Below are 114231 nucleotides of genomic sequence, written 5' to 3'. Positions count from 1 at the left end.
CTCACGTTCGGCAGATCACGGGTGATCTCTTCCTTGCCGAGCTTCGTGTCGCGCGCATCCACCTCGTACTCCTCGATGTGGATCGACGACAGCGTGTCGTCCTTCACGAGGTTCTGGCTGAGGATGATCGCGTCTTCGAAGTTGTGGCCTTCCCACGACATGAACGCGACGAGCAGGTTCTTGCCGAGCGCGAGCTCGCCGTTCTCGGTGGCCGGGCCATCGGCGATGACCTCGCCGACCTCGATGCGGTCGCCCGCGCTGACGACGACGCGGTGGTTGTAGTTCGTGCCCTGGTTCGAGCGGTCGAACTTGCGCAGGAAGTAGTCCTGCGTTCCGCCCTCGTCGAGCTGCACCGTGACCGAGTCGGCCGAGACCGAGGTGACGACACCGGCCGCCGTGGCGGTGATGACGTCGCCGGCGTCGACGGCCGCGTAGCTCTCCATGCCGGTGCCGACGAGCGGCGACTCGGAACGGAGCAGCGGAACGGCCTGACGCTGCATGTTGGCACCCATGAGGGCGCGGTTCGCGTCGTCGTGCTCGAGGAACGGGATGAGCGAGGTCGCGACCGACACCATCTGGCGCGGCGAGACGTCCATGTAGTCGACCTGCTCCGACGGCACGAGCTCGACCTCGCCGCCCTTGCGACGCACGAGCACGCGCTCCTCGGCGAACGACCCGTCCTTGTTGAGCGGCGCACCGGCCTGGGCGACGACGTGGTCGTCCTCCTCGCTCGCGGTCAGGTAGTCGATCGTCGCCGTGACCTTGCCCTTGGTGACGCGGCGGTACGGGGTCTCGATGAAGCCGAACGCGTTGATGCGCGCGAACGAGGCGAGCGAGCCGATGAGGCCGATGTTCGGGCCTTCCGGGGTCTCGATGGGGCACATGCGGCCGTAGTGCGAGGGGTGCACGTCGCGCACCTCGACGCCGGCGCGCTCGCGCGACAAGCCACCCGGGCCGAGCGCCGACAGGCGGCGCTTGTGGGTGAGGCCCGCGAGCGGGTTGTTCTGGTCCATGAACTGGCTCAGCTGCGAGGTGCCGAAGAACTCCTTGATCGCGGCCACGACGGGGCGCACGTTGATCAGGGTCTGCGGCGTGATCGCCTCGATGTCCTGCGTGGTCATGCGCTCGCGCACGACGCGCTCCATGCGGCTGAGACCCGTGCGCACCTGGTTCTGGATGAGCTCGCCCACGGCGCGGATGCGACGGTTGCCGAAGTGGTCGATGTCGTCGACATCGAGACGCAGCTCGACGGGCTTGCCGTCACGCTGACCCGGCAGGGTCGTGCGCGACTCGTGCAGCGACACCATGTAGCGGATCGTCGCGACGATGTCGTCGACGCTCAGCACCGAGTCGGCGAGCGGCGCATCCAGACCCAGCTTGCGGTTGAGCTTGTAACGGCCCACCTTCGCGAGGTCGTAGCGCTTCGGGTTGAAGTAGAAGTTGTCGAGCAGCGCGCGCGCAGCCTCGGCGGCGACCTGCTCGCCCGGGCGCAGCTTGCGGTAGATGTCCTTGAGGGCCTCCTCCTTAGTGAGGATGGCGTCCTTCTCGAGGGTCTGCTCGATCGACTCGAAGCCGGCGAACTTCTCGCGGATCTCCTCGGTCGTCAGACCGAGGGCCTTGAGGAACACCGTGACCGACTGCTTGCGCTTGCGGTCGATGCGCACGCCGACCTGGTCGCGCTTGTCGACCTCGAACTCGAGCCAGGCGCCGCGGCTGGGGATGATGCGCGCGGTGTAGACGTCCTTATCGGTCGTCTTGTCGAGCTGGCGCTCGAAGTAGACGCCGGGCGAGCGAACGAGCTGCGACACCACGACACGCTCGGTGCCGTTGATGATGAAGGTGCCCTTCTCGGTCATGAGCGGGAAGTCGCCCATGAAGACCGTCTGGGTCTTGATCTCACCGGTCATGTGGTTCATGAACTCGGCCTCGACGTAGAGCGGGGCGGCGTAGGTCTTGCCGCGCTCCTTGCACTCGTCGATCGAGTACTTCTGCTCTTCGAGGTAGGGGTTCGTGAACGAGAGCTGCATCGTCTCGCCCAGGTCCTCGATCGGAGAGATCTCCTCGAAGATCTCCTCGAGCCCGCTGTGCGTCGGCACGTCGGTGCGGCCAGCGGCCTGCGCCTCGGCGAGTCGAGCCTTCCAGGCGTCGTTGCCGACGAGCCAGTCGAAGCTCTCCGTCTGCAGGGCGAGCAGGTCGGGAACGGTCAGCGTGTCGCTGATCTTGGCGAAAGAGAGCCGCGATGCGGTGCGGCCGTTCTTGGGGGACTGGTTCTTAGCGGTGCGCGCAGCAGCCAAGGATCTAACCTCCGTGGGCTCAAAGGCCCGGATTCTGTCGGTCGTCGACAGGTGAGTGCGGTCGAATGGACGCGCCGGACCCGCGGGGATTCCGTGCAATCGGAATCCACCCCGCCGCTATACTCGGGGCACGATCGCCGCCCGCCATATGGCGGCTGATCAGACATGGGAGCGCAAACCTCAATACTAGGCGCGCTCGGGTCGTCGTGTCCAGTCCGATTCTTGACCTATTGCGGTCGCTGCGCTATAACCGTGCGCTCGAGCGTCGACCGCGGTGCGCGCAGACGCGTCAGGGGCGGGATGCTCGCGGTGAGCATCCCGCCCCTGCGGGCTCGTCGGCGCTAGGCGGCCCGACCGCGGCGCAGGCGCGGGGCCAGGAAGCCGAGCCCCAGCACGATGGCGAGGAGCGCACCCCAGCCGATGCCCTGGGCGAGGTCATCGGCGCCCGTGTGGGCGAGACCGTCGCGACCGGGCGTGGCCGCGTACTCGGGCTGACCGGGCTCGTCGACGGGCGTGCCCGGGTCGGTCGGCAGCGGCAACGTCGGGATGGTCGGCGAGCCGGGCTGGTCGATGGGCTCGTCGCCGGGCTCCCCGCCCGTCTCGTCGCCAGGCTCCTCGCACTCGACGTCGCCGCCGCTGATGCTCGCATACAGGGTCACGGTAGCGACGTTGCTCGTCGCTGCCCCGTCGCCCGCGGTGTACGTGAATGTGAGCGTGTCGCAGAAGTCAGCAGGTGCCGTCCACGTGAACGACCCGTCGGCGAGCAGGGCGAACGCTCCAGCACTGGGCTCGGAGTAGCTCACGACCCCGAAACCGGTGCCGCCGGAGTGCACGTCGTTCGACAGAAGGCCCCAGGTAGCCGGGACAGTGATGGACTGACCGGGCTCGGCGAAGAATAGGTCGTCGTTGGCGACCAGAGTCTCGACGGGCGCGGCGCAGGGCGCGTAGATTCCGCTCGCATCGACCGAAGCGCGCAGCGTGATCGTGGTGAGATTCCCCGCTTCGATGCCGTCGAAGGGTCGGTACTGCACCGGGAATTCGCCGCAGAAGTCGGCCGGCACGCTCCAGGAGAACGATCCATCGACCGCCTGCGTGAAGTCACCGGGGAGGGATGTGGCCCACTGGGCCGTGATGGCATCTCCGTCCGCATCGCTCGCATTGGCCAGCACCGTGGATCCCGGCAGCGAGTAGTTCTCGCCCGGAACCACGTAGTACCAGTCGTCGACACCAACAGGCGGGGTGTTGGAAGGCGTCTCGGGCTCGGGCTGCGGTTCGGGATCACCGACCGGGACGACCTCGATGGAGACCTTGCCCCAGGCACTCGGCGTGGTCCCGTCTGTGACGCGGTACTGGAAGCCGACGGTGCCGCTCGCATCGGCCGAGATCTGGATCGTCACGGGCGTCTGCGGGGTGTACATGGTCACGATCGACCCTCCGGGGAATGCGCCGGCATTCACATCGGTGTGGAAGAAGTCGAGAGCGTCGCCCTCCGGGTCGTAGTCGTTGGCGAAGGGGCTGATGCTCGGGTCGAGCACGAGCAGCTCGCCCGGCGCCGCCGTGTAGAAATCGTCGACAGCGACGGGTGCGGCGCCGGCCGCATGGGCGGGGGTCGCCGCGAGGGCGGTGCCGGCGACGACCACGGCGGTGGCGCCGAGGGCCGCGAGGCGGTGTGCGATGGTGCGCATGGGATCGTCCTTCGGTGGTGTGGCCCGGGTCTCGGGCGGGGGTTCGGGGGCGCCGTTCTCGGCGTGGTTCCACCCTCGCGAAACCGCACGCGCGGCAGATGGGCAACCGTTGCTCAACTCGCGGCGGACGATTACTCAGTCGGCACTCCCCCGTGGGCGAGGCGCTGAGTACACTTCGGATCAGCGCCGCTCCGGCGCCTCCGGTTGTCGTGAAGGACCGCATCCGCCGATGAGCTCTCCCCCGCCTGAGGCGCTCGCCGCGCGTGCCGACGGGCTGTGGCCGCTCGTCGGCCGGACGGCGCAGCTCGCCCAAGCGCGCGCGGCCCTCGAGTCGGGGCGCATCGCTCTTGTGGTGCTCTCGGGCGAGGCCGGCGTCGGGAAGACGCGCCTCGCGGGCGAGCTCACCGAGCGGCTCGAGCGCGACGGCTGGCGCGGCAACCGCATCGTGGCGAGCGCGAGCCTCTCGGCTGTGCCGCTCGCCGCGCTCATCCCCCTCATGGGGGCGACGCGGCAGGACATCGCGCGCATCGGCACCGACACCGCGACGCTCATGGCGTTCGCCGAGGAGCTCGCCGCGCAGCGCAGCGCCGAGGGCCCGCTGCTCGTCGTCGTCGACGACCTGCCGCAGCTCGACGCGCTCTCGGTCGCCGTGCTCGCTCAGCTCGCCCTCGGCGGCGCGATCACCCTGCTCGCCACGGCCCGCGACGGCGAACCGCTGCCCGAGCCGATGGTCGCGCTGTGGACCTCCGATCGCGCGCTGCGCATCCCGATCGCCCCGCTCTCGGTCGGCGACGTCGACCAGCTGCTGCCCGTCGTGCTCGGCAATACCGTCGCTCATCAGACGGTCGTCGCGTTGCACGGCGCCTCGGGCGGCAACCCGCTCTTCCTGCGCGAGCTCGTGGCGCACGCGCAGGCGACCTGCTCGCTCACCGAGCATCACGGGTCGTGGGTGCTGCAGGGCACGCCGGGGGGCTCGACTGCGCTCGGCGAACTGATCGCGAGCCGGCTGAGCGGGCTCGCCCCCGCACAGCTGGAGGTCATGCAGCGGCTCGCCGTGTGCCAGTCAGTGCCGCTCTCGCACGTCGTCGAGCCCGAGCTGCGCACGGCGCTCGGCGAACTCGAGCAGCAGCAGCTCGTGCAGCTTCGCTCGGAGGCGGGGCGGTTCATCGCCACGATCGCGCACCCGCAGTATGCCGCGGCGATGCAAGCGCGCGTGCCGACGCTGCGGCGCATCGACCAGCTGCTCGATCACGCGGCGCGTGCCGAGGCCTCGCCCGATCGCGAGCTCGACGCCGTGCGCATCGCGACCTGGCGTCTCGATGCAGGGGTGCCGGGCGACGCCGCATTCCTGGGCGACGCCGCGCGGCTCGCCCTGCTGACCGAGGACTTCGAGCTCGTCGCGCGGCTCGCGACAGCCGCCGAGCAGTCGGGCACGGTCGACACCGAACTGCTGCTGATCCATGCGGATGCCCTCACGAAGCTCGGCCGCGTCGACGATGCCCTGGCCGCGCTCGCGCGCGCCCGCGAACTCGACGACGCCGCGCCCGCCGACCAGCACCGCACGGCGCGCATCCTGACGATGACGACGACCGCCCTCATCACCGTGAGCGGCCGGTTCGACGAGGCGATCGCGCTGCTCGACGGCGCACCGGAGCGCCTGCCCGACGCCGCCCGCCGACTGCGGCAGGCCCGAGCGCGCATTCTGGTCGGCCTCGAGCGGCCGCGCGAGGCGCTCGCCGAGCTCGAACTCATCCCCGAGGGGTCGAGCGCTGCCGAGCAGGCCGAGCTCGACCTCAACAGCGCCGTGCCCTACGTGGCCCTCGGACGCACCGACGATGCCCTGCGCACGACCGAGCGCGCGCTCGCCGCGGCGCGCCTCCGCGACTCGTCGATCCCGCTTCGCGTCGCCTACCTCATGCGCGCCGTCACGCTCGCCCAAGCCTGCCGGCTCGACGAGGCCAAGGCATTCGCGACCGACGCGCTCGCCGAGGCGATCGAGCTCGATGACGAGCTGCGGGGCCGCCAGGCCGAGTTCACCCTGGCGGCCGTGCTGCTGGCGATGGGACGCCTCGAGACCTCGGCCCGCTGGCTGAAAGACGTCATCGCGGGAGCCCGCACGCGCGGGCCGGCCGGCTACGAGCCGCTCGGGCGGGGCGTGCTGGCGCGCGTGCGCGCGCAGCAGGGGCTCATCGACGAGGCTCGACAGGTGATCGCGAGGGTGCCCGAAGCGATGATCGAGGACGACTCGCTGCTACTGCTCGGCTGGGCCTGGGTCGAATCGGTCGGCGGCAATGCCGCGGCGGCGCGCGAACGGCTCGCGCGGCGCACACGGCAGCGCATCGAGTCGGGCGACCTCGACTTTGCGAGCATCCTGGCACTCGACCTCGCCCGGCTCGGCGACGCCCCCACGGCAGCGACGCTGCTCGAGGGCATGCTCGCCGAAGCGGACTCGCCCGTCGTGCGCCTGCGCGCCCGCACGGCGCGCGCGATGGCCGACGCCGACCTGGAGGGGCTCAACGCCGTGGGTGCGGAGTGGGAGCGGCACGGGTACCTGCTGCACGCCGCGGAGTCGCTCGCGCTCGCCGCCGACGCCGCGCGCCGTGACGGCCGCGCGCGCGAGGCCGCGCAGCTCGTCGGCCGCGCCCGAACGATCGCCGAGCGCACGGAGGGCGCATCCACCGCCCCTCTGCACTTCGGGACGGAGCTCGAACCGCTCACCGCGCGCGAACGCGAGATCGCCACGCTCGCGGCCCGCGGCATGGCGAGCAACGACATCGCCGCGCGGCTGTTCCTCTCACCCCGCACGGTCAACAACCATCTGCAGTCGGCCTACACGAAGCTGGGCGTGCGGCGGCGCGGCGAGCTGGCCGGGGCCCTCGGGCTCGGCGCGAGCGATCAGGCCGTCGCGGCCGCCGACTCGACGACCTGAGCGCGCAGCGGCTGCAGCCCCGCGATGACGTCGCTCACCTGGGCGTGCGCCAGCCCGACATCGAGCAGGGCGTAGGCGAGGTGCTCGGTGACAGCGTCGAAGGCATCGTCGGTGATGGCGAGCCCCGCGTGCGCCCCGCTCATCGAGCGGCCCGAGAACAGGTCGGGGCCACCGAGAGCGACCGTGAGGAAGGCGCGCTGGTGCGCCATGAGGCGGTCGATGTCGATGCCGTCGAACCAGGGCGCGAGCGACTCGTCGGCCGTGACGCGGTGGTAGAAGACCGAGACCGCGAGGCGGATCGCCGGGGCTCCCCCGATGTCGTCGTACAGGCTCATCGCGGCTCCTTCCGTGCGGTCGTCCTGCGTGCCGGCGCCTCCAGTCTGCCGCGCGGGACCGCCCCGGCGCAGGCCGCGCATTACTCATTTTCGGCGAGCATCGCTCACAGTGCTGGGGACCGGCGCGGTGTGGCACGCTGTCGGGCATGACCGCCCCCGCCGAACTGCGCCTGCCGAGCGGCCTGCGCGCCGTCATCGAGGCCGATCGCTGGTCCGACGGCAGCTACACGCTCATCGTCGACGGCACGCCCCAGTCGCACGTCGACCTCGACGACCCGAGTCGGCTGTTCTTCGAGTACGTGCAGCGCATCGGCCACGTCATCGACGAGTGGGGTGACCCCGGGCAGCCGATGACTGCCCTGCACCTGGGCGCGGGGGCCCTGACCCTGCCGCGCTACATCCACGCCACCCGCCCCGGTTCCCGCCAGCAGGTCATCGAGCTCGACGAGGCCCTCGTCGGCTTCGTGCGCGAGCAGCTGCCGCTTCCGGCGCGCTCCGGCATCCGGGTTCGCTACGGGGATGCCCGCGCGATGCTCGCCCGCCTGCCCGACGCCCTGCACGGGGCCGTCGACCTCGTCGTGGTCGACGTCTTCAGCGGCGCGCGCATCCCGGCCCATGTGACGAGCGTGGAGTTCTACCGCGAGGTCGCCGCGTTCCTCGCCCCCGGCGGCATCGTGGCCGTCAATGTGGCCGACGGCCCCGGTCTCGCCTTCGCACGCGGGCAAGCGGCGACGCTGCGGCTCGTGCTCGATGATGTGGCCGCGCTCGCCGAGACGAGCGTGCTCAAGGGCCGCCGGTTCGGCAACGTCGTGCTTATCGCGTCGGCGAGCGGGCTGCCGCTCGACTGGATGCCGCGGCTCATGGCCCGCGGGCCGCACCCCGCGGCCGTCGTCGCCGGGCGCGATCTCATCAACTGGATCGCCGGTGCCCCCGTGGTGAGCGATCAGACCGCCGTGCCGTCGCCCGCCCCGTCGACGAGTTTGTTCACGCGAGCCGGTCGGGATCGCCCGGCCGACTGATCGAGCCCGAGGCCCCCGCGACGACGACGGGGCGCAACCGGGACAGCAGGTCGCGCACATCGGCGACGACATCGGCACCCGCATCGATCGCGGCGAGCGCCTCGTCGGCGATCGTCGCGAAGCGGTCGAACTGCGCATCGTCGATGCCGAGGTGCCGGTGCGCCTCGCGCAACCCGCGCCCCGAGTAGAGCTCCGGCCCGCCGAGCACCGCCGAGAAGTAGTGCTCCCGGTGCCGCTGCAGCCCCTCGCCGTCGACGCCCGCGAAGAGCGGCCCGAGTTCGGCATCGTCGACGAGCCGCCGACCGAGCTCGTCGACGAAGCGGCGGATGCCCCGCTCGCCTCCCAGCGCCTCGAACAGCGACATCGACGACCTTTCCTCAGTTGCTCCGCCGACAGTAACACCCTCCGCCCAGCGCGCACATCGAGCACCCAGGAGCCGGAGCCATCCTGAGCGCGGGGCCCCTGGGGAGGAGGCCACCGGGAGGAGTCGTGATGCCCCGCAGGCTGCTGACCGCCGCGCTCGTCGTGGCGGCGCTCACCATGACGTCGTGCGCTGCGCCCGGACCGGCGCCCGAGCCGACGGGGCTGGCTCCGCTCGGCGCCGCGACCCCGTCGCCGACCCCCTCGAGCTCGATGCCCGCCGCGCCTCTCCCGGCCCTCGCCCCGACGGGCGAGCTCGGCGTGCTCGCCTCGGGCCTACGGGCCCCCTGGTCGATTGTGCCCCTCGCCACCGGCTCGGTGTTCCTGAGCGAGCGCGACACCGCGCGCATCGTCGAGCTCTCGCCCGAGGGCCGCATCTCCGTCGTCGGCACCGTGCCCGGTGTCGTGCCCGGCGGCGAGGGCGGCCTGCTCGGTCTCGCGGCGCTCGACGAGGGCACGCCGTACCTCTACGCGTACTACACGGCGGCGGCGGACAACCGCATCGTGCGTCTGCCGGTCACCGGCACACCCGGGCAGTACCGGCTCGGCGCCCCCGAGGTGCTGCTCGCGGGCATCCCGAAAGCGCGCACCCACAACGGCGGGCGCCTCGCCTTCGGCCCCGACGGGATGCTGTACGCCACGACCGGCGACGCGCAGCAGACCGCTCGCGCGCAAGACCCGGGGTCGCTCGCGGGCAAGATTCTGCGCATCGCGCCGGATGGCGGGGTGCCCGCCGACAACCCGACCCCCGGCTCGTACGTCTACTCGCTCGGGCACCGCAACCCGCAGGGCATCGCCTTCGACGCCGACGGCCAGCTGTGGGCCGCCGAGTTCGGGCAGAACACGTGGGACGAGCTCAACCGCATCGTGCCCGGCGCCAACTACGGCTGGCCCGTGGTCGAGGGCGCCGACGGCGCGGGCGGATTCCGCGACCCCGTGCAGCAGTGGGCCACGAGCGAGGCGAGCCCGAGCGGCATCGCGATCGTCGAGGGCACGCTCTTCATGACGGGGCTGCGCGGCCAGCGGCTGTGGAGCATCGACCTCGCGAACCCCGGCGGCAGCCGCCCGCACTTCGTCGAGCGGCTCGGCCGCATCCGCGATGCTGTCGCGACCCCCGACGGCCGGCTGCTCATCGTGACGAACAACACCGACGGGCGCGGTGACCCGGGCCCCGACGATGACCGGCTCATCGTCGTCGAACTCGCGCCGCGCGGCTGAGCCGCACCGCCGCGTCAGCGCCTCCGCGTCAGAGGTGCCGCCTACCATCGAGGCTGTGAGCGATCTCGAGCGGGTGCGGCACTGGGCGAACGCCCTGCTCGCGCTGCACCTCGACGCGAGCTGGAGCTTCGACTTCGACCGCGCGACGCGACGTGCGGGGCTCTGCGACTTCCGCCGCAAGCGCATCACCGTGTCGCGCCACCTCGCCGAACGCTTCGACGACGACGCCATCCACCAGACGCTGCTGCACGAGGTCGCCCACGCGCTCGCCGGCCCGGGAACGGGCCACGGGGCCGAGTGGCGTCGCATCGCGCGCGAGCTCGGCTACGTCGGCGGCGTCACGCACGACGGCCCGATCGCCGACGACCGCGCGCGCTGGCGCGGGTCGTGCCCGCGGGGGCACGAGTTCGTTCGGTTCCGCCGCCCCGGCCGCGAGGTCTCGTGCGGCCGCTGTTCGCGCGCGTTCAGCCGTGCCGCGCTCATCACGTGGCACGAGCGGGAGGTCGCGGCCGGCTGAGCCGACCGCGCGCCCGCCCGTGTTCGGGCCTACGACGAGACGCCTACTCGAAGACGCCTACTCCGAGACGCCTACTCCGAGACGCCTACTCGGAGACGCTGACCTCTTTCCAGAAGGCCACGTAGTTGCTGAAGTCTTTGCCGACGCGCTCGATGCCGCTCGGGTACGGGGTCGGGTAGCTCCACGCGCGGTCGGGCAGCGCCTGGCCGTCGACCGTCACCGTGAAGTACTGGCACTCGCCCTTCCAGGGGCAGGTGTAGGGCGTGGGGCTCGTGGTGAGGAAGCCCTCGACGATGCTCGACGGCGGGAAGTACCAGTTGCCCTCGATCTTGATGAGTTCGCTCTCGGGGGCTTCGGCGATGACGGTGCCGTTGACGTGAGCCTTCATGGGTCCTCCTGCGGTCGAGTGGTGCCGGTCATCGGCACAACCTCAGGCTGTCAGGTCGAATTCCCGCAGCACGACGAGTTCGGTCGATTCCCAGCGCGCCCGCGCTGCGCTCACGGCGTCCGGTCCCTCGCTCGCGGCGAGCATCCGCCCCCCGACCGAGGCGCTGAGCATGTGGGCGACGGCGCCGCGCAGGCCCTGGTAGCCCGCCGCGGCGACGGCCGCCTCGGGGCTCGTGGCGTCGATGCCGACCGCGCCGAGGGCGTCGACGACGGCACCGGTGAGTAGCAGGTCTTCGACGGGGATGCCCTCCGGCGCCTGCACGGGCGCCCCCGCCGCGACGACCGCGACCATCGTGCGCTCGCCGCGCGCGGCCTGCAGGTCGAGCAGCCGCTGCGCGATCGCGGATGCCGCCCCGCAGCGGGCGTCGATGACCTCGAGGTGTGGCGGCAGGGCATCCAGCGGCACGGGCTCCGTCGCGAGGCCATCGCACCAGACAAGCAGGTGGGCGCTTGCGCCGATGCGGCGCGCGCCGTCGAGCCCGACGTCGACGCGCACCTGGTAGCGCTCTTGCGCGGCGGGATCGGAGGAGTCGAGAGGGCCGGTCACAGGTCGATCGTATCGACGTGCCCCAGACTGGGCGCATGCGCGTGCGACTCGATCTGCTGCTCGACTGCCCGGCCGATGCGGCGTGGGAGGCCGTGCACTCCCCCGCGGTGTTCCGAGAGGTGTCGGGCCCGATCACGACGGCCGAGTCGCTCGAGCCCGGGGGATTCCCCGACCGGTGGCCGGGAGGCGAGCACCGCGTGCGGCTGCGCATGCTCGGCGTGCTGCCGATGGGCACGCAGGTCATCCGCCTGCGCGACGAGACGCGCCTCGACGGCACCCGCGTCGTGCACGACGAGGGTGGGCCGCTGAGCGGGGCGATGACCGTCGTCACCGGCTGGCACCACCAGATGGCGATCAGCCCGAACCCGATGAGCCCCGAGACGCGCACGCGGTTCCACGACACGCTCGACGTGCGCGCGGGGCTGCTCACGCCGTTCGCGTGGCTCGGGTTCGCGGTGTTCTGGCGGTTGCGCGGGCGGCAGATCCAGAAGCTCGCGCCCGGGTGGGCGGCGCAGTTCGGCGCGAGCCCGACGGGCGCGGCCGGCTCCGGCGAGTCGACCGCCGCGGGTGGCGCTGCGTGAGCGCCGCATCCACCGAGTCGACGAACGCCACCCCCGACCGCGCCGTGAGCGCTCTCGCCGTCGCCGACTGGCGGCGCCGCACCGCCGCGCTCTACGCCGAGCTGCGGGCCGCGACCGACCTCGTCGCCGCGCACGACCACTGGCGGCGCACGCGCGACGAGCTCTTCGCCCACCACCCCGCCTCGCCCCTGCTGCCCGCCGACCGCGAGGCGTTCACGGGACTGCGCGTGAAGCCCTACGACCCGGCGTGGCGCTTCGAGTGCGTGATTCAGGATGCGGAGCCGCAGCGGCTCGACGTCGAAACCGGCACCGACGGGGTCGTGCCGTTCGAGCGGCTCGGGCTCGTCGAGGTGCCCGGGGTCGGCTCGCTCGACGTCTGGCGGCTCGCGTCGTACGGAGGCGGGCTGTTCGTGCCCGTGCGCGACGCCCTCTCGCGCGTGCCCGGAGGCACCTACGGCGGCGGGCGCTACCTGCTCGACACCGTCAAGGGCGCCGACCTCGGCGGAGGCCGCGCGCCGTGGTCGATCGTGCTCGACCTCAACTTCGCCTACAACCCCTCGTGCGCCTACGACGAGGCGTGGGCGTGCCCGCTCGCGCCGGCGGGCAATGTCGTCGACGTGGAGATCCCGGTGGGCGAGCGGTACGGCGACGGCCGGCTCGTCCTCTGAGGCCGGTCGTCGGGGCGACCTGCTACGGTTGAGGCATAGGCAGAACTGTTCTCAGCTCTCCTGCGTCGTAGAACGCTTCCTCATCCCGCCCCTCGCGCACCGACTCGCGCATCCGGCGGTTCGATACTTTCTCACGGCGAACGATGTCGGCCGTTGCCGCCGTCGCCACTCGATTCCTGTTCGCACGCCCGCATGGCGTGAGCTGAGCATCCTGACCAATCGGCCGGGGATGCGGGGGATCACCCTGCTCGAAAGGCACGACCCATGACCACCCAGAACTCCACCTTCAGCGCCCTCGGCGTTCCGTACCCGCTCGTCGAGGTGCTGACCGCGCAGGGCAAGACCGAGGCCTTCCCGATCCAGGTCGACACCCTGCCCGACACCCTCGCCGGGCGCGACGTGCTCGGCCGCGGCAAGACCGGCTCGGGCAAGACCCTGGCCTTCTCGATTCCGATGATCGCGCGCCTCGGCACGCGCCTCGCCGGCGGATCGCGCCGCAAGGGCGCGCCGCTCGGCATGGTGCTCGCGCCCACCCGCGAGCTCGCCACGCAGATCAACGCCGTGCTCGAGCCGCTCGCCAAGGCCTACGGCCTCACCACGACCACGATCTTCGGCGGCGTCTCGCAGCACCGTCAGGTACAGGCGCTCAACGCGGGCGTCGACATCATCGTGGCGTGCCCCGGCCGCCTCGAAGACCTCATGCAGCAGCGCTTCGTGACGCTCGACGCCGTCGAGATCACCGTGCTCGACGAGGCCGACCACATGGCCGACCTGGGCTTCCTGCCCGGCGTCACGCGCATCATGAAGGCCACGCCGAACGACGGCCAGCGCCTGCTGTTCAGCGCGACCCTCGACAACGGGGTCGACAAGCTCGTCAAGCAGTTCCTGCACAACCCCGTGATGCACTCGGTCGACGAGGCCAACTCGCCCGTCGCTGACATGACGCACCACGTGTTCGAGCTCTCGGGCGCCGACGAGAAGAAGCGCATGATCACCGCGCTCGCCTCGGGCAGCGGCCGCCGCATCCTGTTCATGCGCACCAAGCACACGGCCAAGAAGCTCGCGAAGTCGCTCACCGAGCAGGGCATCCCCGCGGTCGACCTGCACGGCAACCTCTCGCAGCCGGCGCGCGACCGCAACCTCGCCGCATTCGGCGACGGCAGCGTGCGCGTGCTCGTGGCGACGGATGTCGCGGCGCGGGGCGTGCACGTCGACGACATCGAGCTCGTCATCCACGTCGACCCGCCCATGGAGCACAAGGCGTACCTGCACCGCTCGGGCCGCACGGCCCGTGCCGGCGCCGCGGGCGACGTCGTCACCCTCGTGCTGCCCGAGCAGCGTCGCGACACCGCCGACCTGCTGCGCAAGGCCGCGATTCGCGTGCAGCCCCAGCAGGTTACGACCGAGTCGGCCGCGGTCACGCGACTGATCGGCGAGGTCGCGCCCCGCGTGGCCGCGCACGAGCTGCCTGCTGTGCTGCAGCGCCAGCCCGAAGGCGGCGGACGCTCGCAGGGCGCCAACGCCCAGCGCAAGCGCGCGAACCGCGACGGTCAGGCCGGCGGCCAGTCGTCGCGCGGCGGACAGTCATCGCGCGGTGGACGCGGCGGTCAGGGTGGACAGGGCGGTCAGGGCGGCCAGCGCCGCTCCGGCGCGTCGACCACCGCAGCCGGCACCGCCGCTCCTGCTCGCGCAGCGGCTCCCGCCCGCACCGCCGCACCCCACACCGCCGCACCCCGCACCGACGCCCCCGCGGCCGCGCCCCGCGCGCGGCAGGGCTCGCGCCGGGCATCGTCGGCGGGCGGCGCGAGCGCCGGCGGCATCCGCGTGGGCCAGGTCGTGCGGTCGAACTCGACCGGCGGCCAGCGCCGCGGGCGCTGACCCGCGCCGCGTACACCGAGCACGGCTCACGGGCCCCGGCAGAGCATCCGCTCTGCCGGGGCCCGGCCGTTTCCGGCGCGCTGCCGCGCCGGTCGTCGGTGGTCTAGGCCGCCTCGGCCCGGCGGCGGGCGATCAGCAGCAGCATCGTGCCGACCACGAGCAGCGACGCGATCACCCAGAGCCAGAGCATGATCTCGACGCCGGTGTCGGCGAGCGAGAGCAGGAACACGTTCGAGAGCGTCGAGTCGTTCGCCCCGCCGCCAAGGGTCAGATCGCCGGCCTGCAGCGCGCCGCCCATCCAGACGAGCTGCGCGGTCGCGCCGCCACTGTCGACCTCTTCGATCGAGCACACCGAGGTGGCCGGCAGGTCGTCGAAGGTCACAGTCACACCGTGCGCGATCTCCGAGGTCACGCTCGTCGGCGCGTCAGGATCGGGCTCGCCCGGTGCCGTCGGCCACCCGCCGGGCAGCATCGGCACGAGCTCGCCGTCGCGCTCCCAGACGCACGAGGTCTCGATGAGGAAGGTCTTGTCGCGGCCCTCGGCGGCGAAGGGTCCGGTGACGGCCTTCGTGATCGAGAAGCTCGCGAGCAGGAAGGTGTTCTCGATGCCGACGACGTGCTCGTCATCAGCGACCACCACGAACTCGGCGTCGGTCCGCACCACGCTCGTGGCACCGCCCGAGCGCGTCTCGGTCACCGTGCAGTCCGCACCGGCCGGGATGTCGTCCCACCGGGCGCTCCAGCCGCCGGTGTCGGTGAGCTCACGCGCGGCACCGCCCGGAATGGCGAGCTCGGTCACGACCCCGTCGATCTCGAGCGTGCACGCGAGCGTCGCCTCGAACGGGCCCTGCACGTACACGCCCGCGCCGTCGCCCGCGAAGGTCTTGTCGACCCGCACGCTGCCGACGTCGAACGTGTTCGTGACGACGAATCCGACGGGCTCGTCCCCGACGATCACGCTCTCGAGATCAATCGCGCTCGACGTGGCACCGGCCGTGCGCGTCTCGACGACCCGGCACTCGGCGTCGTGCGGCAGTCCCGTCCACGATGCGGTGTAGAGCGTCTCCGAGCTGAGCTGGCGCGCGGCACCACCCGGCACCGTGATCGACTGCTCGACGCCGTCGATGTCGCGCGTGCACGACAGCTCGACCTCGAACGGCCCGGCTCCCCAGGTCTCGCGGCCCGCGCCGTCGCGCACCTTCGTCACCGAGACCTCGCCGAGGTCGAAGCGGTTGGTCACCGTCACCTCGTGCGTGGTCTCGTCGATCACGACGCTCGCCGTGAGGCCCGCGAAGGGCTCGCCCCCGTCGACGACGATCGAGGTCGCGGATGCGCCGCCAGTCTTCGACTCAGTGATCGTACAGAGCGCGCCGACCGCGAGGTCGCCGATCTCGATCGGGTCGTCGCCGCGCTCGACCGTGAACGAACCGGTGTAGACGGTGCGCTCGCCCGTCGCGTCATCGAGCTCGCACACGACGTCGAGCTGGAACGGAGCATCCGCCCACGCATCGGCGCCCACGCCCGTGACGGCCTTCGTCAGCGTCAGCGCGCCGACGGGGTAGCTGTTCGTGATCGCGACCGAGCTCGAGGTTCCGAGCACGACGTCGGCGGTGACACCATCGACCGCGACCGGGTCGCCTCCGTCGACGACGACGACCAGCGCCGTGCCGCCCGCATCCATCGTGTCGGTCTCGGTCACCGTGCAGAGCGCCCCGTTCGGCAGCCCCTCGATCGTCCAGGTGGCGCCGTCGGCAAGGCTCGACCGCATCGGCGTGTCGGCGTCGTAGCCGGTGCCGAAGACGGGCGATGCCTCGAAGAGGCAATCGACGGCCACCGGGAACGGACCGAACGCGATCGCGGAGCCGGTCTCGTCGACGGCCGCGCTCTCCACGGTCTTGGTGACCGCCAGGGAGGCGAGCTCGAACGTGTTCTCGACCTCGAGCGCGGGCTGCGCCTGGTCGTCGAGCAGCACGGTCTCATCGACGACGACCGTGAAGCTCGTGCCGGCCGCGACGTCGTCGGTGAGCTCGGTGCCGTCGGCGTCGAGCAGGCGGCTCGAGGTGGCACCAGCCGGGTCGGTCTCGGTGAGCGTGCACTCGGCGCCCGAGGGCAACAGCGTGTAGTTCGCCGTGCCGCCCGCGGTGAGCGAACGGGTCGCTCCGCCGGCGATGTCAACGGCGATGCCGTCGCGCTCGCAGGCGAGGCTCACCTCGAAGGGTCCGTCACCGAATCCCGCGCCCGCTCCGACGACCGACTTGGTCACCTCGAGGGCACCTGTCAGGTAGTAGTTCTCGAGCGTCACGCGGCCGGGCTCGGCCGCCGTGATCACGATGTCGGCACCGTCGATGACGTCGCCCTGATCGTTGACGATTTGGTGCGCATCGGCACCGGTGAGCTCGACATCGCGTTCGAACACGCTGCAGGTCGAGCCGTCGGCGAGGTTCTCGATCGTCGTCACGCCGTCGGCCGGCACGACCACATCGCCGTCGAACGAGACGATGCCGTCGGCGGTCTCGCAGTACAGCGCCGCCGTGAACGAGTCGGGAGCGAACTGGTCGACCCCGCCACCGATCACGTCCTTGCTGATCGTGAAGCTCGACACTCCGAAGCGGTTGGTGAACTGCGTCGAGTTGCGCGTGACGGGGCTCGTCGCGTCGGCCGCGAGGGAGGGGATGCTGACGGTCGTCCCGTCGACCGAGGTCGCGGTTCCGTTGACCGTGCGCAGCACCGAGGTGGAGTCGGCATTCTGGTCGTTCGTCTCGGTGACGGTGCAGGCGCCGCCCGCCGGCAGGCCGGTGAGGGTGCGCGTCTCGTCATGCCGCAGCGAGAAGGTCATCGGCGACGTGGAGAAGCCGTCGGCCAGCACCGTCTCGGACTGGAAGGTGCACGCGACCTCGTACTCGAAGGGATCGGCCGGGTAGACCGGCTGCCCCTGCGCGTCGACGGCCGACGTCTGCACCGTCTTGCCGACCGTGAGCGACGCGTGGTCGAAGCGGTTGGTCACCGTGCGCGTGACGGTCGAGCCGCCCACGATCGTCACGGGGTTCGGCGTCTGGATCGTCACGGCCGTGGCGCCCGCGGTGCCCGGCTCGCTGATGGTGCACGCCGACCCGGCGGGGATGTTCGAGATCGTGCGGGTCAGCGACGCCGGCGGGTTGCTGCCGTCGAGCGTGAAGGTGCCCCACCAGACCGAGTTGCTCGGCGCGCCCGAGGTGACGGGAGTCGCCGCCGCGGAGGTGCGCGTGCAGCTCACGCGGATCGTGAAGACGCCGTCACCGTATTCGGTGGCGCCCGCGCCCGTGATGGCCTTCGTCACCGTGAGAGCGCCCACCGCGATCGAGTTCGTGTAGTCCACCGCGTTGGTCGGCGCGCCGAGCTCGGTGTCGGGGGCGAGCACGATGCCCGAGGCCGTCGCGCCGCTCGTCGACGAGCCGGCCACACCGCCCACGGTGACGACCTTCGTCACGGTCGCGCTGCGGGCCTGGGTCTCGGTCACGGTGCAGACGGCTCCCGCGGGCAGGTCGGTGTACGTGCGCGAACCGCCGTTGTTGAGCGTGAAGGTCGAGGGCGTCATCGTGATCGCCACGGGCCCCGAGCCGTTGTCGTACGTGCAGGCGACGCTGAAGGAGAAGCTCGACTGCATGACAGGGTTGCCCGCCTCGTTGACGGCGCCGTTCATGTTCACGGTCTTCGTGATCGTGAGCGAGGCCTCGTCGTACGAGTTGGTGACGGTGCTCTGCTCGACCGCCGGGCGATCGTCGAACGCCGGCACGGGGTCGACCACGGTCGAGGGGCTCGAGCCGAGTGCTCGCGAGACGACCTGCTGCGGGCTCACGACGGTGTCGGTGGCGCCCGTCGTGCCGACCTCGCTGACGTCGCACACGGCGTAGAGCGGGATGCCGAGGATGCGCGTCGCCGCGGCGTCGCCCGTGAGGGTGAACGGCGAGCGGTTCGCGCCCGTGCTCGACAGCAGCTGGATGGGCTCGGGCTCGTGCTCGGTGCCGGCGCCGTCGATGTCGACCGTGCAGGCGAGCGCGATGCGGAAGGTGCTCGGGGCGAAGCGCTCCCCCGCTCCGTCGACGACCTTGGCGAGGTCGACGGCGCCGGTGGCGAGCGCCACGCCGACCTTGCGCGGCTCGGTGACGAAGCGGTACGGAAGGTCGTTGACCCCGTCGAAGCCGCGCGCTGCGCCGGCGATCGAGTTGTAGGCGATGGAGTCGCGGGCCAGGTTGGCGTCGGTCTCGCGCAGCACCGGCTCGAGCGCCGTACGGGTGCGGTACGCCACCGAGACCGACTCGCCGGGCGCGAGGCCGACCGGCGTGACGCCGCCGTTCTCGAAGTCGATGACGAACTTCATCGCCACGACGCTCTCGAGCAGCGCCGCCGAGGGGTCGGCGGGCATGACCTTCCACCCGTTCGTGGCGTTCTGGCGATCGAGCAGGCCGCCGGGGGCGCTGCTCGTGACGCACGGCCAGTAGGACTCGACCATGGGCGGCGAGCTCGTCGGCGACATGCCGAGATCGTTCTGGATGTCGGCGCCGTTGCACGCGGGCGTCGCCATGTCGAGGCGGTCGGTGTAGTAGACCGTCATGGCCTGGTCGGGGTACCCGACGAGGCGGGGCCGCTCGAGCAGGATGGGAGTCCAGCGCGAGCTGCGGGCGTCGTTGATGATGACGCCGCGGTCGTTCTCGCGCGGCAGCACGTCGATCGACGAGATCTGGTGCACGCGCACGTTGCCCGCGTTGAAGAAGTAGCCGACCCACTCCTCGGTGCCGCCCGGGCGCGTGATCGGCACGCACGGGTAGCGGTAGTAAAGCTCGCCATCGACGGCGAGAGTGGGCTCCTCGCACGTCGCGGGGTTGCTCGCGACGGTCTTGATGACGCCGAGGTCGTCGTACGGAGCACTCGTCTCGGGGTCGATGAGGGGCGTGCCGCCGACGTCGAGCGGACCGGCCTCGACGCCCTTGACGCCCTTGATGATCGTCATGGGAGCGCTCGGCAGCGCCCAGACGCGAGTCGACGCGGTGCACGACGGCACCTCGGTGATCATGGCCTGCAGCGCGCCATCGACCGCGGGGGTGCACTCGTCGAACTCCTGGTCGCTCGTGACCGTCGCGGTGTTGAGCACGAAGTTCTCGGTCGCGCTGCCGGCTTCGAAGAACTGCCGGAACTGCAGCGGCGCGCTGATCGTCATCGACCAGTCGTGCTCGAGCACGAATGCCGGGTCGATCGTGATGGTGAGGGGCTGACCCGAGGGCTCAGCCGTGCCGAGCACGGCCGTGAAGCTCGGCGCGGTGACGGGAGAGTTCGACTCGTCGAGCACCTCGATCTCGACGACATCCTGCGGATCGAACGTCAGACCGGTCTCGGGGTCGAGGCCGAGCACGAGCTGCGGGCCCGAGCCGTCGACGGGGATGAGGTCGACGACCTCGAGCCCGGTGAGCTGCTTGTCGAGCCCGGTGCCGCGGTTCGTGACCTCGATCTCGTAGGGCACGGGAGCACCGAGCGTGAGCGGGCCGTACGGCGTCTTGACGATCTGCACCTTGGCGGGGCGGTGCCGAACGAGCAGCTGCTTGGTGTCGTCATCCGTGGCATCCCAGAGCGGAGCATCCACCCCGTTATCGGCCCACGCAGTGACGGTGAGGTCGTTCGTGACCACACCGACCTCGGTCTCGCCCGGAGCAGCCTGAGTGTAGATGTACAGCGTCGACGGCACCGGCTCGCCCTCGGGCGCGACGAGGACGTCGCGCCGCGTGGCCGTGAAGCGCAGCGTCTGGCTGGGGTTGAAGGGGCGCTCCCACGCCGCGCCGTCGGCGCGCGTGTACTGGGCACGCAGACCCCGGATGTCGGAGACCGTCACACCCGGGGGCAGCGTCGGGAGCGCGAGCAAGCTCGCGAGCGTGCCCTCGACCCAGCACGCGTCGAGATCGGTGCTGCCCTCGCACTCGACCGCTATGTCTCCGGTGCCGCCGTCGATCACGTAGTCGACGCCCACGAGCACGTCGACCTTCACCCGGTTGATGGGGGTCGAGAACGAGTGCGAGCCGAAGGAGGTGAAGTTGAAGGCGTTCCAGAAGGTGGGGCTGATGTCTTCGAACAGCATGTCGGTCGAGCGCACGGTGCCCGAGGGCTGGCCCGTCAGCGTGACGGTCGCCACCCGCGAGTTGCCGACGATCTGCTCCGCGGGAGTGCCCGGCGTCGCGGTCGTATCGGCAACGATGCCCTTCGTGGCGGTGACCCCGTAGGTGAAGTCGACCACCGAGACCGAGGCGTCGTCGCGCGCCGTGAGCGTGATGAGGGTCTCGCCCTCCGCCGGGACCGTGACGCCACCCGGGTCGACGATGCGCGCCTCAGCCGTGTTGTCGACGACGGGGCTGCTCGTCGAATCGACGGTCGTCGCGGGAGCGCTGCGCAGGGTGGGGCGCAGCTGCGTGTCGACGATGACGCGCGTGCTCGCCTGCACATCGATGCGCCCGGTGTGCACGACCTCGAACCCGATGACGTCGGCGAGCTGCGCCGTCGTCAGGGCGAGCGCCGCGGCGATCGTGTGGGTGGTGACCGTCGGGCCTTCGCGCGTGAGGCGCACCTCGCTCGCCGTCGCACCCGACGGCACCGTGATCGACACGATGTCGAAGAGGTTCACCGCGTCGAAGGGGTCGGTGCCGGCGACGGGGTCGACGATCGCGAGCTCGTCGACGCGCGCGACCGACTCGTTGGTCGCCTGCACGGTCATGCGCGCGCGGGGGTAGAGCGATTGCGGTGTTCCGGGCGGCGGGGTGCCGAGCGGGCCGTCGACCCAGGTCTTCGTGATCTCGACCGTCAGGGGCGTGTCGAGGATGAGGATGTCGTCGGCGGCCGTGCGCGACAGCAGCACCGCATCCGTCGCATCGCGCCCCTGCATGAGGGCGGTGTTGCGTACCTGGCCGACCTGGCCCGGGATGTTGTACTCGGCCAGGCGCGTGGCCCCGAGCACGGCGGTCGCGGGGTCGGAGCGCCGCACATCGCGCACCTCGAAAACGAGGCGCAGGTCGCGGCTGAGGCTCATGGACGGGGAGACGCCGGTGCCCACGGGGGGCGCTGCCGGGTTCGTGCCGATGCGTGCGGCACGCGTGGGGCTCTCTTCCACGACGAGACGCACGCCGGTGGCGTTCGCGCTCTCGCTCGCCGACAGGGTGTAGCCGGGGAAGGTGCCGTCGCAGGCGCTGCCCGCGCAGGGGTTGCCGCTCGCCGCCGTCCAGCCCGTCCCCGGCAGGTAGAGCTCGACAGCGACGATGCGGTCGTAGGTCAGCAGCGGGTCCATCGCCGGGGTGATCGCCGGGATGCGCACGAGATCGAAGGCCTCGAAGACGGTGCTGGCGACGGGCGTCGTCGCGGGGTCGCTCGCCGAGTCACTGATCACGACCGAGTCGAACGCCGCGCCGCCGGTGCCCCAGCTGATCTCGACGGTCGCCTCGTCGGCCGAGCGCGCGTTGACGGCCTCGGTGCCCGTGCTCGCGACCGGCAGCCAGCTCTTACTGATGGCCGTGACGTTGCCCGAGCCGTCGCCGCCCTCCGTGGCGGTCGGCAGCAGTGTGATCGATTCGGTGGTGTCGGCCGTCGCCTCCGCGGGGTCGGCGGTCGGGTTCGCGACGCGGCTCTGCGCCGCGTTGTCGATGACGACGGCGTCGAGGCGCGTCGACGACGCCGCCTCGCCCGTGCCGTCGCGCAGCTCGTCGCGCAAGCTCACCGAGAGGTTCGGCTGAGCGCTGAAGCCCGGGTTCAGCAGGGTGCCGAGGGTGTCGTAGTCGGCGTGCCGGTAAGTGAACCGCACACCCTGGATTGACTCGCGCAGGGCGGGGTCGATGGTCGTGGAGAGGAACGACGGCCCGGCAACATCGGTCGCTCCGGGCAGCGGCAGCCAGTCGGTGCCGTCGAAGTACTCGACCGAGAGCACGGTGCTGCCGGGCACGGCCGTGGCCACGATGGCCCGCAGGTCGAACCAGTTCCAGAACTCATCGGTGCCCGCGTCGAGCGGGTCGGTGATCACGAGCGAGGTCGAGCCGACGGTCGAGGCCGTCGGGTCGACAGCCGAGGTCGGCAGCGGGGTCACGCGCGCCGGAATCGAGATGAGCGTGGTCGCCCCGGCGATCGCGTACAGCTCGTCGGGCAGAGCGGTCTTGCTGATCGACGTGTTGACGCGCGAGGTACGACGAGTGAGGTCGTCGCTGGCCTCGGTCGAGGCCGCCTCGTCGGCGAGCGTGACGACGTCGACGCGCACGGTGTTGGTCTCGGTCGCGTCGCTCACCACCGCGTCGGTGATCGCGAGGAAGGGCAGCACGGCGTACTGCCCCGGCGCGATGCCCTGCGGCAGGGTGCTGAGGAACCGCACGCGGATGTCGGTCACGAGCGCGGCATCCACGGGGTCAGGAAGCGAGTCGGCCGTCGTCGTGACGATGGCGGCCGTGAACTCGGTGTCGCCCGCGTAGCGGTAGCTCACCTCGGCGCTCGTCGCGCCCACGGGCCACTCGATGTCGGCCTGCACCCAGCCGTCGAAGGTGAGGCCCTGGTCGGCGAGCGAGGTCGAGCCCGGAGCCGGTTCGGTGAGCGTCAGCTCGCGCAGGCCGAAGTCGCCGCCGTTCGAGCCGCCGAGGGTCGCGAGAACCTGCTGCCCGCCGATGATCGAGCTCACGTCGAACTGCTTGGTGGCGATGGGGCGGATGCTCGGCGGGCCGATGACGATCGAGTCGGTCGCCGGCACGGGTGTCGTCGACTCGCTGTCAGCGACGACCCACGACGAGGCCGTGTTGACGATCGTGGTGGGCTCGGTGACCAGGGCAGCGCTCGCGCTGAGCTCGGCGTCGAGCGTGATCGCGGCCGTCGCGCCCACCGCGATGCGGCCGCCCGTGGAGCTCGTGAAGACGAGGCGCAGCGCGCGGATGTCGGCCGCGTCGACGCCGCTCGGCAGGGTCGCGGTTGCGGCCGCCGTGCCGGTGGTCCACACCGTGCCGTCGAACCAGTCGACGCGCACGCGGTCGGCACCGCTCGGCATCGTGAGCGCGCTGAAGCCCGTGGGCTGCAGCAGCGACAGCACGGTCGAGGCCGGGTCGGACGGCTCTTGGATGATGAGGGCGTCGACCGAGCCGTTGCTCGAGTTGGTCGCCCCGAGCGCGATCGCGACGGGCGTGCCCGCGACGGCGGTGGCGGAATCGGGCGTCACCGTCTTGGTGACCTGGGAGGCGAGGGTGCGCTCCACCTCGAGCCGCACCTCGGCGCTCGACTCCACGGCGCTCGGGCGCGGCGGGTCGAGCGTGAGGTCTTCGCGGTTGGCGACGCTCACGGTGGCCGTATTGGGCAGCACCGCGCCGTCCCAGTCGGCCGAGAGGTCGGAGGGCACCGTCGCGGTCGCATTGATCTGGATGCCCGTGCCGGCCTGCAGGCCGACGAGGCCGCCGCCCAGCTCGTCGACGACCCGCACGCTGAAGGTGTTGCCCGTGATGTCGACGTCGATCGGCGGGATGGACTGCGCGGTCGTGACGGTCTGCAGCTCGAGCGGCTCGGGCACGACGTCGTCGAGGGTCAGGTCGAGGCAGTCGGTCTCGAGGGAGGAGCAGTTGATCGTGAACTGGTAGGTCACGGTGCCGCCCGGCGCGACGGCGGCGTCGGCGGCCGCGGGGATCGCGTCCTTCTCGAACTGGACGAGGACGGGCTCGTCGGGGTCGCCCTCCGCTGCGGTCGCCGGCTGGAACGCCATGAAGGGGGCGAACAGGGTCACGAGAGCGACCACGGCGACACTCGGCATGATGGAGCGCGAGCGGCGGTGTGCAGTGATGAAGGCCATGGTGCGAGTTCCCCCCGGGTTGCCACCCAGCCGGGATTACGGGGGTACCCCCGTTCGGGTGACATGAAAAACGTTCGCTCTAGTACGAACGGGTTTCACAGTACCCGCTGGGACCCCTGCGGTGTCGTACCCCGGCAGGGGGTCATTTGTGTCCCAGTTCGGGGGGTAGCTCGCCGCTCAGGGCAGCACGCCGACCGAGGCGAGTCCCGCGCGCAGCAGGGCACCGCGTCCGCCCTCGAGCTCGTCGGCCACCCGCTGCGATGCCGCCTCGTCGGGGGTCATCCAGGTCAGCTCGAGCGCGTCCTGCCGCGGCTCGCACGTTCCCGTCACCGGCACCACGTAGGCGAGCGCGACGGCGTGCTGTCGATCGTCGCTGAACCGCGTCGGGCTCGGGAACGGGAAGTACTCGGCCACCGAGAACGGTGTCGGCGAGGCCGGCAGCTGCGGGAACGCCATGGGCCCGAGGTCTTTCTCGAGGTGCCGGAAGAGCGCCTCGCGCAGCGTCTCGCCGTGCATGACTCGACCGCTCACGAGCGTGCGGGTGATGCTTCCGGCCGGGTTGACGCGCAACAGCACGCCGACCTCGGTGACCGTGCCCATGCCGTCGACGCGCACGGGGATCGCCTCGACGTAGACGAGCGGCAGCCGTTGACGGATCTGCTCGAGCTCCTCGTCGGAGAGCCAGCCCGGATTCGGATCGGGAGTGCGCACGGTGGCCATGCTCCATTGTGTCCCGTGCGGCCACCGCACGGGGGCACCTGACACGATGGATGCATGAGCGCGATGCAGCTGATCGACGAATCCGCCATCATCTGGTCGGCCGCCGAACCCGACCGGGCGGGCCGGCCGCTGCTCGTGCTGCTGCACGGCTACGGCTCGACCGAGGGCGACCTGTTCGGGCTCGCGCCGCACCTGCCCCTGCAGCCCGTCATCGCCTCGCTGCGCGCGCCCCTGCGCGCGGGCCCCGGGTACGCCTGGTACGAGCTCGACGGGGCGACCAACGAGAGCCGCCTCCAGGGTGCCGACGCCGCGGCGCGCGGCCTGCTGCACTGGCTCGACGGCGTGCCGGCGACCTCGGTGGGGCTGCTCGGGTTCTCGCAGGGCGGGGCGATGAGCATCCACCTGATGCGGCACGCTCCCGAGCGCTTCGCGTTCGCGGTCTCGCTCGCCGGGTTCGTGGTGCCCGGCGAGGCGCCCGCGGATGACCGGCTCGCGGCCCTGGCTCCCCCGGTCTTCTGGGGGCGCGGCACGCACGACACCGTCATTCCCGACTCGTTCGTGACGGCAACGCAGCGCTGGCTGCCGCATCACGCAACGCTGACCGAACGCATCTACGAGGGCCTCGGCCACTCGGTGAGCGAGGCCGAGCTCGCCGACGTGCTCACCTTTGTGCGGGCCCAGTACGCCTGACCGCGCGCTGTCAGGGCAGAGGGCGAGAATGAGGGGATGACCGCGCTCGAGCCCGCCACCGTGCTGGGCCGGTTCGCGCCCGCCACGCGCGAGTGGTTCGCGGGCGCGTTCCCCGCGCCGACCCCCGCGCAGCTCGGGGCGTGGGACGCGATCTCGACCGGCCGCCACGCGCTCGTCGTCGCGCCGACGGGCTCGGGCAAGACGCTCGCCGCCTTCCTGTGGTCGATCGACCGCCTCGCGGCCGAACCGCCGCCGGAAGACCCCCGCCGTCGCACGCGCGTGCTGTACATCAGCCCGCTCAAGGCCCTCGGCGTCGACGTCGAGCGCAACCTGCGGTCGCCGCTCATCGGCGTGACGCAGACGGCGCTGCGTCTCGGCGGCACGGCGCCCTCGATCACGGTCGGCGTGCGCAGCGGCGACACCCCGAGCGCCGACCGTCGGGCCCTGCAGAAGACGCCCCCGGACATCCTGATCACGACCCCCGAGAGCCTCTACCTCATGCTCACGGCGAGCGCGCGCGAGACCCTCGACGGCGTCACGACCGTCATCATCGACGAGGTGCACGCCGTGGCCGGCACGAAGCGCGGCGCGCACCTCGCGCTCACGCTCGAACGGCTGGATGCCCGGCTCGCGACCCCCGCCCAGCGCATCGGGCTTTCGGCCACCGTGCGCCCCCCGGAGGAGGTCGCTCGCTTCCTGGGCGGAGCCCAGCCCGTGACGATCGTGCAGCCCCCGGCCGCGAAGACCTTCGACCTGAGCGTCGTCGTGCCCGTCGACGACATGACGCAGCCGCCGACGATCGGAGGCGACGGGCCGACCGACGCCTCGGGCGCCCCGCAGACCCCGTCGATCTGGCCGCACGTCGAGGAGGACATCGTCGACCGCGTGCTGCAGCACCGCTCGACGATCGTGTTCGCCAACTCGCGGCGGCTCGCCGAGCGCCTGACGGCCCGGCTCAACGAGATCTATGCGCTCAGGACCGAGACCGACGAGCTCTTGGCCCGCGCCCACCATGGCTCGGTGAGCAAAGAGCAGCGCGGCGAGATCGAGGAGGCCCTCAAGACCGGCCGCTTGCGCTGCGTCGTCGCGACGAGCAGCCTCGAGCTCGGCATCGACATGGGCGCGGTCGACCTTGTCATCCAGGTCGAGGCGCCACCGAGCGTCGCGAGCGGGCTGCAGCGCGTCGGCCGCGCGGGCCATCAGGTGGGCGAGATCAGCCGCGGCGTGCTCGTGCCCAAGCACCGGCTCGACGTGCTGCACGCGACGGTCACGAGCGAGCGCATGACGGCCGGGCTCATCGAAGAGCTGCGCGTGCTCGCCAACCCCCTCGACGTGCTGGCCCAGCAGACCGTGGCGCACGTCGCCCTCGAACCGTGCGACATCGAGCAGTGGTTCGAGCAGGTGCGCCGCAGTGCACCGTTCGCCACACTGCCCCGCTCCGCCTTCGACGCCGTGCTCGACCTGCTGAGCGGCCGGTACCCGAGCGACCGGTTCAGCGAGCTGCGCCCGCGGGTCGTGTGGGATCGCGTGAACGGCACGCTCACGGGCCGCCCGGGCGCGCAACGGCTCGCGGTCACGAGCGGCGGCACGATTCCCGACCGTGGCCTGTTCGGCGTCTTCATCGCGGGCGAGGGCACCGGCCGCCGCGTCGGCGAACTCGATGAGGAGATGGTCTACGAGTCGCGGGTGGGCGACGTGTTCGCGCTCGGCACCACGAGCTGGCGCATCCAGGAGATCACGCACGACCAGGTGATCGTGACCCCCGCGTTCGGCCAGCCCGGCAAGGTGCCGTTCTGGAAGGGCGACGGGCTCGGCCGCCCGGCCGAGCTGGGCCGCGCGCTCGGGCGCACGACGCGCGAACTCGCGGCCGCGTCACCGGATGCCCGCCACGAGCGCCTCGCCGCCGCGGGTCTCGACGCCCGAGCCGAGGCGAACCTCGACGCGCTGCTGCGCGAGCAGGCCGAGGCCACCGGGCAGCTGCCGAGCGAGCAGACGCTCGTGGTGGAGCGGTTCCGCGACGAGCTCGGCGACTGGCGCGTGGTGCTGCACTCCCCCTACGGCATGGCCGTGCACGCTCCGTGGGCGCTCGCGGTGACGGCCCGCATCCGCGAGCGGCACGGCTACGACGGGGCGGCGATCGCGGCCGATGACGGCATCGTCGTGCGGCTGCCCGACACCGAGGCGCAGCCGCCCGGAGCCGAGCTGTTCCTCTTCGAGGCCGACGAGCTGGAGACCATCGTGACGGCCGAGGTCGGGGGCTCGGCGGTGTTCGCCGCGCGGTTCCGCGAGTGCGCCGCCCGGGCTCTGCTGCTGCCGCGCCGCGACCCCGGGCGCCGCAGCCCCCTCTGGCAGCAGCGTCAGCGTGCGAGCCAGCTGCTCGAGGTCGCGCGCGAGTTCCCCGACTTCCCCATCGTGCTCGAGACCGTGCGCGAGGTCCTGCAAGACGTGTACGACCTGCCCTCGCTCGTCGAGCTCGCGGCGGGCATCGCCCAGCGCAGCATCCGCATCATCGAGGTCGAGACCCCGAGCCCCTCGCCGTTCGCGCGCAGCCTGCTGTTCGGCTACGTCGCCGCCTTCCTCTACGAGGGCGACAGTCCGCTCGCCGAGCGCCGGGCGGCGGCGCTGAGCATCGACCCGGCCCTGCTCGCCGAGCTGCTCGGCCGCGCGGAGCTGCGCGAGGTGCTCGACCCCGCCGTCATCGCACAACTCGAGGCCGAGCTGCAGCGCCTCGCGCCCGATCGCCGCGCGCGCGACGCCGAGGGCATCGTCGACCTGCTGCGCATCCTCGGCCCACTCTCGATCGACGAGGTCGACGACCGCACGCTCGATGAGGTCGACGTGACGGCGGCGCTCGAGGGTCTCGCGCGCGAGAATCGGGTGTTCCGCGCGACGATCGCGGGCGAGCAGCGCTGGGCCGGGGTGGAAGACGCCGCCCGGCTGCGCGACGCCCTCGGCACGCCGATTCCGCACGGCGTTCCCGCGGCGTTCCTCGACCCCGTGCCCGACCCGGTCGGCGACCTCGTCGCGCGCTTCGCCCGCACCCGCACCCCCTTCGCCGCGACCGACGTCGCGAGCCGCTATGGCCTCGGCATCGCCGTGGCGACGGATGCCCTCCGTCGGCTCGCCGCCGACCGGCGTCTCATCGAGGGCGAGTTCCGGCCCGGCGCCTCGGGCACCGAGTGGGTCGACGCCGAAGTGTTGCGGCGCCTGCGCTCGCGCAGTCTCGCGGCGCTGCGGAAGGAGATCGAGCCGGTCAGCCACGGCACGCTCGGCCGATTCCTGCCCGCGTGGCAGCACGTCGGCAGCGCGGGAGCCGGCACGGGCGCCGCGCGACCGGGCCTCCAGGGCGTCGATGGCGTACTGCAGGCGATTGAGCAGCTGCAGGGGGCCGCGCTGCCGGCGAGCGCGTGGGAGACCCTCGTGCTGCCGAGCCGCGTGCGCGACTACTCGCCCGCCTGGCTCGACGAACTGTGCGCGAGCGGCGAGGTCGTCTGGGCCGGCGCGGGCAGCCTGCCCGGCAGCGACGGCTGGGTGAGCCTGCACCTCGCGAGCATGGCCCCCCTGAGCCTCGCCGAGCCCGATGAGCTTGAGCTCACCGACCGCCAGCAGCGCGTGCTCGATGCGCTCGCGGGCGGCGGCGGCTTCTTCTTCCGGCAGCTCGCGACCGCGGTGGCCACCGCGGGCGATGCCGGCGGTGACGACGCGGCTCTCGTCGACGAGCTCTGGCAGCTCGTCTGGGCGGGGCACCTCACCAACGACACGCTCGCGCCGCTGCGCGCCACGCTCGGGGGCACGGCCACCCGCAAGCCCGCGCCGCGGGCCCGCAGCTACCGGGGGTACGCGCGCCCCGCATCCGTCACCCAATCGGGGCCGCCCACGGTCGCGGGCCGGTGGTCGCTGCTGCCCGCGCGCGAGACCGACCCGACACGTCGCACCGCCGTGGCGGTCGATCGCCTGCTCGAGCGGCACGGCATCGTCACGCGCGGCGCCGTGCAGGCCGAGGGGCTGCGCGGCGGCTTCGCCCTCGCCTACTCGGTGCTCGCGCGCATGGAGGAGGCCGGGTCGGTGCGCCGCGGCTACATCGTTGAGGGACTCGGCGCAGCGCAGTTCGCGACACCGGCCACGATCGACCGCGTGCGCACCTTCAGCAGAGACGCGGATGCGGCCCCCGCGCTCGCTCCCCTCGTGCTCGCCGCGACCGATCCCACCAACCCCTACGGCGCTGCCCTGCCGTGGCCCGCGAGCCTGCCCGACGCGGCCGCGGGGTCGACCGCGCACCGGCCTGGGCGCAAGGCCGGATCGCTCGTCGTGCTCGTCGACGGGCACCTCGCGCTCTACCTCGAGCGGGGCGGCAAGAGCGTGCTGACCTTCACCGACGAGCCCGCCGTGCTCGAGCCGGCCGCCATCGAGCTCGCCGCCGTCGTGCGCGCACGCCTGCGCTCGCTCCGCGTCGAACGCGTCAACGGCGCGAGCGCGTTCGGCACCCCGCTCGCCGAGGCGCTGCAGTCCGCCGGCTTCGTCGCGACGCCCCAGGGCCTGCGCATCCGGGTGTAAGGGACCAGGCCATGCCCGAGGGCGACACCATCCACCGTGCGGCGGCGCGACTGCACGCCGCGCTCGCCGGCCAGACCGTGCTGCGCAGCGACGTGCGCGTGCCGCGCTTCGCGACCGCCGACCTCAGCGGCGAGCGGGTCGACGAGGTCGTCGCCCTCGGCAAGCACCTGCTCATGCGCATCGGCGACGTGACGGTGCACTCGCACCTGAAGATGGAAGGCGTCTGGCACGTCATGCGGCTCGGCGAGCGCTGGCGGCGCCCCGCCTTCGAGGCGCGCATGGTGCTCGAGACGACGGCGACCTCGGGCGCGCCGTGGCAGGCCGTGGGCTTCGCCCTCGGCGAGCTCGAGCTCGTCGCCCGCGACGCGGAAGACGACGTGGTCGGGTACCTCGGGCCCGACCCGCTCGGGCCCGACTTCGATCGCGACGAGGCCCTGCGGCGCCTCACCGCTGACCCCGAGCGGCCCATCGGCCTCGCACTGCTCGACCAGCGCACTGTCGCCGGCTTCGGCAACGACTACCGCAACGAGCTGCTCTTCCTGCGCGGCGTGCTGCCCGAGACGCCCGTCGGCGCGGTGGATGCCGCGGCGGCTCTCGACCTCGGCGTGCGCCTCATCCGCGCCAACCGCGATCGCGACGAGCGCACGACGACGGGCAATACGCGCCGCGGCGAGCGCCTCTGGGTCGCGCACCGCGACGGCCAGCCCTGCCGCCGCTGCGGCACGCGCATCCGTCGCGGACTCCTCGGAGACGACGCTCTGACCGAGCGCATCACGTGGTTCTGCCCGAGCTGCCAGCGCTGACCACCGCCGCTAGCGTTCGCTGATGACCTCGCGAATGCGGCTCGGACGCCAGGCGACGATGCGCAGCGCGGTCGCGGCCACGAGGGCGATGACGCCCGCGATGACGAGCGGCTGGGCCACGGCCTCGGCGATGCGCGGCACGACGTAGACGCTCGGGTCGTAGATGCCCGAGGCGGGCGGCACGCTGAACGCGAACTCGGCGTACACGGTGAGCGCGAAGCCCGCGAGCACCGCGAGGGTGCCGACCAGCCAGACCGCGCGCAGCCACGGGTTGCCCGCCACGATGAGTTCGAAGTGGCGCTCGTCGGGGGCAGCGTCGAGGGCGTCGAGCGGCATGCTCTCGCCCGACAGTCGGGCGGGCTCGGCGCGCTCGGCGCGCGGGGCGGCCGCGCGGCTCGGGGCGGGCGCAGCGCCGCGGGCGACGCCTTCGTCGACCACGGGGGCCGCACCGGGGCCGCCGCGCTGGAAGCCTGCGGGATACCGGGGGTCGATGCCGCCCGACGATGCTCGTGCCATGGTGCTCCTTCGCTGCCCGGTCGACCGCCGCCAGCCTAACCCCGCGCCCCGCGGGTGTCAGGGGGTGCCGGGTAGCCTCACAGCATGATCGCCGACGCCCTGCGCCCGCTCGTGGTCGTCGCGCTCATCGGCGTCATCGGCTCGCTCGACGGCTGCCTGGCCTCGGGCGGCACGACCGCCCCGGCGCAGCCCGGCTCCCCCGCTGCCACAGCCGAGGGCACGGGAACGGTCACGAGCATCACTGACGGCGACACCCTGCGGCTCGACGTCGATGGCGTCGAGCTGCGCGTGCGCCTCGTCGGCATCGACACGCCCGAGGTCTACCCCGATGTGGAGTGCTTCGGGCCCGAGGCCGAGGCGGCGCTTGCCGCGCTCGCACCGCCGGGCAGCACGCTCGCCTACGCCTACGACCGCGACCCGCGCGACCCGTACGACCGCGAGTTGATGTACCTGTTCACCGCAGACGGCACCTTCGTCAACTACGAGCTCGTCGCGCAGGGCTTCGCCGAGGCCGTGCTGTTCGAGCCGAACGACCGGTACTACGACGATCTCGTCGCCGCTGAGCGCAACGCCCAGGCCGACGGGCTCGGCCTATGGGGGCAGTGCTGAGATCGGCGCACCCGCGCTAGGCGTCGATCGGCTCGATGAGCTGAGGGCCGTCGCCCTTCAGCGGCGCAACGGGGTGCAGGTCGAGCCTCTCGAGAACCTGCTCGCTCTCGTGCACGACCATCTCCACGAGATCCTGATCGCCCTCCACAGTGGGGTCGAGCCATTCGTCCCACACCTCGCGCGGCAGCATGACGGGGGCACGGTCGTGGATGCTCGCCGCCGGTCCGTGCGCCGGACGGGTCAGCATCGTCGCGGTCAGCACCCACGGCGTCGGCGTGCCGCCCTCGGGGAACGGTGCCCGCCACCACGAGTAGAGGCCCGCGAAGGCGAGCTCTCCCGCCTCGGGGTCGGTGATGTAGTGCGGCGTCTTGGTCGCGCCCACGGTGTGCCACTCGTAGTAGCCGTCGGCGGGGAGGATGGCCCGCGAGCGCACGAGCGCGTTCTTGAACGTGCTCTTCTCGTGCACGGTCTCGCTGCGCGCGTTGAACGTGGGGTACTTCGAGGCGAGCTCGGTCGCCCACCGCGGCACGAGCGACCAGCGCGCCGCGGTCACCAGGCGCGAGGGCATCCCGTCGGGGTCATCTTTCGGCACGCGGTCGACGACGACCGGCACCTGCTGCGTCGGCGCGATGTTCCAGCTCGGGGGCATCGCGACCTCGTCGACCTCATCGGCCTCGAAGTACTGCCCGAGCTCTTCACCGCTCTTGGTGTTGGCATAGCGACCGCACATCAGTGCCCCCTCTCGGCGAGCGCCGCCCGCAGGCGCTCGGCATCCACTCGATAGATGGTGTGCACGGCGTCGTCGATGAGCACGACGGGAATCTCGTCCCAGTAGCGATCGTGCAGCTCGGCGTCGTCGAGGATCGAGCGCTCGACGAGCGCGACGCCCTCGCGGCCCTGCAGCACCTCGTCGACGACCGCGCGCGCGTCGTCGCACAGGTGGCAGCCGGGCTTGCCGATGAGGGTCACGGTCACAGAGGGCACGCCCCCAGCCTAGGCACCTGCCTATGCTGGTCGGGATGCCCACCCCCGTCAGCGACGCCGGCCCCGGCGAGCACCCTTCCGCGCCCGCGCCGGCGCTCGCGTTCTTCGACGTCGACAACACCCTCCTGCGCGGCGCGAGCGTGTACCACCTGGGGCGCATCGCCTGGCGGCGCGGTCACCTCGGCTGGCGCGATCTCAGCCGCTTCGCCTGGCAGCAGGCGCGGTTCACCTCGGTGGGCGAGAACCACCAGCACCAGCTCGCCGTGCGCGATCGTGCGCTCGAGCTCATCGCCGGACACTCGGTCGCCGAGCTCGAAGAGATCGCGGTCGAGGCCTACGACGTCTACCTCAGCCGGCTTCTGCTGCCCGCGGTGGTCGCGCGCGCCCACGAGCACCGGGCGCAGGGGCACGAGGTCTGGCTCATCACAGCCACACCCGAGGCGTGCGCGCGCGTCATCGCCGAACGGCTCGGACTCTCGGGCGCGATCGGCACGCGCATCGAGAGCGTCGACGGCGTGTTCACGGGCGCTCTGCTCGGGCCGGTCATGCACGGCGGGCACAAGGCCGACGCGGCCGCACTGCTGGCGGGCGATCGCGGTGTGCAGCTCGCCGACTGCTGGGCGTACAGCGACTCGCGCAACGACATCCCGCTGCTCGAGCTCGTCGGCCACCAGCAGGTCGTCAACCCCGACGCCGCGCTGGCCCGCTACGCGCAGGCGCGCGGCTGGCCGGTCATGCACGACCGGCCGGCAGCATCCCGCCGCTTGTCCCGCGAATGACGAAAGCGCCCGACCCCTCGGGGTCGAGCGCTTCGCGCGGGCGGATGCCCTACTTCTTGTTGCGACGCTGGTGACGCGTCTTGCGCAGCAGCTTGCGGTGCTTCTTCTTGGCCATCCGCTTGCGGCGCTTCTTGATGACAGAACCCATGGAAATCCTCTGATCGTCGACTGAACGGGAGCAACGGCCCGTTCAGGACCGTGTCATGTACCGACCGAGTCTAGCCGACGTCGGCGATGGGCGTCTCGATGGCCGAGGCGACAGCAGATTCGGGGATGCGGAAGCTGCGCCCGAAACGGATCGCGGGCAGCTCGCCGGAGTGCACCATGCGGTACACGGTCATCGTTGAGACCCGCATCATGTCGGCCACTTCGGCGACGGTGAGAAACCGCACCTCAGAGAGATCCCGGGCCATCGGCAGTCATCCTGTCGCTCACGCACGCAGCGCCCTCGTGGCGCGTGTGCACGGAGTTCAGAGTAGGGGCTGGTGTGACTCGTGTAAAGACGCCCGAAGGAGGGGTCAGCGGGCTTCGTCGTGGTTCTTCCACGGCAGCCGCTTCGTCACGGCCTCCTGCACGTCGTGCAGCTTCTCTTGCGCGCCCTCGATGATCGACCGTGCCTGGTGCGAGGCATCGGCGGCCACCCGGCCCACGGTGCTGCCCGCACCGGCGACGTCGGCACCCGACCACGCGGCGAACACCGGCGAGCCGCCCTCGGGGTCGAAGTCGGCGCTGAGGAACGGGATGATCCAGTCTTCGACGTCTTCGAGCGGCGCGGGGTCGACCGCGTAGTAGCGGTGCTGCCCCTCCTCGCGCACCGTCACGAGCCCGTGGTCGCGCAGCACCTTGAGGTGCTTCGAGACGGTCGGCTGCGTCGCATCCATGCGCTCGACGAGCTCGCCCACACTGAGCTCGCCCGTTCCGCCCTCACCCCGCAGCGAGGCGTCGAGCAAGTGCTGCAGCAGTTCGCGACGGGTGGCGTCGGCGATCACGTCGAAGATGTCGGCCATGCCACCAGGCTAGTCAGCCCAGCCCGGGAGTACCATTGCACGCGGTCTGCAGGCCGGTGAGGAGCATCGATGGCCACGAGCAACCGCATCCGCGGCAACCGTCGCGATGAGCGCAGCAGCCCGCTCGCCCAGGCGTGGGCGCGGCTGGGCGAGTCGGCTACCGCCTCGCCCGCGCGCTTCGCGATCCTCATCTTCACGGCACTCATCCTCATCACGACGGTGCTGCTGACCCTGCCGATCGCGCGCGCCGGCAGCGGCACGGGCGGCACTCCGCTCGCCGACGCGGTGTTCACCGCCGTCTCGGCCATCTGCGTGACGGGTCTCACCACGGTCGACATGGCGACGCACTGGTCGCCCTTCGGCAACGTCGTCATCATCCTGGCCATGCAGATCGGCGGCATCGGCGTGCTGACGATGGCCAGCATCCTGGGCCTCGTCGTGGCCCGGCGCATCGGACTGCGCGCCAAGCTCATCGCGGCGAGCGACACGAACGCGGCGCGCGTGCACGCCGGCCCCGTCTCCGAGTCGCAGGCCGTGCGCCTCGGAGAGATCGGCGGCCTGCTCTTCACGGTCGCCGCGAGCGCGATCGTCATCGAGCTGGTCATCACCGCGCTCATCGTGCCGCGGCTGCTGCTCGAGGGCTTCGACCTCTGGACGGCGATCTGGCAGGGCTTCTACCTCGCCCTCTCCGCCTTCACGAACACGGGCTTCGTGCCCTTCACGCCGGGCATGGAGCGCTTCGCGACCGACCCGTGGATGCTGTCGGTCCTCTCGATCGCGGTGTTCCTCGGGGCGATCGGTTTCCCGGTGATCTTCGCGCTCGGCCGCTGGCTGCGCACCCGCACGCGCCTCACCCTGCACGCCCGTGTGACGCTGTGGACGACGCTCATCCTGATCGCCGTCGGCGGGCTGCTGATCGCCGTGCTCGAGTGGACGAACCCCGCGACCCTCGGCGCGCAGGACGGCCCGGTGCGGCCGATGACCGCGGTGTTCACCTCGATCATGTCGCGGTCGGGCGGACTCTCCACGGTCGACATCGGCGAGATGAACGGCTCGACCCTGCTCGTGCTCGACATGCTGATGTTCGTGGGCGGCGGCTCCGCCTCCACCGCCGGCGGCATCAAGGTGACCACGCTCGCCGTGCTGTTCTTCGCGGCCGTCGCCGAGGCGCGCGGCGTCGACGACATGGAGGCCTTCGGGCGCCGCATCCCGAACGACGTGCTGCGCCTCGCGGTCAGCATCGTGCTGTGGGGCGCGACGATCGTCGCCACGGCCTCGGTGCTCGTGCTGCACATCACGAAGGCGCCGCTCGACTACGTGCTGTTCGACGTGATCTCCGCCTTCGCCACCTGCGGGCTGTCGACGGGGTTGACGAGCAACGAGCTGCCCGATGCGGCGAAGTACGTGCTCGCGGCCACCATGTGGGCGGGGCGCGTTGGTACAGTGACCCTCGCCGCGGCCCTCGCCGCCAGTCAGCGCCGGCAGCTGTTCCGCCGGGCAGAAGAGAGGCCCATCGTTGGTTGAGAGAATCCGCCACGACGCTCCCGTGCTCGTCATCGGCCTCGGGCGCTTCGGTGCTGCCACGGCCGGCCAGCTGCAGCGCCTCGGTCGCGAGGTGCTCGCCGTCGATGAAGACGCGGGGCTCGTGCAGAAGTGGGCCGAACGGGTCACGCACGCGGTGCAGGCCGACGCGCGGTCGCTGGATGCTCTGCGCCAGATCGGCGCCGACGAGTTCAGCATCGCCGTCGTCGCGACGGGCTCGTCGATCGAGTCGAGCGTGCTCATCACCGCGAACCTCGTCGACCTCAAGATTCCGCAGATCTGGTCGAAGGCCATCAGCCAGTCGCACGGCAAGATCCTCGCCCGCATCGGCGCCAACCACGTGATCTACCCCGAGGCCGAGGCCGGCGAGCGCGTCGCGCACCTCGTCTCGGGTCGCATGATCGACTTCATCGAGTTCGATGACGATTTCGTGCTCGTCAAGATGTACCCGCCGAAGCCCATCCGCGGGCTCTCGCTCACCGAGTCGCAAGTGCGCAGCAAGTACAAGATCACCGTCGTCGGGGTGAAGAGCCCCGGCAAGCCCTTCACCTACGCCACGGAGCAGACCGTGGTGTCGAACCACGACCTCATCATCGTCTCGGGCACCGAGGCCGACATCGACCGGTTCGCGTCGCTCGACAACTGAACCGGCCGACGTCGAGCGCTGCTACTCGGTGGGCTCGCCGGGCTCGCCGGGCGCCGGCGGCATGGGGATCGTGCTCGGGTCGATGCCCTGCTCCTCGAGCCACTGCTCGAACTGGGCGCGACGCTCGTCGCGGTTCTCGGCGCGCTGACCCATGCGCTCGTCCATGCGCTGCTCGACCCGCTCGCCGATGCGCTCGAGCTGCTCGCCGCCCCGGTCGCCGTGCAGGCCGATCGCGATGACGCCGCCCGGACCGCGGCCGTCGGGCAGCGCCTGACCGAGGGCGACGCCGCCCGCGAAGGTGAGGCCGAGCAGCAGCGCCGAGCCGACCGCGACGCCCGTGATGGCGAGCGCCGTCGGCACGCGGGAGCGCGAGGCGGCCGGCGCGGGGCTCACGGGGGCCGCGGTGCTCGACGACGCATCCGCGGCCGGCTGCTGCGTCGCGTCGGGGGTGGCGTCGTCGGGGGTGGTGCCGGCGGAGGTGGTGTCGTCGTTCGTGGCCATGGGGTTCTCCCTCGGATCGGTGACCCGCGACGGTTCGCGGATCGACGACCCCACGGTGGGATCCATGCCTATACGGCGTCTATGCGCGGCCTATGCTCCGGCGGCCAGTTGCCGTGCGCGTTCCTGTGCGGCGCGCGCGGCCCGTTCGAAGAGCTCGTCGAGCCGCGCATCCTGCAGCACCGCGATCGCGCGCTCGGTCGTGCCCTTCGGGCTCGTGACGCGGCGGCGCAGCTCGGCCGGGTCATCGCCCGTCGCCTCGAGCAGCAGGGTCGCGCCATGGAAGGTCTGCTGCACGAGCAGGCGCGCGACATCGGGCTCGAAGCCCATCGCCTCGGCCGCCCGGGTGAACTCCTCGATGAGCAGGAAGACGTAGGCGGGGCCTGATCCGCTGATCGTCGAGAGCGCGTCGATCTGCGCCTCGGGCAGTTCGACCACGGTGCCGACGGTGCGGAAGAGGTCGTCGGCGAGCGCGAGGTGCGCGGCCGTCGCCCGTGAGCCGCCACTGATCCCCGTGACGCCACGGCCGATGAGCGCGGGCGTATTGGGCATCGCGCGCACGACCGGGTTCGGCACGACGGCCTGCATGGCCTCGGTCGTGATGCCGGCGGCCACGCTCACGACGAGCGCCTCGGGGTGCAGGCTCGGCGCCACCTCGGCGAGCAGCGCCGTGATCTGCGCGGGCTTCACGCCCAGCAGCACGAGGCGGGCATCCGCCACCGCCCAGCGGTTCGCCTCGATGTCGTGCTCGGTGCCGCGGGCCTCGACGCCCTCGGCGCGCAGGGCGGCCGCGGTGGCGTCGGAGCGCGTCGTCGCGCGCAGGGCGTCGACCGCGACGCCCGGCTGCCGAAGCCCGCGCAGGATCGCGCCGCCCATCGAGCCGGTGCCGAGGATCGCGATCGCGGGGAGGGAGGCGCTCATGCCACGAGTGTAGGTTGGAGGCGGGCCATCATCCGGGGGGAACGGCGCGCGAGGGAGGCAGACATGCAGACATCGGCGATCCGAGAGGTGCTGCTGGCGACGGCCGGGGTGCAGACCGTGGGCGCGGTCGGCGTCGTCGAACTGGCCGAGGGCGGGCACGTCGTGACCGCGCGGCTGGGCTTCGGCCCGAGCACCCCCGCGGGCGACGTCGTCGCCATTCTCGAGGCGGTGCGGGCCGGCATTCGGGCCGTCTCGCCCGACGCCGTCGACATCGTGCTCGAACCCGAGATCGCCGCCCCGCGCGGCGACGCGAACCCTCCGACCGACGTCTTCGTCATCCGCGGCGCCGACTGACCTCTCCGGGCGCGCGGATCACTACGCTGAGACGTGGCACGGCACCGTGCCGATCGGTATCCCCCTCGCGTAGGAGCTCCAAATGGACGTGCTGCACTCCGTCATCCTCGTCGGCCACTTCATCGGCCTCGCCGCCATCGTCGGCCCCTTCCTCATGCAGGCGCGCTGGAAGGGCCAGTACGCCTTCCCCGTCGTTCTCGGGGGCGCGATCACGCAGCTCGTGACCGGGCTCGTGCTCGTCGGGCTCGCCGAGATGAGCGGCGACGATGACGATCCGCTCAACTATGCCAAGATCGGCGTCAAGCTGACGATCGCCGTCATCATCTTCGTCGCGGCCCTGCTCGGCTTCCTCAAGCAGCGCAAGACCGAGGGCGGGGGCGGCCGCGAGCTGCTGCCGTTCTTCCACGCCGCGGGCGGCCTCGCCCTCGTGAACATCGCCCTCGCCGTCTTCTGGTGATCCGTCGCCGTCTCGCCGCCGTGAGGTCGCGATGAGCGCCTCCGGCGGCGGGAAGGCCATCATCGCGGCGCTGCTCGCCAACACGGGCATCGCCGTGACCAAGTTCGTCGCCTTCCTCGTCTCGGGGTCGAGCGCGATGCTCGCCGAGAGCGTGCACTCGGTGGCCGATGCCGGCAACCAGCTCCTGCTGCTGGTCGGCGGGCGGAGGGCCCGCAAGGCGGCCGACACCGAGCACCCGTTCGGCTACGGCCGCGCGCGCTACATCTACGCCTTCGTCGTGGCGATCATCCTGTTCTCGATCGGGGGCGTCTTCTCGCTGTACGAGGGCGTCAGCAAGCTGCAGGATCCGCACCCGCTCGAGAACGCGTGGCTGCCCATCGTCGTGCTGCTCATCGCGATCGGTCTCGAGTCGTTTTCGCTACGCACGGCCGTGCGCGAGTCGAACCATGTGCGCGGCACCCAGGGCTGGATCCAGTTCATCCGACGCGCCAAGGCGCCCGAGCTGCCCGTCGTGCTGCTCGAAGACGTGGCGGCGCTGCTGGGGCTGACCTTCGCCCTGTTCGGCGTCGGTCTCACGATCCTCACGGGCGACTCGATGTGGGACGCCGTGGGCACGATCATGATCGGCGTGCTGCTCGTGCTCGTCGCCGTCGTGCTGGGTCTCGAGACGGGCAGTCTGCTCGTCGGGGAGGGCGCCTCGAACGACGACGTGCACGCCATCCGCCAGGCGCTCGACGCGCACGAGGGCGTCACCGGCGTCGTGCACATGAAGACGCTCTACCTCGGGCCCGACGAGCTGCTCGTCGGCGCGAAGGTCACCTTCACCCCGGGCATCGACATCGAGCGGGGCGCCGCGATCATCAACGAGCTCGAGCTCGCCGTGCGCGCGGCCGTGCCCATCGCGCGCGTGATTTACATCGAACCCGGGCTCGCGACCGTCAGCGCCGCTCGCTGAAGAACGCGGCGAGCAGGGATGCGCACTCCTGCTCGTCGACCCCGCCGACGACCTCGGCCACGCGGTGGGGCAGGCGCCGCTCGCGCAGCAGGTCGACGACACTGCCCGCGGCTCCGGCCTTCGCATCCCACGCCCCGAAGACGACGCGGTCGATGCGCGCGGCGAGGATGGCGCCCGCGCAGAGCACGCACGGTTCGAGGGTGACGACGAGCGCGCATCCGCTCAGCTGCCAGTCGCCCGTCGCGGCGGCCGCCTCGCGCAGCGCGACCACTTCGGCGTGGGCGGTCGGGTCGTGGTGCTTCTCGCGCTCGTTGCGGCCCCGGCCGATGACGGTGCCAGCGGCGTCGAGCACGATCGCACCGACGGGCACGTCGCCCGAGGCGAGGGCGGCGCGGGCCTCGTCGAGCGCGGCGCGCATGGCCGCGCGATCGCCGTCGGACACCGTCGTCATGCCCCGCCCTTCCGTTAGATTGAGCCTATGCGAGTACACGTTGCCGACCACCCCCTGATCACCCACAAGCTCACCGTGCTGCGCGATCAGGCGACCCCTTCGGCGACGTTCCGGGCGCTCACGGAAGAGCTCGTCACGCTGCTCGCCTACGAGGCGACGCGCCACGTGCGCACGCACGAGGTCACCATCCAGACCCCGGTCGCCGAGACCATCGGGCTCGCCATCAGCGAGCCCCGGCCGCTCATCGTCCCGATCCTGCGCGCGGGCCTCGGCATGCTCGAGGGCATGGTCAAGCTCGTGCCGAGCGCCGAGGTCGGATTCCTCGGCATGGTGCGCGACCACGACACGCTCGAGCCGAGCGTCTACGCCGAGCGCCTGCCCGACCACCTCGAGGGCCGGCAGTGCTTCGTGCTCGACCCCATGCTCGCCACCGGCGGCTCGCTGCTCGCGGCGATCGAGTTCCTCTTCGAACGCGGCGCCGACGATGTCACGGCCGTCTGCATCCTGGGCGCGCCGGAGGGCCTCGCGATGATCGAGAAGGCCACCGCCGGGCGCGACGTCACGATCGTGCTCGGCGCGCTCGACGAGAAGCTCAACGAGAAGGGCTACATCGTGCCCGGCCTCGGCGACGCGGGCGACCGGCTGTACGGCACGGTCGGCTGAACCGGCGCGGCCTGCCCGCGCGACTTGACGCTCTGCGTCGCGCTCGGGGATACTGACCCCATGACCGTCACCGCGAACCTCCTGACCGCCCCCGAGGCTGTGGAGACCGCTGGCATGATGATGCCGGCGAGCGCTGACGTGTGCTGTCGAATGTGCGCCTAATCGGCCCCCTTCTGACACGTCCCGTGTCTGCCCGAGCCGCCCTGGCGACCCGATCCGGCGTCGAACGATGACCGATCGCCCCGCCGACGCGCTCTCCGCATCGGGCTCGGATGCTCCGGCTCCCGATGCGCGCACCCTCGACTCGCACCCTCTGAACGGCACCGCCCCCGTCGGCGACGAGCCCTTCGACTCCGCAGAAAGCGTCTCCACCATGTCTCTCGCCACGCTGACCCCTCGCTCCGCTCCCCCCGCCCCGACCACCGCGCCCTCGATCGCCGCCGCCCCGGCGCCAGCCGAGACGGCGCCCCCGACCGCGCCGACGCCCGCCCCGCGACTGCGGGCTGTGCCCGAGGGCACCGAGGCACGCGGCTTCGTGCTCTACGTCGGCCTCGATGAGGCCAAGGCCGCGGCCGCCGGCATCGACCTCGGTCGGCTCGTGCTCGAGCTCAAGCGACTCACGGGCGAGCTCGCGCCCGGGGCCGAGACGCACGCCGCGGTCGCCCTCGCCCCCGCGGGCGCGGGCGGGCGCGACGTCGACGTCGTGCGGCTCGCGCTGCAAGACCCCTCGGCGCTGGCCCGGTATCGCCGCACCGATGAGCCGCCCGTCGAGAAGGCCCCCGACGGCGTCGTCATCGACATCTCACGCAAGCGCGTGCTGCTCGACGGCGACACCGCGGCCCTCACCTACAAGGAGTTCGAGCTGCTGCAGTACCTCGTGCTGCGGGAGGGGCGCACGATCGAGCGCGCCGAGCTCATCGCGGCTCTTTGGGCCGACGGGGCCGAGGGCGACGACGACGTGCCGAACGAGCGCACGATCGACGTGCACGTGCGCCGGTTGCGCGCCAAACTCGGGGGTTACGAGGACATCGTGCGCACGGTGCGGGGCGCGGGCTACCGCTTCGACCGGCACGCCGACGTCTCGATCCGCTACGCCTCGACGCCGAGCCCCGACTTCTTCTAGGGCTCGTGGGGCGCTCGGCAGGCCCGATTCGAGCATCCCGAGACCAATCTCGAAAAATAACGGTTCGATAACTAGACACCGTTATCTTTCCGTTATACATTCGTCATGCGTCGATCGTTTGCTGTGGCGGGAGACGCGGAATGTGATTGCAGGACACTCTTGGTGCAAGGGAAGAGGGCCGGTCGCCCGCCTCGGCGACCGGCCCTTCGCATGCCCGCCCTCAGCGCGACATCGCGTCACGCGCCGACACAAGCTCATTCCCGCGCATAGAGTTGGCGCATGACGGAGAAGGCGATCGCGGTCGGAGCCTGGGAGGCGCTGTTCCGCGCGCAGGTCTCGGTGCTGCGGCAGCTCAACGCCGAGTTCCCCACGAGCGAGATCTCGTTCACCGAGTACGACGTGCTGTTCAACCTCTCGCGCGCCCCGGAACGGCGCATGCGCATCCGCGACCTCATCCCCCACCTGCTGCTGAGCCAGCCGAGCGTCAGCCGCCTCATCGACCGCCTCGCCAGCCGCGGTCTCGTCGACAAGCTGCCCGACGCGACCGACGCACGCGGCACGATCGTCGCGCTGCGCCCCGAAGGCTACGAGCTGTTCAAGCGCGTCGCCGTCGTGCACGCCGACGCCATCGCCCGCCGGGTCGGGTCGCGGCTCGACGCCGATGAGCTGCAGCAGCTCACCGAGCTCTGCCGCCGACTGCGCGACTGAGCCCCCGGCGCGACAGAGCAACCGGCGCGACAGACCTCTCGACGCGGCGTCAGAGGATTCTCGCGGCCGCGCGCGGCTAGCCTCGCAGCATGGCCTCATCCCCCAGCATCGTCTGGTTGCGCGACGACCTGCGCCTCGCGGACAACCCGGCCCTCAGCGCCGCGATCGAGCGCGGCGGGCCCACCCTCGTCGTCTACCTGCTCGACGAGGACTCGCCCGGCGCGCGACCCCTCGGCGGAGCGAGCCGGTGGTGGCTGCACGGCAGCCTGCGATCGCTCGCCGACGACCTCGCCGCGCTCGGCGGCCGCCTGACGCTGCGGCGCGGCGCAGCGTCCGACGTCATCCCGTCGCTCGTCGCCGAGACCGGGGCCGGTGCCGTCTACTGGAACCGCCGGTACGGGGCGCTGCGCGACGTGGATGCGGCGCTCAAGGTGAGCCTGCGCGCCGACGGCCTCGTGGTCGAGAGCTTCGGGGCCTCCCTGCTGCACGAGCCCTGGAAGATCACCTCGGGCTCCGGGGATCCGTACCGGGTGTTCACGCCGTTCTGGCGCGCGTGCCTCGCCGCCGGTGATCCCCGACCGCCGCTGCCGGCCCCCGCATCCATCGACGGCCTCGCCGCCGCCGGAGACGACCTCGACGACTGGCACCTGCTGCCGACGCGCCCCGACTGGGCCGCGGGCCTGCGCGAGGCCTGGACGCCCGGCGAGGCGGGCGCGCTCGACCGGCTCGAGCGCTTCATCGACGAGGGGCTGCCGCTGTACCACCGTCGCGATGAGCCCGGTATCGAGGCGACGAGCCGACTGAGCCCGCACCTGCGGTTCGGCGAACTGAGCCCGCACCAGGTCTGGGCGCGCGTGCACGGGCCGCTCGAGCCCGCCGCGGCGGCCAACCGGGCGAAGTTCCTGAGCGAGATCGGCTGGCGCGAATTCTCGTACAGCATCCTCTTCCACCAGCCTGAGCTCGCGACCGTGAACGTGCGCCGCGACTTCGACGCGTTCCCCTGGGGCGAGCCCGACCCCGCGGAGCTCGAAGCGTGGCGACGAGGAACCACGGGCATCCCGATCGTCGACGCGGGCATGCGCCAGTTGTGGACGAGCGGCTGGATGCACAACCGCGTGCGCATGATCGTCGCCTCGCTGCTGACGAAGAACCTGCTCATCGACTGGCGCGTCGGCGAGCAGTGGTTCTGGGACACCCTCGTCGACGCCGACGAGGCGAGCAACGCGGCCAGCTGGCAGTGGGTGGCCGGGTCGGGGGCGGATGCGGCACCGTACTTCCGCGTCTTCAACCCCGTGCTGCAGGCCGAGCGCTTCGACCCCGACCGTGCCTACGTGCGGCGCTGGGTGCCCGAGGTCGACGGGCCGGAGTACCCGCGGCCGATCGTCGATCTCGCCGCCTCGCGCATCGAGGCCCTCGCAGCGTACGAGGCGGTGAAGGCCGCCAAGAGCGCGGCCAGATGAGAGGCCTCTCATCCGAACCTCCTGGTGGTCTCATGCAGAACCGCGAATCTGTACTCACGACGGAGCGGGCGCGAGAGCGCACCGGCTCTCCCACAGCTCGAAAGGACACCCTCATGGACGCGAAGAACTGGCTCGCGATCGGCGCCGCCTCGGCCCTCGGACTCGGCGTCATGGCCGCCGGCGCGGTCTCCGCGGCGAGCGCGCTGCCCCTGATCTCCGGCTCGACGAACGTCGAGGTTCCCGGCATCTCGGTGACCGACGACGTTAAGGGCACCGGCGGCGTGCTCGACTTCTCGGTCTCGAGCGACAGCATCGTCTCGCCCGACCCCAGCTCGAGCCCCAGCCCGAGCCCCACCTCGAGCGCGAGCCCGGTCTCGCCCGCCTCGGCGCCGAGCCCCGTGACGCCGCCGTCGCCCGTCTCCCCCGCATCGCCCGCGTCGGTCGCATCGCCCGCCTCGGTCGACAGCCCGGCGAGCGTCGGCTCCTCCGACTAGCGCCGACCCGCGTCTGGCGTTCGGGTCGCCGGTCGCACGCAGAGAACGCGCCCCGCTCCTCCTCGTGAGGGGCGGGGCGCGTTCGCGTGCCCGGTCAGCGCGCCGAGCGCGCAGCGCCCGTTCAGCGGCCGTCGGTCGGGCGCCCGCCCGGCTGCATCACGGCCATCCCGGCGATGCGCACCCCCTCGTGCGCGGCAGCGACGAGGTCGTCCCCCGCGACGAGCGCGGCGATGAGTCCCGCCGTGAAGGCGTCCCCCGCTCCCGTCGGATCGACCGCGGCGCGAGGCTGCACCGCGACCTCGACGGGAGGCTCGCCCCGGCGCGCAACGAGCACCGAGCTGGCTCCACCGGTAATGACGACGGCCGGGCAGTGCCGCAGCAGCGCGTCAGCGACCTCGGCCCGCTCGTGCTCGCCCGAGAGCATCCGACCCTCGTCGAGGTTGGGCAGCAGCACGTCGACCCCGTCGAGGGCCGTGCGGAAGCGCTCGAGGCCGTAGTCGGCGATGAAGCCGGTCGAACCGGGATCGAACGTGACGATCACCCCGTGCGCGTGCGCGCGCTCGACGAGGGCGGCGAGGTCGTCGAGGGAGAACGCGTCGAACAGGCTGTAGCCGGTCAGGTGCAGCACGGCCGCCTCGGCGAGCAGGGCATCCGTCACCGCCGTTGGCGGCAGTGTCGCGTTCGCGCCGCGATCGGTCAGCATCGTGCGGGTCTCGCCATCGACGACGATGACGATCGTGCCCGTGGGCAGCGTCGCGTCTTCGCCGAGGTGCGCGTCGACGCCGGATGCCCGCAGCGCGCTCGCGTGCCGCTCAGCGTCCCCCGACCCCACGCGCCCCACGAGGTCGACCGGTGCACCGAGCCAGCCGAGCCAGGCCGCGGTATTGCAGGCGGATCCGCCGGGGTGACGCGTGATGCTCGCGCTCGTGTCGGTGTCGGTGCGGATGGGACCGCGCGGCACGACGATGATGTCGTCGATCACATCGCCGACGACGAGAGCCCGGCGGCCCGGCACGGCGGCGGCCGTCAGCCCCGCGCGGCCCAGGCCGCGGCGATGCGGCCCGCGACGCGCACGTTGTTGCGCGCGAGGTCGAGGTTGACCTCGAGGCTGCGGCCGTCGCTGAGCTCGACGATGCGGCCGAGCAGGAAGGGCGTGACCGCCTTGCCGCGGATGCCCTGCGCCTCGGCCTCGCCGATCGCGGTGCTGAGCACGCGGTCGTGCTCCTCGCGATCCCACGCCTGATCGGCGGGGATAGGGTTGGCGACGACGATGCCCTGCGTGTGCCCGAGCGCATCGTGCGCGGCCATAACGTCGGCCACCTGCTCGGCGGTGTCGACGGCCCAGTCGAGCGTGAAGGCGCTCTCGCGCAGCCAGAAGCTCGGGAAGACGGTCGTTCCCAAACCGACGACGGGCACCGAGTAGGTCTCGAGGCGCTCGAGCGTCGCCGCGATGTCGAGCACGCTCTTGACCCCGGCCGAGACGACGGTGATGGGTGTGACGGCGAGGGTCGAGAGATCGGCCGACTCGTCGAAGGTCTCGCTCGCACCGCGGTGCACGCCGCCGAGGCCGCCCGTCGCGAAGACGCGGATGCCGGCCTTCGCCGCGAGGTGTGCGGTCGCGGCGACCGTCGTGGCGCCGCTCGCACCGCGCGCCGCCAGGATGGGCAGGTCGCGAACGCTCGCCTTCGCGAGGTCCTCCTCGGCGATGCGGCGCACGCCCTCGGCGTCGAGGCCGATGCGCGGCACGCCGTCGAGCACGGCGATCGTCGCCGGCGTCACGCCGGTGCTGCGCAGCAGCTCTTCGAACTCGATCGCGGCGGCGTGATTGCGCGGCCGCGGCAGGCCGTGACTGATGATCGTGGATTCGAGGGCGACGACGGGCCGGCCGGCGAAGAGCGCCTCGGCCACCTCGTCGGAGAGGTGCAGAGCAGGATTCACTGCTTCAGGCTATCGGGCGGGCGAGGCCTCGTCGTCGCCGAGGGCGGCCGCGCGCGCTGCTTCGGCGCGGCGGCGGCGCGCGTCGCGCCACAGCTCGAACGGCAAGGGCAGCGATGAGACGACAACGACGATGATGACCGCGAGCTCGAGGTTCTGCTTGACGAGCGGCACCTGCCCGAGCAGGAACCCGCCGAGCATGAAGACGCCGATCCACGCGAGCGCGCCGATGATGTTGAGCATCACGAAGCGCCGGCGCGGCATGCCCGTGATGCCCGCGAGCACGGGGACGAGCGCGCGCAGAATCGGGATGAAGCGCCCGATGATGATGGCGCGGGCACCGAGCCGCTCGAAGACCGCGGTCGTGCGGGCGACAACGGTGTCGGTGAGCGGCCACCGACGACGGCGCAGCAGCGGCGGCCCCACCGCGCGGCCGATCTCGTACCCGACCTGCGTGCCGCCGATCGCCGCCGCGAGCACGAGCACGAAGGCGAGCCAGGCGGGGATGATCGACGGCAGGGTCGCGACCGTGAGCCCCGTGATGAACAGCAGCGAGTCGCCCGGCAGGAAGGAGGTGGCGAGGAACGCCGTCTCGACGAAGATGATGAGCGTCACGACGATGACGACGGCGTCGCCCGCCGCGTCGATGATCGACTGCGCGTCGAGCCAGTTCAGAGCGCCACCGCCGGCATGCGCGCCACGCTCTGCGCGTCGCGGTAGGCGTCGAGCAGCAGAGCGTTGTTGGCCTGCCACGAGCGGCCGACGACCGATCGCCGTGCTGCTTCACCCATGGCCGCACGGCGGGCCGGATCCGCGGCGAGCGCCCCCGCGGCCGCCCGGAACGCCCCCGGCGCCGCAGGGTCGACGAGCACCCCCGTGCGGCCCTGCTCGATGAGGTGCACAGGGCCGCCCATGGCGGGCGCGATGACGGGCAGGCCCGCGGCCTGGGCCTCTTGAATGGTCTGCCCGAAGGTCTCCTCCGTGCCGAAGTGCACGAAGACATCGAGCGCGGCGTAGGCCTCAGCCAGCTCCAGGGCCTCGAGGCGGCCGGTGAAGGTCACGCGATCCGCCGGAAGCTCGGCGGCGAGGCGCGCGCGGTCGGGGCCGTCGCCGACGACGAGGAAGCGGGTGCGGGGCATCCGCAGCAGCTCGCTCAGCCGACCCACCTGCTTCTCGGGGGCGAGGCGCCCCACGTAGCCGATCAGCAGCTCGCCGTCCGGAGCCGCACGCGCCCGCAGGGCCGCGGCACCCGGGCTCGTGCGCCGCCGCGGGTGGAAGAGCTCGCTGTCGACCCCGCGGCCCCACACGCCGACGCGGGGCACACCCAGCTCGCGCAGCGCGGTGGCGGCAGTGGGCGTCGGCGCGAGGGTGAGCGTCGCGGGTTCGTGGATGGCGAGCACGAGCCGGTCGAGGGCGGGGCGGGCGAACCCGGCGCCGTAGCGCTGCAGGTAGCCGGCGACGTCGGTCTGGTAGATCGCGACAGTGGGGATGCCCGTGCGAGCGCCGTGCAGAATCGCCTGCCGCCCGAGCAGGAAGGGCGCCGCGACGTGCATGACATCGGGGGCGAAGTCGTCGATCGCGTCGATCACCGCGCGCGACGGCATCGCCACGGGAAACTGCTTGATCGGGATGCTCGGCACGCGGTGCACGGCGAAGCCGAGGTGCCGCGGGCTCGGCGTCGTCGGCGCGATGACGATGGCCTCGTGCCCGCGCTGCCGCAGGGTCTCGAGCACCCGCAGCACCGACGTCGTGACGCCGTTGACCTGCGGGAGGAACGATTCGGTGACGACCGCGATGCGCACGGAACGACCGTGACAGGGCCGATCGAGCATCCGGCGACCGCGCCGCGACCGGCGGGTGAACGTCGCGGGAACGAGACAGCACTGCAACGAGACGGCACCGAAACGAGAAAGCCCCCCGCGTTACGCGGGGGGCTGTTCGCGCGCCCGAAGGGACTCGAACCCCTAACCTTCTGATCCGTAGTCAGCAGGCACGCCCAGAGGCATGATCTCGTAAGGATAAGCATCGCCGCGTGTTCGCTGTCTACTGCGGGGAGTCGACGAAGGTGAAGAATGCGCATTTCTGGTGAATTGGTGCATCTTTCGGCATCGTGAATTGCACGTGGATTGCACGAGGCGATCCACCTTCGTTCAGGGAGTGCACCAGCGGTGGCCAGCAGCAATCGATCAAAGAAGAAGACCCGTGAATCCTGGGGCGCAGTCCGCCAACTCCCGAGCGGCCGCTATCAAGCGAGCTACCTACACCTGGGCAACCGGTTCACGGCCCCCAACACGTTTGATGCCGTGCAAGACGCGCGTGCGTGGCTCGCGGGCGTCCGCGTGGACATTCAGCGCGCTTCGTGGCGTGATCCTCGATCCAAGAGCGACGAGGTCTTCAGTCGCTACGCGCAGACATGGCTAGACCATCGCTTGTCCTCCAAAGGCGAACCCCTGCGACCCCGAACTCGGGTGGAGTATCGACGTCAACTCGATGTTGGGCTGCGTCGATTCGCCTCGAGCCGACTCAACGAGATAAGCGCGGCGGCTGTTCGGGATTGGCACTCGTCGCGGATGCGCGACAGTGGCGCCACCTCGGCGGCGCGAGAAGCGGCTCTGCTTCGCGCCATCCTCTCAACCGCGGTAGAGGACGGGATCATCGAGCGGAACCCTGTCGACTCCAAGTTGAGCCGGTCTACGAGCCGTCGTTCTCATCGCCCACCTACGCTCGCAGAGCTCGCAGTACTCGTCGAAGAAGTTGGCGCCTTTGCGCCGCAGCTCGAACTCGCAGTGCTACTGGCAGCGTATGGTGGGCTCCGCATCTCGGAGTGGCGAGCGCTTCGACGACGCGACATCAGCTTCGACGGCGATCGGGCAACGATCTACATCTCTCGACAGGCCCAATGGATCCCAGGGGAGGGGTGGACGGTCGGTCCTCCGAAGTCCGCTGAAGGAGTGCGCGCTGTTCCGCTCCCGTCTTCGCTCACCGCTCAGGTTCGTAGCCACCTGTCTGCGCACGTCGGCCCGTTCCCCGAGTCCCTCCTGTTCGAGCCCGCGGGCCGATCAACCTTCCTGCACGACTCCCAATTCAACCTGCATTGGAATCGTGCCCGTGAAGTCGCCGGCGTTCGAATAATGGAAGGGGGCCGTTGGGTGAGTGCAGTCCGTGAACATGACCTCCGGCACTTTCACCTTTCCTTCTATGCGGCATCCGGCGCCACGCTCGCTGAGCTGAAGGCCCGCGCCGGACACTCGACTACGCAGGCTGCAATGGTCTACCAGCACGCGGTAGTCGATCGTGGGGCAGAGCTTGCGGACGCGATGCCCTCTTTACCTCTAACCCCTCCTCGGGCGGCACGAATCGGGCATCATTGAGCCCAGCGCCAGTGTGCCGTTCGAAACGTGGGCGCCCGAGCGGCGGGACGTGCTAGACGACTCTTCTCCGTTGCGGAAACCAGCATGGGAGCGGATTGCCCTCGCTTCGGCGCGATCGACTCTCAGCCCGACTGCCGTGGAGTAGTTGAGCTGCCTTCGTTGCCCGGGAGACCTAGAGCGTTGCGAGTAAGCCTCCATCGACAACCACTTCGGCGCCCGTCATGAAGCTGGCTTCGGAACTCACAAGGAACCTGACAACCTTGGCCACGTCATCCGCGGTACCCAGCCGTCCAAGTGGTTGGGCCTCTGCCCAGTCACGCACTTGGCCTTCCACATCGTTGGGTCGTGCGATTCTCGCTGAGCTCCTGAGAAACGGAGTGTCGATCGCGCCGGGGTGGACTGAGTTGACTCGGATGCCCCTTCCTCCGAGCTCGACCGCAAGGGATCTCGTCATCGCTGCAAGAGCGCCCTTGCTTGCCGCATACGCGGCAGCACCGCCCGAACTCGCTTTCGCGTGGACTGACCCGATGAGTGTGATTGACGGATTTCGTGCACCAGAGGCCTCCGGGACGTACGCTCGAATGAGCCCCGCCGCGCTGAAGAGGTTCACACGGAAGACGTCTTCCCAGTCGGAATTCGTGAGCTTCTCTATGTCGTTGTGCCGGGTGATGCCAGCACAATGCACAAGGATCGACGGGCAACCGATCGCCTTTGCGGCGGCCACAATCACTCCCGGACTAGCCGGGTCCAGTAGATCTGCAATGCACTCGTGAACGTTGGGGCCTGGCGGGCGGCTTCCTTGTCCCATCGGGACTACATCGACCGCCAGGACTGTGCGCGCTTCGAAGGCCAACTGCTCGACACAGGCGCGCCCGATTCCCGACGCTGCTCCTGTCACCACACAGACCTCGGGGATTCCCTGTGTGCGATTCAACTCTCGACCCATTGATCCCGAAGCGGCGCCGTGAGAACACTCGAGTGAAAAACGCCTGGGTCGGCCAGGACGTGGACATGATTCCAAAGCTCATCGCACTCCGCATGCCTTTCTCCGGCCATTGTCTCGAGACCACCGAACTCTTCCATCCAGTAATAGGATCGGCGCGGCATAGGGCCCCACCACTGTTGCCAAGTCCTGAGACTCAAGAGTGCGGGATGTGCATCACGAAGGTGTATCGCTAGCGCTTCGAGTGCCCTCTCGCACTCCTCAACTTTGGACTCATTCACTGACCATTGGGCCATGTAGAAGACGCTCATATCAATTGAACCTTTCAAGCAGATCGGCATTGTCCGCAAGCACGGAATCCAGGTACCGGCTGAGATGGGAAGTATCGCTTACGACGGGATCAAGCATCAGGGCTTCCATCGCGAACTCTCTGTTGCCGTGGACTGCGGCTTCAACTGCCAAGTCCTGGATCTCGAGTTCGCGGCGACAAATGGAAGCAGCCCTCTCTGGCAGATCGCCGACTTCAGTTCCCGAAGCCACTCGCTCAACGACCTGGCCTGGGACTTCTACGATCGCCTCTTTCGGAAGGTTCGCTATGTACCCGTCATTCGGGAGGATGAAGGAGGGGCGTTGCAAGGCGGCGCCTTGATGGAGTGCCGCGATGAGGTCTGGGGAAGATTGCCCGTGCTGGCCTTCGTACGAGGGCTGGCTCAACAGAGCGATGGCAGCTTCTGCAGAAGCGCTGGCCCGCTCTATTTCGCTGACAACTGAGACTCGTTTCTGTGCGAATGCAACAAAGTCATAGCCGGAAGTGCCGATGAGTGCGGCCGCGTTCGCGAAGAACTCTCCAACGTGGCGATCGTCTGGGAGCGGAAAGGAACCGGTTTCTTGCCACACCTGCTTACAGAATCGCCATTGATCGGGCACCACGTGACTCAGCTTGAACTCGAACGAGTCCAGGCGTGAAACTCCGTCGACGTTGATATCCATGAGCCAAGTCAGGTGGTTCACTCCGCCGACCTTTAGCTGAACGCGCTCGGGGTCCATTTCAAGGAAGTCGGCAATCCAAGATCTCGACTCCGCGACTCCATGACAAAGGCCGATTGCCCGCACCGAGGTATATCGCTTCAGGGCCAGGCACACGCGGTTCTCGGGGTTCGTATAGTTGAGAAACACCGCATCCGGGGAGTGTGCACTCACCTCGTCAACCACATCGAGCACCAAGGGCACTGCGCGAAGCGTGTGCGACAGACCCCCTGGACCAGCGTTCTCTCCGAGGACGCTTTCAAAGCCGAATTCAAGAGCTCTTCGGTGATCAGCCTGCCAACGACGGTCTCGGTCGACGGCCACCGAAACGACCACGAAGTCGACTTGATCTTCGACCTCGCCGGCCTGACTTCTGGAACGCACGTTGACGCCCAGCCCACTCACGTCGCTCAGGCTCATGGCGAGTCTGGTCATTCGATCCAGAGCTTCCTGATTGCTGTCGACCAGCCAGAGCGTCGAGCCACGCATTGCTGCTAGGCGGAAGTAGTCCTGTAGGAAAGCCAAACCGAAGATGACGCTTCCGACGCCCACGACCATCACGATCGGCGGCCGATTCTGGGGTTCCATTCCCACTACTCCTTAATCGCTCCTGAAAGCATTCCTCTGATGAACTCGCGCTGCAGAAACGCGTAGAGCGCGACGACGGGTAGGGCAACCAAAATCGATCCTGCGGCGATGAGAGTGAAGTCCGCGCTGAACTGTCCCTGGAACTGAGTGAGGGAGAGAGGCGCGGTGCGAATCGAGGGCGATGACAACATGACCAAGGCCAGCAAGAAGTCGTTCCACGTCCACATGAACATCAGAAGGACTAGAACTACGATCGCAGGCCGCACGCTCGGTACAAGCACTTTCCACAGGATCTGCCAGGAGGAAGCCCCGTCCATGGTGGCTGCTTCCACGAGTCCGGCGGGCAGTGACCGCAAAGCGGCGCGCATCCAGAACGTTCCAAACGCAAGGTGTAGAGCAGCGAGAGGCAACGCGACTGACCACCACGTGTTCGTTAGACCTAGGTCTCGCATTGTGTAGAAGAGAGGAATGACCAGGGCCTCCAGCGGCATCATCAGGCCCAGCAAGAAGCCCATGAAGATCCAGCGCTCGCCGGGCACACGCAATGAGCCCAGGGCATAGCCGTTCAAGATCGAAACGGTGGCGGCAAGGGGCACCACGATCGCAACGATCACGAAGCTGTTGAGGAGCGACTGGCCGAATCCGCCCAGATCCCAGGCGCGGGCAAAGTTGTCCCATCGCAAGCCGCCGCTTAACTCGATGCTTCCACCCAGCGAACCCGGGTCGCGCAATGCGAAAAGCAGCGCAATTGCAATTGGAGCCACTCCAGAAATTCCGGCCAGTACGAGAATCGCAACGCCGGTAGCTCGCTCGAGCTTGCCGATCATGCCTCGCGCCTCTCAAACAGTCGACTGACGATCAGGGTCAAGGCGAGGATGGCCACGGTGATGATCACGGCTAGAGCTGAAGCGCCGCCAACGTCTCCGAGAACAAAAGCCCTCCGATACACCTCAAGGGCCGGGACTAGAGTCGAATCACCTGGGCCACCTCGAGTCATGTTGAAGACCAAGTCGAAGTTTCGTAGTCCTGTGATTAGGGTCAGTACGGCTGCGACAGCGATTTCCATCCGAATCGAGGGAAAAGTGACGGTTGAGAGTTCCCGCCAGAATCCAGCTCCATCCATCTTGGCCGCGTCGAACAGCTCCTGTGGGATCCTCTGAATGCCGGCCAACAAGAGAAGCATGCACAGGCCGTACTGAGTCCACGTCGCAACCACGCCTACAGATGGCAGGGCGAAATCGAAATCGCCGAGCCAAGGACGAGCGAGTTCATCAAGCCCCACTGCCCGAAGCAACCCATTGATGGTGCCGGAGTTCGGCTCGAAGATGAGAGCCCACACCTGCGCGACCACGACGACCGCAACCACTTGCGGCAGGAATATCATCGCGCGAACGGTTCCAAGTCCAGTGAACACCGATCGCGACGCGACCACGGCAAGGAAGAGCCCTATAGACAACGGAAGCACGCAATAGAAGAACAGCAATTGCGCGGCGTTACCGAACGCGACCTGAACGCTTCGGTCAGAGAGGATTCTCAAGTAGTTCTCTGCTCCTACCCAAGCAGCTTCACCTACTCCGTTCCAGCGGTACGCCGACCAATAGACGGTCATCAGAAGGGGAGCCAATACGAAGCAACCGAAGAGGAGAACTCCTGGCAGCAAGTACAGGTAGTGCTTCCAACGCTTGTGGGATCGGCGGGGCCGAACCGCTTGCACGTTGTCTCCCGTGCTCACGGCTCGGCCCCTTCGCGTTTCAGTCACAGCTCAGCTACCGGGCACAAAGCTCGCGTAGTCGGTCTGAATGCGTGACACATACTCCGGGACGGTGAGTTGACCCGCCATCAGCTCCTGCGTAGAGGCCCCAAGGCTCTGCAGGAGGGGCGGAGCCGCGTAGTCGAGGAACGGCACGAAGCCGTCTCGACCACTGAGCGCCGCCCAGTCGTCATAGATCGACTGCTGGAGAACACTCCCGGCCGGCACATCGGTTGCAAGCAGCGGCAGTCCTCCTGCTTCTGCCAGCACCTCAGCAGCCCGAGGGCCGGTGATGAAGTCGAGATACAGTGCGGCCTCGTCGGGGTGCGAGGCGTTCGTTGGGATGCCGTAGGTGTAGCCCGCACCGCCTTGGACGAACGGTTCGGATCCATCGACGGTCGGAAACAGGAACATGCTGACGTTGTCCCCCATCGCCTCCGCGATCTGCGCAGCAAACCAGGTGCCCTGGATGAAGAAGACGCCCTCGCCACTTGTGAACTGACTGACTGCATCGTCGACGCTGACCCCTGAGCAACCATCAGCGAACGAGCCGTTGCCTGACATTTCCGCCAGAGCTTCCGCAGCTTGAATGGTTTCTTCCGTCTCGAAGCTTCCCTGCCCGGTGCCCGCTCCGTAGATGAACGACTCGACGTCGGATTTCGGCGCGAACGCGGATTGCAGTGCGCCCATCAAGTGAATTGACGGCCACTGCTCACGCACGCCACACTGAATGGGGATCTCGCCTGCTGCGCTCGCTTCTTCAACGATTGCGAGAAATTCCTCGTAAGTGCTGGGAACCTCGGCGCCTAGTGCGGCGAGCTTCTCTACGTTGTAGTACACGCCTACGTACTGCCCCGCGTAGGACAGGCCGAAGACGCTGCCGGTGCCGAACTCAGAACCGTCGGCGCTGAAGCTGGCCTCACGCAAGACAGCCGGCGCAAAGCGCTCGTCCCAGCCGAACTGCTCTACGTACTCGTCGAGCGCGAGCAACTGACCCGCCTCAACGAATCGGCCCATTTGTGTCCATCCGCGGTTTACCGGAATGATGTCCGGCGGCGCAGGGTCGGTCACTGAGAGCGGGACCGTTGCGGTGAGGTCCTCGAAAGACTTCGAGACTCTCTCGATGGTGATGTTCGGGTACTCCTGCTGAAACTCCTCGTTGAGCGTGTCGAGCATGACGTCTGGTGCGCCGCCGGTCTCGCCGTCCCACACGGTCAGCGTCACTGGCCCGTCGACGGGTTCCTCGACGCCTGAACCCGAGCCCGGAGCGCATCCCACTGCTGCGATGAGCGTCACGGCGACAAGCGCCGTGGAGCCGGCCATACGACGGTCGATTGCCCGCCTAGCCGCACTTGTGTGTGCCATTCTTGCCTCCTCTTTGAGACACCTAGATGTCAGAAATGGATCGCGAAACCTCCTGGCGCTCGCGATTGGGATACACACAACCACACTCGTGTAGTCATGTCAACTGTTGTATACCTGAAGCATGATGATCAGTTCTTTGAAGCTCGACTTTACGATCCTGGCGGGTGGTTTGAGTTCACCCGAATGCGTTACGTGGCGAGGCTGGAAGGGGGATCTGATCGCTGGCGGAGCAGACGGCTCGCTCTATTCGATCGACATGGACGGGAAGGTGTCGACCCTGGCCAACACCGGCGGGCAGATACTCGGGGTTGTCGCAGATTCCTATTGGGGAGTAGTCGCATGCGATGTCGGCAACGGCATCGTGTGGCGCTTCGACGATGAGGGCCGAAGCAGCATCGTTGCCGAGCTCCCAAATTGCAACTTTGCCTCTGTGGGCCCAGAAGGGGACCTGTTCGTATCGACCCCTTTTCCCGATGACACCGAGAGGAGCGCGATCATGCGAATAGACCGAGTCAGCATGGCCGCGACTCGGTGGATGGGCGAAGACTTAGCGTTTCCGAACGGGCTCCTATGGCCGCGATCAATCGATGGCATGTTTGTGCTCGATACGGATCGCCATCAGTTGATTCGTGTTCCATGCGATACCAACGGAATACGAACTGGCGACGTCGAACGAGTGTCATTCTTGGGGCCGATCTCGGTGGACGGCATGTGCGAGTTAGAAGATGGTTCGATAGTTGTCGGTTGCTACGAGCCCAGCATCCTTGTTCACTACGTGCGCGGAGAGTCACCGCTGGCAGTGGTCCCCGAGGGTGTCGTGCTTTATCGCCCGACTAACCTGTGTCGATTCGGTGCAGAACTTCGCTACTTGGCAGTTGCTTGTATGGGAAGTGGCCAGATCGTTGTTTCGGAGCTCCCACCCATCTAGCTATGGCATCGCATGGGATGCTTGCCCGCCACCCCATGTCGCTCTGGCGCCGAGTTGTGCTGACTCCACCCCCCAGATTCAGATAGGTGAGCCTCGTCGCGTTTAGATGGCGACCACGCGGCAGTGGGGAGGTGGCGTGAGAGCGAGACATTCGCTCCTAAAGTCTTGAATTCCCCCTGAGCGTGCTCGCGGCGTAGGTATCAAGTACGGTGATCGTCTGTTTCAACCTGCAGATTTGGGAGGCGGGGAGCGCGGGTGATTTGGGCCCTAGCAGGCTCTTGGCCACCACCGTACTCTTCGAAAAGCCAGTGGCGATTACGAGAATCTCTTCCGAGGCTGCGATGTCCTTGATGCCGAGGGTCATGCCGAGCCGTGGCTTCTCCCCCACAAAGTCGGAAAAGTAGCTGGTTGCTGTCTGAGATGTGCTTTCCTCGAGCTCTACCACCCGAACGGACGTATGAGTATCTGATCCTGGTTCGTTGTATCCAATATGACCATTTGCACCGATGCCAACCAGCGCAATTCCACATCCTCCAATCTCACTGATGAGCGAAGCGACACGAGAAGTCTCGTCTTTTGGTGAAGTGGTAGTTGAGTCGAACGTGATCAAGCCCGCTGGCGGACTCTCCAGGTGATCGAGGATCTCTCTTTGCAGGATGTGCAGAAATGAAAGCTCCTGTTTCACACCCACCATTTCGTCGAGTTGTATCAGGGTTGCCGCCGACAAGGACAGCCGACCTGACCTAACTGCAGCGCGCATAGCCGAGTACACCGGGCGCATGGTGTCGCCGGTTGGGAGGACTATGCGGGGATGTGGGGTGCGGTCACAATAAGCGACTAAGCGATCCACTACCGCTCGTGCAACGGCACCCGGGTCAGGCATCGTGAGGACTCGAGCAAGGGGACCGGCCCCGCCCGGGGACGCGCGACCGGCAATCCGCGCTGCGCCCAAGAGTGGGTCGCCAGAGGACTGACGGGAGGCGCCCGATAGCGCGACCACGCGCTCTGCGAACTGCGGTTGCGCTCGTGCGAGTCCGCCCGAGAGGGCAATCGCCACTCCGCTTCCCATTCCTTGGGCGAGTCTTTCGTACAACTCCACCGCACGTCGAGCCGAACTGTCGATCGCTGCAGCGGCGGTGTGGTCACCTCGTGCAGCGAGTTCGAAGACGAACGGCGCGTGACTGGCGATGTCCGCGCTGGAAGCACTGAGGACCTCAGAAAAGACGTCCATGGCATCTGTGACGCCGAACTGCGCACAAGTCATTTGAAGAGTGCGTGGGTCCGCCGAGTCGACATCTATGGTCTTCGCCAGCGCCGTCAAGAACTGGAGGACCACGTCGCATGCGCTTCCCTCATCGGAGATCAGCCAACCGAGACCGCCAGCTCGACGGTATGTCTCGTCTCGACCAACCGACCACGCCACCGAACCGGTACCGAGAGACAAAGCGATAAGGGGCGGCGCCTCCTCGGCACCAACCGCCAGTAAGAGCCCATCATTGACGACGACCACTTCGATTGGGTGCGGAAACAACTGTCGCAGTGCATCTTGGAAGACGTTGGCGCTGGCGTCGCTATCGACACCAGCCGCACCCGCGCATACTGCAGAGACCCGCACAGGGACGACGGAGGCGAGAAGCTCGTCGGTAGCCTTGCGAATTCGAGTTGCCGCGAGTTCAGCGCTTACGCGATCGTGAACCAAGACGCCCTTAGTCGTCCGTTCACCGAGTAGCGACTCCTTATGGAACACACCTACGCGAATCTTGGAAGCGCCGGCATCGATGCCGACTCGCACAGTCTCTTCACGAATAGGACGCATTCCCGTCGAGCTCCTTCTAATCTGCGACCCCCGAGCAAGGCACCATGAGCGCACAATAGGTCAGATGCAGTATATACACGTAATTACGTTTAGACCAGAGCGCGGCAACGGGCGAGCATCGCCACACGAGGCAAGCGGCCACGTCTGTAGAGACCCTTGGGCACGAGTCGACAGCAAACTACGCGAGTAGGGAAAGCTGTCCGCGCAAGATTTGAGCTGCCTCGCTGCTAGTCAGCCGACGACTTGATTTCTAGTTTGATGTCATGACTGTCTCCGGAGGCTAGAGAGAACCGGAAGCGGTCGCCACGATAATGGGCGCGAGTGAATCTCAGCGGATTCGAAGCCGAACCGAACCCGACACCGGAGACCTTGATCATTGGCGAACCGGGAGCGCACTGGAGTAGCTCGGCGATTGACTCATCACAAACGACAGCCTCAACGTAGTCCTGAGTCGTTGAAACCTCGTGGCCGAGATCAGCCATCAGGGCATTGAGACTCTCAGACAGGCTGTAATCCAGGACTGCCACTAATGATGCAGGAAGCCAACTCTCGTGGAGCGCCGCCGGCGCGCCATCAACGAGACGAACTCGGCTGACGTGGACTACTACAGATCCCGGGGCGACTCCGAGCGCTGCTGCGATGTCAGCGTCCGCTCTATCTATTGCCGCTTCGACGACTTCTGTCCGGATGTCATGTCCAGCACTCGACATGGCGGTTGAGAAGCTCAGTTGCGTAGACAGTCCGTATGGGATTCGGAGATCTGCGACGTAGGTTCCCTTACCTTGTCGCCGGAACAGCAACCCATCTCGTACAAGCGTCTCAATCGCCTTTCGCGCCGTCATCCTGCTTACCGAGAAGGACTCGGCGATTTCTGTCTCCGATTCAATACGGGAGAGAGGCTGAAGCTCGCCGCTGGCGATCCGGTGTCGAAGGCTGGATTCGATTTGCTCGTACAAGGGGACATGCGATGCGCGAGACCCGTTCAGTGCTCCCATCAGCGGCCACTCCCCTCGCAACTAGTTCATTTAGCCGAACCCTGTATAGCAACGTACACGCACTAAACCATGTTGGATGTCGCAGGGATCGAGCGTGGCGCGCCCGCGGACGGCGGATGGACCGCGAGCGCGCCTGCCTCCTCTTGCCTTCTCTGGTAGTCGAGCCGAGCGGCGCGCAGGTCATTCGCAGGCTGGACGATATCTGCGAACACGTCCCTTCCGATCGCCTCGTCCAAGTCCGCGCCGAGGCTCAGGCAAGCCAGAACCGCAGCGCCGCGGGCTGGTTCTGCCGTTCGGACAATGCGAGCCGGCCTGCGGATCGACGACGACAAGATGCCGGCCACCTCGGTTCGTTGAAACCCTCCACCACTAAGGCGGACATCAAGTGTCCGGTTGCCCATGATGATCTCGAGGTACTCGAGAGCATCAGTGAGCGAGAAGCACATGCCTTCTAGTACCGCTCTGGCAACGTCTGCTCGAGTGTGATGAAGCTCTAGTCCCTGAATGCTTCCTTGAACATCGCGGCGCCACAGGGGCACTCGCTCTCCGTCGAGGTGTGGAAGAAACCGAACTCCCGCTGCTCCCGGCACAGAGCCTCGCGCGAGTTCGACTACGTCTTCTCCCAGAATGGACGACATCCACAAGACCGAGCTCCAGGCTGTGCTCGTGGGTGCCACGAGATACCAGCCGCCCCCCGCCACGTGTGGATAGATGAGTGCCCGCTGATTGTCGATGGGAGACCCTACGACGGTCACGGCGGTGCCGCTTGAGGCCGCCTTGATCAAGACAGGTCCAGAGCTCACTACGCCGGCGGCAAGCAACTCACAGGCAGTGTCGGTTCCCCCGACAATGACGGGAATGCCTGGCCGAAGCCCAACAAGTCGAGCAGCGTCCTCCTGCAGTGTGCCGACTACTTCACGACTCTCTGCCACTCGTGGCAAGTTGTCGATCTTGAGCCTCGCTTCTGCAATCAAGTCGGAACACCATTCGAACGAGACAGGATCAAAGAAGCCAGTTCCAGCGGCGGTCGAAGGATCGGTAACGTGTTGGCCGGTCATCCAGGCCAGCAGGGCCCCGTGTCCTAGATCAATCCGGTCTGGGCGCCAGGCGTCGCCAAGGGATTCAGCAAGCCATCGCGTCTGGACGATAGTCCAGGTGCTGTCTACGGTCACTCGAGTTCGCTCGCGGATCTCTCCCCGCAAGCTGTCTGGCATGTCCCGAAGCACCGCGTCTGGCCGAGCATCGGACCACAGGATGATCGGCGGGGAGTCGTTGCGCCCGTGTAATGAGATCACAGCGTTGTGCGCCGCGCTTGTGAGCGCGATGCACACGACTTCGCAATTGCCTTCTAGAGAAGCGGCCACCTCGCCAAGGACGTGAACTGCCGACCCGATCCAGTCGCCGAGGAGCTGCGTGCGCCCGCCATCGTGTGTGCGACGTGTCTCGAGGGCGCGAGTTGCGTGCGCCACAGATTGACCGGTCGAAGGGTCGAGCGCAACTGCTCTAACGCCGCCAGTGCCGATGTCCACGCCGACTACGACTTCAGTGAGCGCCACTTGACTCCTGAGCCGTCAGGGGCAGAATCGTGATCGTGCGGTCTTTCGGACCATCCAACTCTAGAAGCACGATGCGCTGGTATCGGCCAAGGTCGATCACGCCTGACTCCGCGAAGACGACAATCGCTGTGCCGAACATTGCAGAGAGGATGTGTGCGCTGGCATTGGGAACGTCGTTGCGAATGTGGGAGAAAGGCTCGAAGGGCGCCAGCAGTTCGGAGCTCAGTCGCTCGTAGTCGGAAAGAAGTTCGTCATCTACCTCGCTGAGTATGAGCGCACACGTGGTGTGCGGAACGCTGACATGTACGGGGCCAGATTGGCCTTCCAACAGTTCTGAAATCAAGTCAGTTACATCCACCGCGCTGCGGGAAGATGTAGTGGACACCAGTGCCCGCCTCTTGCTGTTCATGTCTTCTCCTTCAAGAATGTCGCAACGCTATCGAGAAAGCGAGCCGCGTCAGCAAGATCGATGCATCGATGATCAACCGTCAGTGTCAGTCCAAGGTCAGTAGAAGTCGATACGGCGACGATCATCGCTGAGTCTCCGTGAGGCAGGATGCTGGAGCCTGTCATGGGTGAGTCGGCATCAATCCACATGACCGTGAGCGAACGTTCGTCATGGTCTTCTGGGAGAAGTACTCCACGCTGGGCCCGCGATCGCGCAGCATCTACTTCCTTTAATTGATCAGACGGCGCCTTCTCGTTGCCGTCGACCCGGGTGAGAACGAGTCCTGAAGGCGTTTTCCACAGCAGCCCCACGCTGACGCCAGGGCGTTCGACGGCGTTCTGACCGTCCCACCGAACGTTGATGTCTCGCACCGCTGAGAGTGCCACCGTTGACGCCAAGACCAAGTTGTGCACCGTAAGCGTGCGCACCCGAGGATCGGCCGCAATCGAAGTAGACAAGCTCGCGTGCGGTGCCTGCAACCAACTTGCCATCGAGGATGTAGCCATCACTCTCCGCCTGGCAGCCCGAATCGCAGTCGTTTCATTCAGGGCAGGCTCACGCGCGGTCCCGCTGGAACGGCTCGGATCTTGGCTTGTGGATCGGATTGTGTCAGTTGTAACCCATTGACCACGTGAGGTGTTCGGGACGGCGATGCCAAGGTCCCGTGCCAACCGCTTAGCCTTGGGGCTCACGAACGGCGACGACGAGCCGGCTCCTTCGACGGAGGCTCGGCTCATGGACTCGACTGGAGACTCGTGAGTCGTCAGCTCTACCGCTGGCTTCATCGAAGCGCCTTCTTGAGGAAGGACTGAGACGTCAACAGGCTCGTCGGCAATCTTCGCCACGACCTGACCGCGTTCGACTTCATCGTCGGGAGATGCGGAAAGAGAAACTATGTATCCGCTCTCGCTCGCTTGCACCGACACGTTCGCTTTGGCGGTATCTAGTTCGAAGAGTTCGTCGCCTTCATTGACGAAGTCACCCTCGGAGACGTACCACTGTACGAAGACAACGTCCATGCCTCCCTCTCCGACATCGGGTACGACGACGTTTCGAGTGGTCATGTGCGCACCAACTCCAGAGCTGTCTCTCGAATTCGCTCGGCAGTCGGAACAAGAAGTGGTTCGAGATGAGGTGCAGCCGGAAGGGGCTGGTCGATACCGCTCAGGTGCCCAACGGGGGCATCCAAGTAATGCAGTCCCTGTGCGGCAACAGCGCTCACAACAGCCGAACCCCACCCGCCGAGACGTGGGCCCTCCTCCACAACAAGAAGCCTGCTAGTGCGCGAAACGGACTCGAGCACAGCATCGATATCGAGAGGCGCCAGCCAGCGCATGTCGATGACCTCGGCAGAGATTCCAGCACTCTCGAGTTCGAGCGCGGCAGTCATGGCCCTGTGAGTCATCAGCAGGCTCGACACGATGGTGACGTCGGCGCCGGTGCGCCGTGTTGCCGACCGGCCGATCGGAATCGTGTAGGACTCAGATGGCACTTCCTGAACAACATCGTGCCCGTCGATGAGGGATCGACCCTTCGTTCCGTAGAGGTACTTGTGGCTCACGATGAGAACAGGACCGTCGTGGCGCAAAGCCGTGGTCATGCAGCCCTTCGCGTCATATGGAGTCGATGGAGCCGCTACGACCAGCCCAGGAACGCCCGCGAAGATGTTCTCCACAGAGTTGGCGTGCTGCGCACCGCGGCCCGATGCACCGGTGGGTGCATGAAGCACGAGTGGCACCGTGACTTGTCGCCCAGACATGATGTGCATCTTGGTCGCTTGCTGGATGATCTGATCCGCGGCTGGAAGAAGGAAGTCTCCGTACTGGAAGTCCACAACCGGACGCATCCCTGCTATCGCCGCCCCGATGGCCAGACCGACGAATCCGGCTTCGGAGACAGGGGTGTCGCGGATGCGCTCCGCTCCGAACTTTTCGAGGAGACCCAGAGAGAGATGGAATGAGCCCCCGATGCCGATGTCCTCACCCATCATGAAGACCCGCTCATCCGTGCTCAGCTCATGCGTGAGTGCGTCGCGAAGTGCGGCGATGACTGTCGTGCTCACGAGTCGACTTTCCATTCTGCTAGAGGGCTCGCGAATGCCCAAGCAACGGCCTCATCGAGCTCTTCAGAGACCTTCGCTCTGAGTTCTTCGACGTCGCCTCCTGCTCCTTGGGCCACAAGCGTCCGCTCCAATCGCGCAAGGGGGTCTCTCCCCATCCAGAGATCGACTTCTTCCTGGGGGCGATAACTTCCTGGATCGTCTCGCTTGTGACCGCCCTGCCGATACGTGAGGCACTCAATGAAAACTGGGCCGCCGCCTTCGTTTCGGATTCTCTCGACCTCTGCCGCAACGGCCCGTTGCACTGCGAGCACGTCGTTGCCGTCGACCACGAGACTGCGCATGCCATAGGTTGCGGCTCGTGCCGCGAGTGAAGTGTTCTTGAACTGCCGATCGATCCTCGTGCTGATCGAATAGAGGTTGTTCTCGCAGAGGTAAACGACCGGGAGGTTCCACGCTGCGGCCAAGTTCAGACCTTCATGCCAATCGCCTTCTCCAGCTGCGCCGTCGCCCGTGAAGCAGAGGGCGACGCGACGCTCGTTCCGTGCGCGGAAGGCGTAGGCAATCCCAGCCGTTATCGGAATAGAGTCCGCAACAATTGCGATCGCCGGCACCGCACCAACCGACATGTCTCCGACATGAAGCGAACCCCCGTAGCCCCGGCAGCAGCCACCATCACGCGCGAATAGTTCGGCCATCATGCTCGCGGCCGTGACCCCCTTGGCTAGGGCCTGCCCATGTCCGCGGTGAGTAATCGTGATCCAATCTTCGACATTGAGGGGATGACATGCACCAGCCGCACACGCCTCTTGGCCCAAGGAGAGGTGGATCGTCCCTGGAATGTGCCCCTCGAGGAAGCTCTTGTTGACCCGTAGCTCGAACTCGCGGATCCTTAGCATCTGGTGGAAGAGGGTGAGCGCAAGCTCGTGATCGCTGTCGGACACGACTATGTCGGCGTCGAAGTCGATCTCCACGTCATCTCGCAGCAACGCGCTCATGATCGTCCCTCCGCTCCAGCCATCACGCGTTGCTCGATGGCAGCGACCAATTCAACCTTGCTGCCTGAGCGGGCCATGTCGAGTGACCCCTCTAGCCATTCGCGCACAAGAATCGGTGCGACTGAAGCTCCTATGGTCTGCGACCCAAGGCAGAGAACATTGGCGTCGTTGGATCGCGATGCTCTCTGGGCCGAGTAGACATCGGACACCAAGGCCGCTCGCACGCCTGGAAACTTGTTCGCCGTAATCGACATGCCAATTCCGGTGCCACAGATCAGCACCAGTCGATCGACCTGTCCCGCGCGCAGGATCTCGATCGCAGCCTCAGCGACGCTGGGATATGGCCGATCGGGTCCAATTTGTGCTGTCAGATCCTTCAGGCCTAACTCAGCCACCAAGTGATCTTGCAGCGCGCGCCCATTGATGTCGCTCGCGACCCCCACGTTCTCGTTCATCGTTACCTCCGAGACCGAGCATATCTAAACCTGTATAGCTATGTCTATATGACAGTGGACAGGTAGGAACTTCTCCTGGTCGTCCACGTCAAGCTCATGGGCTTTGTGCCTTACCACTAAGGCTTCCTCCCCCGGCAACGTCGCGAAGCACGTCGATCCAGCGGTCTCGCCGGATTCGCCACTGCTCGAGCGCTCGGCTGAAGTGGGCGCACAGCTCTTTCAGTTCTTGCATCTGACTCCTTCTCACCACCGCTGCGGGAGAGTCGCGCTGGGCCGCCATGAGCACTTGTCTCGTCGAATTGATCGCTTCTCGGCAGTTGAACTCGCCGTCGTCGTCTCGCACTCTCTTCATCTGCCGGGGCAAGAGGGGTAGTTGCACCACCATTCGGGCGAAGAAAATTCTCGGGTGCGCCCCACGCTATTCGCACCCCCGCCCGAAGCTGCCCGAGGTCTTTCCGGCGCTGTAAAGAAGCATCGATGCGGTGGCGCGGGTCATGAACAATGCGGAGTTCCCGAAAAGCGGCACTGATGGCACGGCCTCAGGAGAGCCGTGGGCGAATGGCCGCAGCGAGAACCCCCGAGTCTCTCCGCTCGACGTCGGGCACGCACTCTGTAGTGCGTGAGGCAGATAGCGCCCGGTGAGGCTTGTGGCGCGCATCTGGGGCGCGAGGACTCTCCTAACGGTCCGCACGTGACGAGTCGCTCAGGAGTGGTCACCCAGCTGAAAGGTCACACAACTCAAGCGGGGGCCGGCCAACGCCCGAACGAACACGGGTACAGGGATCTCAACCGAGAAACTCCCGGTCCAATCGTGAGCACTACGCCGACTTGTGCGGAACGCACATTTCTGGGAGTTTCCTGAGTGCGGACGTAGCATGGGTTTGCAGGCCACAACTGCAGCCCCCACTGAAAGCTAGGAGCCCCATTGGAACACTTGGATCCGCACTACTCCACCTGGAAGACCGTCAACGAGACCGCCGAACTTCTGAAGGTCAATCCCTCGACAGTGCGCCGCTGGGTAAGCCAGGGCGTCCTCACGGCCGTGCGTATCGGTAAGACGACGCTCCGAGTCGACCTCTCGTCGCTTCGCTACGAGACGATCGGAGCTGCGGCGTGACCTGCAGTGAGGCTTCCACTCTCGCGGAACGCAGCCCTAGCCTCCTCCGCGGATTCTGCATCGTCCACGCCGTTGCGCTCGTCGAGTGCTTGCGTCCCGCCTGGGTTGAGAGAGGGTTATTGACCTCCGGCCGCGGGGCGGAAGGAGACGCTCCCGACGGAGACTTCGAGCAGTACGTCGCTTTGGTGCAACAATTCGAACGTTGCGAAGACTGCCCGGCAATCCCGCGCACGGAGGCATGGGAGCACAGACGCAAACCGTCCCAGCTATTCTCTGCTCGCCTTGGGAACGACTGCTATCGCGAGGCCCGAGCTTCCGCCGACGGGAAATACAAGTCAGTGCCGACGCTGCAGCTCGGGGTCTCCGACACCATTGAAGAGGTGGACGCTGCGGCGATTCTTCACCACGCGTTCTTCCTGGTGGAAAGCGCGTGGGTTTCCGAAATCAACGCTTGGCCACGTTGCGAAAACTGCCCGGTGCCCTCCAAGCCGGCCCCTACGAATCGCGAGAGCAGCGTCGAGGTCGCGGTTCTGCGCGCGATGGCGGATCACGGCGTACCCATGACCATCGGCGACTTGGTCGCTCTCAAGCTCAAGGGCTTCACGAAAAACACGAGCAGCGGAATCATGGCGTCTCTTCTCGAGGCTGGCAAGGTGACCATGTTCACGAAGGGGCCCGCGAAGTACTACGAACTGGCGTGAGTGTCGACAACCAAGAAGGCGGCCCCGGACTTCGAGGCCGCCTTGTTGTTGCTTCCGCCGCCAGCCGAAACGACCGCTTCGCTTGTTCTTTCCTCTTCCGCCCCTTAAGGGCGGAGGAGGAATGAGGAAGGGAAGTAAAGATGAGAGAGATACTTCCTCCCTTCTTCCTCCTCCTCCCCGCCTCGAGCCGACTGCATTGCAGCTCAGATGCGGGTGTTCGCGGCCGAGGATCTCCGCAGCGTCCCCAGGCATTCGCACCTGGTCTGCTAGCGGGCGAAAGGGGCTTCCAAGGCGCGCGGGCACCCCAGTAACTGGCTACGTGAAGCATCTCCTTACTCAGCAACACCTCGAGCCCGGCGAAGGAGCAAGTGCCATTCAGCATCCTCGGCTTCGGGGTACGCCGTTGTAAAGAGTTCCCGAGCCCGCGCTTCGTCCAGACCACGCGCAACCAAGACAACCGCCGCTTCAAACGCCGCGATCAACCGGGCAAGATCGTCGCGGAGACCTGTTAGCTCAACAAGCGCGTCCGATTCCCGGCCACACCAGTTTCGCAAGAGACTCCAGGTCTGTCCCGTTGAAGCTTCGAAGGCCCGCGTCGCCGATGACCCCGTCCACGCCCCGGACCATGCGGACCAGCCACTTTTCTCCTCGGCTTGCACCAATGCCATGACCCGATCCGGCTTGAAACGGCAGGTTCGCTTGGCAATCTCAACCGCGACTTCCCAGCCGTAATGATCGGCGGCGCCTTCGGCGACGTGATCAGCACCCCGCAGAACTCCTTCTAGTCCGCCGCCCATGAAGACGTCGACAAGATCGGCATCGTAAATGGCGATAGTGCCTTTCATTAGCTTGCCTGCACCGATCGCGGCTGCTGGGCGAAAGAACTCGTCTATGACAGCGGTCACGGCCATACGCTCGACGTTGCTCGGCCGGCTGCTGATGGTGCGCCATTGCGCTTCCCGTCGCAGAAAGCGGTCTCGCTCCGGCCAGCGAACCTTCAACCGGCTTGGCGGGACTGAATCAACAACCGACTCTGGGATAGCGGCGTAGGTGATTTCGACCCGGGCCGGCTTCGAGTCGTTGACACCCTGAACCACAACTTCTGTGAGACGGTCGGCGTCGCTGATCCGGTATGCCCAGCGCTCCCCCACCAAAACATCTTTGAGCAATGCCATTCTTGGCTCCTTAGATAGGCCCTGACGGTCTCTTCTGCGTCGGTGTCACCGCTCCAACTCACCTCGGACGGATCCAGCCCGCCCAACGGTCAGCGAAAGTCGCCAAGAAGGTCTTCAGGGTGAATGGTGCTTTCGTGCTGGCGATGTGTGGCATGACCTTCCAATCCGTTTATGTGTGTGTGCACGTTACTATATATGTACTTCCGCACGCAAATCGATAGATTCAAGGCATGTCGACCGAAGCCGAGCAAGCGTGGCGGGCCATCTATCGCGCGTACATGCGCATGGCCCCAACGATCGACAAAGAGCTGAAGAAGCTGGCCGGGCTGACCTATTCGGAGTACGAGGTCCTTGCTCAACTCAAGGCGGCGGCCGGCCCAATGAAGATGGCTGAACTCGCCTCACACGTCGCTGTTACTCGAACGCACGCCAGCCGACTGATTGAGTCGTTGAAGGATGCAGGGTTGGCGACGCACGAAAAGAACCCGTATGACGGACGAAGCTTTCTGGTGGCGATCACAACCGAAGGGTTGCGACGTCTTCAGGAGTCCGCTTCGGCAGTGGAATCCGTGTTCGCCGAAAGCGTCGGGAGTTTCGTGTCGGCCAGCGAGCTTTCTCAGCTGACGGCATGGGCTAATCACGCAGTCGCCAATGACACGTGACATCGGCGGCGAAACGCCTTGGCCTAAGGATGCCAGCACGCGATAGCTGTAGATGGGCCCAGGTCGAAGCAAGAACGAATGCACCGTCCGGCCTTGTCGAACCCGGCGCGACTCTCACCAGTACCTGCATTTGACGCGAAATCCTTGATTGAACTGGGGAATCAGCTCAACCGCGTCAGTCGGCGTTCAGGCCACGCCCACGCGCCGAGTCGCCTGTCGAGCTCGAGTGGCATCAAGCAGGCGGGGCAACTCGGGATACCGACGTCTTTTGCCGCATCCATACGGGGAGATTAGCCAGGTCGAGCATCCGCGGCCTGGAAGCTTCCAGAAAGACTCCAGCACTATCGAGTGCTATTGGTCGGCAGCGGCTAGCTTCGATGCCAGGCGCACGAGCTTGCCCAGAGACCGCGCACGTTCCGACACCCGCTTCTCTGCCACTTCGAGCGGCGCAGCATCCGTGTCGCTACTGCCCTCATAGCTAATCAGGCGCTCAAGTCGCCGGAACGTCGTCGGATGGATGGCGTCGCTGGCCCTTACCCAGTCAGCGTCATGATCGATAGCGGTCAAGGCGGCGTAGGTGACCAGCGCTCGGACCAGGTCCTCGCCGATTCTGTCCACGGCCAACGCCAGCTTCAACGCCTGATTGGTTTCAATCTCCGCCACTGACGGCCCCGGCTCATCATCGAATGGCCGGAAGTAGGAGAACAAGCCTTTGGCCTCCGGGTCCAGGCGCGCGATCGCCCGCTCCACGCTGTCCGTTGCGGCGAGGGGGTCCCTCCGGAACCCGACCTCACGTCGGTGCGCCCAGATCTGCAAGATCAGTTCTGCGACCGCGTCCTCCGCCTCGAGTCGCGCCCTACCCTTTAGCGACTCGAGTGCCGCCAGACGCTCGGCGAGATGCTGCGCCATCCACCTCGAGAGGAGGTCGTGCTCATCCAGGCTGTCCGCGATCTGCTGGCCCAATGATAGGACGGCCGCGCGCGTCTCGCCATCCGGCACCGGGGCTGAAGAGGAAGAACTTGACGTAGTCATCGAGGTATCCCAGTGAGTCGTGGTTCGAGTTGCGTCGGGTGGACTCGGCGTAGCGGTCGATTCGCACTTCGACGATAACGGCCATGCCGGTGTGTGTGGCGACGCTAGTAAGCAGCTCTGGTGATACACGCAGACGAGTGCCGTGCGGTCCGCTAGGTTCGCGCCCATGGTCCCTCAAAGACCAGGATTCCGCCGTTGCCGCCAGCACTCCATCGGATGTGCTCCAACTCATGCCGTCTTCACTTGAAGACAACCCCACCGCATCGAGGACCGTCCGGCTCGGCCGAGGGGTGGGGAATTGCACATCGCGGGCGAAGTCGTCGCGGCGGTCGACGCCAGTCTCGTGGTGAGGACTATCGATCCAACCACGAAGCTGGAACGATCCGTTGTTGAAGGTGAAGTCTTCGTCGTCGGTCAGGGGGAGGCGATGATTGGTGAACGATGGTGCAGCCTGCAGTGCCCGCATTAGCGCCATCCCAGTGTCCTCTGCCACCAGCGAACTGGTCACAAATGTGTTGTCCCAACTACCGTAATGGGACTGGCGGGCGGCGGATCGGACGGTCACCCAACCGTCTGCGTGCAGGAACTCCGGGGTGAAGTCGTTCGCCTCAACCTTCCACAGCCAGTCATCTCCGTAGCTGTGCTGTCGACGTTCGTGCCCGTCCGGGACCGGCCTTCTGATGTCCGCGATCCACCGGCGATCCTCGCGTCCGAGGTCGAACTGCGCGAACCACTCGTCGAACGCATCTACGCCCTCGTCGGGGTCGCGAAACCGCGTTGTCGATCGCAAGAACCGGCCCGCGACAGTCAGCAGGGCATGATGGCTGAGGTAGTACTTCAAATCTTCCGCCACCGGGAAGTCGTACTTGTAGAAGTAGGTCTCTTCGCTGCCATACGCTCCTGCGCGGCGGCGGGGATCCTCCTTCAGCTCGATCGAGCTTCGATAGCCCCACTCGTCGAGGATCAAGTCGCTCATCGCCCGCACTACTTCCTGGTGGGTGGTTTGGAACGCCTCGCTGAGCGGGGCGATCGAGTACTCCTCGAAGTCGAAGTGGAACGAGAAGTCAGATTTAGCCGCATGGTGTCCGTACGGTTTCGGAGCGCGCGGCCGCTCGAACCTGCGCACGTCGTCGAGCGACGCCCGCGGGATCGTGGCGGATTGGGCGAGGCTGGAGTCATCGCATCGGTGCGCAATCTGCATGCAGAGGTGCTGGATGCGGGCATGGTCGAGGTTTGCTGCGCTGAGGGCCGATATCGAAGCCAGCAGCGGGGTCACCCGCTCGGGATCGTCGACCGCGACGCGCTCGGCGGCCACCAGAAATCCCTCGATGGCGTGCCATCGGTAGAACGGGAATCTGGGGTCCGCGAAGCCGACTGGCGCGTCATGAAGGACCATAAGCGTCAGCGCCTGTACCGCGTCACTGGCGCCGAACGAAATGAGGAAGCGAGCGGCGTGAGTTGCTCGCCACCGAGTTGACGCGCGAGGGTCTGACAGCGCCGACCAGATCGTTGCAGCGACAGCCGAACCCGCGTCGGCAGTGGTCGGGATCTCGACGCCTGCTGGCGACCATGGATCGATCTCGAGGGCGCTTTCCAGCGCGCGGAGCGCTGCCGTCAGTGCACGCACGGCATCGGGAGCAGCGAGTAGCGGTGCGACACCTCCAGCCAATCTGTAGCAGGAGTCAGCGGACGCGACCGCGACCTCCGCATCGGTCAGCTCGAGGGCTCGCAGCAGCACTGACCGTTCGTCTGTCCCCAGCACCGCAGCGAGGACACCGAGCTCGAGCCCGAGTGACACGCCGGACGTCACATCCGCGGCACTACGGAGGAGGTAGTCGTTGCCAAGCGTTCGCAGAGCTATTCGAAACGCCTGACTCGAAGAATTAAGTCGGCTAGCACGGCGAATGAACTCGGCACGCTCCCAGACGCTGAACGAATCTTCGTTCGAGAACGCCGCGAGGATCGACACCCAGGTGTTTTTCGGGCGGCGTTCTATCTCATCAATCACGAACGACGCAGCCGAACCATGATGCCCGTCGTGGATCGCTGCCGCCGCTTCCGCCATGCCGGTCTGAGAACCAAGATCCAACAGGCGAAGTGACCCGCGCAGGGCCTCGCGCTCCTGCTCGCGTTTAGACTCCCAGCTCGGATCGTCCAGGGTCGAGTTGACGTAGCCTCCATCGTGCTGGGGTCGGCGCGGCCTCAGGCCATACTGCTCTGCCCACCTTGGGTCGACGTCCTCCGCTGCGATCTCGCCGCCGCGAGCCCAAGCGAGCTCTTGCACGGCGCGGAATCGTTCATCTGTGAGGGAGCCCGTCTCGGAGAGCGCGGCCGCCTCGTACCCGAGATCGCCAGCGTCCGAGAACGGGCTGAGCGCAATCCCAAGCTCGGGGTGGCCGGCAAGAACCCCGTCAGCGTTAGCCCTTAGGGCGCCGATCAGCGACCCGAAGGATCCGAACTGCCGATCGCGCCACTGGCTCGCGATAGCGAGTGATCCCGGTCCCGCCATCCGTTCCAGGGCAGACAGGAGATTCGTGGAGTTTAAGCCGTTGTACAAGTACGGCTCAAGCCGTTCGGCTGTGTCTGCCAGATGTTTTGCCAGCAGAAAGGCCTCGTTGGGGTCGTCGACGATGGAGCCTCGCGCTAGCGAAACGATGGACTCCCAGCGCTGCCACGTGTCGTCGCCGACGCGCGAGACGATCGTCACCGCCTTGCTGAAGTAAGCATGCGCTTCTGCCCGGTCGAACAGGCACATGGCACGAGCGATACGAACAAGGTCGTCGGCCATCTGATCTGCAGTCTGCTGCTCGGCCTCTGCGCTCGCTGCCGACGCGGCCGCGCACTCGTAGGCGGAGTCGACGAACCTTGCATCGCCCTGCAGCGATGCGATCATGTCTGTCGCCACGAACAAACCCGAGTGGTCTTGCGCCGACCTGAGGACTTTCTCGAACGAGCTTGCGACACGGGCCGAGCGCGAAGACCGAGCCAACTGTGCGGTCATCGGGCCAGCGATCCGGCGCAGGAGGATCGGATCTCGGTAGGAGGAGCGTTCCGTAGGGTAGCTGTCGAGGAGCTTCCGGATGCCGGCCGCGGTGGATTGCCCGATAGCCCAACCGGCCCATCCGTGCAGCCACGGCAGCAGGCGGGTCAGCTCGGCGTTGTCTTCCTCTCGGTTGCCGCGGGCGAGACTGTCGCGCGCAGGTTCCAGGTCTTCGATCTGGAGGGCGCGGCCCCGCAGGGCGGCACTCAAAGCGTAAGCGCAGAGGAGTCCGGTGTTGTCAGCTCCGTGGTAGTCACCGAGTCCCCGAGGCGGGGTCTTCGGCAGATACTTGGCGAGTAGGTTGAGACCCTGGCGGACTGTCGCAATTCCCGAGCGAACGCTGTACGCGGTGATCCATGCGACTCCCCTATAGATGGCGTCGGAGATCCCTCCCATCGAGAAATCGTCGGAGTCGATGTCTACGCGCGCCCCGCGCAGCGTGCGCCACGCTCGTTCGGCATGGTCGCGTGACAGCGGCAATCCCAACTTCTGAAGTTCCGCAGCTATCGCCAGACTCAGGGAAGATGTCCGCGCGGCCACGCCGAGACGTTCCACCCGATCCCGCTCCCCACGGGCCAGCAGGATTGACGCGACCGACCGCGATTGATCGAACACCCACCGCGCCGGCTGCCAACCCTCGAGATAGCGTGCGGCCAACACCTCGTTCTGAAGCCAAGCCGTAGCGAGCGCGATGTTTGCCCCGTGGCGTGGCTCGAGCTTGCCTTCACGGTGCTCCGGCGAGGTCTGCACCCACGCAGAGATCGCCGCGCGGGCACCCCGGAGTCGGTTGAGAGCGTCTCCCCGCCGCCCCTCCGTCATGGCGAGCATGACCGCCTCGCTATTGAGGACCGACCCCGGCCATTCAGTCGGGATCAGGCGGGCCGCTCGAATCTCGTCGAGCGTTGTGCCATCGATAACCTCTCCCGCGAGGTCTGGATGATCGCGCAGCAGCGTGTAACGACGCTCCGAACTCGCAACGGCAGCCCCTGCAAGCATTGCCAGGTTAACGACGGCAGCAGGGTCACCGACTCGGATCGCGGCGCGAAGCGCGAACGATGTCCGCAGCTGGGCGATCTGACGCCGCTCGACCTCACCCGCGGCAGGCAGTCCCTCCTCGGAAACCGCGAGGGCGGCGAGATCCTGGAAACGCCCGGCTTCCCACAAAACTTGAGGTAAGGACGCCGCCGCGTACCCGTTCGACAACGACAACGCTGTTAGCTCCCGGATAACGCGATCAGCGTTCTCCTCTGAGAGCGGGTAAAGGTTGCGGAAGAACGTTTCAGTCGGCTCGTCGAGGAACTGCACCGCATCCTCTTCGATGACCAGCCCACGGCCGAGGTCGGACACGAAACTCCGGATTAGGCTCTCATCGCGACCCGTCAGCGACGCGATTACCTCGACCGGGATCCGCGGCCGCAAAGTCGCGAGGAGTTGCCCCGCGAACTCGAGGGAGCCACGGTCGCCGCCCGCCGCCTCGATAACGTTGTTGAGCTGCTTCCCCAGCAGCTGGGCCACGGGGTCACCCCCGATGGCGGACAGCCCCGTCAGGGAGCTCAGGCACTCGCTGAGGGTGGCTGTCTCGCTCAGCACCAGAGCCTGGATGCGTGGGTTCGCTGAAGTCCTGCGATGGAACTCCGCGATGTCGTTGTCGGTCGCGCCCGGGTGCACGGCGCGAAGCATCAATTCCGTCTCGTCAATCGAGAACTCTGCGAGCTGATGGATCTGAACCTCAGACGGTGCGCGGAGTTGGGCGACCCGGTATGGACGAGCGGTAACGACGATGTGGACCCCGTCGATGGGGTCGAGCTGCAGAAGGTCGTGCACGAATGGCTGGTCACCGCGCGCCTCGGCGGCGATCACAGCATTGTCAGCAGCGTCCACCACGACTACCAGCTCGATGCCAGGTGCGCTTTCCGCGAGACGACGCCGCGCCTCCCGCAGCCGACGGACGAACGCTTTCGTATACTCTGCGGATCCGGTCGACGCGCGGGGGATGATCGGCGCGCTCAGCGCCTGAGCCGCCAGCTCCGAGGCGATCTGAACCAGGCCATCGCGGTGGCGGTGGCGCGGTTTATCTGGCGCCCGATAACTGCCGTTTCCGAAGCAGTCGTAGATGACTACGACTGCCCGCTCCTTGAGAAGGGTCGGCAGTGATGCTGCGAACGTCGTCTTCCCGGCCCCTCCAACCGCGGAGATAATCGTCGGTCCCGCACTGCCGAGCACGATGTCCGACAACTCCCGGTACGCGACCCGGGCGACCGTGCCCTCGAACGGAGGAATGAGAGACGGGGCCGGGACGAGATCTTCGACCGTCACACCGAACGCCATCGCGACCGTGGATACCTCGATGGGCCCGCTGACGTCCCCAGCCGCGCGACGACTGACGTGATCAAGGAGAACGGGCGGAACGGTGCTATCCGTCTCTCCGGTCAACTCTGCGGTGAGCACCTGAAGCTGAGCTTGTAGCGTTGCGAGTTCCGAACCGGCACCGTCGAAAGTGAGGCGGTCTAGCAAGTCCGCTGCCTGCAGTTGGTCAGTCTCCAGCCACCCGAGTAGTTTCGAGGCGATCGAGTTCTTCCCGATCGGCTTCCCAGTCACGACCTGCTCAATGGCATTCTGCAGGGACGGGTTGACCGGGCGGTTGGAGGTGACCACATACGCTGCGTCGGCTGTCATCGGAATGCGTAGTGCGGCGTACTTTCTCCTTTCGATCTGCGAGAACTTGCGGAACGTCGGGCCGAGTTCCGAGAGACCCAGTCCCTTGGTGGCTCGCTTAGTCGAGTACTTGAGCTGCCGAACTATCACCCGGTCGACGGCTTCGCGTGCGCCATAGTATTCGGCCAGGTCGATAACTTCATCACCCGGCACCGGTTCCCCAGCCGCTCCCTCGACCCAAACCTGAAAGAGTTCGGACTGCTGGTCCAAGAGTTTTAGGGACTGGACGGCCGCCCAGACATAGTGGAATCGATCACCCCTGCGACTGTCGGCTACCGACTCTGCGAAGCTATCGGAGGGGCTGGGTGCCGGCCCGGGGTCCGGTGGGCTCTGTGTCGTAGTGATCGCCTCCTTGGCTGGCGAGAGTCCCGCGGCGACTGCTCCCGTCATGGACCAACGTCCCCGCTAATCCATTTGCCTTTGCAGACACGCTATACCGCTGACTACGCATTGGGCACTGCCGCACGCGGACAACTCATGTTGACCTGCCTGTCATCCATGGTCCCAGCCTTAGTGGTTGCCTGGCGGCGCGTGCGGCGCTGTGATCGTGTATCTCAGTTTGATCGCCTATTGAGACCGTGAGCTGAGCAGACGCCACGCGCGGGTGCTGAGTCTCATAGCTCTGTCTCGAATCTTCGGGAATTGAGAGACGACTCGCTAGCCTCAGCCGAGTGACGACCTTCGCCTATATCCGGACCAGCACAGCGGAGCAGAACAACGCCCATCAGCGCGACGCCATCGCAGCCGCCGCCATCCCCGAGAAGTACGTCGATAACGACGAAGGGATCTTTGGAACGCTCGTGACCCTTCCGCAGCTCGTTGCGCTACTCGATTGACTGGACGACGGCGACGAGGTGGTCGTATGGAAGCTCGACCGGCTCGATCGGAACACGCGCAATGTCCTCGAGCTCCTCGAGACAATTGGGAGCAAAGAATCGACGTTGCGCTCTCACCAAGGGCATCAGCACCGGTGGCCCCATGGAGGAAGCCATGCTGACGGTAAAGACCGCCTTCGCGCCGCTCGAGCGTGACACCCTCGTCGAGCGCAAGCGCTGGCCTGGCCCGCCCCAACTCAGGGACGGCTCGGCGGCAGGCCGGCCGAGGTCGAGGTCGAGGTCGAGGTCGAGGTCGAGGTCGAGGTCGAGGTCGAGGTCGAGGTCGAGGACAGACTACGGGGACGTGTCCACAAGCTCGCAGCGATCGGAGACCACACCGAGTGGAAACTGCGGAGATGCTCCAGATCAGTCGAGCCACGTGGTACCGGGCACTTCAGTCGCTTTAGTCAGCGGCTCCACCGACAGGTGACGTCAGTCCCGACTTCGCCGTTCGTGCTTCCTTCTCTTGCACGAGCTCTAGCAGATGAGCAACTCGCTCGTCGGCCGAGCCGAAGCCTTCTGTTCGATAGAGACGATCTACGTAGGCGTCGATCGCGGTGTGCGCGGTGCGCAGCTCGATGGGCATGACGACGGGATCGTAGAGATCAGCGAGTGTCGAATCCGGGTACAACGCCCGAGCGCCAAGCACAGCTCGACCAAGCTCAGCTAAGTGTGCTCTCTCGGCGTCTGAGATCGGTGGCAGTACGAAGTTGTTGTAGACGACGTCTTTCGAGTACCGCAGCCGACTCTCGAGTCGACCGCCAACGGTGCGAAGCCAGTCGTTGTGCATAGCGCTCGTCAGCAGAGCAAAGACGTCTTCAGTCGCGCCTTCGATCGCGAGGCACGAATCGGCGATGACGTTCCCGGGCCCGAAGAACTGCATCGGCACATACGGCCTGCGTTCCGACGACACTCGCGGGATCGCCAGCACTGTGGTGTGGGGCGACTGGGTGATCTGGGCGAACAGGTGCGGGGTGTCGGCAAGGCCCGGTCTGGCTGATGCGGACCGGACCTCGCGTGTTGCTGCGATGCGCGCGGCGACCAGGGGCATCGCCCTCAGTTGCGCCGGAGAGATTCCTTTCAGCCAGAGCGTGAATCGTTCGTTGCCTTGCAGGAACTCTTTCGCGCCGATGTACGGCAGAATCCATTTCGCGGCGTCGGGTTCGGCTGCCAGGAGCTCGTCGCGCTCGTGCGGCAACAGCAGCAAGTGGCCGCCGTCAGCGGGCATATTCCCGAAGGCCATCCGTGGAGCTCCGCTGATCTGCTCTTGACGGTTGGACACCACGAACTCGCCACCGGCGATCAAGTAGGGACTGATCGACTGGACAAGATCGAGGACCGGTTCGCCAGCAATATCGGGGTAGTCGAACAGCTGAGCCGGCTCCCGCTTGGTTCTCGCGAACCCGACGATCACGCAATGCACCGCGGCGACGCCTCGAGCTGCGTTCGTCCACCGGAAGGTGCGGTGGGCGAAGGTGATGTGGTTGCCACGCTGGTACAGCCGCGGCCACAGGATGCCGGGCTGCTCGCCCTGACTGATCGAGTTCGTTGACACGAACGCGGTCTGAATCGCAGGGTTTGCTTCCATCATCCGGTCGGCCAGGATGTACCAACCTGTGACGAAATCGAGGAACCCTGACTGCGGGTACCCGTTTGCCACAGCCTTCAACTCTGCTTTCTGGCCCCTGTCCATGGTCCGAGAACCCAGGAAAGGCGGGTTGCCGAAGATGAAGTCGAGCTCGTGAGCGTCGATGACGCTCGACCACTCAGTGGTCAGCGCATTCGCGTTGACGATGTGAGCACCCTCGGTGAGCGGCAGCCTGGAGTAGTCGTGGCCGATCTTCTGGGCCGCCTCAGTGTTCATTTGGTGATCCGTGAGCCACATCGCCGTGCGGGCAATCTGCGCCGGGAACTCATCGATCTCGATGCCGTAGAACTGCTCGACCCGCACTCGGAAATCCGTCGCGAGGAACACCATCGTTGAGTGCTTCGCCTTTGCCTCCAGGACCTTCATCTCGAGGCGTCGCAGCTCGCGGTAGGCGACGATCAGAAAGTTTCCGGAGCCGCACGCCGGGTCCAGGAAGTTGAGTTCAGCGATCTTGTCGTGGAACGCGGCCAGGCGGGCAGCGCTTTGCTGTGATCGGCGAGCTTGTTCGAACTCCGTGTAGAGGTCATCCAGGAATAGCGGCTTGATGACGCGGAGGATGTTCTCCTCGCTGGTGTAGTGCGCACCAAGCTCGTGGCGCGCGTCGCCATCCATGACCCCTTGGAACATGGCGCCGAAGATTGCGGGGGAGACCTTGCGCCAGTCCGGCTGGGAGGCGAGTAACAGTGCGAAGCGCATGTTTGCGTCGAAGTCCGGCGCTGCGGTCACCTCCGCGAAGAGTCCGCCGTTCACGTACGGAAAGCGCGCCAGGTCTTCGTCAATGTTCTTCGAGCGTTGATCCTCTGGCGTGTTCAGCACTTCGAACAACTTCGATAGCCGCGGGCCAACGTCGGTGCCGTCCTCAGAGGTTCTGTGGCGCACGTAGTCGCGGAACTGCTTCGGCTCGAAGATGCCGGCGTCCTCAGAGAAGAGACAAAACACCAGCCGCACGAGAAACAGCTCAAGCTTGTGGCCGACATAGCCGGCAGTCTCGAGTGCGTTGTGGAGTTCGGCCATTCGCTCCGCGGCCTGCCGGTTGACCGGCGAAGCTTCCTCGGCCTTGATGCTCTGCTGCTCGATGAGGGGGCCGAAAAGACGCACATGCTTGGGGAGATCCTGCAGTGCGAACTCGGTGACAACTCGCGTATCGAGGTCAATGTGCTGGAACGATGCGAAATCGGACAGCACCACTGCCTGCGGAAGGTCGTGGTCGTCGAGCCCATCGAGGTATTCGAACGCTTGGCCACGCGCGACGTTCAGGTCACGGCCGGCCGACTTCTGCTCCGCGAGCAGGCGGCCCGGGAGGAACATGTCGATGAAGCCTCGACGCCCTCCGTCGAGCTTGACGGCGTACTCGAAGTAGCCGCCGGCGCGGCGTCTGTTGATGCCGAAGACTTCGAGGAAAGCCGCCCAGAACGACTGGCTTTCGCCCTTCTCATACGTCTCGCCGGACCACTCTTCGGCAAAGGCCGCAGCGCGCGCCTGAATCTCGTTCCATGCCAATCTCGCCACAGGCTCACTTTATGCGGACAGGGCGTCATTCCCCGTACCTTGATCGTGGACAAAGCCTCCGCGCTGTCGATCTGTCGTCTGTGTCGAGTCAGGTCATAGAAGAGTGGTTCCGCCGTGTTGCGATAGGAACCAATCGCAAATATCTGGATCGCGTCGATCAGCAGACGGAATCTCGTGCCAGATAGCTCGCCTGCACCCCGAGCCCCCTAGAGGTCTAGCCGGGCGAGGTTGACCTTGCCTGGAAGGGAGTTGTCTCACCAACTGCCTCAGTGCTGATTCCAACATTGGTGCATTGCGCGCGCGACCCAGTTCGATCCGAGGGCATCGCAGTGGAGCGGTCCGTCTCAAGGTGCGCAAGTGTTTGCGGCCGTCAATGTCGATCGTTGAACGGCAGTGAGCCTTATCGCGCATCACTTCGACCATTGGTCGCTTCCGCCTGCTTGAGAATGACTACCGCGACGCTGTCTTGGTTTCATCGAACGCGGATGGCCTGACCAGGGATGAGGCACCGGACTGAGTGGCCAACGCTCATCGCGTCGTATCCGGCGACGGCCTAGCTAACCCAGTTTTCAACGCGAAAGTCTCTTCCGAATCGGAGGAAGTTCCACCCTTACGTGTATTGCGGCAGTAGTACAAACACAATTGCCCCGAAAAGTCCCACAACCAGCCCCGAGACCCATCCCAACGACTCATCTTCCTCGTAGTTCACGATCGCGAACAGCAGAGCACCAAGGAGCGGATTCCCAAAGAACAGCATCGGCATGATGATCCAACCCGCTGTCGCACTGTCGGTTGGGTTGGCGTCTCCATCTTCGTCGAAGTACACGCCGTTGAATGGGGTGGCTCCGCTTGCCAGCATTCCAGCCCACACATAAATGCTCGCCCACCCGATCAGGAGCAGCGCTGCCCAGACTGACTTGCTAACTCTTGGTTGCCCGTTGGGGTCCTCTCTATCCGATTGATGTGTTGCGATCGGCGGTGAAGCCGTCTGAAAGGAAACGCTGGCGGGACTTTTGGACTCAGAGGACTGACGACCTGAGCTCGCGACCTCGTCGTTGCGAAAGCGAGCGACAAACATCGAGAGCAACGGCCATGTTGCGACTGGGAGAAGAACGAGGTTGAGCAAGACGAACCCCAGTGGCGTGGTGTCCGCGAACAACGGCTGTGCTTCGAGCAGAAAAACCAGCCAAACGAGGAACGCGCTCAATACGAACCGTTGAACCAAGCGCACCGCCATTGTCACATTCTCGCCGAAGACTCGGCGAAAGCTCGATTCCAACCAACACGGAGGCCGACCGTTGCCTCAGCCCGTCAACACTCGGATGATGCGCGAATCCGCTCGCGACACTCGCACCGACGTGGACAGGCCCGGCCCACGGGGTTTGGATTCGCACACCTACGCTGGGGCTAACGACCAGGTGAACTCCAGCTCGAGTTGCGGTTCCTAAGGAAAAGCACGTCTCGACCAAGACGACACCCGACACCCTCTGACTGCACTCTGGTGAGCCGCCCGCATTAGACCGAGACCTTCAAGCGTCAGTTTCTAGGAAACTGAATAGCACGTGGGTTGCATGAGGAGCTACGAAAAACGAGAGGCCTAACCAGACTTGCGTCTGATCAGGCCTTACTCGCGCGCCCGAAGGGACTCGAACCCCTAACCTTCTGATCCGTAGTCAGATGCTCTATCCATTGAGCTACGGGCGCATGCCGCGCTGAGCGCGAACCGAACAAGCCTAGCAGTCGAGGACTGCGGCTCGTTCCGCGGAGACGGCGGGATTTGAACCCGCGGTCCCCTTGCGGGGACTCCACCTTAGCAGGGTGGTGCACTAGGCCGAACTATGCGACGTCTCCTAGCAGAGCGGTTCCACTATACCGGCCGCTCCCGGTGCCCGAGCACCCGCTAGTTCGAGACCGAGCAGGTGTAGTCGGCGGCCGACTGCCCCTGCACGCCCGTGAGAACGTCGGCGGGCTTCTCGGGCTCGACCGGCTCGAGCGTGGGCTCGACCTCGGGCTCGGCCTTGCCGTTCTTCGGCACGACCGTCTCGGTCGGCGTCGGCTCCGGCGTCGGCTCTCCGCTCGGGGCGTTGGGGTTGGTGGTCGAGCCGATGCCCGTGTTGCCCTCTTCGAGGCGGAACCGCTCGTCGGCCCGGATGCGGGCGAAGAGCGCGTCGGCGGCCGACTGGATCGGCTGCACCTTGCCGAGGTAGACCCCCGTGCCACCGGTTCGACCCGGGAACTGCACGAAGACGATGTTCTCGGTGGGGATGTTGCGCAAGGCCTGCGCCATCGACACCATCGTGTCGAGGCTCGCGAGGCTGCGCGTGAGCTTCATCGACGAGGTCGCCACCTGGGCGAGGCCGTAGAGCTTGGTGAAGTCGGTCAGCACGCCCTCGTTCTGCACCTTGCGCACGAGCGACGACATGTAGACCTGCTGCGAGCTGATGCGCCCGAGGTCGCTGCCGTCGCCGACGCCGTAGCGCGTGCGCAGGAAGGCGAGGGCCTGCCCTCCCGAGAGCGTGTGCGTGCCCGCACTCGTCAGGTTGAGTCCCGTGTAGCGGTCGCGGATCGGCGCATCGATGCACACGTCGACGCCGCCGACCGCCGTGGCCATCTGCGCCACGCCGTTGAACGAGATCGTGCCGGCGTACGGAACGTCGAGACCCGTGAGCGCTTCGATCGTCAGCACGACGCAGTTGAGGCCGCCATAGGAGTAGGCGACGTTGAGCGGCTGGGCCGACATCGCGTACGAGGCGCCGTCGCCGTCCGGGTCGGGGCACGAGGGGATCGGCACGACGAGGTCGCGCGGGAAGCTCACGGCGACGGCCGACTTCTGGTCTTCGGCCACGTGCACGAGGATGTTGACGTCGTTGAGCGTGGCGCCATCGCGCTCATCGCGGTCGGCCTGGCCCTCGGCGTTGTCGACGCCGACGATGAGCACGTTGAAGCCGCCCTCCCACTCGCCGACCGTGGGGATGACGCGCTCTTCTTCGCCCTCGAGAACCTCGAGCTCGACGACGTCGATGTTGGCGTTGATCTGGGCCACCGTGATGGCGGCGACCGAGACGGTGCTGACGAGCACGACGGCGGTCGACGCGGCCACGACCGCGAGCAGCGTCTTCCACGCGCGCGAACGGCTCAGCCGTCCGTGACGCACGGGCGCCGTGGGCAGCGATCGGATGCCGCGATCGCGCACGGGTTCGCTCATGATGGTCCCCTCGGGAGCACTGCGGGCCTGACTCGAGCGGAGGGCGTGGGATTCGAACCCACGAGACATTGCTGCCCACCAGTTTTCAAGACTGGCTCCATCGGCCGCTCGGACAGCCCTCCTTGGATATCAGTCTTCCATGCTAACCGACGTGCCCTCAGAACTCCTGTTCCGGGTGCCTATGCATCTCCTCCGCATCTGCGCAGGCGGGGATGGCGAGGCGTCTCAGACGGTCGCAAGCGCCTGCGCGAGCCCGTCGTCGGTGTCGCGCGCCGTGACCTCCGAAGCCGCCGCGACGACCTCCGCGGGAGCCTGCCCCATCGCGATACCGCGACCGCAGTGCGCGACCGCCCAGCCCAGCATCTCGATGTCGTTGCGGCCGTCGCCCACGGTCACGACGTGCTCGCCCGGAATGCCCAGGGCATCCCGAACGCGCTCGAGGGCCGTCGACTTGTTGACGCCGTCGGGGGCGATGTCGAGCCAGGCCGTCCAGCCGACGTTGTAGCTCACCTGGTGCAGGCCCATGAGCTCGACGGCGGCGAGGAACTCCTCCATCGCGTGGCCGGGCGAGATGACGACGACGCGCGTCGCCGGCTCGGCGCACAGCTGCTCGAACGGCACCTCTTCACTGATCGCGCCGAGCGCCCCGTCGGGGAACCAGCCGGTGTAGCGGTACACGCCCGTCTCGTCTTCGACGGCGTAGTTCGCGTGCGTGAGATGCGGCCGGATGCTCGTGAGCACCGCCGTCGGATCGAACGTCTCGACGTGGTGGCGCCGGTAGCCCGTCGGCGCGTCGGGGTCGCGCTTGAGCAGGATGGCGCCGTTCGACGCGACGACGTAGGTCGGCGTGATGTCGAGCCGATCGAGCACGGGCAGCGTCATGGCCACCGAGCGGCCCGTCGCGAGCATGACCTCATGGCCCGCGTCGCGCAGACGGTGCACCTGCGCGAGGGCCGACTCGGGCAGCGTGCCGTCTTCGTGCAGCACGGTGCCGTCGATGTCGAGGGCGATGAGCTTGCGATCGGTCACGAGACGGGCTCCAGAACCTCGAGGCCGCGCAGGTAGGGGCGCAGCGGGGCGGGCACGACGACCGAGCCGTCGGCGCGCTGGTGCGTCTCGAGCAGCGCGACGAGCCAGCGGGTGGTCGCGAGCGTGCCGTTGAGCGTCGCGACCGGGCTCGTCTTGCCGCCCTCGCCGCGGAAGCGCGTCTCGAGCCGGCGCGCCTGGAAGGTCGTGCAGTTGCTCGTGCTCGTGAGCTCGCGATACGCGCCCTGCGTGGGCACCCAGGCCTCGACGTCGAACTTGCGCGCCGCACTCGAGCCCAGATCGCCGGCCGCAGTGTCGATCACGCGGTAGGCGAGGCCGAGGCTCTGCAGCATGCCCTCCTGCAGGGCGAGCAGGCGCGCGTGCTCGGCCTCGGCATCCGCCGGATCGATGTAGCTGAACATCTCGAGCTTCTGGAACTGGTGCACGCGGATGATGCCGCGCGTGTCTTTGCCGTAGCTGCCGGCCTCGCGGCGGTAGCAGGTCGACCAGCCGGCGTAGCGCTGCGGGCCGCCCGAGACGTCGATGATCTCGTCGGCGTGGAAGCCGGCGAGGGCGACCTCGCTCGTCCCCGTGAGGTAGAGCTCGTCGTCGGGCAGGTAGTAGATCTCGTCGGCGTGCGCGCCGAGAAACCCGGTGCCGCTCATGACCTCGGGCTTCACGAGCGTCGGCGTGATGAGCGGCGTGAACCCGGCATCGAGCGCGGTGTCGAGGGCGTAGTTCATGAGCGCGAGCTCGAGGCGCGCGCCCACCCCCTTCAAAAAGTAGAAGCGCGAGCCCGACACCTTCACACCGCGCGGCATGTCGATCGCGTCGAGCAGCTCGCCGAGCGCGAGGTGGTCGCGCGGCTCGAAGTCGAAGGCGGGCCGCGTTCCGACCTCGCGCAGCGTCACGAAGTCGTCTTCGCCGCCTTCGGGCACGCCCTCGATGATGACGTTCGGGATGCTCCCCGCGACCTGCACGAACCGCGCCTCGGCCTCGCCGGCCACCGCCTGGGCGGTCTTGACGTCGGCGGCGAGCTGCTGGGCCTGCGCCACGAGCGCGGCCTTCTCGTCTTTCGGCGCCGCGGCCACGCGCTTGCCGAAGGCGTTCTGCTCGGCGCGCAGCGCCTCGAACGCGGTGATGGCGTCGCGCCGCTCGCGATCGGCGGCGATGGCCTCGTCGACGAGCTCGACGCTCGCCCGGCGGGCTCGCTGCGAATGTCGAACGATCTCGGGGTCATCACGCAGCAGCTGGGGGTCGATCACGGCTCTAGTCTGGCACGCGCGGGTTAACGCAAGCCCCGTCGCCCCCTGGGTCGCATGCTCTACTCTGACCGCATGAGCACCCCCGGCGCGGCGGCAGACCCCGCACGCGTGGCCGTCATCGTCAACCCCACCAAGGTCGACATGGAGGCCCTGCGCGCGGCCGTCGCCGCGGCCGAAGAGGAGGCCGGCTGGGCCCCGTCGCTGTGGCTCGAGACGAGCGTCGACGACCCCGGCCAGGGCCGCGCGCGCGAGGCCATTGCCGCCCGGGTGACCGCGGTGCTGACCGCCGGCGGCGACGGCACGGTGCGGGCCGTCGCCGAGGGCATGCTCGATTCGGGCATCCCGATCGTGCTGATCCCCTCCGGCACCGGCAACCTGCTAGCCCGCAACCTTGGGCTCTCGCTCGGCAAGCTCAGCGACTCGCTGACGACGGCCGTCACCGGGGTCGACCAGGCGATCGACGTGGGAATCGCCGAACTGACGCGCGACGACGGCAGCGTCGAGCGGCACGCCTTCGTCGTGATGGTCGGCATCGGCCTCGACGCGAAGATGATCGCCGCGACCAACCCCGACCTCAAGAAGAAGGTGGGCTGGCTCGCCTACGTCGAGGCGACCGCGCGCATCGTGCGCGACGTCGACGCGGTGCGGCTGCGCTACAGCCTCGACGGCTCACCCGAGCGCTCGACGACCATCCACACCCTGCTCATCGGCAACTGCGGGTCGCTGCCCGGCGGCGTGCTGATCCTTCCCGACGCGCAGATCGACGACGGCCTCCTCGACGTGGTCGCGATGCGCCCGCGCAATCTCTGGGGCTGGATGCGCGTCAGCTACGCGGTCGTGTGGGAGAACGGCGTGCTGCAGAAGACCAAGGTCGGCCGCCGCATCCTGGCCGCCGACAAGAGTGTGCGCGCACTGCGCTACTTCCAGGGCCGCCGCATGACCCTGGCCTTCGAGCGGCCGGAGGAGTTCGAGATCGACGGCGAGGAGATGGGCCTCGTGACCCGGCTCGAGGTGCGCGTCGCGCCCGCCTCGCTCGTCGTGCGCGTGCCGCGCGAGGGCTGACCCCGGCTCTGCCTACTCGGGCTCGCCGCTGAGGATCGCGCGCAGCCAGTCGCGGGCGTCGGTGAAGACCTCGTCGCCGTACTGCGAGACGACTTCGATCTGCCGCGCATCCGCCCGGGGGTAGGAGCCGAGGAAGATGACGTTGGGGCTGAACCGGCGCAGGCCGAGCAGGGCGTCGGCGACGCGCTCGTCGTGCACGTGGCCGTCGAGGTCGATGACGAAGCGGTAGCGGCCGAGCGCGTCGCCGATGGGGCGCGACTCGATGAGGCTCATGTTGACGCCGCGCGTCGCGAACTGCTCGAGCATCTCGAGCAGGCGGCCGGGGGCGTCGTCGGGCAGTTCGGCGATGACGCTCGTCTTGTCGGCGCCCGTGCGAGCGGGCAGCTCGCGGCTGCGGCTGACGAGCACGAAGCGCGTGACGGCGTTGGCGTTGTCGCCGATGAGGTCGCCGAGCACGGTCAGGTCATGGTGATCGGTGATGCCGGGCGGCGCGACGGCGGCCTGCGCGGGCGAGCCGGGCTCGAGCAGCGAGGTCGCCGCGGCGACGTTCGAGGCGGCAGGGATGTGCCCGTGGGTCGGCAGCGTGCGCTCGAGCCAGCCCCGGCACTGGGCGTAGGCCACGGGATGCGCGGCCACGACCCGCACGTCGTCGAGGGTCACTCCGGGCCGGGCGACGAGCACGAAGTTGACGGCGACGAGGTACTCGCCCACGATGCGCAGGCCCGGGATCGTCGCGAGCGCATCCTGGGTCGCACTCACCCCGCCCTCGACCGAGTTCTCGACCGCGATCATGGCGCCCACGCTGCGGCCGGTCACGACATCGTCGAGGGCCTCGCCGACGTTGCTGACGCTGCGCCACGCGGCGCCGGCGGCCTCGGGCACCTGGCCCAGTGCCTGCCAGGTGAAGGTGCCGGCCGGGCCCAGGTAGCTGTACGTCGGCACCGGGGCGGGCTGCTGGCTCATCTCCGCAGTCTATTGCCGAGCATCCGCCCACCCCCTCGACGGCCGCCGGTGGTTGGATGGGCGCATGAGCCGCGCCGGAACACCCGCCCAGTCCGCCGACCTCGTCGACCTGACCGCGCTGCTGAGCGCCTACGCCGACCGCGTGCCCGACCTCGATGACCCGGCGCAGCGCGTCGTGTTCGGCACGAGCGGGCACCGCGGCTCGAGCCTCGACGGCGCCTTCACCGACACGCACATCGCGGCGATCACACAGGCGATCGTCGAGTACCGCACGAGTCAGGGCACGACAGGGCCGGTCTTCGTCGGCGCCGACACGCACGCGCTCAGTGCGCCGGCGATGCAGACGGCGCTCGAGGTGCTCGCCGCCAACGGCGTGATGGCGCTCATCGATGCGAACGACGACTACGTGCCGACGCCCGCGCTGAGCCACGCGATCATCCGCTACAACCGTGATGCGTCCGCGAAAGCCGACGGCATCGTCATCACCCCGAGCCACAACCCGCCGCGCGACGGCGGCTTCAAGTACAACCCGCCGCACGGTGGCCCGGCCGACAGCGACGCGACCACGTGGATCGCCGATCGCGCCAACGCCCTCATCGCCGAAGGCAACCGCGGTGTGCGCCGGCAGGCCGCACTGCTCACCGAGCCCTACGACTACCGGCTGCACTACGTCGCCGACCTCGGCAGCATCCTCGACATCGACGCGATCCGCAGCAGCGGGCTGCGCATCGGCGCCGACCCACTGGGCGGGGCGAGCGTCAACTACTGGGCGCTCATCGCCGAGCACTACGGCCTCGACCTGACGGTCGTGAACCCCGCCGTCGACCCGCAGTGGGGCTTCATGACCCTCGACTGGGACGAGAAGATCCGCATGGACCCGTCGAGCCCGAGCGCCATGGCGAGCGTTGTCGCGCGCCGCCACGACTTCGATCTGCTGACGGGCAACGACGCCGACGCCGACCGGCACGGCATCGTCACGCCCGACGGCGGCCTCATGAACCCGAACCACTACCTCGCGGTCGCGATCGAGTACCTGTACACGCACCGTCCGGGCTGGCGACCCGATGCGGCGATCGGCAAGACGCTCGTGAGTTCGACGATGATCGACCACGTCGCGGCCGGTCTCGGTCGGCGCCTGTGGGAGGTGCCCGTGGGCTTCAAGTGGTTCGTGCCCGGCCTCATCGACGGCTCGGTCGCGTTCGGCGGCGAGGAGAGCGCAGGCGCGAGCTTCGTGCGCCGCGACGGCAGCGCCTGGACGACCGACAAAGACGGCATCCTGCTTGCCGTGCTGGCCTCCGAGATCACCGCCGTGACCGGGCGCTCCCCCTCCGCCCTGTACGCGGACCTCACCGAGCGCTTCGGCGCGCCCGCCTACGAACGGGTGGATGCTCCTGCCAGCCCCGCGCAGAAGTCCGCGCTCGGCAAGCTCGACGGCGCGGCCATCACGGCCACCGAGCTCGCGGGGGACCCCATCACGGCACGGCTCAGCGCCGCACCCGGCAACGGCGCGGGCATCGGCGGCGTCAAGGTCGTCACCGACCGAGCCTGGTTCGCGGCCCGCCCGAGCGGCACCGAAGACGTCTACAAGATCTACGCCGAGTCGTTCGCCGGCGAGGAGCACCTGCGGCTCGTGCAGCAGGAGGCGAAGGCGATCGTGGACGGTGCTCTTGCCTGAGACGACGAACGCCGCCGCGATCGATCGCGCCGCGCTGTTCGCGCAGTGGGACGCGATCACCCCCGAGCAGCTGCATGCCGCGGGGAGCATGAAGTGGAGCCTCTTCCCCGGCACCATCGGCGCGTGGGTCGCCGAGAGCGACCTCGGCACCGCCCCCGCCGTCACGAGTGCCCTGCACGCCGCGATCGATGCCGGGCAGTTCGGCTATCTGCCGCGACCGATCGCCGCCGAGATGGGCCGCGCGACGGCCGAGTGGATGCGCGACCGCTTCGCGTGGGACGTCGACGCCGCGCGCATCCAGGCCTTGCCCGACGTCATCACGGGGCTCGTGGTGGCGATGGAGCACTTCTCGCGACCGGGCTCGGCCGTGATCGTGCCGACTCCGGCATACATGCCGTTCCTGACCGTGCCCGCCATGCACGGTCGCACGGCGATCGAGGTGCCGATGGCGACGAGCGGGGGCCGCGCCGTGCTCGACCTCGAGGCCATCGAGCGCGAACTCGCCGCGGGCGCCGGGCTCGTCGTGCTGTGCAACCCGCTCAACCCCGGAGGGCGCGTGTTCGAGCGCGGCGAGCTAGCGGCACTCTCCGAGGTCGTCGAGCGGCACGGCGCGCGGGTGTTCGCCGACGAGGTGCACGCGCCGATCGTGTTCGGCGATGCGCGGCATGTTCCGTACGCGAGCGTCAGCCCCGTGGCATCCGCCCACAGCATCACGGTCACGAGCGCCTCGAAGGCGTGGAACCTGCCGGGCCTCAAGGCCGCGCAGCTGATTCTGACCAATGACGCCGACGCCGAACTGTGGGCGGGACTCGGGCCGTTCGCGAGCCACGGCGCGAGCACGCTCGGCGTCATCGCCAACACCGTCGCGTACCGCGAGGGGCGGGGCTGGCTCGACGCGACCGTCGCCTACTACGACGCCAATCGGCGACTGCTGGCCGAGCTGCTCGCCGAGCGACTGCCCGAGGTCGGCTACACACCGCCCGAGGGCACCTACATCGCGTGGCTCGACGTGTCACGACTGGGCCTCGGCGACGAGCCGGCCGTGACCCTGCAGAAGCGGGCGAAGCTCTCGGTCACCGACGGCCGCGCGTGCGGCGGAGCGGGCGTCGGTCACGTCCGGCTGATCCTCGCGACCCCGCGGCCGATCCTCGAGCACATCGTCGACCGTTTGACCCTTCTGAGGTAAGAGGTATAACCTCCTACTCGGCGCATCGAGGCGCCCAGTCAGGAGATCCCTATGTCAGAGTCTGCCGTTGTCGACAAGGACGCCGTGGGCGTCGGCGAGCGCCAGTACCACATCGCCGTCGCACCGGGAGAGGTGTCGAGCGTCGCCCTTCTGCCCGGTGATCCCTTCCGAGTTCCGCTCGTCGCCGAGTTCCTCACTGACGTGAAGACCGTGGCGCACAATCGCGAGCACATGACAATGACCGGCTGGTACAAGGGCCGCCACATCACCGCGACCTCGACCGGCATGGGCTGCCCGTCGACCGCCATCGCGGTCGAAGAGCTCATCCGGGTTGGCGTCACGTCGTTCATCCGCGTCGGCTCCTCTGCGGGGCTCCAGCCCGGGGTCAAGCCGGGCGACCTGCTCGTCAGCGAGGGAGCCTTGCGCAACGACGGTACGACCGCGGCCTACGCCCACCACGGGTTTCCGGCCGTGCCCGACCTGCAGATCGCGTTGACGCTCGCGGAGATCGCCCGCGAACTCACGAGCGGCACCGACGCGGCGGTGCACAGCGGCATCAATGCCAGCGACGACGCGTTCTATGCCGAGACCCCCGAGTGGATCGCCGAGCTGAATCGGCTCGGCGTGCTGAATGTCGAGATGGAGAGCGCTGCGCTCTACGTCGTCGCTCGCCTTCGGGGCGTGCGCGCTGGCATGATCTGCTCGACTTCGAGCAACCTCATCGACGGCACGAGCTTGTACTCGGGTGTCAAGGAAGCCCTCAAAGAGGGATGGATGCGCAGCATCGAGGCGGCGCTCGAGACCGCGGTGCGCCTGGAACTATGAGCGTACTCATCAACCTGCACAGCCATCTCGAAGGGCGCGTTCGCCCGAGCACGGCCGCGGACCTCGCGCCCGCGCTCGGTCTGGTCGATCCGCCCGAGGGATGGGCCGCGGCGATCGCCCTGGACGCCCCTGGCACCCTCACGCAGTACCTCGTTCGCGTCGCAGCGACCTACCCGTTCTTCCGGTCAGCCGAGGCGGTGCGCCGGATCGCACGCGAAGCCGTGATCGATGCGGCCGCGAGCGGTCAGTCCCATCTCGAGTTGCGTTTCGGGCCAGCGACCCACGCCGACGACGCGAACGGTATCGACGAGATCGTGCGCGCCGCGTGCGAGGGCCTGCGTGACGCGACCGCGATCACGGGCATCAGCGCGGGGATCGTGCTCGCGGCGCTGCGGCATCACGACCCGGAGACGAACGAGCTCGTCGCCGATGCTGCGGCTCGCGCCGCCGGATCGGGAGTCGTGGGCTTCGATCTCGCCGGCGACGAACTGCTCTACCCTGCGCTCGAGCCCCACACGGGCTCCTTCGCGATCGCTCGCGCTGCCGGGCTCGGCATCACGTGCCACGCGGCGGAGGCGGGACCCGCCTCCGCCGCCCGGCAGGCCGTCGAACTGCTCGGAGCGACGCGCATCGGGCACGGCGCGCACATCGTGGACGACCCGGACGTTCTCGCATGGTGCGCCGACCACGGCGTCGTCGTCGAGATCTGCCCGACGTCGAACGTGTTCACGGGCGCCATCGCGCGACTCGACCAGCATCCGGAGGCGGCCTTTCGCGCCGCAGGGGTACCCCTCGTGCTCGGCGACGACAACCCGATGCAGACGGGCTCGGACCTCGCGACCGAGCGCACCGTGCTGCAGCGGGCGTTCGGCTGGCAGGACGACGACCTGGCAGCACTCGACCGCGTCAGCGTGGCAGCGGCGTTCCTGGAGCCCGCCGATCGAGAACGCCTGCACTCGATGCTCTCCTGAGCGCTTGTCGCTCAGTAAGGTATGAGGTATAACTTCATACAACAAGGCGGTCGCGTGACCGTCGTCCCTCTCCGCACCAACGACGCCTGCACCAGAGGAGGCACCACTCCATGTTCCGACGCACACCGCTCGCCCTCATCGGCAGCACCACGCTCATCGCCCTCGCACTCAGCGCGTGCGCCGCCGCTCCCGAACCGGGTACGACAGACGACGCGGGCGCACCCGACTTCCTGCCCTGCGCGGTCTCCGACCTCACGGGCTTCGACGACAACGACTTCAACGAGCTGACCTTCGCCGGCGTCGAGGAGGCGGCGGCCGAGATCGGCGTCGAGGCTCGCGGCGCTGAGTCCTCGTCGGAGGACCAGTACTCCGGCAACATCGGCACGCTCGTCGAAGAGGGCTGCGATCTCATCGTCACGGTCGGATTCGCCCTCGCCAACGCGACGCGCGACAGCGCTCTCGTGAACGAGGACGTCAACTTCGCGCTGATCGACAGCACCGTGACGAACGACGACTTCAGCCCGCTCGAGCTGCCGAATGTGAAGCCCGTGCTGTTCGACACCGCCCAGGCCGCCGCGCTCGCCGGGTACGTCGCGGCGGGCGCCTCGACGACCGGTGTAGTCGGCACCTACGGCGGCATGCCCTTCCCCTCGGTAACGGTGTTCATGGACGGATTCCAGATCGGCATCGAGCACTACAACGAGGTGCACGGCACCGATGTGCGCCTGCTCGGCTGGGATCGCGAGGCGCAGAACGGCCTGTTCGTCGGCAGCTTCGACGACCAGCTGCAGGCAAAGAACATCACGCTGGGGCTGCTCGACCAGGGCGCCGACATCGTGATGCCGGTCGCCGGAACCCTGTTCATCGCCTCCATCGAAGCGGTGCAAGAGCAGGGCACCGACGCGGCCATCATCGGCGTGAACTCCGATGTCGTGGTCACGGCCCCTGACTACAGCGAGTTCATCCTCACCTCGGTCATGAAGAACCTCACGACGGCGTCGCGCGAAGTGACGATGGCCTCGTTCGAGGGCGGCTTCTCGTCCGACCCGTACGTCGGCACGCTCGACAACGGCGGCGTCGGCATTGCGCCCTTCCACGACTGGGAGTCGAAGCTCGACCCGGCGCTCATCGCCGAGGTCGAGGCGCTGCAGGCCGCGATCATCTCCGGCGAGTTCGTCGTCGACTCCCCGTCGTCTCCCTGACGACGCACCGCTCGAGCGCGCCCGGTCGTCCTCCACGACCGGGCGCGCTTCGGCGTTCACCGACGATCGCACCCGTCCCCAGAACCCCGATCGGAACCTCAGGATGACCACTCCCACGACGACCCCCCGGCTGTTCCGGATGCTCGCGAGCACCGTCGGACCCCCGTACTTCCCGCTCGCCTTCGTCGGCCGGTTGCCCTTCGCGATGATGATCGTCGGCGTGCTCACGGTCACCGCCATCGAGCAGGGATCGCTCGCGCTCGCGGGGGTGCTTGCCGCCGCCGCTGGCCTCGGCACGGCATCGCTCGGCCCCCTCTCCGGCTCCCTCGCCGACCGCTTCGGGCAGCGCCGGGTGCTGCTCGTGCTCGCGGTGTCGAGCGCGCTGGCGGCCGTCGGCTTCCTCGCGCTCGTGCGGCTCGACCTCCCCGTGGCTGTGCTGATCGCGAGCGCGGCGGTGCTCGGGGCGACGACCCCGCAGGTCGCTCCGTTCTCGCGCGCGCGCCTCGTCGGCGCCGCATCATCGATGCCCCGTAGCGACGGCGCCCGCGCGCAGTCCGTGGTGATGAGCTACGAGTCGATGGCCGACGAGGCCTCGTTCGTGCTCGGACCGGTGCTCGTCGGCGCACTGAGCGCGGGTATCGCCCCCTGGGCGCCGCTGGCCCTCTCGGCGGTCGTGACCCTGACGGTCGTGACCGCGTTCGCGCTGCATCCGACGGCGACGCTCGTGCGCACCGAGCCCGACGATCGACCCGCTTCAGCGCGCACCCCGGTGCGAGCTCTCGTCACAGTCGAGCTCACTGTGCTCGTGCTGGCGATGGTCGCGGTCGGCGGCATCTTCGGTTCGATCCTCACCGGGCTCACGGCGCTGCTGCAGCAGCTCGGTGCGGTCGAGCAGACCGGGCTGCTGTACGGCGCCATGAGCGTCGGTGCGATTGCGACAGCACTTGCCATGATGGCGGTGCCCGCGAGCATCGGCCTGTCGCTGCGGTGGATCACGGGGTCGGCCATGGCGATCGCCGCCGTCGTCCTGCTCACCGCGACCGACGAGATCCCGATCGTGGCCCTCGCGCTCTTCGTCGCCGGCTGCGGGGTGGGCGCATCGCTCGTCGCGCTCTTCAGCCTCGGCGCGATCGCCGCTCCGCCCGACCGCACGAATACGGTGCTCGTGACGCTCCAGAGCAGCCTCGTCGTCGGTCAGGCCATCCTCACCGCGATCAGCGGCCTCATCGCCGAGTCGACAGGGGCGACGGCCGTCTTCGCCGTCGGCGCTGCGCTCGCGATCGTGCTGCTGGGGCTCGCGGTCGCGTCCCGCCTGGCGGGGCCGTCCGGCGGCGACTCCCCTCGTCGGTCAGCCCGCTGAACGACTCGTGCCCGATTGTGCGACGGAGAGGTGCCCCGCTTCGGCGGTGAACGCCGACTTGACGACGATGACGGGGGTGCCGCCCACGAGCGCGGTCTGCGTGACGAGCAGCACCGGGTCGCTCGCCTTGATGCTCAAATGGCCGGCCCGAGTCGGGCCGGCAACGCTCGTCGTGATGACGCACAACCCCGGCGCGAGCTCGGACCCGAGACCGGCGAGAAGCGTGCTCAGCATGGTCGGCCCCGCAGGCTGCACGGTGGCGAACGCCGATGCGAGAGCGGGGCTCAGCGCGCGAAGCTGCGGTTCGTCGGGGGTGTACTCCTGCACGAGCGCGAGTGGTCGGCCGTCGCGAACCAGCACCGACTCGCGAAACCACGAGAGCGACCCGGGATCGATGGCGACGTGATCGGTCACGAAGTCGGTCGGTTGCTGTGAATTGAACGCGATCACCGACACGTCGACGCCCGTCGACCCGAGCAGGCTCTCGATCGACTGCAATCGTTCGAGCCCGGGTGCGGGCAGGGTGTCGGCGATGAATCGGCCGATGCCGCGGCGGGTCACGATGTGCCCGTCCTCCTCCAGCAGCATGAGCGCCTCGCGCACGACCGTACGGCTGACGCCGAGCATGACGGCGAGCTCCGTCTCTCGCGGCAGGATGCTGCCGGCTTCGAGAACTCCGGAGCGGATTCCCTGCGACAACCGCGAATAGACCGCGACGCGGAGCGGTTGCCCCGGCGAGGTCAGGATCGGCTGAGCGAGAAAGCCCTCGGGGGTGGTCGCCATGGGCTGCTCCTCGCATCATGCGCGGTCGTGAACTCCGTGAAGTATAACGTCATATCTGATCACTGAGCCGGAGAGGATCCCCGTAAATGGGTGCGGGCGGCACATCCTCGGGCGAGTTTGGAAGCGGGCGTCCGCGGCGCACGGCTGATCGCGCGCAACACGTCATGGCGATCAGCGGGCGGCGCCGAACCTCTCGGTCGCGAACGCCCGGAAGGCCTCGAGCGACTTCTCGGTCTCGCGCGGGAAGCTTCGGCCGAAGAGCAGCCCGACGACGCGCATGAACCCCGTGAAGCGGAAGACGTTGCGCTGCTCGATGATCGTCGAGCCCGCATCCGTCGGGGTGAAGCGGTTCTCGCAGAGGTTGTACACGCCCGGCACCTCGTAGACGACGTTCCACTGCTCGGGCAGCGCGCTGTGCTCGACGGTCTCGGTCATGACCATGGTGCCGCGACGTCCTCGACGAAACGTGAGGCGTGACCGGGCGCCGGTCGCCGGCGGTGCTCCGTCCAGCACGTCTACAGCCAGCAACGGCGGCTGCCACTCGTGCCACGTCGATGCGTCGGCGAAGAGCGCCGCGACCTCGTCATGGCCGCCGACAACTCGGATGCTGCGCGTGTAGTCCATGCGCGAACGCTAGACCCCTGCCCTGTCGACCAGCAAGGGTGTGATGCTCAGTTGCCGTAGTCGGGGGCGGGCGGCAGTCCGAAGAACTCTTCGAGCGTCGGGATACCCGTCTCGTGCAGCTCGGCGGCGAGCTCGAGCCCCACGTACCGGAAGTGCCACGGCTCGTAGTCGTACCCCGTGACGGGCGTGCCCCCCTCGGGGTAGCGCAGGTGGAATCCGAACCGCCACGCGTTGTCGGCCAGCCAACGTCCGTGCGCGGTGTCGCCGAAGCAGGGATCGAAGGCGCACGATGCGGGAATCGAACCGATGTCGATCGACAGGCCCGTCTGGTGCTCGCTGTGGCCCGGCTGCGCGCTGCGGCGGTTCGCATAGTCTTGCCCGCGGTTGGCGACGATGTCGTTGTAGACCCGCACCTGGGTGTTGTAACTGCGGTACGTGCTGAGCGACTGCAGTCGCAGGCCCGCCTCGGCCTCGGCAGCGGCGAAGAGCTGCTGCGCGGCCTCGGCGGCGGCACTGCGCAGGAACGGCTCGTTCGTGTACGGCACATCGACACGCACGAGGTCGGCAGGGGCGTAGGTCTCGGGTTGCAGCGGCCGCCGCTTGTTGGCCACGACCCACAGCGAATCGGCCGCATCGATCGAGCGCTGCGCGCGGTCGAACGTCGGGGTCGGCGTCGGGGTCGGGGTCGGCGTCGGGGTGACCGTCGGTGTGGGGCTGGGGGTCGGGCTCGCCGACCGCACGGGAAGGATCGGTTCGCGCGGGGTGGCGCAGCCGATCAGCACGGCCACGATGGCCGCGGCACCCAGGGCGCTCGCGACGCGGCGCGCAGTGCGAGCTCGGGGGTTCGTGGTCACGCGTCGAGACTAGCCCGAGGTGTTCTGACGATCGACGACCGCATCACGCCTCGGGCGGCGCGCCGAAATCGAGTCGCCAAATGAGCCTTCTGATCGGGCTTTTCATGTTGTTCTGGAACAGGCGTTGACATTGCAGACAACACCTGCGTAGTGTTCCACGCATTGTGAGAGCGCTCTCACGACTACCGAATGAGAGCGCTCTCACCCTCCACCCACGCACACAAAGGAGTGACCGTGAAACTTTCACGACGCAGCACTGCGGCCGGCGCCATCGCCGGCGCCGCCGCATTCGCCCTCATCGCCTCGGGCTGCGCCAGCTCGACCGACCCCGGTGCCGAGGGTGGTGACATCACCCTCACGGTCGCCACGTTCAACGACTTCGGCTACACCGACGAGCTGTTCGCGCAGTACGAGGCCGAGAACCCCGGCGTCACGATCGTGCACAACCGCGCCGCGACCTCGAACGACGCTCGCGACAACTTCTTCACCAAGCTCGGCGCCGGCAGCGGCCTCGCCGACATCGAGGCCGTCGAGGTCGACTGGTTCGCCGAGATGATGCAGTACAGCGACAAGCTCGCCGACCTGACCGACCCCGAGCTCGCCGACCGCTGGGTCGACTGGAAGACCGCGGCGGCGACGGATGCTGACGGCCGCCTGGTCGCGTACGGCACCGACATCGGCCCGGAGGCCGTCTGCTACCGCGCCGACCTGTTCGAGGCCGCGGGCCTGCCTACGGACCGCGACGAGGTCGCGGCGCTGCTCGAGGGCGACTGGGACACCTACTACGAGGTCGGCCAGCAGTACGTCGACGCGACCGGCCAGGCATGGTTCGACTCGGCCGGCGCCACCTACCAGGGTGTCGTCAACCAGATCGAGTTCGCCTACGAAGAGGCTGACGGCACGGTCATCGCCACCACGAACCCCGAGGTCGAGGCGGCCTTCACCTCGGTGCTCGAGGCCAGCTCGACCCTCTCGGCCAACCTCAGCCAGTGGAGCGACGACTGGTTCGCGGGCCTCTCGAACGGTGCCTTCGCCACGATGCTCTGCCCGGGCTGGATGCTCGGCGTCATCTCGGGCAACGCTCCCGACGTGACCGGGTGGGACGTCGCGAACGTCTTCCCCGGCGGCGGCGGCAACTGGGGCGGCTCGTACCTGACCGTTCCCGCCCAGGGCGCGAACATCGAGGCCGCGACGAAGCTCGCCGCATGGCTCACCGCTCCCGAGCAGCAGCTCTCGGCGTTCGCCGCGGCCGGCACCTTCCCGAGCCAGGTCGAGGCCTACGAGTCGGAGGAGCTGCGCAGCGCCACGAACGAGTACTTCAACGACGCTCCCGTCGGCGAGATCCTCATCGAGCGCTCGCAGGCGATCGGCGTCGCGCCCTTCAAGAGCGTGAAGTACTTCCCGATCAACGACGCGCTGCAGAAGGCGCTGACCCGCGTCGACGTGGATGCCTCGCAGAGCATCCAAGAGTCGTGGGATCAGTTCGTCGCTGACGTGACGGCCCTCGGCTAACCGCCAGAAGAACCACCCCGGGGCCGCTCGCCTCCTCCAAGGCGAGCGGCCCCGGGCACACCCCTCGATGACCGACGGCGCTCACAGGAGAACAGCCATGCTGACCACCGCTACCGGGCTCTCCGCCCCCATCCAGAAGAAGCAGCGCTCGGTGCGCCGCATCGCCTTCTCGCAGACGCTCTCGCGGTGGGACGTCAAGATCTCGCCCTACCTGTACATCTCGCCCTTCTTCATCCTCTTCGCGATCACCGGCCTCTTCCCGCTCGTCTACACGGCCTGGGTGTCGGTGCACGAGTGGAACCTCATCGGGGGCCAGGGCGACTTCGTCGGCTTCGACAACTTCGCCTTCGTGCTCTCGCAGCCGCCCTTCTGGATCGCGCTGCGCAACACCTTCTCGATCTTCCTCATCTCGGCCGTGCCGCAGATCGCCTTCGCGCTGCTCATTGCCGCGGTGCTCGACCGCAACCTGCGGGCCAAGACCTTCTGGCGCATGGGCGTGCTGCTGCCCTACGTGGTGGCCCCCGTCGCCGTCACCCTCATCTTCAGCAACATGTTCGGCGACCAGTACGGCCTCATCAACAACCTGCTGGGCGACCTCGGCATCGACCCGATCGGGTGGCACTCCGACGTGCTGCCGAGCCACATCGCCATCGCGACCATGGTCAACTTCCGCTGGACGGGCTACACCGCGCTCATCCTGCTCGCGGCCATGCAGGCGATCCCGCGCGACTACTACGAGGCCGCGATGATCGACGGCGCGGGCATCGTGCGGCAGTTCTTCTCCATCACGATCCCCCAGCTGCGCCCGACCCTCATCTTCGTCATCGTCACCTCGACGATCGGCGGCCTGCAGATCTTCGACGAGCCGCGCCTGTACGACTCGGTCGGCCAGGGCGGCGCGAGCAGCCAGTGGATGACCATCACGATCTACCTCTACAACCTCGGCTGGGGGCAGCTGAACTTCGGTCGCGCTGCCGCGGTCGCGTGGCTGCTCTTCCTCATCATCGTCATCGTGGGGCTGCTCAACGTGGCCATCACCCGTTCGATTGCGAAGGCATCATGACCGGCACCGGACTGCTCGAGCGACGCCGCACCCCGCGTCGCCGCGGCCTCGAGAACGGCCAGCGGCCCGGCTGGAAGGCCTACGGCTTCCTCACGGCCGTCATGCTCGGCTCGATGTTCCCCATCTACTGGTCGTTCCTCATCGGCTCGGGCGACGCCTCCACCATCAACCAGCAAGACATCGTCTGGTGGCCGGGCGGCAACTTCCTCACCAACGCGGCCGCCGTGCTCGAGGCCGACAGCGTCAACTTCTGGCGCGCGATCGGCAACTCGATCATCGTCTCGACCGTGGTCTCCGCATCCGTCGTGCTGTTCTCGACGCTCGCGGGCTTCGCCTTCGCCAAGCTGCGGTTCCGCGGCCGCAACGGCCTGCTCGTGTTCGTCATCGCCACGATGGCCGTGCCGACCCAGCTCGGCGTCGTGCCCCTCTTCATCGCGATGAGCCAGCTGCAGCTCGCCGGCACGCTGTGGGCGGTCATCCTGCCCGCGGTCGTGAGCGCGTTCGGAGTGTTCTGGATGACGCAGTACCTCGCGCAAGCGCTGCCCTACGAGCTCATCGAGGCCGCGCGGGTCGACGGGGCGAGCATGATCCGCACCTTCTGGTCGGTGGCCCTGCCCGCCGCGCGTCCTGCCGCGGCGATGCTTGCGCTCTTCATCTTCATCGCGACGTGGACCAACTTCTTCTGGCCCTTCATCGTGCTCGACCGGCAGAACCCGACCCTGCCCGTGGCGCTCTCGCTGCTGCAGAGCAACTACTTCGTCGACTACTCGGTGGTCATGGCCGGAGTTATCCTGAGCACGATCCCACTGTTGATCTTGTTCGTCGTCGCCGGCCGTCACCTCGTGAGCGGCATCATGCAGGGAGCCATTAAGGGATGACCACCCACACCACCGCGTCGGCATCGACGCACGCTTCGCCGCGCCCGATTCCGGCCGACTTCCGCCTCGGTGTCGCCACCGCCGCCTACCAGATCGAGGGCGCGACCCACCGCGATGGCCGGGCTGACTCGATCTGGGACGCGTTCTGCCGCATCCCCGGCGCCGTCGTCGGCGGCGACAGCGGCGAGCGCGCGTGCGAGCACTACGACCGCTACCGCGACGACGTCGCGCTCATGCGCGAGCTCGGCGTGCAGGTCTACCGCTTCAGCACGTCGTGGGCGCGCGTGCAGCCCGACGGCCGCACGGCGAACGCCACGGGCCTCGACTTCTACAGCCGCCTCGTCGACGACCTGCTCGACGCGGGCATCACCCCGTGGCTGACGCTCTACCACTGGGACCTGCCGCAAGCGCTGCAGGATGCGGGCGGCTGGCCCGCGCGCGACACCGCCCTGCGCTTCGCCGACTACGCGGCCGACGTGCACGCCGTACTGGGCGACCGCGTCACCAACTGGACCTCGCTCAACGAGCCCTGGTGCTCGGCGTTCCTCGGCTATCTCAGCGGAGAGCACGCGCCGGGCATCCAGAACCCGCAAGCGTCGCTCGACGCCGCCCACCACCTGCTGCTCGGGCACGGCCTCGCCACGCAACGGCTGCGCGCGCTCGACCCCGCGCTGAGCCTCGGCATCACGCTCAACATGACCGTGGCCGACCCCGTCGACCCGCAGGATGCGGACGATGTCGACGCCGCGCGGCGCATCGACGCGCAGCACAACCGCCTCTTCCTCGACCCGATCTTCCGCGGCGCCTACCCCGCCGACCTGCTCGCCGACCTGGACGCGCGCGGGCTCCACCTTCCCGTGCTCGATGGCGACCTCGCGACGATCGCGACCCCCATCGACGCGCTGGGCATCAACTACTACCACGGTGATGCGGTGAGCGCCCGCCCGCCCGCCGAGGCGCCGCTCTCGAGCGCCGCGCCCTCCGAACGCGTCAAGCTGTCGCCCTTCCCCGCCGGCGAGGGCATCTTCACCCACCCGCGCGGCCTGCCCGTCACGGCCATGGAGTGGGAGGTGCAGCCCGAGGGCCTCACGCGACTGCTCGTGCGCATCGACGAGGAGTACGCGCGACCCGCGGGCGTCACCCTCTACGTCACCGAGAACGGTGCGGCCTACACCGACGAGGTCGGCCCCGACGGCTCGGTCGACGATGTCGAGCGCGCCGAGTTCCTGCGCCTGCACCTCGACGCCATCCTCGACGCGATCGAGCAGGGCGTGAACGTCAAGGGCTACTTCTACTGGTCGCTCATGGACAACTTCGAGTGGGCCTGGGGCTACGACAAGCGCTTCGGGCTCGTGCGGGTCGACTACGAGACTCAGGTGCGCACCGTGAAGGCGAGCGGTCGGCTCTACCAGGCGGCGATCGCCGCGCGTAGCGTGCCGCCCACCGCTGACTAGGATTCACCCATGACAGCGGAGGGTGGCAGCACGCGCGTCGCCCCCACGCTCGAGATGGTGGCCGAGCGCGCGGGCGTCTCACGCGCCACGGTCTCGCGCGTCGTCAACGGCTCGCCGCGCGTGAGCGACGACACGATCGCCGCCGTGACCGCTGCGATCGCCGAGCTGCGCTACACCCCGAACCGGGCGGCGCGGTCGCTCGCCAACCGCCGGTCGATGGCGATCGCCCTCGTGATTCCCGAAGACACCACCCGCTTCTTCGGCGACCCCTACTTCGCGGCCATCGTCAAGGGCATCTCGAACGTGCTCGACGACACGGGCTACGTGCTCAACCTGCACCTCGCGAGCACGACGGGTGCGTTCGACAAGACCATCGCCTACCTGCTCGGGGGCAACGTCGACGGCGCCCTCGTCGTCTCGCACCACTCCGATGACCACGTGCTGGCCGAGCTCGGCTCGAGCATCCCCGTCGTCTTCGGCGGTCGGCCGCTCGACCGCGAGACCACAGCGACCTACTTCGTCGACGTCGACAACCCCGAGGCGGCCGCCGACGGCACGCGCTACCTCATCGCCCGGGGCCGCCGCCGCATCGGCACGGTCGCCGGCCCCGACGACATGCCCGCCGGCATCGACCGGCTGGCCGGCTGGCAGACGGCGATGACGGATGCGGGGCTCGCGACCGACGCGATCGCCCGCGGTGACTTCACCCTCGCCGGCGGGGTGCGGGCTGCGCGCGAGCTGCTCGATGCCCACCCCGACCTCGACGCGATCTTCGTCGCGAGCGACCTCATGGCGATGGGCGTCATCACGGTGCTGCGCGAGCGCGGCATCGCCGTGCCCGAGCAGATCGCGGTCATGGGCTTCGACGACTCGCCCGCGGCGCTCGCGAGCGAGATTCCGCTCACGACTGTGCGGCAACCCTCCATCGAGCAGGGTGAGCGCATGGCGCGCGTGCTGCTCGACCTGCTCGAGGGCGTGCCGACCGCCCGCCAGCACCTCATGCCGACCGAGGTCGTCGTGCGCGCGAGCGCCTGAGCCGCCGAGACGCAGCGACGCCGCGACACCGCGCGCGATACCGTGGTGCCATGACCCGAGGCCGCGCCATCTTCTCCGCCGTGCTCGTCGCGCTCGGCGCGCTCGCCTACGGCGCCTCCCCGATCGACATCATCCCCGAGCTGCTGACGGGCCCCCTCGGCCTCGTCGACGACCTCGCCATCTGGGTGGGCGCGGGCGTCGCCATCTGGAAGCTGCTGTCCGGCAGTCAGCCGTCACCCGGCCCAACACCGCCCCCCGAGGAGCAGCCCCGGTGGGAGCAGAAGCGACCCGAGTAGGGTGCCGACCATGTCTCTCACCGTGCACCACGAGCCCGATGCCGAGCGCTACGCCGCCTACGAGGGCGACGAGCTGCAGGGCTGGATCGTCTACGACCGCGTCGGAACGACCGTGCGGCTGCTGCACGCCGAGGTGCCGCCGGTCATGCGCAACAAGGGCGTCGGCGGCGAGGTCGTGCGCGCGATCCTCGACGACCTGAGGCAATCGACGACCGACCGCGTGCAGCCCGTGTGCGGCTTCGTCGTCATGTGGATGCGCCGGCACCCCGAGTACGCCGACCTCACGACGCGCTGAGCGCTACAGGCGGATGACGCCCCGATAGCCGTCGCCAGCATCCGGATCGCCGTCGACCTGGATGACGCCGAGGTCGCCATCGCCGGGGATGGGCGCGGGCGCGGGCAGCGTCGTCTGCCGGTCGAGCTCGATCGAGGCTTCGTGGCGCGTCGGGTTGAAGACCTCGTCGCCGATGCCGACGAGCCCGCCGCCCGAGCCGCCGCGGCGCCCGCCGCCGCTCAGGTCGATCCACCCGGCCCGCTGCGCGATCGCGCCGAGCGCCACCGCCCCCGCCGCGATCAGCAGCCACCCCCACCACTCCATGCGGTCAGTCTATCCCGCTGATTCGGAGCAATCCTCAGTCGCGCAGCGGCAGCACGATCGGGCGGTCGGATGCTCCCAGCCGGTGGATCTGCACGTCGAGCCCGTAGACCCGCCCGACCCGGTCGGCCGTCATGACTTCGGCGGGCGTGCCGACCGCGTCGAGACGACCGTGGTCGAGCAGCGCGATGCGGTCGGCGTAGGCGCCGGCGAGCGAGAGGTCGTGCACGACCACGACGACGGCGCGGTCGGCGGCGGCGAGCGCACGGGCGAGGCGCATGACCTCCTCCTGGTGCCGCAGATCGAGGGCCGCGGTCGGCTCGTCGAGGAAGACGATGGGCGTCGACTGCGCGAGCACGCGCGCGAGCGAGACGCGCGCCTGCTCGCCACCGCTGAGGCTCGTGAACCGGCGGCCGAGCAGATGCCCGATATCGGTGGCCTCGATCGCCTCGCTGACGGCGCGTTCGTCGTCGGCGAGCTCGGCCGTGCGCAGCCAGGGGCTGCGGCCCATCTGCACGATCTCGAGCACGCGGAACGGGAAGCTCACGGTGTTGGCCTGCGACAGCACGGCCCGGCGCTGCGCGAGCTCGAGCGGGCGATACGCCGCCACTGCGCGGCCGAGCAGCTCGACCGCGCCCTCGCTCGCCCGGAGGTCGCCACTGAGCACCGAGAGCAGGGTCGACTTCCCGGCTCCGTTGGGTCCGACGAGGGCGAGCACCTCGCCGGCGCGCACCTCGAGGTCGATGGCGCTGAGGATCTCGCGCTCGTCCCGGCGCACGTGGATGCCGCGCGCGGTGATGACGGCCGCTCCGGCCGCGCTGGTCGACGTCATGCCCACCCCCCACTGCGCCGCCGCTGCCGGTAGAGCAGCCAGAAGAAGAAGGGTCCGCCGACGAGCGAGGTGAGCATGCCGATCGGCAGCTCGGCCCCGCCGACGAGCGTGCGTGTCAGCAGGTCGGCCACAACGAGCAGAGCGCCACCGCCCACCGCGCTCGCGAGGATGAGCCCGCGGTGGGCTGGGCCGATGATCATGCGGATGAGGTGCGGCACGACGAGTCCGACGAAGGCGATGATGCCCGTGAAGGCGACGGCCGCGCCGGTGAGCAGGGCGACGAGCACGATCGAGACGATGCGCAGCCGCTCGACATCGACGCCGAGATGGCGAGCGCTGCGCTCGCCGAGCGCGAGCAGGTCGTAGCGCCGGGCGAGCAGCAGCGCCACGGTGATGCCGACGGCGGCGACCACGGCGACGAGGGCCACCTGATCCCAGCGTGAGCCGCCGAGCGAACCGAGCTGCCAGAACACGATCTGCTCGCGGCTCGCCGTGTCGGCGACGAAGAGCACGAAGGCGATGCCCGCTTGTGCGATCGCGTTGACGGCGATGCCCGTGAGCAGCAGGGTGACGACCTCGGTGCGTCCGCCGGCGCGGGCGACGGCGTAGACCAGCAGGGTTGCGAGCAGCCCGCCGACGAACGCGAAGAGCGCCACCCCCGGGCCGCCGAGTACCGAGGCGCCGATGGTGATCGCGGTCGCAGCGCCGAGGGCGGCGCCCGACGAGACGCCGACAACGCCCGGCTCGGCGAGCGGATTGCCGAACACGGCCTGCATGACCGCGCCGGCGACGGCGAGCGCAGCCCCGACGGCGAGACCCATGAGGATGCGCGGGAACCGCACGACCCACAGCGTCGACTCGACGATGGGGTCGGTCGGCGCCCAGGCGGTGTCGATGCCGATCGCGCGCAGCAGCGAGCCCGCCACCTCGGTGGGCGTGATCGGCAGCTGCCCCGTGACCGCCGACAGCACGACGCCGCCGACGAGGATGCCGGCGAGCAGCAGGACGAGGGCGAGGGCCCGGATGCGCGGACTCACGGAACGCGGTGCAGCCAGTCGTGCGTCGAGAACTTCTCGGCCACGAGCGCGTTCGCACGATCGAGTTCGGCTGCGGTGATGGTGCCCTCGGTGAGGCCGTACTGCGCCCGGAAGGTGCCGACGAGGCGGTCGATGATCTCGTCGCGCGAGAGCCCCGTCTGCGATTTGAGCGGGTCGACGCGCTTGTTGGCGCTCTTGATGCCCTTGTCGCTGAGCTTCTCGCGGCCGATGCGCAGCACTTCGACCATGCGGTCGCCATCCATGTCGTAGGCCATGGTCACGTGGTGCAGCACGGCCCCCGTGCCGAGCCGCTTCTGCGCGGCGCCGCCGATCTTGCCGCTCGGGCTGGCGATGTCGTTGAGGGGCTGGTAGCTGGCCTCGATGCCGAGCCCGCGCAGCGCCGTGATGACCCACTCGTCGAGGAAGGCGTACGACTCGGCGAAGCTCATGCCGTGCACGAGAGCGGCCGGCGCGTACAGCGAGTAGGTGATGGCCGAGGCGGGCTCGATGAACATCGCGCCCCCGCCTGAGATGCGCCGCACGATCTCGAAGCCGTAGCGCTCGGCGTTGTCGAGGTCGACCTCGTTGCGCACGCTCTGGAACGAGCCGATCACGACGGCAGGGGTCGTCCACTCCCAGATGCGCAGGGTGGGGCCGCGGCGGCCGTCGCCGACCTCTTCGGCGAGCACCTGGTCCATGGCCATCTGCTGCAAGGGCGCGAGCGCGGGGCCGCGCAGCAGCTGCCAGTCGTAGTCGGCGAAAGCCGTCGCGCTCGCGAGCGCGCGCCGCACGGTCGTGGCGACCGCCTCGGGGCTGAAGCCCAGCAGCACGGCGCCGTCGGGCAGGGCATCTCGTACCGCGGTCGTCAGGGCGGCGGCGTCGGTGTCGGCGGGCAGGCCGAGCACGGCGGCCTCGATGGCGGGCACGACCTCGTCGGGCTCGACGAAGAAGTCGCCCGCGAGCCGGAACGCGCTGATGCGCCCCTCGGTCACCTCGAGGTCGACGACGACGAGCTTGCCGCCGGGCACCTTGTATTCGCCATGCATGGCCCCAGCCTATTCGGCTGTCGCGAGCGGCCTGGCGGGGTCGGCGGCGTACTGCGACCACGAGCCGGGGTACAGGCGTCCGGGCTCGAAGCCGGCGTGCTCGAGCACCAGCAGGGTGTGGCACGCCGTGACTCCCGAACCGCAGTAGCTGATGACGGGGCGCTCGGCGGCCCCGAGCCCCGTGAGGCGGTCGCGCAGGGTCGCGGTGTCGAGCAGCGTGCCGTCGGCGGCGACGTTGTCGCGGCACGAGAAGCTCTCGGCGCCCGGGATATGACCCGCGCGCGCATCCACCGGCTCGGTCTCGCCGCGGTAGCGGTCGAGCGTGCGGGCATCGAGCACGAGCGCGCTGCCGTCGGCGGCGGCCTGCTGCGTCTCGTCGATCGACGCGAGCGCGGCATCCGGCCACGGGCGTTCGGTGAAGGATGCGGGGCGCACGTCGACCGCGCCGCTCTCGAGGGTCTGCCCCGGGTGGGCGCGCTGCCAGGCGTCGAGCCCGCCGTCGAGTACGGCGGCCTCGTGTCCGAGGGTTCGGAGCATCCAGACCAGGCGCGCGGCGATCACTCCCCCGGCATCGTCGTAGACGACCACCGTGGATCCGTCGCCGATGCCCGACTCGGCCATGCCGCGGGCGAAGAGGTGCGGCTCGGGCAAAGGGTGCCGACCCGCCCCGGGCGAGGGGGCTCCCGCGAGCCACACGTCGAGGTCGACGAACACGGCGCCCGGGAGGTGCCCGTGCGCGTGCGCCTCGGAGCCCGAGCGGCCGTCAAGGTACCAGCGGCTGTCGACGATGACGACGTCGCCGTCTCCGCGGCGGTCGGCAGCGAGCAGCTCGTCGAGCTCGGCGGGGGTGAGGAAGGGCGCGATCATGGCGACCAGCGTAGGGTGCGGGGCATGGATCCGATCGCGCTCGACCTCGACGTCATGGCCGCCTACCTGCTCACGCAGGCGGCCGAGAACCCGCAACGACGCGCATCGCAGCGCATCGATCTCGGGTATCAGCAGCTGCGCATGACGGCGATCGGCTTCGACACCGGCGGCGAGCTGCCCGAGCACACGAACCCGGGTGAAGCCATGCTGCAGGTGCTGCGCGGGCGCATCCGCCTCAGCGACGCCACCCGCACGATCGAGGTCGCGGCGGGCACGGTCGCGCGCATCCCCGACGGCGTGCACAGCGTCGAGGCGCTCGAGCCCAGCGTGATGCTGCTGACCGCGCTGCCCCTGCCGGGCCGCAACGACCACTAGCGCAGCGGGGCGGCCGAGCCCCCACGGGAACCTGGTCGTCGGGAGCCTTCAACGGATGCGGAAGAAAGCGAACCCTGCTCGCAGAGTTCCGAATCCGGTGAAGGACCGCGGGCGGGAACAGGCGCCGGAAGGGGTCTACGTCGCGGCGAACAGCCGATCGTCGAGCCAGGCGATGAGGTCGGCGCGCACGTCGGCCTGGTTGATCTCGTTGAAGACCTCGTGCCGGGCGTCGGGGTAGACGATGAGTTCGACGTCGGTGAGACCCCCGCGACCCAGGTAGGCGTCGGCGAGCTTCTTGGCGCTCTTCTCGCCGCCGAGCGGGTCGTCACTGCCCACCATGATGAGCAAAGGCACGGGCGGCTGCACGCGCTTCGGTCGCCCGAAGAGGCGCAGGCCATCCGCGAGGCCGAACAGCTTCAGAATCTTCGCGTCGGTCGTCAGCGGGTCGTCGACGAAGGCGCGCGCGACGGCGGGGTCGCGGCTGAGCCACTCGGCCCCCGTGTCGCCGAGGTGCTTGTGGCGGGCGTTGAGGTCGCCGCCATTCATGTCGAATGGCGTGCGCAGAGCCGTGCCGGTGAGCACGACCGCGCTCCACGGATGCTCCCCCGCGTTGAGCAGGTTCTGCACCATGAGCGAGCCCCACGAGTGGCCGAGCATGACGAACGGCAGGCCGGGATGCGCGGCCGTCGCCAGAGCAGTGAGGTCGAGCAGGTTCTGCTGCGTGGCGCGCAGGCCGCCCGTTCCCAGCCTGCCGATCTGCGAGAGGTCGCCCTTCCAGTACTCCACGCCCGTCTGGCCGTGGCCGCGGTGGTCATCGGCGTACACCGCGTACCCGGCCGCGACGAGGTCGTGCGCGAGAAGCTCGTAGCGCAGGGCGTGCTCGCCAACGCCGTGCGCGAGTTGCACGACGCCCTTCGGCTTGCCCGGCGTCCACACGTAGTAGTGCACGACGACACCGTGGCTGTCGGTGAAAGTGCGGTGCTGGCGCTCGGCGGTGAACTTCGGCATGAGGGGCCTCCTGCGCACGATCCTAGGCGGGCCGGCGCGCGGGGCGTCGTCGCAGCATCCGCAATTTTCGTTAGCAACGGTAATGAGTTAGGCTAACGAGGTGACGCACCATGAGACCGACCCCGAAGAAGAGCTGCGCGTGCTCATCCAGAAGGTGGCGCGGCGCATCCGGGCCGAACGCGCGGGCGAGGGCATCAGCGACAGCCAGCTCGGCGTGCTCTGGCGGCTCGCGAGCGAGGGCCGCTGCACGCCCGGCGGCCTCGCGACCGGCGAGAAGGTCAGCGCCCCGTCGATGAACCGCACCCTCAACGCGCTCGAGGCGAGCGGCCTCGTGCGTCGTGAGCCGAGCAACGATGACGCGCGGATGGTGTGGGTGACCATCACGCCGGCGGGCGACCACGTCATCGCCGAGACGCGGCGGCTGCGCCAGCAGTGGTTCCATGCCCAGCTCGAGGCGCTCAGCGCCGAGCAGCGCCGCGCGCTCGAGGAGGTGCGGCCGATATTGCGACGACTGGCCGACGCGTGAACACGACCTCATGAACGCCATGTTCCGCTCGCTCGCCGGCGTCAACTACCGCATCTGGTTCGCCGGGGCGCTGATCTCGAACGTCGGCACGTGGATGCAGCGCACGGCGCAAGACTGGTTCGTGCTCACCGAGCTCACCGACAACGACGCCGCCGCCGTCGGCGTGACGATGGCCCTGCAGTTCGGCCCCGCGCTCATCATCGGCCCGCTCGCCGGCATCATCGCCGACCGGATGCCCGGCCGCCGCCTGCTGGCCATCACGCAGATCGCCCAGGCCCTGCTGGCCCTGGCGCTCGGGCTCATCATCGTGCTCGGCATCGCCGAGCTCTGGATGGTCTACCTGCTCGCCCTCGGGCTCGGCATTGCGACGGCCGTCGACGCCCCCGCCCGCCAGACCTTCGTCGGCGAGCTCGTGGGCACGGCCGACCTGCCCAACGCCGTCGCCCTGAACTCGGCCTCGTTCAACACCGCGCGCCTCATCGGCCCCGCCGCCGCCGGCCTGCTCACCGTGCTCGTCGGCGCAGGCTGGGTAATTCTGATCAACGTGCTGACGTTCGCCGCCATGCTCGTCGCTCTCGGGCTGCTGCGGGAGGCGGAGCTGCAACCGATGCAGAAGACCACTCGGGGGCGCGGGCAGCTGCGCGCGGGCTTCCAGTACGTGGCTCGACGAGCCGATCTCGTCGTGGTGTTCACGATGGTCTTCCTCGTCGGCACCTTCGGCTTCAACTTCGCCATCTTCACCGCGACCATGGCGCGCGTCGAGTTCGGGCGCGATGCCGCCGAGTTCGGGCTGCTGTCGTCGATCCTCGCGATCGGCTCGGTCGTCGGCGCCCTCCTCTCGGCGCGGCGCGAACGACCGCGGTTGCGCGTCATCGTGCTCGCGGCGATCGGCTTCGCCGGCTCGATGGTCGTCGCGGCGCTCATGCCCACGATCGAGTTCTTCGCCCTCGCGCTCATCCCCATCGGCTTCTTCGCGCTCACCATGATCACGAGCGCCAACGCCTACGTGCAGACGACGACGCGCGCGAGCATCCGCGGCCGCGTCATGGCGCTCTACCTGACGATCTTCATGGGCGGAACGCCCATCGGCGCACCCCTGCTCGGCCTCGTCGCCAACGAGCTCGGAGCACGCTGGGCCATGGGCGTCGGCGCCCTCGCGGGGCTGCTCGCGGCGGTTGTCGCCGTTCTGTGGATGCGCAGCACGCGCAATCTGCGCATCCGCCGCCACCCGGCCGCCGACCCGTGGTGGCGCCTGCGCGTGCGGTACGACGGCGACGACGTCGAACGCCGCGAGCTCGACCTCGAGACGGCGACGCAGGAGATCGCGATCGTCGAGGCCGAGGCGCGCAAGACCTAGTCGGCGGTGATGTCGTCGGGCGCAGAGTCGGCGGGCGCTGAGTCGGCGGGCGCTGAGTCGACGGGCGCTGAGTCGACGGGCGCAGGGCGGACGGTCGCGGCGCGACTGGCCGCGAGCAGGGCCGTCGCCGAATCGCGGATGCTCTCGAGCTCGCCGATCGTCAGCCCCAGCCGCTCGATCACGCGGCCGGGCACCTGCTCGGCCTGCTGCCGCAGGGCGACGCCGGCCGGTGTCAGCGCGAGGGCGAGCGCCCGCTCATCCGCGGTGTCGCGCGCCCGCGTCACCAGGCCTTGCTGCTCGAGCCGCTTGAGCAGCGGGCTCAGCGTGGCCGGGTCGAGCAGCAGGCGCTCGCCGAGGTCTTTCACGCGCAGCGGGCTCGACTCCCACAGCGCGAGCATCACGAGGTATTGCGGGTGGGTGAGCCCGAGCGGCTCGAGGATGGGCTTGTAGAGGGCGACGATGCTGCGGCTCGCGGCGACGACCGCGAAGCACACCTGGCGGTCGAGGGCGAGCAGGTCGGTCATGCCGCCAGAATACCGGGCGTACAATTGATTCGTGCGCAAAGTAAATCCGCTCAACCCCTTCAACGGCTCCCAGGGGTTCTTCGGCGCGCTCGGGCGCGCGCTGTGGACGGTCACTGGCCCCGCGGCCGTCGGCATCGGGCGGCCGGAGCAGCCGTACGTCGCCCCCGCCGACCCGCGCTGCCCGCTGTGCGGCGCGGCCATGGCCGAGCACACGATCGAGCGCGGCGCGGGCACGACCCCGACCCGCTTGCACTGCCCGCCGGCCGCGGCCTGACGCGGCCGCATCCGGAAGCCTGCCGTCAGCTCTCGCGCGTGATCTCGACCGTGACGAAGAGCTTCGAGCTCGACGGCCCGGCGTAGACGCCGCGCAGGGGCGGCACGTCGCGGTAGTCGCGACCGCGGCCGACGATGACGTGACGGTCGCGGATCTCGAGCATGTTGGTGGGGTCGAAGCCCTGCCACTCGCCATCGAACCACTCGACCCAGGCGTGCGACTCGCCCGCGATCGTCTCGCCGATCTGCGGGTCGCGCGACGGGTGCAGGTAGCCGCTGACGTAGCGCGCGGGGATGCCGATCGAGCGCAGCGCGCCGAGCGCGAGGTGCGTGATGTCTTGGCACACGCCCTTCTTGTGCGCCCAGGCCTCGGCGGCCGTCGTGTGCACGCCCGTGATGCCCGACATGTACTGCACCTCGTCGTAGATCCACGCGCAGATCTCGCGCGCGGCGGCCTCGGGGTCGGCGGCAGCAGCGGCGAACTCGCGCGCCCGCTCGGCGACCTCGTCGGGCGGTGCCGTGAGCTTCGTCTGCACGGTGTTCTCGACCGAGCCGACCGTCTTCTCGACGGCGATCGCGAGCTCGGCCCAGCTGATCGAGCCGTCTTGCGACCCGCGCGGGCGCAGCTCGACGAGGCTGTCGGCCGTGAGCGACAGCTCGTGGTGCTGGTCGAGCTGCTCGAAGGCCGCGACGCGCGTGCCGAAGTAGTCGACGTAGTGGTGCTGCGACGACGTCGGGCTGATGGCGAGGTGCGAGTGCAGCACGACCTGGCCGTCCGAACTCGCGGGCAGCATGCGGGCCTCGTTGTACGACGCGGTGACGTTGCCCTTGTAGTGGTAGCCGGTGACGTGCCGGATTCTCAACCGGTTCATGTCTTCTCCGCCACCCAGCTCGGCGCCGCATTGGTGGGGAAGTAGCGCTGGCGCACGGCCTCGCTCGTCGCGCTCGTCGCGAGCTGCACGGCATCCATGTGCCGCTGCAGGTCGTCGAGGATGTCGGCGATGGGCCGGTACTCGAGCTCGCTGCGGATCTGCCCGAGCTGCCGCAGCGCCTGATCGCCGATGCCGGCGCGCTCCCAGCCGCGCGGCTCGATGTCGCGCAGGCTCTGCTCGGCGCGCGTCACCGCGAAGAGGATCGAGCGCGGGAAGAGTCGGTCGAGCAGGAGGAACTCGGCGGCGTTCTTGGCGCTCGGCACGCCGCGGTAGGTGCGCAGGTAGGCCTCGTAGGCGCCGACGCTGCGCAGGATCGTCGTCCACGAGGGGCCGGAGGCCTCGGTGAGCGAGCGCGTCGCGAGCAGGCGGGCCGTCATGTCGGCCCGCTCGAGCGAGCGGCCGAGCGTGAAGAACGAGTAGGCCTCGTCGCGGCTCGTCGCCGATTCGACGATGCCCACGGCGAGCGCCGAGCGCTCGCGCACCCAGCCGAAGAACTCGTGCACCTTCTCGGGGGCGACCTTGCGCGGCATGCGTGCGCGCGTGGTGTTGAGCACCTCCCACAGCTCGGTGCTCACGACCTCGCGCGCGCGGCGGGCGTTCTCGCGCGCCGCGCCGAGCGAGTACGCGATCGAGGCGGGATGCGAGCGGTCGACCGCGAGGATCGCGAGCACATCGGCGCGCGTGAGGGCGTGGTCGGGATCGACGTCGCTGCCCATGACGCTCAGCAGCGACCGGCACGCGGTGTCCTCATCGATCCACGGGTCTTCGAGCAGCAGCTGCAGGTGCACATCGAGGATGCGCGCCGTTCCATCGCTGCGCTCGACGTAGCGCCCGATCCAGAACAGGCTCTCGGCGATCCGGCTCAGCATCACTCGACCCCCCTCGAGACTGCGGGAGCGCCATTGCCCTGCGCGGTGTGACTCTGCTGTTGTTGCTCCGACTGCGCCCGGCGCGGGTCGTCCTGCGGATTGTGGTCGATGACGTGCGCCGCGGCATCCGTGATGATCGGGATCGACTGCGTGACGGTGGCCTGCTCGGCGACGATGCCCTGCACATCGTGACTGTCGGCGACCATGGGCAGCTGGCCCACGACCCACGTGTCTTTCGAGCCGCCGCCCTGGCTCGAGTTGACGACGAGCTGCCCCTCGGGCAGCGCGACGCGCGTGAGCCCGCCCGGCAGCACCCACACCTCGCGGCCGTCGTTGACGGCGAAGGGCCGCAGGTCGGCGTGGCGCGGGCGCATGCCGTCATCGACGAGCGTGGGGATGGTCGAGAGCTGCACGACCGGCTGCGCGATCCACCCGCGCGGGTCTTCCTGCAGGCGCATCCGCAGCTCATCGAGTTCGGCGGCACTCGCGGCCGGACCGACGACGAGGCCCTTGCCGCCCGAGCCGTCGACGGGCTTGACCACGAGCTCGTGCAGGCGGTCGAGCACCTCTTCGAGCGAGTCGGGGTCTTCGAGCCGCCAGGTGTCGACGTTGGGGATGATCGGGTCTTCGTTGAGGAAGTAGCGCGCGAGGTCGGGCAGGTAGGTGTAGACGAGCTTGTCGTCGGCGACGCCGTTGCCGACCGCATTGGTGATCGTCACGTTGCCGAGCCGCGCCGCGAGCATGAGGCCGGGCGT

General features: G+C 68.4%; 103 protein-coding genes and 3 tRNA genes (2 of these 106 cut by a window edge). 47 read left to right on the top strand and 59 right to left on the bottom strand.

Annotation, left to right across the window (positions count from 1 at the left end; genetic code table 11):
• Both rpoB and NNL39_RS06455 read right to left on the bottom strand, forming a co-directional pair.
• Window positions 1-2294, bottom strand: the 5' portion of a protein-coding gene (rpoB, locus tag NNL39_RS06460) for a DNA-directed RNA polymerase subunit beta (protein WP_255158151.1). It extends 1198 nt beyond the left edge of the window; only the first 2294 of its 3492 coding nucleotides appear in the window; the start codon lies at window positions 2292-2294; the stop codon falls past the left edge of the window.
• Window positions 2295-2635: 341 nt separating this feature from the next.
• The gene (locus tag NNL39_RS06455; protein WP_255158149.1) at window positions 2636-3979 is read right to left on the bottom strand and encodes an Ig-like domain-containing protein; all 1344 of its coding nucleotides are present in this window, start codon (window positions 3977-3979) and stop codon (window positions 2636-2638) included.
• Window positions 3980-4208: 229 nt separating this feature from the next.
• On the opposite strand from NNL39_RS06455, the gene NNL39_RS06450 reads away from it, so the two are divergent.
• Window positions 4209-6908: a helix-turn-helix transcriptional regulator gene (locus NNL39_RS06450; RefSeq protein ID WP_255158147.1), complete on the top strand. Its 2700-nt coding sequence runs from the start codon at window positions 4209-4211 to the stop codon at window positions 6906-6908.
• Here NNL39_RS06450 and NNL39_RS06445 read toward each other — a convergent pair.
• Window positions 6875-7243 (bottom strand): group I truncated hemoglobin, encoded by a 369-nt coding sequence (locus NNL39_RS06445; RefSeq protein WP_255158146.1) that lies wholly within the window; start codon window positions 7241-7243, stop codon window positions 6875-6877. The genes NNL39_RS06450 and NNL39_RS06445 overlap by 34 nt on opposite strands.
• A 146-nt stretch (window positions 7244-7389) precedes the next feature.
• On the opposite strand from NNL39_RS06445, the gene NNL39_RS06440 reads away from it, so the two are divergent.
• Window positions 7390-8262: a spermidine synthase gene (locus NNL39_RS06440; RefSeq protein ID WP_255158145.1), complete on the top strand. Its 873-nt coding sequence runs from the start codon at window positions 7390-7392 to the stop codon at window positions 8260-8262.
• Here the strand turns inward: NNL39_RS06440 and NNL39_RS06435 are convergent.
• A complete protein-coding gene (locus NNL39_RS06435; protein WP_255158144.1) occupies window positions 8228-8626 on the bottom strand; it encodes a group I truncated hemoglobin in 399 nt (132 codons plus the stop codon). The two genes, NNL39_RS06440 and NNL39_RS06435, sit on opposite strands and share 35 nt — an antisense overlap.
• A 128-nt stretch (window positions 8627-8754) precedes the next feature.
• On the opposite strand from NNL39_RS06435, the gene NNL39_RS06430 reads away from it, so the two are divergent.
• Both NNL39_RS06430 and NNL39_RS06425 read left to right on the top strand, forming a co-directional pair.
• Entirely contained in the window at window positions 8755-9900 is a 1146-nt protein-coding gene (locus NNL39_RS06430; RefSeq protein WP_255158143.1) for a PQQ-dependent sugar dehydrogenase, read from the top strand.
• Window positions 9901-9955: 55 nt separating this feature from the next.
• Window positions 9956-10417 (top strand): SprT-like domain-containing protein, encoded by a 462-nt coding sequence (locus tag NNL39_RS06425; protein ID WP_255158142.1) that lies wholly within the window; start codon window positions 9956-9958, stop codon window positions 10415-10417.
• 85 nt (window positions 10418-10502) lie between these two features.
• Here NNL39_RS06425 and NNL39_RS06420 read toward each other — a convergent pair whose 3' ends face one another.
• Together NNL39_RS06420 and NNL39_RS06415 are read right to left on the bottom strand one after the other, a co-directional pair.
• Window positions 10503-10805, bottom strand: a complete 303-nt coding sequence (locus NNL39_RS06420; RefSeq protein ID WP_255158141.1) for a DUF427 domain-containing protein — start codon at window positions 10803-10805, stop codon at window positions 10503-10505.
• 42 nt (window positions 10806-10847) lie between these two features.
• On the bottom strand, window positions 10848-11411 hold the full coding sequence (locus tag NNL39_RS06415; protein ID WP_255158140.1) for a hypothetical protein: 564 nt from the start codon (window positions 11409-11411) through the stop codon (window positions 10848-10850).
• A gap of 35 nt (window positions 11412-11446) precedes the next feature.
• On the opposite strand from NNL39_RS06415, the gene NNL39_RS06410 reads away from it, so the two are divergent.
• From NNL39_RS06410 to NNL39_RS06400, 3 genes are all read left to right on the top strand, one after another.
• Window positions 11447-11992 (top strand): hypothetical protein, encoded by a 546-nt coding sequence (locus tag NNL39_RS06410; RefSeq protein ID WP_255158139.1) that lies wholly within the window; start codon window positions 11447-11449, stop codon window positions 11990-11992.
• On the top strand, window positions 11989-12660 hold the full coding sequence (locus NNL39_RS06405; protein ID WP_255158138.1) for a DUF1684 domain-containing protein: 672 nt from the start codon (window positions 11989-11991) through the stop codon (window positions 12658-12660). Before NNL39_RS06410 ends, NNL39_RS06405 begins: the two co-directional genes overlap by 4 nt.
• Window positions 12661-12924: 264 nt before the next feature.
• The gene (locus tag NNL39_RS06400) at window positions 12925-14538 is read left to right on the top strand and encodes a DEAD/DEAH box helicase (protein ID WP_255158137.1); all 1614 of its coding nucleotides are present in this window, start codon (window positions 12925-12927) and stop codon (window positions 14536-14538) included.
• A gap of 103 nt (window positions 14539-14641) precedes the next feature.
• Here NNL39_RS06400 and NNL39_RS06395 read toward each other — a convergent pair whose 3' ends face one another.
• Window positions 14642-24355: a DUF5979 domain-containing protein gene (locus NNL39_RS06395; protein WP_255158136.1), complete on the bottom strand. Its 9714-nt coding sequence runs from the start codon at window positions 24353-24355 to the stop codon at window positions 14642-14644.
• Window positions 24356-24532: 177 nt separating this feature from the next.
• Window positions 24533-25075: an NUDIX hydrolase family protein gene (locus NNL39_RS06390; RefSeq protein ID WP_255158135.1), complete on the bottom strand. Its 543-nt coding sequence runs from the start codon at window positions 25073-25075 to the stop codon at window positions 24533-24535.
• A 54-nt stretch (window positions 25076-25129) separates the two neighbouring features.
• Here NNL39_RS06390 and NNL39_RS06385 point away from each other — a divergent pair, with 54 nt between their 5' ends.
• Genes NNL39_RS06385 through NNL39_RS06375 form a run of 3 tightly spaced genes read left to right on the top strand, consistent with a single transcriptional unit; the run spans window position 25130 to window position 31122 of the window.
• Complete coding sequence (locus NNL39_RS06385; protein WP_255158134.1) at window positions 25130-25765, top strand: alpha/beta hydrolase; 636 nt, start codon at window positions 25130-25132, stop codon at window positions 25763-25765.
• 36 nt (window positions 25766-25801) lie between these two features.
• Complete coding sequence (locus tag NNL39_RS06380) at window positions 25802-30319, top strand: Lhr family ATP-dependent helicase (RefSeq protein WP_255160849.1); 4518 nt, start codon at window positions 25802-25804, stop codon at window positions 30317-30319.
• Between the two features lie 11 nt (window positions 30320-30330).
• Window positions 30331-31122: a DNA-formamidopyrimidine glycosylase family protein gene (locus NNL39_RS06375; protein WP_255160848.1), complete on the top strand. Its 792-nt coding sequence runs from the start codon at window positions 30331-30333 to the stop codon at window positions 31120-31122.
• A 9-nt stretch (window positions 31123-31131) separates the two neighbouring features.
• Here NNL39_RS06375 and NNL39_RS06370 read toward each other — a convergent pair whose 3' ends face one another.
• Window positions 31132-31638 (bottom strand): hypothetical protein, encoded by a 507-nt coding sequence (locus NNL39_RS06370; protein ID WP_255160847.1) that lies wholly within the window; start codon window positions 31636-31638, stop codon window positions 31132-31134.
• 84 nt (window positions 31639-31722) lie between these two features.
• Here NNL39_RS06370 and NNL39_RS06365 point away from each other — a divergent pair, with 84 nt between their 5' ends.
• Window positions 31723-32247 carry a thermonuclease family protein gene (locus tag NNL39_RS06365; RefSeq protein WP_255160846.1) on the top strand — a complete coding sequence of 175 codons (525 nt, stop codon included), beginning with the start codon at window positions 31723-31725 and terminating at the stop codon, window positions 32245-32247.
• 16 nt (window positions 32248-32263) lie between these two features.
• On the opposite strand, the gene NNL39_RS06360 is transcribed toward NNL39_RS06365, so the two are convergent.
• Both NNL39_RS06360 and NNL39_RS06355 read right to left on the bottom strand, forming a co-directional pair.
• Window positions 32264-32977, bottom strand: coding sequence for an SOS response-associated peptidase (locus tag NNL39_RS06360; RefSeq protein ID WP_255160845.1), 714 nt, complete (start codon window positions 32975-32977; stop codon window positions 32264-32266).
• Window positions 32977-33231 (bottom strand): glutaredoxin family protein, encoded by a 255-nt coding sequence (locus NNL39_RS06355; RefSeq protein ID WP_255160844.1) that lies wholly within the window; start codon window positions 33229-33231, stop codon window positions 32977-32979. The genes NNL39_RS06360 and NNL39_RS06355 overlap by 1 nt, the downstream gene beginning before the upstream one ends.
• A gap of 35 nt (window positions 33232-33266) precedes the next feature.
• On the opposite strand from NNL39_RS06355, the gene NNL39_RS06350 reads away from it, so the two are divergent.
• Window positions 33267-34010 (top strand): HAD family hydrolase, encoded by a 744-nt coding sequence (locus NNL39_RS06350; RefSeq protein ID WP_255160843.1) that lies wholly within the window; start codon window positions 33267-33269, stop codon window positions 34008-34010.
• A 49-nt stretch (window positions 34011-34059) separates the two neighbouring features.
• Here NNL39_RS06350 and NNL39_RS06345 read toward each other — a convergent pair whose 3' ends face one another.
• From NNL39_RS06345 to NNL39_RS06335, 3 genes are all read right to left on the bottom strand, one after another.
• Window positions 34060-34158 (bottom strand): 30S ribosomal protein bS22, encoded by a 99-nt coding sequence (locus NNL39_RS06345; protein ID WP_003792170.1) that lies wholly within the window; start codon window positions 34156-34158, stop codon window positions 34060-34062.
• Window positions 34159-34228: 70 nt separating this feature from the next.
• Window positions 34229-34423 (bottom strand): helix-turn-helix domain-containing protein, encoded by a 195-nt coding sequence (locus NNL39_RS06340; RefSeq protein ID WP_255160842.1) that lies wholly within the window; start codon window positions 34421-34423, stop codon window positions 34229-34231.
• A 105-nt stretch (window positions 34424-34528) separates the two neighbouring features.
• Window positions 34529-35017 (bottom strand): ArsR/SmtB family transcription factor, encoded by a 489-nt coding sequence (locus tag NNL39_RS06335; RefSeq protein WP_255160841.1) that lies wholly within the window; start codon window positions 35015-35017, stop codon window positions 34529-34531.
• A 69-nt stretch (window positions 35018-35086) separates the two neighbouring features.
• Between NNL39_RS06335 and NNL39_RS06330 the strand changes: the two genes are divergently transcribed.
• On the top strand, window positions 35087-36541 hold the full coding sequence (locus NNL39_RS06330) for a TrkH family potassium uptake protein (RefSeq protein ID WP_255160840.1): 1455 nt from the start codon (window positions 35087-35089) through the stop codon (window positions 36539-36541).
• On the top strand, window positions 36534-37205 hold the full coding sequence (locus NNL39_RS06325; protein WP_255160839.1) for a potassium channel family protein: 672 nt from the start codon (window positions 36534-36536) through the stop codon (window positions 37203-37205). The genes NNL39_RS06330 and NNL39_RS06325 overlap by 8 nt, the downstream gene beginning before the upstream one ends.
• Before the next feature lie 21 nt (window positions 37206-37226).
• Here the strand turns inward: NNL39_RS06325 and NNL39_RS06320 are convergent, their stop codons facing one another.
• Together NNL39_RS06320 and proC are read right to left on the bottom strand one after the other, a co-directional pair.
• Window positions 37227-37706 carry a hypothetical protein gene (locus tag NNL39_RS06320; protein ID WP_255160838.1) on the bottom strand — a complete coding sequence of 160 codons (480 nt, stop codon included), beginning with the start codon at window positions 37704-37706 and terminating at the stop codon, window positions 37227-37229.
• Between the two features lie 90 nt (window positions 37707-37796).
• A complete protein-coding gene (gene proC, locus NNL39_RS06315; RefSeq protein WP_255160837.1) occupies window positions 37797-38624 on the bottom strand; it encodes a pyrroline-5-carboxylate reductase in 828 nt (275 codons plus the stop codon).
• 63 nt (window positions 38625-38687) lie between these two features.
• On the opposite strand from proC, the gene NNL39_RS06310 reads away from it, so the two are divergent.
• The 3 genes from NNL39_RS06310 (at window position 38688) to NNL39_RS06300 (ending at window position 40390) form a co-directional block, all read left to right on the top strand.
• Window positions 38688-38978 carry a hypothetical protein gene (locus NNL39_RS06310; RefSeq protein WP_255160836.1) on the top strand — a complete coding sequence of 97 codons (291 nt, stop codon included), beginning with the start codon at window positions 38688-38690 and terminating at the stop codon, window positions 38976-38978.
• 82 nt (window positions 38979-39060) lie between these two features.
• Entirely contained in the window at window positions 39061-39435 is a 375-nt protein-coding gene (locus NNL39_RS06305) for a hypothetical protein (RefSeq protein WP_255160835.1), read from the top strand.
• A gap of 31 nt (window positions 39436-39466) precedes the next feature.
• A complete protein-coding gene (locus NNL39_RS06300; RefSeq protein WP_255160834.1) occupies window positions 39467-40390 on the top strand; it encodes a cation diffusion facilitator family transporter in 924 nt (307 codons plus the stop codon).
• On the opposite strand, the gene tadA is transcribed toward NNL39_RS06300, so the two are convergent.
• Window positions 40374-40841, bottom strand: a complete 468-nt coding sequence (tadA, locus tag NNL39_RS06295) for a tRNA adenosine(34) deaminase TadA (RefSeq protein ID WP_407665157.1) — start codon at window positions 40839-40841, stop codon at window positions 40374-40376. The two genes, NNL39_RS06300 and tadA, sit on opposite strands and share 17 nt — an antisense overlap.
• Window positions 40842-40868: 27 nt before the next feature.
• Between tadA and upp the strand changes: the two genes are divergently transcribed.
• The 5 genes from upp (at window position 40869) to NNL39_RS06270 (ending at window position 45289) form a co-directional block, all read left to right on the top strand.
• Window positions 40869-41504, top strand: coding sequence for a uracil phosphoribosyltransferase (gene upp / locus NNL39_RS06290; RefSeq protein WP_255160833.1), 636 nt, complete (start codon window positions 40869-40871; stop codon window positions 41502-41504).
• Window positions 41505-41877: 373 nt separating this feature from the next.
• Window positions 41878-42627: a winged helix-turn-helix domain-containing protein gene (locus NNL39_RS06285; RefSeq protein ID WP_255160897.1), complete on the top strand. Its 750-nt coding sequence runs from the start codon at window positions 41878-41880 to the stop codon at window positions 42625-42627.
• Between the two features lie 279 nt (window positions 42628-42906).
• Window positions 42907-43335 carry a MarR family winged helix-turn-helix transcriptional regulator gene (locus tag NNL39_RS06280; RefSeq protein WP_255160832.1) on the top strand — a complete coding sequence of 143 codons (429 nt, stop codon included), beginning with the start codon at window positions 42907-42909 and terminating at the stop codon, window positions 43333-43335.
• Between the two features lie 89 nt (window positions 43336-43424).
• Entirely contained in the window at window positions 43425-44795 is a 1371-nt protein-coding gene (locus tag NNL39_RS06275; protein WP_255160831.1) for a cryptochrome/photolyase family protein, read from the top strand.
• Window positions 44796-44908: 113 nt separating this feature from the next.
• Entirely contained in the window at window positions 44909-45289 is a 381-nt protein-coding gene (locus NNL39_RS06270; protein WP_255160830.1) for a hypothetical protein, read from the top strand.
• A gap of 121 nt (window positions 45290-45410) precedes the next feature.
• Here the strand turns inward: NNL39_RS06270 and NNL39_RS06265 are convergent, their stop codons facing one another.
• The 4 genes from NNL39_RS06265 to NNL39_RS06250 are packed head-to-tail and all read right to left on the bottom strand — an operon-like array spanning window position 45411 to window position 49026.
• On the bottom strand, window positions 45411-46304 hold the full coding sequence (locus NNL39_RS06265) for a carbohydrate kinase family protein (RefSeq protein ID WP_255160829.1): 894 nt from the start codon (window positions 46302-46304) through the stop codon (window positions 45411-45413).
• Window positions 46305-46315: 11 nt separating this feature from the next.
• Window positions 46316-47227: a pseudouridine-5'-phosphate glycosidase gene (locus NNL39_RS06260; protein ID WP_255160828.1), complete on the bottom strand. Its 912-nt coding sequence runs from the start codon at window positions 47225-47227 to the stop codon at window positions 46316-46318.
• A gap of 9 nt (window positions 47228-47236) precedes the next feature.
• Window positions 47237-47839 (bottom strand): DedA family protein, encoded by a 603-nt coding sequence (locus tag NNL39_RS06255; RefSeq protein WP_255160827.1) that lies wholly within the window; start codon window positions 47837-47839, stop codon window positions 47237-47239.
• 56 nt (window positions 47840-47895) lie between these two features.
• A complete protein-coding gene (locus NNL39_RS06250) occupies window positions 47896-49026 on the bottom strand; it encodes a glycosyltransferase family 4 protein (RefSeq protein WP_255160826.1) in 1131 nt (376 codons plus the stop codon).
• A 768-nt stretch (window positions 49027-49794) separates the two neighbouring features.
• Here NNL39_RS06250 and NNL39_RS13040 point away from each other — a divergent pair.
• Entirely contained in the window at window positions 49795-50595 is an 801-nt protein-coding gene (locus NNL39_RS13040; RefSeq protein ID WP_407665166.1) for a site-specific integrase, read from the top strand.
• Window positions 50596-50767: 172 nt separating this feature from the next.
• On the opposite strand, the gene NNL39_RS06245 is transcribed toward NNL39_RS13040, so the two are convergent.
• The 5 genes from NNL39_RS06245 to NNL39_RS06225 all read right to left on the bottom strand — a co-directional run bounded on the left by NNL39_RS06245 (window position 50768) and on the right by NNL39_RS06225 (window position 56198).
• The gene (locus tag NNL39_RS06245; protein ID WP_255160825.1) at window positions 50768-51541 is read right to left on the bottom strand and encodes an SDR family NAD(P)-dependent oxidoreductase; all 774 of its coding nucleotides are present in this window, start codon (window positions 51539-51541) and stop codon (window positions 50768-50770) included.
• A 309-nt stretch (window positions 51542-51850) separates the two neighbouring features.
• The gene (locus NNL39_RS06240; protein ID WP_255160824.1) at window positions 51851-53152 is read right to left on the bottom strand and encodes a family 4 glycosyl hydrolase; all 1302 of its coding nucleotides are present in this window, start codon (window positions 53150-53152) and stop codon (window positions 51851-51853) included.
• A gap of 5 nt (window positions 53153-53157) precedes the next feature.
• Window positions 53158-53979: a carbohydrate ABC transporter permease gene (locus tag NNL39_RS06235; protein WP_255160823.1), complete on the bottom strand. Its 822-nt coding sequence runs from the start codon at window positions 53977-53979 to the stop codon at window positions 53158-53160.
• Window positions 53976-54884, bottom strand: coding sequence for a carbohydrate ABC transporter permease (locus tag NNL39_RS06230; protein WP_255160822.1), 909 nt, complete (start codon window positions 54882-54884; stop codon window positions 53976-53978). The genes NNL39_RS06235 and NNL39_RS06230 overlap by 4 nt, the downstream gene beginning before the upstream one ends.
• A 30-nt stretch (window positions 54885-54914) precedes the next feature.
• A complete protein-coding gene (locus NNL39_RS06225) occupies window positions 54915-56198 on the bottom strand; it encodes an ABC transporter substrate-binding protein (protein ID WP_255160821.1) in 1284 nt (427 codons plus the stop codon).
• 190 nt (window positions 56199-56388) lie between these two features.
• On the opposite strand from NNL39_RS06225, the gene NNL39_RS06220 reads away from it, so the two are divergent.
• Window positions 56389-57195, top strand: coding sequence for an SMP-30/gluconolactonase/LRE family protein (locus tag NNL39_RS06220; protein WP_255160820.1), 807 nt, complete (start codon window positions 56389-56391; stop codon window positions 57193-57195).
• A 157-nt stretch (window positions 57196-57352) separates the two neighbouring features.
• Here NNL39_RS06220 and NNL39_RS06215 read toward each other — a convergent pair whose 3' ends face one another.
• The 8 genes from NNL39_RS06215 to NNL39_RS06180 all read right to left on the bottom strand — a co-directional run bounded on the left by NNL39_RS06215 (window position 57353) and on the right by NNL39_RS06180 (window position 65522).
• Window positions 57353-58987: a 6-phosphogluconolactonase gene (locus NNL39_RS06215; protein WP_255160819.1), complete on the bottom strand. Its 1635-nt coding sequence runs from the start codon at window positions 58985-58987 to the stop codon at window positions 57353-57355.
• A 251-nt stretch (window positions 58988-59238) separates the two neighbouring features.
• Window positions 59239-59967: a GntR family transcriptional regulator gene (locus tag NNL39_RS06210; RefSeq protein ID WP_255160818.1), complete on the bottom strand. Its 729-nt coding sequence runs from the start codon at window positions 59965-59967 to the stop codon at window positions 59239-59241.
• Between the two features lie 101 nt (window positions 59968-60068).
• Window positions 60069-61535 (bottom strand): xylulokinase, encoded by a 1467-nt coding sequence (locus NNL39_RS06205; protein WP_255160817.1) that lies wholly within the window; start codon window positions 61533-61535, stop codon window positions 60069-60071.
• Between the two features lie 13 nt (window positions 61536-61548).
• Window positions 61549-61971: a secondary thiamine-phosphate synthase enzyme YjbQ gene (locus NNL39_RS06200; protein ID WP_255160816.1), complete on the bottom strand. Its 423-nt coding sequence runs from the start codon at window positions 61969-61971 to the stop codon at window positions 61549-61551.
• Entirely contained in the window at window positions 61968-63074 is a 1107-nt protein-coding gene (locus NNL39_RS06195; RefSeq protein WP_255160815.1) for a biotin/lipoyl-containing protein, read from the bottom strand. Before NNL39_RS06195 ends, NNL39_RS06200 begins: the two co-directional genes overlap by 4 nt.
• Window positions 63071-64072, bottom strand: coding sequence for an alpha-ketoacid dehydrogenase subunit beta (locus NNL39_RS06190; RefSeq protein WP_255160814.1), 1002 nt, complete (start codon window positions 64070-64072; stop codon window positions 63071-63073). The genes NNL39_RS06195 and NNL39_RS06190 overlap by 4 nt, the downstream gene beginning before the upstream one ends.
• Window positions 64069-65067 carry a thiamine pyrophosphate-dependent dehydrogenase E1 component subunit alpha gene (locus tag NNL39_RS06185; RefSeq protein ID WP_255160813.1) on the bottom strand — a complete coding sequence of 333 codons (999 nt, stop codon included), beginning with the start codon at window positions 65065-65067 and terminating at the stop codon, window positions 64069-64071. The genes NNL39_RS06190 and NNL39_RS06185 overlap by 4 nt, the downstream gene beginning before the upstream one ends.
• A complete protein-coding gene (locus NNL39_RS06180) occupies window positions 65064-65522 on the bottom strand; it encodes an RpiB/LacA/LacB family sugar-phosphate isomerase (RefSeq protein ID WP_255160812.1) in 459 nt (152 codons plus the stop codon). Before NNL39_RS06180 ends, NNL39_RS06185 begins: the two co-directional genes overlap by 4 nt.
• 925 nt (window positions 65523-66447) lie before the next feature.
• On the opposite strand from NNL39_RS06180, the gene NNL39_RS13035 reads away from it, so the two are divergent.
• On the top strand, window positions 66448-66639 hold the full coding sequence (locus NNL39_RS13035) for a helix-turn-helix domain-containing protein (RefSeq protein WP_407665156.1): 192 nt from the start codon (window positions 66448-66450) through the stop codon (window positions 66637-66639).
• A gap of 338 nt (window positions 66640-66977) precedes the next feature.
• The gene (locus NNL39_RS06175; RefSeq protein ID WP_255160811.1) at window positions 66978-67340 is read left to right on the top strand and encodes a hypothetical protein; all 363 of its coding nucleotides are present in this window, start codon (window positions 66978-66980) and stop codon (window positions 67338-67340) included.
• Between the two features lie 332 nt (window positions 67341-67672).
• Here the strand turns inward: NNL39_RS06175 and NNL39_RS06170 are convergent, their stop codons facing one another.
• On the bottom strand, window positions 67673-68515 hold the full coding sequence (locus NNL39_RS06170) for a hypothetical protein (RefSeq protein WP_255160810.1): 843 nt from the start codon (window positions 68513-68515) through the stop codon (window positions 67673-67675).
• A 230-nt stretch (window positions 68516-68745) separates the two neighbouring features.
• Here NNL39_RS06170 and NNL39_RS06165 point away from each other — a divergent pair, with 230 nt between their 5' ends.
• Complete coding sequence (locus NNL39_RS06165) at window positions 68746-69177, top strand: MarR family winged helix-turn-helix transcriptional regulator (RefSeq protein WP_255160809.1); 432 nt, start codon at window positions 68746-68748, stop codon at window positions 69175-69177.
• A 351-nt stretch (window positions 69178-69528) separates the two neighbouring features.
• On the opposite strand, the gene NNL39_RS06160 is transcribed toward NNL39_RS06165, so the two are convergent.
• Together NNL39_RS06160 and NNL39_RS06155 are read right to left on the bottom strand one after the other, a co-directional pair.
• A complete protein-coding gene (locus tag NNL39_RS06160) occupies window positions 69529-70140 on the bottom strand; it encodes a hypothetical protein (protein ID WP_255160808.1) in 612 nt (203 codons plus the stop codon).
• The gene (locus tag NNL39_RS06155; RefSeq protein ID WP_255160807.1) at window positions 70109-76174 is read right to left on the bottom strand and encodes a hypothetical protein; all 6066 of its coding nucleotides are present in this window, start codon (window positions 76172-76174) and stop codon (window positions 70109-70111) included. Before NNL39_RS06155 ends, NNL39_RS06160 begins: the two co-directional genes overlap by 32 nt.
• 461 nt (window positions 76175-76635) lie before the next feature.
• Between NNL39_RS06155 and NNL39_RS06150 the strand changes: the two genes are divergently transcribed.
• Window positions 76636-76800: a recombinase family protein gene (locus NNL39_RS06150; RefSeq protein WP_255160806.1), complete on the top strand. Its 165-nt coding sequence runs from the start codon at window positions 76636-76638 to the stop codon at window positions 76798-76800.
• A gap of 18 nt (window positions 76801-76818) precedes the next feature.
• Window positions 76819-76995 carry a recombinase family protein gene (locus tag NNL39_RS13030; RefSeq protein WP_407665155.1) on the top strand — a complete coding sequence of 59 codons (177 nt, stop codon included), beginning with the start codon at window positions 76819-76821 and terminating at the stop codon, window positions 76993-76995.
• Between the two features lie 247 nt (window positions 76996-77242).
• Here NNL39_RS13030 and NNL39_RS06145 read toward each other — a convergent pair whose 3' ends face one another.
• The 8 genes from NNL39_RS06145 to serS form a co-directional block, all read right to left on the bottom strand.
• Entirely contained in the window at window positions 77243-79996 is a 2754-nt protein-coding gene (locus NNL39_RS06145; RefSeq protein ID WP_255160805.1) for a class I SAM-dependent DNA methyltransferase, read from the bottom strand.
• 610 nt (window positions 79997-80606) lie between these two features.
• Window positions 80607-81233: a hypothetical protein gene (locus tag NNL39_RS06140; protein ID WP_255160804.1), complete on the bottom strand. Its 627-nt coding sequence runs from the start codon at window positions 81231-81233 to the stop codon at window positions 80607-80609.
• A 394-nt stretch (window positions 81234-81627) separates the two neighbouring features.
• A tRNA-Arg gene (locus NNL39_RS06135) sits at window positions 81628-81700 on the bottom strand.
• Between the two features lie 58 nt (window positions 81701-81758).
• Window positions 81759-81847 (bottom strand) — tRNA-Ser (locus NNL39_RS06130).
• A 49-nt stretch (window positions 81848-81896) separates the two neighbouring features.
• Window positions 81897-83201 carry an LCP family protein gene (locus NNL39_RS06125; RefSeq protein WP_255160803.1) on the bottom strand — a complete coding sequence of 435 codons (1305 nt, stop codon included), beginning with the start codon at window positions 83199-83201 and terminating at the stop codon, window positions 81897-81899.
• 37 nt (window positions 83202-83238) lie between these two features.
• Window positions 83239-83323: transfer RNA gene (locus NNL39_RS06120), tRNA-Ser, on the bottom strand.
• Between the two features lie 103 nt (window positions 83324-83426).
• On the bottom strand, window positions 83427-84230 hold the full coding sequence (locus NNL39_RS06115) for an HAD family hydrolase (protein WP_255160802.1): 804 nt from the start codon (window positions 84228-84230) through the stop codon (window positions 83427-83429).
• Window positions 84227-85492, bottom strand: a complete 1266-nt coding sequence (gene serS / locus NNL39_RS06110; RefSeq protein ID WP_255160801.1) for a serine--tRNA ligase — start codon at window positions 85490-85492, stop codon at window positions 84227-84229. Before serS ends, NNL39_RS06115 begins: the two co-directional genes overlap by 4 nt.
• A gap of 72 nt (window positions 85493-85564) precedes the next feature.
• Between serS and NNL39_RS06105 the strand changes: the two genes are divergently transcribed.
• Entirely contained in the window at window positions 85565-86554 is a 990-nt protein-coding gene (locus tag NNL39_RS06105) for a diacylglycerol/lipid kinase family protein (RefSeq protein WP_255160800.1), read from the top strand.
• Between the two features lie 12 nt (window positions 86555-86566).
• On the opposite strand, the gene pheA is transcribed toward NNL39_RS06105, so the two are convergent.
• Complete coding sequence (pheA, locus tag NNL39_RS06100; RefSeq protein ID WP_255160799.1) at window positions 86567-87517, bottom strand: prephenate dehydratase; 951 nt, start codon at window positions 87515-87517, stop codon at window positions 86567-86569.
• Between the two features lie 64 nt (window positions 87518-87581).
• Between pheA and pgm the strand changes: the two genes are divergently transcribed.
• From pgm to NNL39_RS06070, 6 genes are all read left to right on the top strand, one after another.
• The gene (gene pgm, locus NNL39_RS06095; protein ID WP_255160798.1) at window positions 87582-89192 is read left to right on the top strand and encodes a phosphoglucomutase (alpha-D-glucose-1,6-bisphosphate-dependent); all 1611 of its coding nucleotides are present in this window, start codon (window positions 87582-87584) and stop codon (window positions 89190-89192) included.
• Entirely contained in the window at window positions 89185-90378 is a 1194-nt protein-coding gene (locus NNL39_RS06090) for a MalY/PatB family protein (protein WP_255160797.1), read from the top strand. Before pgm ends, NNL39_RS06090 begins: the two co-directional genes overlap by 8 nt.
• A gap of 51 nt (window positions 90379-90429) precedes the next feature.
• Window positions 90430-91203, top strand: coding sequence for a nucleoside phosphorylase (locus tag NNL39_RS06085; RefSeq protein WP_255160796.1), 774 nt, complete (start codon window positions 90430-90432; stop codon window positions 91201-91203).
• Complete coding sequence (gene add / locus NNL39_RS06080; protein ID WP_255160795.1) at window positions 91200-92174, top strand: adenosine deaminase; 975 nt, start codon at window positions 91200-91202, stop codon at window positions 92172-92174. The genes NNL39_RS06085 and add overlap by 4 nt, the downstream gene beginning before the upstream one ends.
• Before the next feature lie 110 nt (window positions 92175-92284).
• Window positions 92285-93376, top strand: a complete 1092-nt coding sequence (locus NNL39_RS06075; protein WP_255160794.1) for a BMP family lipoprotein — start codon at window positions 92285-92287, stop codon at window positions 93374-93376.
• Between the two features lie 103 nt (window positions 93377-93479).
• Window positions 93480-94736, top strand: coding sequence for an MFS transporter (locus NNL39_RS06070; RefSeq protein WP_255160793.1), 1257 nt, complete (start codon window positions 93480-93482; stop codon window positions 94734-94736).
• Here the strand turns inward: NNL39_RS06070 and NNL39_RS06065 are convergent.
• The 3 genes from NNL39_RS06065 to NNL39_RS12990 form a co-directional block, all read right to left on the bottom strand.
• Window positions 94725-95519 (bottom strand): GntR family transcriptional regulator, encoded by a 795-nt coding sequence (locus NNL39_RS06065; RefSeq protein ID WP_255160792.1) that lies wholly within the window; start codon window positions 95517-95519, stop codon window positions 94725-94727. The two genes, NNL39_RS06070 and NNL39_RS06065, sit on opposite strands and share 12 nt — an antisense overlap.
• A 171-nt stretch (window positions 95520-95690) precedes the next feature.
• Window positions 95691-96143: an SRPBCC family protein gene (locus NNL39_RS06060; RefSeq protein ID WP_255160791.1), complete on the bottom strand. Its 453-nt coding sequence runs from the start codon at window positions 96141-96143 to the stop codon at window positions 95691-95693.
• 47 nt (window positions 96144-96190) lie between these two features.
• Complete coding sequence (locus NNL39_RS12990) at window positions 96191-96997, bottom strand: M15 family metallopeptidase (protein ID WP_265748838.1); 807 nt, start codon at window positions 96995-96997, stop codon at window positions 96191-96193.
• A 228-nt stretch (window positions 96998-97225) separates the two neighbouring features.
• Between NNL39_RS12990 and NNL39_RS06045 the strand changes: the two genes are divergently transcribed.
• From NNL39_RS06045 to NNL39_RS06015, 7 genes are all read left to right on the top strand, one after another.
• Entirely contained in the window at window positions 97226-98509 is a 1284-nt protein-coding gene (locus NNL39_RS06045; RefSeq protein ID WP_407665154.1) for an ABC transporter substrate-binding protein, read from the top strand.
• 97 nt (window positions 98510-98606) lie between these two features.
• Window positions 98607-99572, top strand: a complete 966-nt coding sequence (locus NNL39_RS06040; protein WP_255160789.1) for a carbohydrate ABC transporter permease — start codon at window positions 98607-98609, stop codon at window positions 99570-99572.
• A complete protein-coding gene (locus NNL39_RS06035; RefSeq protein ID WP_255160788.1) occupies window positions 99569-100450 on the top strand; it encodes a carbohydrate ABC transporter permease in 882 nt (293 codons plus the stop codon). The genes NNL39_RS06040 and NNL39_RS06035 overlap by 4 nt, the downstream gene beginning before the upstream one ends.
• A complete protein-coding gene (locus tag NNL39_RS06030) occupies window positions 100447-101904 on the top strand; it encodes a GH1 family beta-glucosidase (RefSeq protein ID WP_255160787.1) in 1458 nt (485 codons plus the stop codon). Before NNL39_RS06035 ends, NNL39_RS06030 begins: the two co-directional genes overlap by 4 nt.
• A 9-nt stretch (window positions 101905-101913) precedes the next feature.
• Window positions 101914-102939 carry a LacI family DNA-binding transcriptional regulator gene (locus NNL39_RS06025; RefSeq protein WP_255160786.1) on the top strand — a complete coding sequence of 342 codons (1026 nt, stop codon included), beginning with the start codon at window positions 101914-101916 and terminating at the stop codon, window positions 102937-102939.
• A gap of 50 nt (window positions 102940-102989) precedes the next feature.
• On the top strand, window positions 102990-103235 hold the full coding sequence (locus tag NNL39_RS06020; protein ID WP_255160785.1) for a DUF1232 domain-containing protein: 246 nt from the start codon (window positions 102990-102992) through the stop codon (window positions 103233-103235).
• 10 nt (window positions 103236-103245) lie between these two features.
• Window positions 103246-103530 carry a GNAT family N-acetyltransferase gene (locus NNL39_RS06015; protein ID WP_255160784.1) on the top strand — a complete coding sequence of 95 codons (285 nt, stop codon included), beginning with the start codon at window positions 103246-103248 and terminating at the stop codon, window positions 103528-103530.
• A 3-nt stretch (window positions 103531-103533) separates the two neighbouring features.
• On the opposite strand, the gene NNL39_RS06010 is transcribed toward NNL39_RS06015, so the two are convergent.
• Genes NNL39_RS06010 through NNL39_RS05990 form a run of 5 tightly spaced genes read right to left on the bottom strand, consistent with a single transcriptional unit; the run spans window position 103534 to window position 107612 of the window.
• Window positions 103534-103833 (bottom strand): hypothetical protein, encoded by a 300-nt coding sequence (locus NNL39_RS06010; protein WP_255160783.1) that lies wholly within the window; start codon window positions 103831-103833, stop codon window positions 103534-103536.
• A 34-nt stretch (window positions 103834-103867) separates the two neighbouring features.
• Entirely contained in the window at window positions 103868-104662 is a 795-nt protein-coding gene (locus NNL39_RS06005) for a heme ABC transporter ATP-binding protein (protein WP_255160782.1), read from the bottom strand.
• On the bottom strand, window positions 104659-105717 hold the full coding sequence (locus NNL39_RS06000; protein ID WP_407665165.1) for a FecCD family ABC transporter permease: 1059 nt from the start codon (window positions 105715-105717) through the stop codon (window positions 104659-104661). Before NNL39_RS06000 ends, NNL39_RS06005 begins: the two co-directional genes overlap by 4 nt.
• Entirely contained in the window at window positions 105696-106745 is a 1050-nt protein-coding gene (locus NNL39_RS05995; protein WP_255160780.1) for a lipoate--protein ligase family protein, read from the bottom strand. Before NNL39_RS05995 ends, NNL39_RS06000 begins: the two co-directional genes overlap by 22 nt.
• Window positions 106746-106754: 9 nt before the next feature.
• Window positions 106755-107612 carry a sulfurtransferase gene (locus NNL39_RS05990; RefSeq protein ID WP_255160779.1) on the bottom strand — a complete coding sequence of 286 codons (858 nt, stop codon included), beginning with the start codon at window positions 107610-107612 and terminating at the stop codon, window positions 106755-106757.
• Window positions 107613-107636: 24 nt separating this feature from the next.
• Between NNL39_RS05990 and NNL39_RS05985 the strand changes: the two genes are divergently transcribed.
• Entirely contained in the window at window positions 107637-107987 is a 351-nt protein-coding gene (locus NNL39_RS05985; protein ID WP_255160778.1) for a cupin domain-containing protein, read from the top strand.
• Window positions 107988-108122: 135 nt separating this feature from the next.
• On the opposite strand, the gene NNL39_RS05980 is transcribed toward NNL39_RS05985, so the two are convergent.
• Window positions 108123-108995: an alpha/beta fold hydrolase gene (locus NNL39_RS05980; RefSeq protein WP_255160777.1), complete on the bottom strand. Its 873-nt coding sequence runs from the start codon at window positions 108993-108995 to the stop codon at window positions 108123-108125.
• A gap of 100 nt (window positions 108996-109095) precedes the next feature.
• Between NNL39_RS05980 and NNL39_RS05975 the strand changes: the two genes are divergently transcribed.
• Both NNL39_RS05975 and NNL39_RS05970 read left to right on the top strand, forming a co-directional pair.
• Window positions 109096-109521, top strand: coding sequence for a MarR family winged helix-turn-helix transcriptional regulator (locus NNL39_RS05975; protein ID WP_255160776.1), 426 nt, complete (start codon window positions 109096-109098; stop codon window positions 109519-109521).
• 10 nt (window positions 109522-109531) lie between these two features.
• Window positions 109532-110878, top strand: coding sequence for an MFS transporter (locus NNL39_RS05970; protein WP_255160775.1), 1347 nt, complete (start codon window positions 109532-109534; stop codon window positions 110876-110878).
• Here the strand turns inward: NNL39_RS05970 and NNL39_RS05965 are convergent.
• Entirely contained in the window at window positions 110875-111402 is a 528-nt protein-coding gene (locus tag NNL39_RS05965; protein ID WP_322972930.1) for a MarR family winged helix-turn-helix transcriptional regulator, read from the bottom strand. The two genes, NNL39_RS05970 and NNL39_RS05965, sit on opposite strands and share 4 nt — an antisense overlap.
• A 31-nt stretch (window positions 111403-111433) precedes the next feature.
• On the opposite strand from NNL39_RS05965, the gene NNL39_RS05960 reads away from it, so the two are divergent.
• On the top strand, window positions 111434-111676 hold the full coding sequence (locus NNL39_RS05960; protein WP_255160774.1) for a hypothetical protein: 243 nt from the start codon (window positions 111434-111436) through the stop codon (window positions 111674-111676).
• A 25-nt stretch (window positions 111677-111701) separates the two neighbouring features.
• On the opposite strand, the gene NNL39_RS05955 is transcribed toward NNL39_RS05960, so the two are convergent.
• The 3 genes in view from NNL39_RS05955 to NNL39_RS05945 are tightly spaced (each overlapping or abutting the next) and all read right to left on the bottom strand, a layout consistent with a single transcriptional unit that may run on beyond the window.
• Window positions 111702-112547, bottom strand: a complete 846-nt coding sequence (locus NNL39_RS05955; RefSeq protein WP_255160773.1) for a transglutaminase family protein — start codon at window positions 112545-112547, stop codon at window positions 111702-111704.
• Window positions 112544-113476, bottom strand: coding sequence for an alpha-E domain-containing protein (locus NNL39_RS05950; RefSeq protein WP_255160772.1), 933 nt, complete (start codon window positions 113474-113476; stop codon window positions 112544-112546). Before NNL39_RS05950 ends, NNL39_RS05955 begins: the two co-directional genes overlap by 4 nt.
• A protein-coding gene (locus NNL39_RS05945) for a circularly permuted type 2 ATP-grasp protein (RefSeq protein WP_255160771.1) crosses the window boundary here: on the bottom strand, window positions 113476-114231 show its final stretch. The gene runs 906 nt beyond the window's last position; 756 of the gene's 1662 nt are visible here — the last part of the coding sequence; its start codon lies off the right edge, out of view; it ends in the stop codon at window positions 113476-113478. Before NNL39_RS05945 ends, NNL39_RS05950 begins: the two co-directional genes overlap by 1 nt.

The organism is Microcella humidisoli, assembly GCF_024362325.1.
In the GTDB taxonomy this organism is placed as follows: Bacteria; Actinomycetota; Actinomycetes; order Actinomycetales; family Microbacteriaceae; genus Microcella; species Microcella humidisoli.
Note: the sequence above shows the minus strand (reverse complement) of the source record. Positions and strands in the feature narration are given on the sequence as shown.

What these genes read in the sequence shown, in the direction of transcription:
- NNL39_RS05990 (WP_255160779.1), bottom strand. Translation starts at nt 107,612, where the DNA reads ATGATCGCGCCCTTCCTCACCCCCGCCGAGCTCGACGAGCTGCTCGCT.
- NNL39_RS06170 (WP_255160810.1), bottom strand. Translation starts at nt 68,515, where the DNA reads ATGGCATTGCTCAAAGATGTTTTGGTGGGGGAGCGCTGGGCATACCGG.
- NNL39_RS06420 (WP_255158141.1), bottom strand. Translation starts at nt 10,805, where the DNA reads ATGAAGGCTCACGTCAACGGCACCGTCATCGCCGAAGCCCCCGAGAGC.
- NNL39_RS06345 (WP_003792170.1), bottom strand. Translation starts at nt 34,158, where the DNA reads ATGGGTTCTGTCATCAAGAAGCGCCGCAAGCGGATGGCCAAGAAGAAG.
- NNL39_RS06220 (WP_255160820.1), top strand. Translation starts at nt 56,389, where the DNA reads ATGATGATCAGTTCTTTGAAGCTCGACTTTACGATCCTGGCGGGTGGT.
- NNL39_RS06280 (WP_255160832.1), top strand. Translation starts at nt 42,907, where the DNA reads ATGACGGAGAAGGCGATCGCGGTCGGAGCCTGGGAGGCGCTGTTCCGC.
- pheA (WP_255160799.1), bottom strand. Translation starts at nt 87,517, where the DNA reads ATGAGCCAGCAGCCCGCCCCGGTGCCGACGTACAGCTACCTGGGCCCG.
- NNL39_RS06390 (WP_255158135.1), bottom strand. Translation starts at nt 25,075, where the DNA reads ATGGCCACCGTGCGCACTCCCGATCCGAATCCGGGCTGGCTCTCCGAC.
- NNL39_RS06060 (WP_255160791.1), bottom strand. Translation starts at nt 96,143, where the DNA reads ATGGACTACACGCGCAGCATCCGAGTTGTCGGCGGCCATGACGAGGTC.
- NNL39_RS06365 (WP_255160846.1), top strand. Translation starts at nt 31,723, where the DNA reads ATGATCGCCGACGCCCTGCGCCCGCTCGTGGTCGTCGCGCTCATCGGC.
- NNL39_RS06400 (WP_255158137.1), top strand. Translation starts at nt 12,925, where the DNA reads ATGACCACCCAGAACTCCACCTTCAGCGCCCTCGGCGTTCCGTACCCG.
- NNL39_RS05955 (WP_255160773.1), bottom strand. Translation starts at nt 112,547, where the DNA reads ATGAACCGGTTGAGAATCCGGCACGTCACCGGCTACCACTACAAGGGC.
- NNL39_RS06140 (WP_255160804.1), bottom strand. Translation starts at nt 81,233, where the DNA reads ATGGCGGTGCGCTTGGTTCAACGGTTCGTATTGAGCGCGTTCCTCGTT.
- NNL39_RS06375 (WP_255160848.1), top strand. Translation starts at nt 30,331, where the DNA reads ATGCCCGAGGGCGACACCATCCACCGTGCGGCGGCGCGACTGCACGCC.
- NNL39_RS06030 (WP_255160787.1), top strand. Translation starts at nt 100,447, where the DNA reads ATGACCACCCACACCACCGCGTCGGCATCGACGCACGCTTCGCCGCGC.
- NNL39_RS06125 (WP_255160803.1), bottom strand. Translation starts at nt 83,201, where the DNA reads ATGAGCGAACCCGTGCGCGATCGCGGCATCCGATCGCTGCCCACGGCG.
- NNL39_RS06380 (WP_255160849.1), top strand. Translation starts at nt 25,802, where the DNA reads ATGACCGCGCTCGAGCCCGCCACCGTGCTGGGCCGGTTCGCGCCCGCC.
- NNL39_RS06005 (WP_255160782.1), bottom strand. Translation starts at nt 104,662, where the DNA reads ATGACGTCGACCAGCGCGGCCGGAGCGGCCGTCATCACCGCGCGCGGC.
- NNL39_RS13040 (WP_407665166.1), top strand. Translation starts at nt 49,795, where the DNA reads ATGCGCGACAGTGGCGCCACCTCGGCGGCGCGAGAAGCGGCTCTGCTT.
- NNL39_RS06340 (WP_255160842.1), bottom strand. Translation starts at nt 34,423, where the DNA reads ATGGCCCGGGATCTCTCTGAGGTGCGGTTTCTCACCGTCGCCGAAGTG.
- NNL39_RS06015 (WP_255160784.1), top strand. Translation starts at nt 103,246, where the DNA reads ATGTCTCTCACCGTGCACCACGAGCCCGATGCCGAGCGCTACGCCGCC.
- NNL39_RS06010 (WP_255160783.1), bottom strand. Translation starts at nt 103,833, where the DNA reads ATGGAGTGGTGGGGGTGGCTGCTGATCGCGGCGGGGGCGGTGGCGCTC.
- NNL39_RS06180 (WP_255160812.1), bottom strand. Translation starts at nt 65,522, where the DNA reads ATGAACGAGAACGTGGGGGTCGCGAGCGACATCAATGGGCGCGCGCTG.
- NNL39_RS06385 (WP_255158134.1), top strand. Translation starts at nt 25,130, where the DNA reads ATGAGCGCGATGCAGCTGATCGACGAATCCGCCATCATCTGGTCGGCC.
- NNL39_RS06300 (WP_255160834.1), top strand. Translation starts at nt 39,467, where the DNA reads ATGAGCGCCTCCGGCGGCGGGAAGGCCATCATCGCGGCGCTGCTCGCC.
- NNL39_RS06070 (WP_255160793.1), top strand. Translation starts at nt 93,480, where the DNA reads ATGACCACTCCCACGACGACCCCCCGGCTGTTCCGGATGCTCGCGAGC.
- NNL39_RS06410 (WP_255158139.1), top strand. Translation starts at nt 11,447, where the DNA reads ATGCGCGTGCGACTCGATCTGCTGCTCGACTGCCCGGCCGATGCGGCG.
- add (WP_255160795.1), top strand. Translation starts at nt 91,200, where the DNA reads ATGAGCGTACTCATCAACCTGCACAGCCATCTCGAAGGGCGCGTTCGC.
- NNL39_RS05980 (WP_255160777.1), bottom strand. Translation starts at nt 108,995, where the DNA reads ATGCCGAAGTTCACCGCCGAGCGCCAGCACCGCACTTTCACCGACAGC.
- NNL39_RS06035 (WP_255160788.1), top strand. Translation starts at nt 99,569, where the DNA reads ATGACCGGCACCGGACTGCTCGAGCGACGCCGCACCCCGCGTCGCCGC.
- NNL39_RS06065 (WP_255160792.1), bottom strand. Translation starts at nt 95,519, where the DNA reads ATGGCGACCACCCCCGAGGGCTTTCTCGCTCAGCCGATCCTGACCTCG.
- NNL39_RS06245 (WP_255160825.1), bottom strand. Translation starts at nt 51,541, where the DNA reads ATGGGTCGAGAGTTGAATCGCACACAGGGAATCCCCGAGGTCTGTGTG.
- NNL39_RS06075 (WP_255160794.1), top strand. Translation starts at nt 92,285, where the DNA reads ATGTTCCGACGCACACCGCTCGCCCTCATCGGCAGCACCACGCTCATC.
- NNL39_RS06285 (WP_255160897.1), top strand. Translation starts at nt 41,878, where the DNA reads ATGTCTCTCGCCACGCTGACCCCTCGCTCCGCTCCCCCCGCCCCGACC.
- NNL39_RS05970 (WP_255160775.1), top strand. Translation starts at nt 109,532, where the DNA reads ATGAACGCCATGTTCCGCTCGCTCGCCGGCGTCAACTACCGCATCTGG.
- NNL39_RS06335 (WP_255160841.1), bottom strand. Translation starts at nt 35,017, where the DNA reads ATGGCCGACATCTTCGACGTGATCGCCGACGCCACCCGTCGCGAACTG.
- NNL39_RS06350 (WP_255160843.1), top strand. Translation starts at nt 33,267, where the DNA reads ATGCCCACCCCCGTCAGCGACGCCGGCCCCGGCGAGCACCCTTCCGCG.
- NNL39_RS06165 (WP_255160809.1), top strand. Translation starts at nt 68,746, where the DNA reads ATGTCGACCGAAGCCGAGCAAGCGTGGCGGGCCATCTATCGCGCGTAC.
- NNL39_RS06360 (WP_255160845.1), bottom strand. Translation starts at nt 32,977, where the DNA reads ATGTGCGGTCGCTATGCCAACACCAAGAGCGGTGAAGAGCTCGGGCAG.
- NNL39_RS06310 (WP_255160836.1), top strand. Translation starts at nt 38,688, where the DNA reads ATGCAGACATCGGCGATCCGAGAGGTGCTGCTGGCGACGGCCGGGGTG.
- NNL39_RS06330 (WP_255160840.1), top strand. Translation starts at nt 35,087, where the DNA reads ATGGCCACGAGCAACCGCATCCGCGGCAACCGTCGCGATGAGCGCAGC.
- NNL39_RS06085 (WP_255160796.1), top strand. Translation starts at nt 90,430, where the DNA reads ATGTCAGAGTCTGCCGTTGTCGACAAGGACGCCGTGGGCGTCGGCGAG.
- NNL39_RS05995 (WP_255160780.1), bottom strand. Translation starts at nt 106,745, where the DNA reads ATGCATGGCGAATACAAGGTGCCCGGCGGCAAGCTCGTCGTCGTCGAC.
- NNL39_RS06195 (WP_255160815.1), bottom strand. Translation starts at nt 63,074, where the DNA reads ATGACCACTCGAAACGTCGTCGTACCCGATGTCGGAGAGGGAGGCATG.
- NNL39_RS06270 (WP_255160830.1), top strand. Translation starts at nt 44,909, where the DNA reads ATGGACGCGAAGAACTGGCTCGCGATCGGCGCCGCCTCGGCCCTCGGA.
- NNL39_RS06200 (WP_255160816.1), bottom strand. Translation starts at nt 61,971, where the DNA reads ATGAACAGCAAGAGGCGGGCACTGGTGTCCACTACATCTTCCCGCAGC.
- proC (WP_255160837.1), bottom strand. Translation starts at nt 38,624, where the DNA reads ATGAGCGCCTCCCTCCCCGCGATCGCGATCCTCGGCACCGGCTCGATG.
- tadA (WP_407665157.1), bottom strand. Translation starts at nt 40,841, where the DNA reads ATGACGACGGTGTCCGACGGCGATCGCGCGGCCATGCGCGCCGCGCTC.
- NNL39_RS06430 (WP_255158143.1), top strand. Translation starts at nt 8,755, where the DNA reads ATGCCCCGCAGGCTGCTGACCGCCGCGCTCGTCGTGGCGGCGCTCACC.
- NNL39_RS06105 (WP_255160800.1), top strand. Translation starts at nt 85,565, where the DNA reads ATGAGCACCCCCGGCGCGGCGGCAGACCCCGCACGCGTGGCCGTCATC.
- NNL39_RS06040 (WP_255160789.1), top strand. Translation starts at nt 98,607, where the DNA reads ATGCTGACCACCGCTACCGGGCTCTCCGCCCCCATCCAGAAGAAGCAG.
- NNL39_RS06185 (WP_255160813.1), bottom strand. Translation starts at nt 65,067, where the DNA reads ATGAGCGCGTTGCTGCGAGATGACGTGGAGATCGACTTCGACGCCGAC.
- NNL39_RS06435 (WP_255158144.1), bottom strand. Translation starts at nt 8,626, where the DNA reads ATGTCGCTGTTCGAGGCGCTGGGAGGCGAGCGGGGCATCCGCCGCTTC.
- NNL39_RS06440 (WP_255158145.1), top strand. Translation starts at nt 7,390, where the DNA reads ATGACCGCCCCCGCCGAACTGCGCCTGCCGAGCGGCCTGCGCGCCGTC.
- NNL39_RS06235 (WP_255160823.1), bottom strand. Translation starts at nt 53,979, where the DNA reads ATGATCGGCAAGCTCGAGCGAGCTACCGGCGTTGCGATTCTCGTACTG.
- NNL39_RS06020 (WP_255160785.1), top strand. Translation starts at nt 102,990, where the DNA reads ATGACCCGAGGCCGCGCCATCTTCTCCGCCGTGCTCGTCGCGCTCGGC.
- NNL39_RS05985 (WP_255160778.1), top strand. Translation starts at nt 107,637, where the DNA reads ATGGATCCGATCGCGCTCGACCTCGACGTCATGGCCGCCTACCTGCTC.
- NNL39_RS06305 (WP_255160835.1), top strand. Translation starts at nt 39,061, where the DNA reads ATGGACGTGCTGCACTCCGTCATCCTCGTCGGCCACTTCATCGGCCTC.
- upp (WP_255160833.1), top strand. Translation starts at nt 40,869, where the DNA reads ATGCGAGTACACGTTGCCGACCACCCCCTGATCACCCACAAGCTCACC.
- NNL39_RS06450 (WP_255158147.1), top strand. Translation starts at nt 4,209, where the DNA reads ATGAGCTCTCCCCCGCCTGAGGCGCTCGCCGCGCGTGCCGACGGGCTG.
- NNL39_RS06275 (WP_255160831.1), top strand. Translation starts at nt 43,425, where the DNA reads ATGGCCTCATCCCCCAGCATCGTCTGGTTGCGCGACGACCTGCGCCTC.
- NNL39_RS06025 (WP_255160786.1), top strand. Translation starts at nt 101,914, where the DNA reads ATGACAGCGGAGGGTGGCAGCACGCGCGTCGCCCCCACGCTCGAGATG.
- pgm (WP_255160798.1), top strand. Translation starts at nt 87,582, where the DNA reads ATGAGCCGCGCCGGAACACCCGCCCAGTCCGCCGACCTCGTCGACCTG.
- NNL39_RS06395 (WP_255158136.1), bottom strand. Translation starts at nt 24,355, where the DNA reads ATGGCCTTCATCACTGCACACCGCCGCTCGCGCTCCATCATGCCGAGT.
- NNL39_RS05950 (WP_255160772.1), bottom strand. Translation starts at nt 113,476, where the DNA reads ATGCTGAGCCGGATCGCCGAGAGCCTGTTCTGGATCGGGCGCTACGTC.
- NNL39_RS06445 (WP_255158146.1), bottom strand. Translation starts at nt 7,243, where the DNA reads ATGAGCCTGTACGACGACATCGGGGGAGCCCCGGCGATCCGCCTCGCG.
- NNL39_RS05965 (WP_322972930.1), bottom strand. Translation starts at nt 111,402, where the DNA reads ATGACCGACCTGCTCGCCCTCGACCGCCAGGTGTGCTTCGCGGTCGTC.
- NNL39_RS06455 (WP_255158149.1), bottom strand. Translation starts at nt 3,979, where the DNA reads ATGCGCACCATCGCACACCGCCTCGCGGCCCTCGGCGCCACCGCCGTG.
- NNL39_RS06320 (WP_255160838.1), bottom strand. Translation starts at nt 37,706, where the DNA reads ATGGCCACGAACGACGACACCACCTCCGCCGGCACCACCCCCGACGAC.
- NNL39_RS06370 (WP_255160847.1), bottom strand. Translation starts at nt 31,638, where the DNA reads ATGGCACGAGCATCGTCGGGCGGCATCGACCCCCGGTATCCCGCAGGC.
- NNL39_RS06240 (WP_255160824.1), bottom strand. Translation starts at nt 53,152, where the DNA reads ATGGAACCCCAGAATCGGCCGCCGATCGTGATGGTCGTGGGCGTCGGA.